Origin of the sequence: Streptococcus oralis subsp. dentisani (assembly GCF_002096335.1) — a bacterium.
GTDB lineage: Bacteria > Bacillota > Bacilli > Lactobacillales > Streptococcaceae > Streptococcus > Streptococcus oralis_Z.
The window spans coordinates 519,043-634,385 of the sequence record NZ_NCUW01000030.1 but is presented as its reverse complement, the minus strand read 5'-3'; the positions used below and the strand labels follow the sequence as shown (position 1 = coordinate 634,385).

The window sequence follows — 115,343 nt, the reverse complement described above, 5'->3', positions numbered from 1 at the left end:
AGAAACGTCAATTGAGTTGCTATACATTTAAAGGCATCACCAATACGAAAAGTCTACTGAATTCTTTGATTCGTTATGTTTCTGTTGTCATTTTCTATTTTACAAATACGAATAAGTATGTTGAGCAAATTGATGAGCTTGCTAAATCTAGAGCAGTTGCTGACTACGAGCAAGTTGATTATTTGATTTATAAGGATATGAATAAACCAGTTTGGAAACGAGAGTGGTTGGAACAAGTGATTGTGGGAACGTTTGAAGGCAAGGAATTTATGATTCCAAAACATTACCATGAAATTTTGACTTCGGACTATGGAGATTACATGCAATTGCCCCCTCTTGAACAAAGAGTATCTCACCATGATTTTAAACTGTGGAAAATCACTAAAAGTTCTAAGTAAGCAAATCGCAGTTAAAAATCGTTTAAAGAATTAGTCGAAATTAGGAGAATAAAACGTATGTCTGAGAGAGTTTTAAGTCTTGAAGAAATAAAACAAGTGGAGTTGGATATTTTAAAGTATCTACATGAACTATGTGAACAGCATCAGATTAAATATTTTATTGATTTTGGAACCTTACTAGGAGCTGTCCGCCATAAAGGATTTATCCCTTGGGATGATGATACGGATATTTCCTTGGCGCGAGATGAATTTGAAAAGCTTTATAAGGTTTTAAAAAATGAGAATCATCCCTACTACAAATTGATTTCATTTAGGGAGACAAAAGGCTATCCTTACAGTTATATGCGTGTTCATGATATTAGAACACGTAGAGATGCCAATCTTCTGGACCCGACAGTCGTATTGGGAACTTGTGTTGACATTTTTCCATACGATGGTGTCGTGATGGAGGAAAGTGATTGTAAGAAAATGAAGCTCTATAAACATTTTGTCCGCCTTTCTTCTTTGAATTTCAAAGGAATTAAATCAGAAAATGGGGGGATAAAAAATCTGCCTCGCTATATTGGGTCAGCTATTTTCCGTCTTAGCTCTCCACAAACTTGGAATCAAAAATTAGAGAATCTTGCTTTAAAATATAGTGTAAATCAAGCTACAGATCTCACTTGTACGATATTTGATCCTAGCTTTCCAGAGGGAATCAAAAAAGAATGGCTCTATGATCTGATTGATATGCCATACGAAAACATCGTAGTGAAAGCTCCGAGAAAATACCATGAAATTCTTGCCTACGAATTTGGAGCAGATTATATGACTCCACCACCTGTTGAACAACAGGTTCCAGGAACTGATAAGAATTATTGGATTGATTAGTAAGAGATTGTTTTCATCGAGAAAGGAGTGTTCAAGATGAAGAATAAAGGATTAGTTAAATCAGTCAGTTATAGTTTACTTGCTTTTCTTTTTGTGTTGATTGGTTTATCACAACAAGTTGATGCAGACACCATTACTGCTGGTTCGGGTAATCGTATCCATTTCATTAATACTAAGGCCAAGTCAGGAAGTGATGCCATTCTGCTAGAGAGTAATGGCCATTATGCCTTGATTGATATGGGGGAAGACTATGACTTCCCTGATGGGAGTGACCCAAGGTACCCAAGCCGCTGGGGAATTTCTATGAGAAATTATCAAGTATTGGAGGATCGATTGATTCGCCATCTAGATCAAATAGGTGTTAAAAAATTAGATTTTATCATAGGAACTCATGTCCATAGTGACCATATTGGTGGAGCGGATGAAATACTCAATCGTTATCAGGTTAGTAAGTTTTATTTGAAAAAATATTCAGATGATCGGATTACCTCACACTGGGGACTATGGGATAACCTTTTCAATTATGATAATGCTTTGAGAGCAGCTCAAAAACGAGGAGTTACTCTGATTCAGAATATTACAGATGAGGATAGTCACTTTAAATTAGGTGATATGGATATCCAACTCTATAATTATAAAAATGAATATGATGCTGATGGCAGCCTGAAAAAAGTTCTAGATGATAACTCAAACTCAATCGTTTCAGTAGTGACTGTGGCAGGAAAGAGAATCTATCTTGGCGGAGATTTGGATAATGCCGAAGGGGCAGAAGATAAGTTAGGTCCAGTTATCGGCAAGGTTGATATGATGAAATGGAACCATCATTATGATGCAACAATTTCAAATACGATTAATTTTCTTGAAAACCTATCTCCAAAGATGATCATTCAAACAACTGGTGGTGATATTAATGTCGCTTCAACCAGAGAATATCTCCAAAAGAAAAATATTCAAGTTCTCAGAGCTTCTAGTCAAACTCAGGATGCAACTGTTTTTGATATTAGCGATAAAGGATTTGCTAATGTTTCTAATCTCTTCCCAGACATCCCCGTAGTTGACGAAAAATGGTATCAAGAAGGTGGTTACTGGAAATATCGTTTACGTGATGGGGAAATGGCTATCGGTTGGAGAGAGATTGACGGAGCCACTTACTTCTTTAATGGAAAAGGGCAAATGCAGGCAGGCCGCTGGCTTCACCTTAATGATGATTGGGGAGAGAATGCTAAGGGAAATGATTACTATCTCAACTCAAATGGTAAAATGCAAACAGGTGGTTGGTTCAAGCTGGAGGGCTCTTGGTATTATATCCAATCAAATGGTGCTAGACGATTTAGTGAGCTTTCTGAAATTGGAGGGAAAAAGTATCTCTTTGCAGCAGATGGTAAGATGCTAACAGGACATCAAGTCTTTAATGGAAAGAAGATGTTCTTTGCAGACAGTGGAGCACTACAAACAGAAGGTAAGCCTTCAACTTGGCAAAAGATTTCCTCAGATTGGTATTTCTATGACGAAGATGGTCTTCGGACTGTCGGGAAAAAGAATATCAACGGAACCACTTACTACTTTAATCAAGAAGGTGTCATGCAAACGGGTTGGGCCTTTATTGATGGTCACTGGAACTATTTTGCGAACTCAGGCGCCATGCAAACAGGCTGGATCAAGGATCAAGATACTTGGTATTATCTGGACAAAGATGGTATCATGCTCACTGGAAAACAAGAAATCAATGGTGTTCGTTACTATTTGAATGCTAGTGGTGCCATGCAAACAGGCTGGAAATGGCTAGAGAACAATTGGTATTACTATGCGAACTCAGGCGCTATGAAAACAGGCTGGATTAAGGATAATGAGAAATGGTATTACCTAAGTCAAGATGGTATTATGCAAACCGGAAAACAAGAAATCAATGGTTCTCGTTACTATTTGAATACCAGCGGTGCCATGCAAACAGGCTGGCAGTGGCTTGATAAACACTGGCATTACTACGCTGACTCAGGAGCTATGAAAACTGGTTGGTTGAAGGATCAAGGAACATGGTATTATCTTGAAGATCAGGAAGGTATCATGTTGGTCGGCTTCCAACAAGTAGATGGTAAGCAGTATTACTTTAGTGCATCAGGAGCTATGCAAACAGGCTGGAAATGGTTTGATAATCATTATCGTTACTTTGAAGCAAGTGGAGCTATGAAGACAGGTTGGATAAAGGATCAAGGAATCTGGTATTATCTCAATCCTGAAGATGGCATCATGCTAGTCGGTCTCCACAAAATCAATGGTGACCATTATTATCTTGATTCAACTGGAGCTATGCAGACTGGTTGGAAACGAATTGACGGCAATTGGTACTATTTCCAAACAGATGGTTCCTTGTTGAAAAATGCCACCACACCGGATGGTTATAAGGTAAACGAGGAAGGCATTTGGAGACAGGCTGTTGCTGCTGTCAATGGCGAAGCAGATCAGTCAGAAAAGAAACAAGAAGCTAATTCCTCTATTGCTGAACAACCTAAACAAGATTCAAATCTAGAAGCCAATACTTCTGACAAGAAAGAAAAAGAATAAAAGAAACACCCTACTAGTAAACGCTCGTTTATCAGTAGGGTGTTCTTTTAGTTTCTTTTGATCTTAGCTAGTACTAGGTTCAGTGCATAGTGAAGTGTTTTATCCTTAGTGAGAAAGAGTGTTAAGAGATAGTAGATTCCACAAGTAGCTACGGTAGAGAGAACCATGAGAATCATATTGAGGTTCACCGTATAGGAACTGATTTGGAAAATCATCTTGAAAATATAGAAGATCGGGATAAATCCGAGGGATATGAGACCATAACGTGTTAAGGTCACAAAGATTTCTTTTAAACTAATTAGTTGGTGTTTCCTAATAAAATGAATTTCTAAGAGAACAACGATGGCTTCTGCAATAATGGTAGTAGCAATATAATACTCAGGGGCAAAAATATTATTGAAATACAAGATGCTATTTAATAGGAGATTTGCTCCACCACCAGCAAAGTAGAAAGCGGTCAAGCGGTTCTCGTGATCATTGATAAAGATAATTTGCTTACCAAGAATCAATTCAATAGCCCAGATAATGGTTCGAAAGGCGAAGACACTGGTCACGATACCTGCCTCAAGATACTTTTCAGAAGAATAGATAACCGTTGCGTACTTTCCCAAAATCATAATCCCAAAACTAGTTGGAACCATGAGAAAATAGAATAATGATGCCGCTTGATTTACAAGATAATTATAAGAATTATAATCCTTTTTCCCGAGGTAGTAGCCGAGACGTGGAATGCTGACACTGATAGCTCCACTTAAGACACCAGCAATTAGCATGACGATGCTATAGGCAATTGTATAATAAGAAATATAGTTTTCATCAGGTCCCTTGGTGATAAACATTCTATCAAGCAAGGTATAGAGCATATTGGCATTTGCCAAGAGAAGCATAGTAAAGAGTGGTTTAGAAGCCTTAGCTAACTCGATGAAACCAATTTTAACAAAAGAAACTTCTCTCTTAATCCAAAGAAAACTAAGGAGGTAGTTGAGGATAGTTGTCGCAGTCATGACGATAGCGTAGGGAACAATATCATCAGCAGTTTTGACAAAGGCAAAGATGGCGACCAGCATGGTAATCCGAATAATCAATGTCTTGTAAAGGATGAAGGCATAGTTTTCATAAGCCTCATTCATCCATTCGATATTGAGGAATTGGAAGAGTGCCTGAGCTCCCAGGATGTAGTAAAGGACTTTCAGGTTCTCAATGCTGGTGTCAAAGAAGATAAAGAGGAAGTAGATACCGGTCGTCAGGAGAGAGGTGAAAACCGAGATATAAAACAACTTAGAAAAGACGTAGTTGATTTTATTCTTGTCGTCCTTAACCTTACTGATAGCACGAATCCCGTAGTTGTATATTCCAAAGGCTGCTAGTGGAACGACAAAGCTAGCCCAGGTATTGGCGGTATTGAAATAACCGTAGTTGGATTTGCTGAGAATTCTAGTCAGATAAGGGTTGGTTATCAGGGGAAAAACGATATTGAGAATATTGACCAGCAAGCTGGCCAATGCATTAACTTTTATATTTTTCATTGAACTTTCTTTCTTAAATCTAAAATCATCTCTAGTATTATATCACATTCCAGCTTTATTCTTTTGATAAAATCGTAAAAATCTAGTATAATAGATAGACTGAAAGTATGAGGTTACTAGATATGAAGATGAAACAAATTAGTGATACGACACTGAAAATCACGATGACTTTAGATGATTTGATGGATCGGGGAATGGAGATTGCAGATTTTCTCGTTCCTCAGGAAAAAACCGAAGAATTTTTCTATGCTATTTTAGATGAATTAGAGATGCCAGACAATTTCTTGGATAGTGGCATGCTGAGTTTCCGTGTGACGCCAAAACCAGATAAGGTGGACGTCTTTGTAACCAAGTCCAAGATTGACCAAAACCTAGATTTTGAAGATTTGGCGGATCTACCTGACATGGAAGAATTAGCCCAAATGTCACCAGATGAATTTCTCAAAACCTTGGAAAAGAGTATCGCAGAAAAGACCAAGGATGATATTGAGGCTATTCAATCCCTAGAGCAAGTCGAGGCTAAGGAAGAGGAACTGGAGCAAGCGAACAAGGAGACTGAGAGCAAGAAGGAACCTTATATCTACTATATCTTGCGTTTTGCAAGCCTTTCTGACCTAGTTGCTTTTGCAAAGACGGTTAACTACCAGATGGAAACATCTGAACTCTACAAGATGAACGGACACTATTATTTGACAATTTTAGTCGATATTGAAAATCATCCTAGTCCATACCCAGCCTGGCTCTTGGCTCGTATGCGTGAATTTGCAGATGATAGTGACATCAGTCGCTCAGTCTTGCAAGAGTATGGGCAAATCTTGATCAACCACGATGCAGTTATCGGTCTGCAAAAAATTCATTCATAGTTTTTAGAAATCAATTTTCATTTATCAGGAAAGACGAATCATGGGATTCGTCTTTTCTTTACCAGACTGAAATAGTGATTTACTATATTAGGAATTTTCGCAAAATTCTGTTATAATGGCTATATCAGAAAATTTCTAGGAGACAAACATGACAGTTAAAATTGCTTTACTTGGATTTGGTACCGTTGCAAGTGGCGTGCCATTCCTCCTAAAGGAAAATGGAGAAAAAATCTTCCAATCAGCTCATTCAGAGATTGAAGTAGCCAAGGTATTGATCAAGGATGAAGATGAAAAGAATCGCTTGCTTGCTGCAGGGAATGACTTTAACTTTGTAACCAATGTAGATGATATTTTATCAGATCAGGACATTACGATTGTAGTGGAATTGATGGGGCGTATCGAACCTGCTAAGACCTTTATCACTCGTGCCCTGAAAGCTGGAAAACACGTTGTTACTGCTAACAAGGACCTTTTGGCTGTCCATGGTGCAGAATTGTTAGAAATCGCTAAAGCTAACAAGGTAGCACTCTACTACGAAGCAGCAGTAGCTGGTGGAATTCCAATTCTTCGTACGTTGGCAAATTCGCTGGCTTCTGACAAAATCACTCGTGTCCTTGGTGTGGTTAACGGAACTTCTAACTTTATGATGACCAAGATGGTCGAAGAAGGCTGGTCCTACGATGATGCTCTGGCTGAAGCGCAACGCCTAGGATTTGCAGAAAGCGACCCGACAAATGACGTAGACGGGATTGATGCAGCCTACAAGATGGTCATTTTGAGCCAATTTGCCTTTGGGATGAAGGTTGCTTTTGACGATGTAGCCCACAAGGGGATCCGCAATATCACACCAGAAGATGTGGCTGTAGCCCAAGACCTTGGTTATGTTGTGAAATTGGTTGGTTCTATTGAAGAAACTCCTTCAGGTATTGCCGCAGAAGTGACTCCAACCTTCCTGCCTAAAGCACACCCACTTGCCAGCGTGAATGGCGTGATGAACGCCGTCTTTGTAGAATCTATCGGTATTGGCGAGTCTATGTACTACGGACCAGGTGCTGGTCAAAAACCAACTGCAACAAGTGTTGTAGCGGATATTGTCCGTATCGTTCGTCGCTTGAATGATGGTACCATCGGTAAAGACTTCAACGAATATAGCCGTGACTTGGTCTTGGCCAAGCCTGAGGATGTCAAAGCAAATTACTACTTCTCAATCTTGGCTCCTGACTCAAAAGGTCAGGTCTTGAAACTTGCTGAAATCTTCAATGCTCAAGATATTTCCTTCAAGCAAATCCTTCAAGACGGAAAAGAGGGGGACAAGGCGCGTGTGGTCATCATTACACATAAGATCAATAAAGCGCAACTTGAGAAGGTTTCAGCTGAGTTGACCAAGGTATCAGAATTTGACCTCTTGAATAGCTTCAAGGTGCTAGGAGAATAAGATGAAGATTATTGTACCTGCAACCAGCGCCAATATCGGGCCAGGTTTTGACTCGGTTGGTGTAGCTGTTACCAAGTATCTTCAAATTGAAGTCTGTGAAGAACGAGATGAGTGGTTGATTGAACATCAGATTGGCAAATGGATTCCCCACGATGAGCGCAACCTTTTACTCAAGATTGCTTTACAAATTGCGCCTGACTTGCAACCAAGACGTTTGAAAATGACCAGTGATGTTCCCTTGGCGCGTGGCTTGGGTTCTTCTAGCTCGGTTATCGTTGCTGGGATTGAACTAGCTAATCAACTGGGCAAGCTCAACTTATCTGACCATGAAAAATTGCAGCTGGCGACCAAGATTGAAGGGCATCCTGACAATGTGGCACCAGCTATCTATGGAAATCTCGTTGTTGCGAGTTCTGTTGAAGGGCAAGTTTCAGCAATTGTAGCAGACTTCCCAGAGTGTGATTTCCTAGCCTACATTCCAAACTATGAATTGCGTACCCGAGACAGCCGCGGTGTCTTGCCTAAAAAGTTATCCTACAAGGAAGCTGTTGCGGCAAGTTCGATTGCCAACGTTGCTGTTGCAGCTTTGTTGGCAGGAGACATGGTGACTGCTGGCCAAGCGATTGAGGGAGACCTCTTCCACGAACGCTATCGTCAGGATTTGGTGAGAGAATTTGCGACGATTAAGCAAGTAGCCAAAGAAAATGGTGCCTATGCAACCTATCTCTCTGGAGCTGGACCGACAGTTATGGTCTTGGCTTCTCATGACAAGATGCCCACGATTAAAGCTGAATTGGAAAAGCAACCCTTCAAAGGAAAACTTCATGACTTGAAAGTTGATACCCAAGGTGTCCGTGTCGAAGAAAAATAAAGAATAGAAGATAGGATGGGGAAATTCTCGACCAGAGGACTTCCTATCCTTTTTTTGAAAAGAAGTTTATACTAAATGAAAATCAAAGAGCAAACTAGGAGGCTAGCCGCAGGCTGTACTTGAGTACGGTAAGGCGACGCTGACGTGGTTTGAAGAGATTTTCGAAGAGTATTAGTTAAAAACTTGATAAAGGAGAAAGAAGATGGCAGAAATTTATCTAGCAGGTGGTTGTTTTTGGGGCTTAGAGGAGTATTTTTCCCGAATTTCTGGAGTGCTGGCAACCAGTGTCGGCTACGCTAATGGGCAGGTCGAAACGACTAATTACCAGCTGCTCAAGGAAACAGATCATGCAGAAACGGTTCAAGTGATTTACGATGAGAAGGCAGTGTCACTCAGAGAGATTTTGCTCTATTATTTCCGAGTCATCGATCCTTTGTCTATCAACCAGCAAGGGAATGACCGCGGTCGCCAATATCGAACTGGGATATATTACCAAGATGAAACAGACTTGCCTGCTATCTACACTGTGGTGCAGAAGCAGGAGCGCATGCTTGGTCGAAAGATTGCAGTAGAAGTGGAGAAACTACGCCACTACATTCTGGCTGAAGATTACCACCAAGACTATCTTAAGAAGAATCCTTCTGGTTACTGTCATATCGATGTGACTGATGCTGAGAAGCCATTGATTGATGCCTCTAACTATGAAAAACCTAGTCAAGAAGTATTAAGGCAAAGTTTGTCAGAAGAGTCCTATCGTGTTACCCAAGAAGCTGCTACAGAGGCTCCATTTACCAACGCCTATGACCAAACCTTTGAAGAAGGAATTTATGTAGACATTACAACTGGTGAGCCACTCTTTTTTGCCAAGGATAAGTTTGCCTCAGGATGTGGTTGGCCAAGTTTTAGCCGTCCGATTTCTAAGGAATTGATTCATTATTACAAGGATATGAGCCATGGTATGGAGCGAATCGAGGTTCGTTCTCGGTCAGGCAATGCTCACTTGGGTCATGTTTTTACAGATGGGCCGCAGGAGTTAGGTGGTCTCCGTTACTGTATCAATTCTGCATCCTTGCGTTTTGTAGCCAAGGATGATATAGAAGAAGCAGGATATGGCTATTTATTGCCTTACTTAAACAAATAAAACAGAGAGGGTGGGCATTTCCACTTTCTTCATTTCCAGAATAAGAATAGAAGGGATTTATGAAACACTTATTATCTTACTTCAGACCCTATATCAAAGAATCCATTTTAGCCCCCTTATTCAAGTTACTCGAAGCTGTGTTTGAGCTTTTGGTTCCCATGGTGATTGCTGGAATTGTTGACCACTCCTTGCCTCAGAGAGATCAAGGGCACCTCTGGATGCAGATTGGCCTGCTCCTTATCTTTGCAGTGATTGGTGTTTTCGTAGCCTTGATAGCTCAATTTTATTCAGCCAAGGCAGCGGTAGGTTTTGCCAAAGAACTGACAGACGACCTCTATCGTCATATTCTTTCTTTACCAAAGGAAAGCAGAGACCGTTTGACAACTTCTAGCTTGGTGACCCGCTTGACCTCGGACACCTACCAGATTCAGACTGGTATCAATCAATTCCTGCGTCTCTTTTTGCGAGCGCCTATTATCGTTTTTGGTGCCATTTTTATGGCCTATCGCATCTCAGCTGAGCTGACTTTCTGGTTTTTGGTCATGGTTGTCATTTTGACCATTGTCATTGTAGGGCTCTCTCGACTGGTCAATCCTCTCTACAGCAGTCTCATAAAGAAAACGGACCAACTGGTTCAGGAAACGCGCCAGCAATTACAAGGGATGCGGGTCATTCGTGCATTTGGGCAAGAAAAACGAGAGTTACGGATTTTTCAAACCCTTAACCAAGTCTATGCCAGTTTACAAGAAAAGACGGGTTTCTGGTCTAGTTTGTTAACCCCTCTGACTTATCTGATTGTTAATGGAACTCTTCTCGTCATCATCTGGCAGGGATATATTTCAATTCAAGGAGGTTTATTCAGTCAAGGTGCCCTGATTGCCCTCATCAACTATCTCTTGCAGATCTTGGTGGAATTGGTTAAGCTCGCCATGCTGATAAATTCCCTCAACCAGTCCTATATCTCAGCTAAGCGAATCGAGGAAGTCTTTGCCGAAAATCCAGAAGACATCCATTCAGAGTTGGAACAAAAGCGGGTTGCCAGTAATCAGGTTTTACAAGTCCAAGAATTAACCTTTACCTATCCTGATGCGGCTCAGCCTTCTCTAAGAGACATTTCCTTTGATATGAAGCAAGGGCAAATCCTTGGAATCATTGGGGGAACAGGTTCTGGTAAATCAAGCTTAGTGCAAGTCTTACTTGGTCTTTATCCAGCAGATAAGGGAAGCATTGACCTTTATCGAGATGGACGTAGTCCTCTTAGTTTAGAGGAGTGGAGATCTTGGATTGCTTATGTGCCCCAAAAAGTCGAACTCTTTAAGGGAAACGTTCGTTCCAACTTGACTCTAGGTTTAGATCAAGAAGTAACTGATCAAGAACTCTGGCAGGCCTTGGAAATTGCGCAAGCAAAGGATTTTGTCAGTGAAAAGGAAGGACTCTTGGATGCCCTAGTTGAGGCAGGAGGGCGAAATTTCTCAGGTGGACAAAAACAAAGGCTGTCTATCGCCCGAGCAGTCTTGCGTCAAGCTCCATTTCTCATCCTAGATGATGCGACCTCGGCCCTCGACACCATTACCGAGTCCAAGCTCTTGAAAGCTATCCGAGAGAACTTACCAAACACGAGCTTGATCTTGATTTCTCAACGAACCTCGACTTTACAGGTGGCTGACCAGATTCTCCTTTTGGAAAAAGGAGAGCTTCTAGCTGTCGGCAAGCATGAGGACTTGATGAAGACTAGTCAAGTATATCGTGAAATCAATGTATCCCAACATGGAAAGGAGGACTAGTATGAGACGACAAACTGCTAACCAGACGCTCAAACGTTTGGCTAAAGACCTTGCAAGCCATCCTTTCCTTCTTTTCCTAGCCTTTCTAGGAACTATTGCTCAGGTTGGTTTATCTATTTACCTACCTATCTTGATTGGGCAGGTTATTGACCAAGTCCTAGTGGCTGGTTCTTCACCAGTTTTTTGGCAGATCTTTATTCAGATGGTATTGGTGGTCATAGGAAATACCCTAGTTCAATGGGCCAATCCTCTCCTCTATAATCGTCTAATCTTCTCTTACACCAAAGACTTGCGAGAGCGGATCATCCATAAGCTCCATCATTTACCGATTGCTTTTGTGGACCGGCAAGGCAGTGGGGAGATGGTTAGTCGTGTAACCACGGACATAGAACAGTTGGCAGCTGGCTTGACCATGATTTTTAACCAATTTTTCATTGGTGTCTTGATGATTTTGGTTAGTATTCTAGCTATGCTCCAAATTCACCTCCTCATGACCTTCTTGGTCTTGCTGTTGACGCCCCTGTCTATGGTAATTTCACGCTTTATCGCCAAAAGATCCTACTATCTCTTCCAAAAGCAAACCGAGACAAGGGGAATTCAGACCCAGTTGATTGAAGAATCACTTAGCCAGCAGACCATTATCCAGTCTTTTAATGCTCAAGGAGAGTTTATCCAAAGGCTGCGTAAGGCTAATGACAATTATTCAGGCTATTCTCAGTCAGCCATCTTTTATTCTTCAACTGTCAATCCTTCGACTCGCTTTGTAAATGCGCTCATTTATGCCCTTCTAGCTGGGGTAGGAGCTTATCGTATCATGATGGGTTCCACCTTGACCATCGGGCGTTTAGTGACTTTTTTGAACTATGTCCAGCAGTACACCAAGCCCTTTAACGATATTTCTTCTGTTTTAGCCGAATTGCAAAGTGCTCTTGCTTGCGCAGAGCGTGTCTATGCTGTCTTAGAAAGTCCTGAGGTGGCTGAAACAGGTAAGGAAGTCTTGACCAGTGACCAAGTGAAGGGGGCTATTTCCTTTAAACATGTCTCTTTTGGATACAATCCTGAAAGGATCTTGATTAAGGACTTGTCTATTGAAATTCCAGCTGGTAGCAAGGTGGCTATTGTTGGTCCGACAGGTGCTGGAAAATCAACCCTCATCAATCTCCTCATGCGTTTTTATCCCATTAACTCGGGAGATATCTTGCTAGATGGAAGATCCATTTATGATTATACTCGTGCGTCTCTGCGACAGCAGTTTGGCATGGTGCTACAGGAAACCTGGCTCAAACAAGGGACCATTCATGATAATATTGCCTTTGGCAATCCTGAAGCCAGTCGAGAGCAAGTGATTACTGCTGCAAAAGTAGCCAATGCAGACTTTTTCATCCAACAGTTACCCCAAGGCTATGATACCAAACTGGAAAATGCAGGTGAATCTCTCTCTGTCGGTCAGGCTCAGCTCTTAACCATTGCCCGAGTCTTTCTGTCTATTCCCAAGATTCTCATCCTAGACGAGGCGACTTCTTCCATCGATACGAGAACAGAAGTGCTGGTCCAGGACGCCTTTGCCAAACTCATGAAGGGGCGAACAAGCTTTATCATTGCCCACCGCTTGTCTACCATTCAGGATGCGGATCTGATTCTAGTCTTGGTGGATGGTGACATCGTGGAGTATGGCAATCATCAGGATCTCATGGCCAGAAAGGGCAAGTATTACCAAATGCAAAAAGCTGCGGCTTTTAGCTCTGAATAAGCCATTCCTATCCATCTTAAAGTCTTAATGACACTAAAAGTTGCCTTCGGGTGACTTTTTTGTTACAATAGCTAGAAAAATTATTCACTGTAATACTCAATGAAAATCAAAGAGCAAACTAGGAAGCTAACTACAGGCTGTACTTGAGTACGGCAAGGAGAAGCTGACGTGGTTTGAATTTAGTATAAATTGTCTTTTAGAAAAGGAGCCTAGTATGAAAGTCTATCAGTATGTAAATATCGTGACCTGTGACCAAGATTTCCATGTTTATTTGGATGGCCTTTTGGCTGTTAAGGATTCTCAAATCGTCTATGTCGGTCAAGAGAAGCCAGAGATTTTAGATCAAGCTGAGCAGATTATAGACTATCAAGGAGCTTGGATCATGCCTGGTTTGGTCAATTGCCATACCCATTCTGCTATGACAGGATTGAGAGGGATCCAAGATGATAGCAATCTCCATGAATGGCTTAATGACTATATCTGGCCAGCAGAAGCAGGTTTTACGCCGGACATGACTACAAAAGCGGTCAAGCAGGCTCTGACAGAGATGCTCCAGTCAGGAACAACAAGCTTCAACGATATGTATAATCCCAATGGTGTGGATATGGAGCGAATTTATCAGGCAGTGAAAGCTTCCAAGATGCGTTGTTATTTCTCACCGACCCTCTTTTCCTCAGAGGCAGAAACGACTTCTGAGACTATGAGTAAAACACGTGCCATTATCGAGGAAATCTTAGAATATGAAAATCCAAATTTCAAGGTTATGGTAGCTCCTCACTCTCCATACAGTTGTAATCAAGACTTGCTGGAAGCGAGCTTAGAAATGGCAAAAGAGCTAAATATTCCTCTCCATATCCATGTGGCGGAGACCAAGGAGGAGTCAGGCATTATCCTGAAACGATACGGCAAACGCCCTCTCGCCTTTCTAGAAGAACTGGGTTACTTAGAGCATCCGTCTGTCTTTGCTCACGGGGTCGAATTAAACGAGCGAGAAATTGAACGTTTATCAACCTCTCAAGTGGCTATCGCCCACAATCCTATCAGTAATCTCAAACTAGCTTCAGGGATTGCTCCAATCATCCAACTCCAAAAAGCAGGAGTAGCAGTCGGAATTGCGACTGACTCGGTCGCTTCCAATAACAATCTTGATATGTTTGAGGAAGGACGGACCGCCGCTCTTCTACAGAAAATGAAGAGTGGAGATGCCAGTCAGTTTCCAATCGAAACAGCCCTCAAAGCTCTGACGATAGAAGGCGCCAAGGTTCTTGGAATGGAAGAACAGATAGGAAGTCTGGAAGTTGGCAAGCAAGCAGATTTTCTGGTCATCCAACCACAAGGGAAAATCCATCTCCAACCTCAGGAAAATATGCTCTCGCATCTAGTCTATGCAGTCAAATCCAGTGATGTTGACGATGTCTACATTGCAGGAGAGCAGGTTGTCAAGCAAGGGCAAGTTTTGACAGTAGAGATTTAAAAAAATTTCAAAAAAGTTTGCAAAAATCTTGCATTCTCTTTTTGTCTATGCTATACTTATATACGGTTTGAAAAAACTGCCTAAGACAGTAGGGGAGCTCGACTCATAAGTATCCTACCGAGGACAAAACGTATCATGTAAAAAGAAGCGTATTGTACTTTCGTGTCTAGGTTTGGGCGCGTTTTTCTTTTGGAAAAATTCCCCAAGCAAAATAATTACGGAGGTGAACACACTAATGAGTGAAGCAATTATTGCTAAAAAAGCGGAACTAGTTGACGTAGTAGCTGAAAAAATGAAAGCTGCTGCATCTATCGTCGTGGTAGACGCTCGTGGTTTGACAGTTGAGCAAGATACAGTTCTTCGTCGTGAGCTTCGTGGAAGCGAAGTTGAGTATAAAGTCATTAAAAACTCAATCTTGCGTCGTGCAGCTGAAAAAGCTGGTCTTGAAGATCTTGCATCAGTATTTGTTGGACCATCTGCAGTAGCATTTTCTAACGAAGATGTTATCGCACCAGCGAAAATCTTGAACGATTTTGCTAAGAACGCTGAAGCACTTGAAATCAAAGGTGGCGCAATCGAAGGCGCTGTCGCATCTAAAGAAGAAATCGTTGCTCTTGCAACTCTTCCAAACCGCGAAGGACTTCTTTCTATGCTCCTTTCTGTACTTCAAGCGCCAGTGCGCAACGTTGCTCTTGCAGTCAAAGCGGTTGCAGACAACAAAGAAGACGCAGCTTAATCTTAAGCTACGCAGCGTAGCCTAGCTACGAAAAAAACTATTATAAAATTTAAAACTTATTTGGAGGAAATAACAATGGCATTGAACATTGAAAACATTATTGCTGAAATTAAAGAAGCTTCAATCCTTGAATTGAACGACCTTGTAAAAGCTATCGAAGAAGAATTTGGTGTAACTGCGGCTGCTCCTGTAGCTGTAGCTGCTGCTGGTGGCGCTGAAGAAGCTGCTAAAGATTCATTCGACGTTGAATTGACAGCTGCAGGCGACAAGAAAGTCGGCGTTATCAAAGTTGTACGTGAAATCACAGGTCTTGGTCTTAAAGAAGCTAAAGAACTTGTTGATGGTGCACCAGCTCTTGTTAAAGAAGGCGTTGCAGCAGCAGAAGCTGAAGAAATCAAAGCTAAATTGGAAGAAGCTGGAGCTTCAGTTACTCTTAAATAAGAGGCATATACCAATTAGAATTCGGAATACTATAGTATCAGCCTTTTAGAATCGTGAACACATTTTAGAAACTGATAAATTAATTTAGTTTCCTACCAAAAACCCTACCAAAAATTAATTTGGCAGGGTTTTTCTTTTTAATAAAATTATTTTGGAGAACAGTTGAATATTGTTCTCCTTTTTTATTTTCAGGAGGAAAAATGACAAAAGAATTACAATCATCACGCTATATTGTCATTTCATTTTTAGTACGTGAAATGGGAATTGACATTGTTGAAGCCATCTCTCTTATGGCTGAATTAGAAAAAAGTGGCTTGGTTCGATTGGAATCAAGTGGAGATTTAATACTCAAAGAACTTGGAGGAGCGCTATGAAACGAATTACCGCAAATCAATACCAAACTTCAGAACGGTATTATAAATTACCTAAAATTCTTTTTGAGGATGAGAAATATATGGATATGAAACTAGAGGTAAAGGTGGCTTATTCTATTTTAAAAGATCGTTTAGAATTATCTCTTAGTCGTGGTTGGATAGATGAAGAAGGAGCGGTTTATTTAGTATTTTCTAATTCTAAACTGATGAAGCTATTAGGTTGTTCGAAGTCAAAATTACTGTCCATCAAAAGAACTCTTAAAGAATATGATTTAATTGATGAAGTTCAACAATCTTCAAGTGAGAAAGGAAGACTAGCTAATAAGATTTATTTAGGGGAATTATCTTCTACCCCAGTAGGTAATTCAAACAGGCCTAGTGTTAAAAAAAGACTAGGGCAGGTTGAAAATGAAACGACCCCCGTCTCATATTCAGCCCCTAGTGAGACTGAAGTTAGTGAGACTAAATATAGTGAGACTGATTTTTTATTTATTGAGGATGAGGAGGATAGGAATACTCAACCTATCTTGAAAAGAAAAGTAGAAAAGGTCACAAAATATGATCGAGATTATATTTGGGGATTGGTACAAGATCAATTTAGACGAGAAGGTTTTTCTGAAACAGCCAGTGAAATTGCTATGACTGATTTTGAGAGAATCTATCAGTATGCTCTAGATAATGTTCGCTTTGTTAGACGTGCGGAAGTGCTTGCTGAATTTGTGTTTAACGGTTTGTATTCTGTTTGGAATAACCGTGTTAGAAAAGGAGGTAGTTAAATGTCGCCAATCGAGTGGATATTAGTTATGTTCATTTTAATTTCAAGTGGTGTGACTCTTTGGACATTGGTAGTCGATCAGAAAGGAGTAATCAAGAAATGAAATTTATTGATTTATTTTCTGGTATCGGTGGATTTCGACTAGGAATGGAAAGTGTCGGACACGAGTGTATTGGATTTTGTGAGATTGATAAATTTGCTAGAGAATCTTATAAGTCCATTTTTCAAACGGAAGGAGAAATCGAATTTCATGACATACGAGATGTTTCAGATGACGAATTTAAAAAACTTAGAGGGAAAGTCGATGTCATCTGTGGGGGATTCCCTTGTCAAGCATTTTCAATCGCAGGAAGACGATTGGGATTTGAAGATACTAGAGGAACTTTGTTCTTTGAAATTGCTCGGGCGACCAAACAAATCCAACCACGTTTTCTTTTTCTTGAAAATGTTAAAGGCCTACTCAATCACGATAAGGGACGGACGTTCACCACAATCCTTACCACGTTTGATGAGTTGGGGTTTGATGTTGAGTGGCAGGTGCTTAACAGTAAGGATTTTGGCGTTCCCCAAAACAGAGAAAGGGTGTTTATTATCGGACATTCTAGAAAGAGAGGTACCAGACTTTTATTTCCTTTCAGACGAGAAGGTCAAGCAACTAACTCTGAGATTTTAAAGACATTAGGGAATTTGAATCCATCAAAAAGTGGAATGAGCGGTAAAGTTTATTATACAGAAGGTCTTGCGCCAACCTTAGTTCGTGGTAAAGGAGAAGGATTTAAGATTGCGATTCCTTGTATGACACCAGATAGATTAGACAACAGACAAAATGGTAGATGCTTTAAGGGAAACCAAGAGACGATGTTTACTTTAAATACTCAGGATTGCCATGGTATTGTCGTTGTTGGAGATTTACCAACTAGCTTTAAGGAGACCGGTCGCGTCTATGGAAGTGAGGGCTTATCTCCAACACTGACTACGATGCAAGGGGGAGATAAAATTCCCAAAATACTGATTCCAGAACCAATCCAATTTTTAAAAGTCCGAGAAGCAACGAAAAAAGGATATGCTCAAGCAGAGATTGGGGATTCAATCAATTTAGAAAGACCAAGTTCTCAGTATCGTCGTGGTAGAGTTGGAAAAGGTATAGCCAATACTTTGACAACTAGTGGTCAAATGGGAGTAGTAGTGGCTAGCTATGAAGGAGAAGATAGACAAGTTTACCAAGTAGCTGGTGTATTAATAGACGGACAATTTTACCGTTTGAGAATACGACGAATCACTCCTAAAGAGTGTTTTCGATTGCAGGGCTTTCCTGATTGGGCTTTTGAAGCTGCTAGAAAAGTCTCTAGTAATAGTCAGCTCTATAAACAAGCTGGTAATAGTGTAACCGTTCCTGTGATTGCCGCAATCGCAAAGAAATTAAAAGAAATAGAGGAAAAAGATGAAAGCATTAAATAAAGAATCAATACTAGATTGTGATGAATTAGAAATAGAATTACATGATGCAGAGATCAAACAGCTGGATGAACAATTATTTTTGATGCCCAATTATCCATGTGAGTTTGAAGTGACATTTTTAGATGATTACCACAAAAAACATAATTACCCACTATTTTACGAATCCTATCTTCAAAACATTATGGACTTCCTTGAAAGTCAAGAAATAAAGAATGGAGTTGATGCCTTTGTAGATGATCATCAAAATCTTGTTTTTGTTTTATATGGACAAGGCTATCGAGCCGAGGGAAAAGAGGGAATACTTACAACCCAAGTAACTGTAAAAGCTTATGATGAAGACAAGCAACCGATTAACTTCGCAAATTTATTAGATTCCTTAATCGTATCAGAATATCAAATGGAACCGAATCTTTGGGAGGTCTCCCATGATTGATCTCTATCTAAGTAAAAATAGCCAAAGAAATCAACTTCTTTTAGACTTCTTCCAAAACTATGGCATCGAGGTATCTTGTCATTCAGTTTCTGAAATGACAAAGGATAAATTAATTGAGATGATGAGCTATTCTTCAGATTGTTTTGAATTTTTATCTCCCAATTTATTACGATTTAAGAACCGTGACAATCTAAGATTAACGGATTTCATTGAAATGATATTAAAAAATCCTGAACTAACCATCAGGCTTCCTCTTGCGGTTTCAAATAAGCGAGTTTATCCAAATCTGAATCTAGAGGAGGCTAGAGCTTTATTACCTAGAGATACGAAACAATTGATTTACATGGAACAAACACATTATTTATCAAGTTAAAGGAGAAGCAATATGGCAGAACGATTTTGGGAGAACTTGTCCATTATTTTGGCTGAAAGAAATATCAGCTGGATTGAGTTAACCAGAAAAATGTTTGCGGGAGAGTTTCACTATCCAAGTGAATTGAATCGTTTGTATCAAAAGATACGCCACTACAAGATGGAACAACGAATGCCTCAAAGTCCATGGGTAGAAAGGATTGTGCAGGTATTAGATTTAGATTATGAAGATTTATTTCGGAGGTAACTATGAAAAGAATAATTCCAGTTTATATATTCCAACAAGTTAATGTCCTATTGCTATCCCTATACTTACTTAAATTGCTTTGTATCGGTGAGTTAACTATACTACAGATTCTCTATTGTGCGTCACTCATTTCTTTTTTATGGATGTATGGTCAACGAAAACAAGTGGCCAAGGTCAATATGAAAATTAGGATAAAGTGGATTGGTATTGGATTCGTTAGCCTACTGATTACAAGCCTATGTTTTAGTCTGATTCATGCTCAAGGAAGCACGAACCAAGCAAACTTAATTGGCCTTCAACATCAAGTTCCTTGGTTTTCATTTTTATTGTTCTTAATCAATGCGAGTATGGTTGAAGAATTTCTGTATCGAGAAATTATATGGAACTTGGTCAGTAAAATAGATATTAGAGTTGCTTTGACAAGTGTTTTATTTGCCTTAGCACATCATCCAGGAACCATACTAGCTTGGTGTTTATATGTTTCACTTGGGATGTTTTTAGGGATGGTGCGCTATAAATCTGACTTATGGGGAAGTATGGGTGTACATTTGGTGTGGAACCTACTAGTTTATAGTTTGCTGCTTTTTTAGACCAAATTAGCTTGTTTTAGGGAAATGAAATGCTAACGTTATGTAACAACGTTAGTCTTTTATTTCAAAATCTTTGTTTAGTATGAATTTAGCTCTACAGAAAAATAAAAAATGTGATAAAAATTTCAACTACTCTTATCTATAATAAAGCTACCTGTTCTTTGAAAATTGAATCCACTCCGTCTTGATTAGCGTGCCTGTGTAAGTAGGGACTGAGAGTATCTCCCTGTGAAGGGCAACTGGCACAAGACGTGTGTGAGAATTTTCTAACAGACACGGAGTTTATCGTTACCAGACTTAAACGATGCGACAAACTAGATAAAGGAGTTAATCATGAAGGTAGTAAACTTGTATGATTTGAAACAAATGGGAAATAAAGGTGGTTGTACCATCCAATTGATTCATCACTTTCCTTTTGGTATGGGCTTAGGACATCTTAAAAAAGACTACATTGAATTTAAACGTGTTGGTATCGTTGATGGGAATGCAGTAGAAGTTACTCTTCGAGAACCTTATTCGAGAGATCTACTGCAGGTTGTCAAGTCGATTAAGCAACGTCAGAAATTGATAGCTTATCGTTATAAAGAAGGAAAGCTGCTATTTGTTAAGAAGGAGGTATCAGATGTCCTCTGAACAACAGGAACGAATGGCGGTTCAATATGCTGAGCGTAGTCTTTTATTTACTGTAAAAAGTCTTTTAAAGATTCTAGAATGGTCTAGACGTCAGGCTTTAGCACAGGATTCCGCCTATAAGATAGGGGTGCAGAAATTAGAAGAATTGCTACAATCTCCCTATTCGATTGATACGATTAATCTGAAAAAAGATTTTTTAGACAAACCAATTGATATAGAGAAATTTAAAGCTTTTTTAGAAAAAGAAGAGATTCCTTTAGCCATCGCTTGGCAAGGGGATTCTCTACATTTCTACACGAAAGACCGTTCGATTCTGGACAATCATTTAGACCATCTGTTAGAAAAAATGGTTAATAATCCAGAGAAATTAGCTGATTTTACCATGGATAAGTCATTAGACGATGCAATTGATGAGGCTAAATCCCAAATTACCTTTAGACAAGAAGGAGCCGTCAAACAGAAAGAGATGGTGAGATGATGTACAGTGGAAAGAAATTCCTACTATTCTCACTGTTAGGTATCTTACTAGGCTATCTTTTTCATCGTTTGACGCTTTTGTATGATTCCTATACTGGAAATACATTAGATAAATGGACTCATCTTCTGATGGAGGGTCAAGATGAAGTTCTTCAGTCGCCATGGAATATTTCTTTTACTGGAAAATCAAGTGCTTTTTTTCTACTAGGCTTTGTGATGATGTTGCTGGTTTATCTCTATTTAGAGACTTGCAAAAAACAATACCGAGAAGGAGTAGAATACGGGAGCGCCCGTTTTGGAACTCTAAAAGAAAAGAAGCTCTTTTACGGTAAAGAATTTTCTCATGATACGATCTTAGCTCAAGATGTTCGTTTGACATTATTAGATAAGAAATCACCCCAATATGATAGAAATAAGAATATTGCGGTGATCGGAGGTTCAGGAAGTGGGAAGACCTTTCGCTTTGTAAAACCCAATCTGATTCAGATGAATAGTTCAAATATTGTCGTGGATCCTAAAGATCACTTAGCTGAGAAAACAGGAAGACTCTTTTTGGAACATGGCTACCAAGTAAAGGTGCTAGATTTAGTCAATATGAAGAACTCAGATGGCTTCAATCCTTTCCGCTATATAGAGACAGAAAATGATTTGAATCGCATGCTGACGGTTTATTTCAATAACACCAAAGGCTCTGGCTCTCGTAGTGATCCATTTTGGGATGAAGCTTCTATGACTTTGGTACGAGCTTTAGCCTCCTACTTGGTCGATTTCTATAACCCACCTAAAACAAGAGAACAGCACATTGAAGAGAGTCGTTTGAGTCAAACAGAATACCAAAACTTGTTGAAACGTCAAAAAAAAGAAGTGGAAGAGCGAAAAAAAAGAGGGCGTTATCCAAGTTTTGCTGAAATCTCAAAACTCATTAAACACTTATCCAAGGGTGAAAATCAAGAAAAAAGTGTCTTAGAAATTCTATTTGAAAATTATTCTAAAAAGTATGGGACTGAAAATTTTACCATGCGAAATTGGGCAGATTTTCAAAATTATAAGGATAAGACTCTGGATTCTGTTATAGCTGTAACCACTGCTAAATTTGCCCTCTTCAATATTCAAAGTGTCATGGATTTGACCAAAAGAGATACCCTTGATATGAAGACATGGGGCCAGGAAAAATCAATGGTTTACCTAGTTATCCCAGATAACGATAGTACCTTTCGCTTTCTTTCAGCCCTCTTTTTTTCAACCGTATTTCAAACCTTAACAAGACAAGCAGATATTGATTTTAAGGGTCAATTGCCTCTTCATGTGAGAGTCTATTTAGATGAGTTCGCGAATATCGGAGAAATCCCAGATTTTGCTGAACAAACCTCAACAGTTCGTTCTCGTAATATGAGTCTCGTTCCCATTCTTCAAAATATTGCACAACTTCAAGGGCTCTATAAAGAAAAAGAAGCTTGGAAAACTATTCTTGGAAATTGTGATAGCTTAGTCTACTTAGGTGGTAATGATGAAGATACCTTTAAATTTATGAGTGGGTTACTCGGTAAACAAACCATTGATGTTCGAAATACCAGTCGTTCCTTTGGCCAGACAGGTTCAGGATCCCTTTCTCATCAAAAGATTGCTCGTGATTTAATGACACCTGATGAAGTCGGAAATATGAAACGGCATGAATGCTTGGTTCGAATTGCCAATATGCCTGTCTTTAAAAGCAAAAAATACAATTCCACTAAGCATCCAAACTGGAAATACCTAGCCAATCAAGAAACCGATGAACGGTGGTGGAACTATCAAATCAATCCTTTGAATCAAAGACAAGAAAATCATCTTGAAGGCCTTAGAATTCGTGATTTAACTTTTGAATCTAGTTTAAAATAAAAATAGAAAAGAGGAAATAGATGATTACGCATTTTAAAGGTTTTGTTTATGGAGTAGACGCAAGTGCCATGTTTGCACAAGCTATGTCTTTGTTGCAGAAGGGATTGATTGCGGTTGGTGCCTTTCTCGTTGTTGTGGGGATTGTCAACCTTGCAACCAACATTAAAGATGGTGGACCAGGTGTTCGGAATGCCATTCTTGAAATTGTCGGTGGAGTTATGGTAGGGGCTGCTGGAGCCTTTGTAACCCAGATTTCTATTTAGGAGGATCAACAATGACATGAATCTTAGTTTAGTCTCACCCTTTGTTTACCTTGCATCTGAAAAAATATCAGCTGAAAATTTATTTGAAGGATTTAATGTAGATTTACAATCTACGGTAGATTTGATTAAATCTCTATCTAGCTACAATCCAACTGTTTGGACTTATATGTCTAGTATTACTAAAAGTGTCATGCAGCCTCTTGGAGTTGCGATTTTATCAGTTGTTCTCATCTTAGAATTTTCGAAGATGGCAAAGAAAATTGCTAACTCAGGAGGAGCGATGACCTTTGAAGCATTAGCGCCGATGTTGATTAGTTACATTATGGTCGCAGTTGTAATTACCAATACTACCGTTATCGTAGAAGCTATCATCGGGATTGCGAGTCACGCCATTGAACAAGTGGCCTCGATTGTGGCTCACGGTGGGGCAAAGTATGATACCATCTCTGGATTAAAAGGTTCAGGATTTATTGGCCGGATGATTGTGGGCTTTTTCGCCCTCCTAATTTGGCTAGTTCGGATAGTAAGTGCAGCCATGGTCAATCTTTTGGTATCCATTCGATTTATTCAACTCTACCTTATGATTCCATTTGCCCCTCTTACGATTCCAACATTTTTAAGTGATGAGTGGAAGTCTATTGGTATTGGCTATTTAAAAAATATTATGGTCTATGCGGTACAAGGGGTTCTCATTTTTCTGATTGTTTCTCTTGTTCCTTTATTTGAATCTGCTGGGAAAATAGCTGTTTCAAATGGTGCAGGAGTCCTGCAATCACTTGCGATTATGTTTGGTAGTTTGGTACAAGCTATCTTACTGATTATTGCCCTCGTTGGTTCTCAACGTACGGCTCGCTCAATCTTAGGTATGTAATTAGATAAAGGCTAGGAAGTGGATGCTTCTTAGCCTTTTTAGAAAGGAAAGTCATGAATACACGTGTCTTTAAAGACATCTCAAAATACCAACACAGGGCTTGGTTAGGCTTCACCACAAGACAAATCATCTTTGTTTTACCAGCCTTTATTGTCACAATTATTGTTTTGGGCTTGAATCTCTTTTTCTGGCAATTTGGAGATTGGTTTGTTTACGGTTTTGTGTTTGCCTTTACCATCCCCCTCATGCTTTTTGGAGTCTATAAACCCAATGATTTATATTTTGAACATTATTTGAAATACCGTCTTCATTTTGAACTAACGGTTCCCCTACGCACAATTACAGGAAAGAAAGGACCTGAACATGAAAAGAAAATCAAATACATTAAAGAAACAAAAAACTTCAATGACTAATAAAAAGGAAGAAGTTAAAGGGAAAAAAGAGGAAGTGTTACCCTCTACGGCTAATACTCTTTCCTATCAAGCCCTGTATCAAAATGGTCTGATGCAGGTAAAAGAAGATTATTTTTCACAAAGCTATTTACTTGGTGATGTCAATTACCAGACCGTTGGTTTAGAAGATAAGGGGGCAATCATTGAGAAGTATTCTGATTTGATTAACTCCCTAGATGACCAAACCAACTTCCAATTAACTATCTTTAATAAAAGATTGAATTTAGAAAAATTCAGACAAAGTGTTTTGTATGAGGAAAAAGAAGATGGGTACGATAGCTATCGTAAAGAATTGAATCGGATGATGAATCAGAATTTAGACAGTGGCGAAAATAATTTTTCAGCTGTGAAGTTGATTAGCTTTGGTAGAAAGGATACTAATCCCAAACAAGCCTATCGTTCCTTGTTCCAAATTGGAGAATATTTCAAGAGTGGTTTCTCAGAAATTGAAGCTCGATTTGAATCCTTGGCTGGAGAAGAACGGGTGAACTTGTTGGCAGATATGCTTAGAGGAGAACACCATCTTCCTTTTTCTTACCGTGATTTAACGAGATCTGGTCAGACAACTCGTCACTTCATAGCACCTAATCTCTTAGATTTTAAAAACAAGAATTACCTACAAATTAATGACCGCTTATTGCAGATTGTCTATGTGAGAGACTACGGCATGGAATTAGGGGATCAGTTTATTCGAGACCTCATGCAAGGAGATTTGGAATTGATTGTGAGCCTCCATGCTCAAAGTTCGACCAAGGCAGATGCTATGAAGAAACTACGAACAAAGAAGACCTTGATGGAATCCCAAAAGATTGGGGAACAACAAAAACTAGCTCGTACAGGTATCTATTTGGAAAAAGTAGGTCATGTATTAGAAAGCAATATCGATGAAGCTGAGGAACTCTTAAAAACCATGACCGAGACAGGAGATAAACTATTTCAAACGGTCTTCTTGATTGGTGTTTTTGGTCAGGATGAAGAAGAACTCAAACAAGCCCTAGACACTATCCAACAAGTGGCCGGCTCAAATGACCTAATGATTGATAAACTTCCATATATGCAAGAAGCAGCTTTTAATAGTTTGCTGCCATTTGGTTGTGATTTTTTAGAAGGAGTATCACGGAGTTTATTAACGTCCAATATAGCAGTGAACTCACCTTGGACTTCAGTAGATTTACAAGACCGTAGTGGGAAATATTACGGTATCAATCAAATCTCAAGCAATATTATTACCATTGATCGCAGTCTATTAAATACACCGTCTGGTCTGATTTTAGGAACATCTGGAGCTGGGAAAGGGATGGCAACCAAACATGAAATTATCACGACCAAAATCAAGGAATCTGGTGAAAATACTGAAATTATCATCGTGGATCCAGAAGCAGAGTACAGTGTTATTGGACGGGCTTTTGGGGGAGAAATGATTGATATTGCGCCCGATTCCCAAACTTATCTCAATGTCCTTGACTTGTCTGAGGAAAATATGGATGAGGATCCTGTAAAGGTAAAATCAGAATTTCTTTTATCCTTTATCGGCAAGTTATTGGATAGGAAAATGGATGGAAGAGAAAAATCGATTATCGACAGAGTTACCAGACTCACCTATCAGTCATTTAAAGAGCCTTCTTTGGAAGAATGGGTCTTTGTCTTGAGCCAACAACCAGAAGAAGAAGCGCAGAACTTGGCACTTGATATGGAACTGTATGTCGAAGGTTCTCTTGATATTTTTTCTCATAAGACCAATATTCAGACAGGATCTAACTTCTTAATCTATAACGTTAAAAAGTTAGGAGATGAGCTGAAACAAATCGCCCTTATGGTAGTGTTTGATCAGATATGGAATCGTGTTGTTCGGAACCAAAAATTAGGGAAGAAGACCTGGATTTATTTTGATGAAATGCAGCTTCTCTTATTAGATAAATATGCTAGTGATTTCTTCTTTAAATTGTGGAGTCGTGTCAGAAAATATGGAGCTAGTCCGACTGGGATAACCCAAAATGTCGAAACCTTATTGTTAGATCCAAATGGTAGACGGATTATTGCAAATAGTGAATTTATGATTCTCCTCAAGCAAGCAAAAAATGACCGAGAAGAACTGGTTCAACTCTTAGGCTTGTCAAAAGAACTTGAAAAATACCTAGTCAATCCAGAAAAAGGGGCTGGACTAATAAAAGCTGGTTCAGTTGTCGTACCCTTTAAAAATAAGATTCCTCAAGGTACACAATTGTTTGATATCATGAGTACAGATCCTGATAAAATGGCTTCTAATTAAGGGGAAGTAAAATGAAGGATAAAAGAGAAATCATACGTGCACGAAAGGCATTTAGAAGAAGTCTAAAAGATGAGAAGAAATTCTTGAAACAAGGAAAGAAGGAGGTGAAGAAACAGAAAAAAGATTCCGCTGTACTGGATGAAAAAGCATGGAAAAAAGAGATGAAGCAGAAGCTAGAGGAGATGAGAGAAGCTTCAAAGGAGAGAGTAAAACAAGCAAATGAAGACTACAACCATATTCTTCAAAATAGTCCTCCATCTCTTTTGAATCGCAAAGAATTAAGAGACAGACGGTTGCCTCATGCTAGGAAACGATTGAAAATAGCCAAGGAGCAATTTAGAGAAGCCAAGGTACAAGCAAAAGAAGAAAGAAAAGAGAGTCGTAAAGAAAGAAAAACCAATCAAAAATTTCTCTACGGTCAGGAATTGAAACATAAATCTAATTTTTTCTTTCAAGGGAAGAGTTTAGAAGAATTAAAATCTAAGAAAGAAGTAAAGGCCGCAAAAGAGAATCTAAAATCTACTAAACAAGCCTATAAGTCCAAAAAAGTCAGTAGGAAAGCCAAAACTTTTCTTTATGTCCTTGGCCGTGAAGGTGGAGAGTTAGCTTCAGAAAATGAAGATTTAGAAGGTTATCGCACGCTACAAGAGACCATTAGAAAAGGAAAACGCTACAGTCGGCTTTCTTATAACCTTGGAAAAGCTAGTGTCAAAACAGGACAAGAAACAGGTCGTTTTACCAAGAAAAGACTTACCAACACAAAAGAGCGATACCATCATTTTAAGGATGGAAAAGGATGGAAACTAGCGAAAGATAACCCAAGTTCCTTTAAAAATCGGTTTCGAAAATTAAAGAAACAAGGTCTTACAAGTGTCCGAAATATCTATCAAAAACTAAAAGCAGCCTTTTCCTTCTTTACATTTGCGGCTGGAAATCCTGTAACCTGGATAGTTGGAGGAATAGTCTTTCTTCTTTTACTTATAATGAGCTTCTTTTTAGGATTTTCATCTGCTAGTTTGATTCAACAAGATGAATTTGAATTAACAAAAGCTTATACCCACCTAACTTGGGAAGATGCAGAACATACTCGCACAAATGACAAAGGAATTACCTATTACACAAAAATTGATGATGTGATGGGGTATATGAACTTTAAATTCCATGACTATGAGTTACACAAACCAGTTCATTTGTTTAGTTCAGAAACTTACAAGGATTATCTATCTACTTTGTGGCATGATTTAAACGATGGAGAAGATTTGAAATCCATGCAAGACCTCTATGAAACTCCTAAGTATAAACTCTCGAAAGACGATCAAGAGGAAATAAAGGAACTAAAAGAAGAGGGTATGTATGCTTCCATGCAGGAATTGGACAATCCATTTGAGGGGAAAAGCAACGAAGATAGTCTAACCATGACTTATCGTTATGGATACTATGATTTAGACGGAAAACCTACCCTTCAGGAGTACATTCTACTAGAAGCGAAGGCTCACCAAACGATTGTCGCACCAATGGATGGAGTTGTATCTCTAGATGGCGACAATGTTATTCTCACTAACGGAAAAGGAGAGAATGAGAGTCGATTGACCTTGTATTCTATTCATAATGGCCGTGCGATTGAGGGGAGAAGAGTCCTAACGGGTGATATTATTGGTGAAACACCAGACGATACAGGTTTGAAAGTTTCTTATCAAAAGTATAAAAACAAGAAAGAAAAATTGGTGTATGTCAATCCGCAATTTTATTTTCCAAAAGTCATTCAACTTCAGACAACTATCTTACCTGCCATTGGTCAGTTTGGTGGGGATGAGTTTGAACGAGCAAAACATATTTATGAGTTTTTAAAATCTCAAGGGGCAAGTCCCCAAGCCATTGCGGCAATTTTAGGAAATTGGTCTGTAGAGTCTTCTATTAATCCAAAACGAGCTGAAGGAGATTATTTATCTCCTCCTGTTGGCGCTACCGATTCCTCATGGGATGATGAAACCTGGTTAGCAATTGGAGGTCCAGCCATTTATAGTGGTGCTTATCCTAATATCCTTCATAGAGGTTTGGGTTTAGGGCAATGGACGGATACTGCAGATGGTTCAACACGTCATACAGCTTTATTGAATTATGCACGCACCCAAAATAAGAAGTGGTATGATTTAGACCTCCAACTTGATTTTATGCTTCACGGGGATAGTCCTTACTATCAAAGTTGGTTAAAGGATTTCTTTGGAAATACGGGCAGTGCAGCCAATCTGGCCCAACTCTTCCTTACCTATTGGGAGGGAAATTCTGGTGACAAACTACTGGAAAGACAAACCAGAGCAACGGAATGGTATTACCAAATTGAAAAAGGCTTTAGCCAAACAAATGGAGGACAGGCAAAAAGTGACCCGCAATCCCTTGAAGGGGTTCGTGGGGACTTGTATGAGCATTCTGTTCCTGGTGGTGGAGATGGTATGGCCTATGCCTATGGACAATGTACATGGGGTGTTGCGGCTCGTATGAATCAATTAGGCTTAAAATTAAAAGGAAGTAATGGAGAGAAGATTTCAATCATTAATACCATGGGAAATGGTCAGGACTGGGTTGCGACAGCTTCAAGTCTTGGTGGGGAAACTGGCTCTACACCAAGAGCAGGTGCCATTGTTTCTTTTGTGGGAGGTACACATGGCACACCAGCCATCTACGGTCATGTGGCTTTTGTCGAGAAAGTATATGATGATGGTTCTTTCCTTGTGTCTGAGACAAACTATGGTGGCAATCCTAACTATACCTTTAGAAAAATCTCGCAAGCAGATAGCGCCATTAGTTTTGCCTATACTACGAAATAGAAGAGTTTACACTTGAAATTTTAGCCATTTTCAGGTAAAATAAATAGTGTAGATGAGTGGTCGGCTCATGGTCAATCTGATAGTAATCTTGGACATAAGGGCCAAGCGGTGGCGGACACCAGAACGAAATCCGATAGCAATCTTGGACGTAAGGGCCAAGCGGTGGCAGACACCAGAATAAACCGACTGACTAGGTGGCTTACAGACTCTGTAAACCACCTTTTTTGTGAGGAAAATATGGCAAATTCTAGAGATTATCGTAATCCAAATTACACCGAAAAAATAAAACTTCAGCGTTTTTTTACTCAGTTACAAATTGCGGCTTCTTTTTTTAAAGAGCACTTCGTTGGCAAAATCATGTATTATGAAACTGAAATAGAAAGTGTTGAACTTCATTTTTCACCTACTAATTTCATGCACCTATGTGGTGTTGATTACAGAAAAGGTGCAGGCAGTTTCTTTGACGATTGTTTAAAAAGACATGTCATAATTGATGAGTTGAAAATAAAAAAAGATGGAACCACGATGCAAAAGTTACAAGTTTTAGGATCCATTGAGGAGTTATTGGGAAAGCATGTTCATCTAACTGGTTCAGGACGTTATTTGTATTTGGAGTTTGATTATGCTCTACGTACAAGAAAACAGATATTAGCATTAACATTGAAAGAGACATCTAGGAAAATTGTTCCTCAGTCTTTATTAGATTTGAAGAGAAAGACAGTATTTCCAAAAGGTCAAAAAGTAATTTCCATTTACTCAAAACATTTACAAACGTCGGAACTTTTTTATTATTTAAAAGATTAGTTTACATATCTTTTGTGGCATAAAATATATTTTTATCATTTTAAGGAGAACGCAGTTTTGGCTCGTTCTCTTTTTTTGTTGTGATACTTCTTTCAAGGATTATTTGGTAGGATTGGAGTGAAAAAAGATTAACTAGGAAAGAAGGAAGTATATGGAAGCCATTTATCAACGTGATTCGGATCAAGATGGATTAACTGATGCTCAAGAATTGGCGCTAGGAACCAATCCTCTTAGCGCAGATTCTGATGGTGATGGATGTTCAGATTTAGTGGAAATAGAAGAAGGAACCAATCCCTTAAAAAAGGATTTACAAGACATAGGCCAAACAAGTATCACTGAACCGTCCTCAGTATTTATGGAAATGAAACAAAAGATTTCAGATATGATGGAGAGTCACTACAAGGAATTTATACAGGCTCTGATTAGTATTGAAACAGGGATTGAAAACCAACAAGACCTAGAAGACTTATATACTTACTACATGAGAACGGATGCCGTTTCTCTTTTATCTAGTGATTTAGAAACCAGTCCTCAAGAGGTTGAAATGGAGATAGAGTTGTAGGGGAATCATGTGATTCTCCTATTTTCGTATAGATGAAAGGAGCGAGTATGGAAGTAATACAATTATTGGCTATGTTTCGTGGAACAATTCCAAAAGATAGAGAGAAAATGGACTTATTTCTTCGTTATCAAGCGCAACATTTTGATAAGAAATGGCAGGATTTGGTAGAGAGTTTTTTGACTGAAGAGGGCAAGATAGAAGAGATAGCTCATGTCTATTCGTTTCATCAAGATATTATTTCTTTCCTAGAGGCCAGTTCTGAAAATAATGACCAAGATTTAGAAAGTTACACAAGAAATTTTGGACAAGCAGGTCTAAGTAGATTATCTCAATTAAGTAATTTTGAGAAAAACTTGGTGCTAGAAGTCGCAACCTATAATCTTTTCACTCGATTTTACATCCAATCTGAAAAAGAGAAGCTAACACCATTGAGTGAGCTTGTATTTCATCAGAATCAGGATGTCAATTTAGTCAATGTCTATCGGGTTGCGAATAATCTATCTGACCGCATTAGTAGAGATATAGAGGAGTTTCTTCTAATTGTTGATTCCAAAGAACTAAAAAAGGAGGTTCTTGAGATTCATTTTGAAGAAAAAGAGGGAGATGTTCTAGCCTATTTAGGTTCAGAATTGATGGCTACTTTAGATACCGTTACGGATCTTGTCCATCATGAAGAAAACTACACACAACTCCCACTGACACAAAAGCTGAAGATAATTACTCATTTTGATGAAGTAAAAGCTAAAAGCGAAAAGTCTAATCAAGTAGAGGAAGTTTTATCTCCTTCAAGTGATATTGAGCAGGAAACGGAAGAAACTAACTCCTTTTCTAATGTCGATAAAATTGTAGAAGAAGCTTTGAGGGAATATCCAATCGGTTCACAAGTAAGTTATAAAGGACAAGTATTTCAGTTGGTTTCGATTGAAAATGCACACTTAAATGACTTAGTTCGATTAGAGTTATTCAATGATTCCAACCAGTTATTTGAAGAGAATCCTATCTTATACTTGAACAGTTTGGAAGAGATTGAACAAGTATTGTCTTTCGTAGAACTTGAAAAAGAAGATTCAGAGATTGAGATTGATTCATCAAGTGAAAGTCAGGAAATAGATTTGTTTTCCTATCTGGAAGAAGAAAATGAAAATGAAAATGAAAAGGAAAAGGAAAAAGATAAGGATAAGGAAACAGAAACGCTTATTTCAGATATGGAAGAGACGGATGTCCCCGTTCAAGATTTTGTTTTTCCAGATGATTTAGAGGACTTTTACCCTAAGACAAATCGAGAAAAAATTGAAACGAATATCGCCGCAATTGATCTTGTTAAAAGATTAGAAAAAGAGGGACGACAAGCAAGTCCAGAAGAACAAGAACTACTAGCCAAGTATGTTGGATGGGGTGGTCTTGCCAATGAATTTTTTGATGAACTCAATCCAAAGTATGAATCAGAGCGTTTAACTCTCAAGAGTTTAGTAAGTAAGTCAGAATACTCCACCATGAAACAAAGTTCCCTCACAGCCTATTATACAGACCCAATGATTATTCGCCAGATTTGGCAAAAATTACTGGATGATGGTTTTGAAGGAGGAAGGATACTAGATCCTTCTATGGGGACTGGAAATTTTTTTGCAGCTATGCCTAGAAGTATACGAGAGAAATCAGAACTCTATGGGGTTGAATTAGACAGTGTGACAGGCGCAATCGCAAAACAACTCCACCCCAATACCCATATTGAAGTGCGAGGATTTGAGGAAGTTCCCTATCAAAATAATAGTTTTGATTTAGTCTTAACGAATGTTCCCTTTGGAAATTTTCGCATTGCCGATAAAAACTATGATAAACCTTATATGATTCATGATTACTTTGTCAAACACTCACTTGATTTAGTAAGAGACGGAGGACAAGTGTCGATCATCTCATCTATCGGGACAATGGATAAGCGGACAGATAATGTCTTACAAGAGATTAAAACCAACACTCATTTTTTAGGGGGAGTACGTTTGCCGGATACGGCTTTTAAAAAGATTGCGGGTACTCGAGTAACCACAGACCTCCTCTTCTTTCAAAAGGATCAAGCAAAGAATCTTAATGAGGAGGCACTTGTTTTTAGTGGCTCTATTCCATTTGAGGAGGATAAGCGTGTCTGGATCAATCCTTATTTTGATGGGAAATACAATACACAAGTTTTGGGTGAATATGAGGTACGTAATTTTAATGGAGGAACCCTCAATGTTAAGGGGGTATCAGAAACATTATCTACTGATATAATGAAAGCATTAGAGAATGTGGAAGCACATAAACAAATTGACAATTCTTTGAAAGCACCTGTATTTATCCAAGAAGAAGTGGATAATTCTATCCCAAGTCGTATACGTGAGGACTTAGCGCTCTATTCTTTTGGATATGAGGGAAATCAAATTTATTATCGAGATACGCATGGCATTCGGAAAAGTTCAAAAGTAGACGAAATTAGTTATTATGTAGACGAGAAGGGAGAATTTAAAGCCTGGGACAGTTCTTTGTCTGAACATAAAATAGATCGATTCGTGCAACTTCATTTGACAGATGAGGAAGCACTAGATGTATACAAGTCAGAAGAAGCGAGCAAAAGAGGGAAATATAAGGGACTGTTCAAAAAAACTGTCTTTTATGAAAGTCCCTTATCGGATAAGGACATTAGTCGCATTAGGGGAATGGTTGATCTAAGAGAGACCTATCAGGCCTTAATTGAAATTCAACGCCATCCAGATTATAGTCGGTCTGATTTTCAGGTATTACTTAGTAAACTCAATCGTGACTATGACCATTTTGTAAGTCAATTTGGATACTTGAATGCCTCCGTTAATCGGAACTTATTTGATAGTGACGATAAGTATTCCTTACTAGCTAGTTTAGAAGATGAATACATTGATTCTAAAAGTCAGAAAGTAAAATATAAAAAATCTTTAGCCTTTGAGAAAGCATTGGTTAGGCCCGAGAGAGTGATTACAAGAGTATCAACGGCTTTAGATGCCTTAAACTCCAGTTTATCGGATGGTAGAGGGGTTGATTTAGACTATATGGTATCAATTTACCCTGAACATAGCCAAGCAGCTATTTTAGATGAGTTAGGGGATCAGGTTTTAATGGATCCAGAAAGCTATTTAAGAGGAGAAAGAAAATATCTTTCTAAGAACCAGTTTTTATCAGGAGACATTCTCAATAAGATAGAAGTAGTTCAACTGTTAGTAGAGGAAAACAATCAAGAATGTGATTGGAGCCATGCTTTAGATTTGTTAGAATCTGTCCGTCCTCCACGGATTCATCTGGCAGATATTGAGTTTAATATAGGCTCACGTTGGATTCCTCAATCCGTTTATGGTAAATTTGCCTTTGAATGTTTTACCAATCATGAATTTGAATTGTCTTCGCCAGATGTTGAACAAGTCATTGAAGTGAATCCTGTCGATGGCCAGGTTCACTTAAGGACATCATTTGCTTATCAATATCCAAGTGCCAAAGATAGTAGTCTTGGAGTTAGTGGGTCACGTTATGATACAGGAAGAAAGATCTTTGAGAATTTACTTAATTCGAACCAACCGACGATTACTATGACTGTTACGGAAGGGGAAAAGAAAAAGACTATCACAGATTTGGAAAAAACCTCTGTTCTAAGAGCAAAAGAGCAGCATTTACAAGAGCTCTTTCAAGAATTTGTCTCACGGTATCCAGAAGTCCAACAAATCATTGAGGAAAGCTACAATCGTCTTTATAATCGAACGGTTAGTCGAGAGTATGACGGTAGCCATTTAGTTATTGATGGCTTGGCTCAAAACATTAGTCTTCGTCCTCACCAAGAGAATGCCATTCAAAGAATCGTAGAAGAAAAAAGAGCCTTATTAGCTCACGAGGTAGGTTCAGGAAAGACCTTGACCATGCTTGGTGCTGGGTTTAAATTAAGGGAGTTGGGGATGGTTCATAAGCCCTTGTATGTAGTGCCCTCTAGTTTGTCTGCTCAATTTGGTCAAGAAATCATGAAATTTTTCCCTACTAAAAAGGTCTTTGTGACCACTAAGAAAGATTTTGTGAAGGCGAGAAGAAAACAATTTGTGTCACGTATTATTACAGGAGATTACGATGCCATTGTCATTGGGGATTCTCAATTTGAAAAAATCCCTGTCAGTAAGGAAAGACAGATGAACTATATTGAGGATAAACTCAATGAACTACGAGAGATTAAAACACATTCTGAAAATAAGTATACCGTTAAAGAAGCGGAACAATCAATTAGTGGTTTAGAGAGACAATTGGAAGAACTCCAACGCTTCAATCGTGATAGCTTTATTGATTTTGAAAACTTAGGAATTGATTTTCTTTTTGTGGATGAAGCACATCACTTTAAAAATATACGTCCGATTACTGGACTTGGAAATGTAGCAGGGATTACCAATACAACGTCTAAGAAGAATGTGGATATGGAAATGAAGGTTCGACAGATTCAGGAAGAACATGATTTTAAAAACATTGTCTTTGCGACAGGAACACCAGTTTCCAATTCTATTAGTGAGCTCTACACTATGATGAACTACATTCAACCAGATATCTTAAAACGCTATCAAGTTGATTATTTTGACTCTTGGGTAGGTGCTTTTGGAGAAATTCAAAACTCTATGGAATTAGCTCCTACAGGGGATAAGTACCAACCTAAGAAGCGATTTAAAAAATTTGTCAATCTTCCTGAGTTGATGAAAATCTATAAAGAAACAGCCGACATTCAAACACAAGATATGTTGGATTTACCTGTCCCAGAAGCCCATATTATTCCTATTGAGAGTGAGTTAACTGAAAATCAGAAACTCTATTTAGAAGAATTGGTTATGAGGTCAGATGCGGTCAAATGTGGAACAGTTGATCCGAGCCAGGATAACATGTTAAAAATTACGGGTGAGGCACGAAAACTAGCAATTGATATGCGTTTATTGGACTCTAGTTATAGTCTAGCAGACAATCATAAACTGCTTCAGGTAGTGGATAATGTTGAGAGAATTTATCGTGAAGGAATGGAAAATAAGGCTACTCAGATGATTTTTTCAGATATTGGCACACCTAAGAAAAAAGATAATGGCTTTGATGTTTATTCTGAAATGAAGGCTTTATTAGTTGATAGAGGAATCCCTAGTAAAGAAATTGCCTTTGTACATGATGCCAATAGTGATGAAAAGAAGAATAGTTTATCTCGAAAGGTTAATGCAGGAGAGGTGCGGATTCTCCTTGCCTCAACTGAAAAAGGAGGAACAGGTTTAAATGTTCAGAGCAAGATGAAAGCAGTTCATCACCTGGATGTACCGTGGAGACCAAGTGACATTCAGCAACGCAATGGACGTATTATCCGACAGGGAAATGAAAACAAGGAAGTGGATATTTACCACTACATTACAAAAGGTTCATTTGATAATTATCTATGGGCAACTCAGGAGAACAAACTCCGTTATATTAAGCAGATTATGACTTCTAAGGAGCCGATTCGTGCTGCAGAAGACATTGATGAGCAGACCATGACAGCTTCTGATTTTAAGGCACTAGCAACAGGTAATCCTTATCTCAAATATAAGATGGAACTAGAGAATGATCTAACCCTATTAGAAAATCAAAGACGCGCCTTTCAACGCAGCAAAGATCACTATCGTCATACAATCTCCTACTGTGAAGAAAATATGCCCATTCTTGAGAAACGATTAAGCAAGTATGAAGGCGACATTCAACAGTCTGAAATGTCGAAAGACCAAGCATTTTCTATGGCAGTAGGCAAGCAATTTTTTGATCAACGAGCTGAAGCAGGGGAATCCCTACACCGTCTTATCCGTCATAATCAATCAGACAGCAAAGAATTTCGTACCCTAGCCAGTTATCGAGGATTTGACATTAAAATGCTTAGTCTTCCAACAAATCAACCTCTTCCTGAAACTTTCTCTGTTAAGATTGTAGGAGAAAATCTGTATTCTGTCAGTTTAGATTTGTATTCTCCTTTGGGGACAATTCAAAGGCTCCAACATACGATTGATCACATTAAAGAGGACCAAGTGAAAACTCAGAACTTATTGGATGAATTAAAGGATAAATGGACTACTGCTAAAGTTGAAATTGAGAAAAATTTTCCAAAGGAAGAGGATTATCAAACTAAAAAGGCCGAATACAATGTACTCGCGCCATTGATTGAAACAGAAACGGATTTAGATATTATTGATCAGGCCTTAAGACAATTCCACGAAAAAGAAAAGCAAGAACAACTTTCTTTTGAATTGGATTAAAAAATATATATAAATAGCGGACAATAAAAGAAAAGCGCGGTAAAATAAAGATAGAAAGAAACGAGGTGACGATTATGATGGAAGATACCTATTATCAATTGGAAGAGGCCTTGGTACAGGGATTTCAAACACCTGAAGAATACCAAGCCTACAAGGAGCTAAAGGAACATTATGAGGAAGTGACAGGGGATTACAGTTTTTCTAAACAAGAACTCACTAGTCAATTGGAAATCGCTCTTCAGAATCATCGAGGCGAGGACTTTGAAGATTATGAGAAAGAGGAGTATTTGGCCTTAGTTCAAAAATTAGAAGAGTTTGATTATTCTCTTGCCACCCATTATCGTCAGTTGATTGACTAGAAAGGAGAAAGTCATGAAAGATTTACTCCTTATCCCAGTAATTTTTTTAGCAGTAGGAGGAATTCTCATTCTTTTATGGAGACTCTTTCTTATTGCAAGTGGACTTTTCCTTATTGGTTTTGTCAGTTTTCTTATTTTCATAGAGGTCTATGGAATTTATCTGTTCTTTACTGAACCGACCCTTTATATGGAAGATTTATCCCAGAATGGTCTGATCAGTTTTACAGGATTTTATGTGGTATTTAATCTAGCCTTGCTTGTATGTGGTGTTTTGAAAATCATTAGTTGGACAAGAAGATTAAAAAGTAGCTGAGCAAGAGATTGTTCAGCTACTTTTTAATTGGGCACTATAAAAATTTTTCTCGAAAATAAGAAACTTGCACGATTTACTCATTACTTAGCCAATACTAGAGTTTATACTAGTTACTGTAAAGATGATCATCTAAAAGAAGGAAGGAGGTAACCTTATGCCTAAAAATACAAGTCGTCCAGAGATTGATTCACTAAGTTTCGAGGTTGAAAACCAAGAACTTTCCGGTAAATCAGGTTCTGGTTGGTTTACAGCTGTTCAACTTACATTGGCGGGACGTTGTGGACGCTGGTTCACAGGCTCTTTCGAATGCACAACGAACAATGTGAAATGCGGATAGCCTAGATTTCGATACTCATCAATTTGAAAATGAAATTTTAAGTTAATATAACTTTGTAGAAATTAAACTGTTTTTAATGATTCTTTTACTTAAATTTTCATTTTCTTTGGAGAGTATAGAACTAGGTTTAAACCATAGTGAGTAGGAGTAGAAGAAAATGAGAAAAAATAACAATCATAAAGAAATTGATACACTTGATTTTGAAGTAAAAAACCAAGAGCTTTCTGGTAAATCAGGTTCTGGTTGGTTTACAGCTGTTCAACTTACATTAGCAGGACGTTGTGGACGTTGGTTTACAGGATCTTATGAATGTACATCAAATAATGTGAAGTGTGGCTAGTTTTTCTCACTACTAAAAAGTTTGATGTAGATTTGTTTCTATAGGATTCATTTTTCAATTTGAAACTTGTTATAGTCCTTTGGTTTGAGAGTAGACTGAAGGACTATATACAAGGTTTATGGAAAATATAAACGGAACGAAAGAAATTTACGGAGTAAAATTATGAAAAGTAAAAAAGTAAATACTGAGATTGATACGCTTGAATTTGAAATTGACAATCAGGAACTCAATGGTACCTCAGGATCTGGCTGGTGGTACACAGCTTTTAAAATGACACTAGCAGGTCGCTGTGGATTGTGTTTCACCTGTTCCTATGAGTGTACGACAAATAATGTTCGTTGTTAGATAAAACAAAAGGTAAATTCTAGTATTTTATTACAAAACATTGACAACACTTTGATTTAGTGTTATATTTACAAGGAGAAATACAAATGAAACAAGACAACTTTGAGATTGATTCTTTGGATTATGAAATTAATAGCCAAGAGTTGAATGGTAAATCTGCTGCAGGGTGGCGTACGGCTGTTAGATTAACAGTACAGGGTCGCTGTGGTTGGTGGTTTACATATTCTTATGAATGTACTTCGCCAAACGTGCGCTGTGGATAAAACTACCTCCATTCTTTGAGAGGAGGATAAAATGGAAGGAATTATTGGAACACTAGACTTCTATGCACCTGTAGTGGTCTTAGGAGTTATTGTCATAGGGATTGTTTACTTTATGAAAAAAAGAAACAATCGAAAATAATCAATATCGACCGATACCTAAAAAGTATCGGCTTTTTTTATAGCGTAAATATATTGCACAAAATACTCATGGCAAACCTTGAAAGAAACCGTATAATGAGAGTGTAAAAAAGAAACGGAGGAATGAAATGATGAAACAGCTTATCGTGACAGCATTAACGAAAACATTTGGTCAAGGGGATAATATCGTTCATGCTTTATCAGATGTGAACTTGTCCGTTGAAAAAGGTGAATTTCTGGCAATTATGGGGGCCAGTGGTAGTGGAAAAACGACACTCCTCAACTGTATTTCAACGATTGATAAACCAACATCAGGTGAGATTCGATTTGAAGATTTTGACATCATCCATGCCAAGGAAAATGAACTAGCTGACTATCGTGCTAAAAACATTTCCTATATTTTCCAAGCTTACAACTTGGTGGAAAACTTGACGGTCTATGAAAATATCGTTCTACCTCTTCAAATTCAGGGGAAAAATATCAAAAAACATCAGGATAAGATTGAGGAAATTTTGGATAAGTTGGCCATCCAAAACTTAAAAGATAAGTTTCCTAATCAGTTATCAGGTGGTCAACGACAACGTGTGGCAACTGCTAGAGCCTTGATTGATGATTCTAAACTGATCATCGCAGATGAGCCGACAGGAGCCTTGGACTCTGCCAATTCTGAAAAACTGATGGCACTTTTGCAGGAAATCAATAAAAGTTTTGGTATTACCATTTTACTGGTTACGCATGACCCTGCCGCAGCCAAGTACTCTTCACGGATGGTGCTACTTAGCGATGGAAAGATTATGGATGATTTGGAACGTAACAGCTTATCTAATGAACAGTATTTGCAAGAGATTTACAGCCGTACCAGATAGGAGGAGGAGAGTATGTATCCAAAATTGATTTTACGAAATGTATTTCGAAATTTACAGACCTATACCATCTATTTTTTCAGTCTGACCTTGATTTATAGCTTGCTCTACGCTTTTAATGCTTTACCAAGCCATCCAGTGATGCAAAGTTTATCAGGAGCAAAGGAAATGTTAACGACGGTGATGAGCCAGTACATGGGCTTGCTTTCCTATCTGATTCTATCGGCGATTGCCTTTCTCGTCGTTTATTCTACAAACTTTGTCCTGGGACGGCGCAAGAAAGAGCTGGGACTTTATGCAACGCTGGGAATGAAGAAGAAGCAGATTATCCGTACCCTGTTCTTTGAAACCATGCTGGTCAATATCTTTTCCTTGATTCTAGGTTTCTTGCTTGGGCTGGTCTTGTTGGTTGTTCTAGCTAAGGTGGCTTCTGAGTTTTTCATGGCGAATTACTTTGGTAATTTGGTTTTCTTTGATATAAAGTCTATCATCTTACTAGTTTATTCCTATTTGGTAACTAGTTTTATTGTTGGTGTCATGGACATTCTTACCTTTAGAAAGCAAAATATCATTGCACTCATTCAAGAAAATGGGGTCAAGAAATCTGTCTTGGCAAAAGGCAAGCCAGTTCTTCAAGCACTTCTCTTTATTCTTTCGACAGCTGTTATCGGTTTTGGTGCTCTCTATTTTTCAGACTATCACCATCTATCACTCTTGAAAAGCTGGGGTATCTTACTTGTATCTGTCTTCGTGATTTTTGTGATTTTATTTTACAATACCTTGAGCCATTTTATCTTGTTTTCCCTTAGAAAACTGCCTCAAACCTACTATAACAGACTAAACAGTTTTAAAATTCGTCAATTTTCAAAACAAGCTGACAGTAATTCGGTCACGTTGGCTGTCTTATCCTTGACCTGGACACTGGCTCTCAGCTTACTAGTTTTTAGTGGTAGTGCCTATACGACTATGAACCGAGAGCTGAACAAATACTCACCTTATGACGTATCTGTCAATCTTTATCGTGGTCAAGAGTTCCAGTTTTCTCAGGAATCTGTAAAAGACAGATTGAAAGCAGATGGATTTGACTTTAACCTCATCAAAGAGGAGTACAGCTATCCTATCTATTCTAGTGATTTAACCTATAAAGATTTGATTGATACTAGCAATCTTTGGGCGCATGATAAGGAACTTCCTGAATCAAAAGTACCGATTTTAGGAATTTCTGCCTACAATCATCTCCGCAAACTGCAAGGGAAAAAAGCGGTTGACTTGGCAGATAACCAATTTCTGGTCAATGCCAACTATAAAGGAACTGCCAAGCAGATTCAGGACTTTCTATCAACGACCAAAAACCTCACGATTAATGGTCATTCTCTCAATCTTGCATCTTCCAAGCCACTTGAAACAGTTTACTTTTTATCTTCAGTAGGTACAAATGACACAGGAACCTTGATTGTACCCGATAAGGTAGTAATTGGACTGACGGAAGACCACATGACCTATGTTGCCAATTTCAAAGAAAATATTGACAAGCGGAAAGTAGAAACATTCTTGAGTCAGTGGATTGAAAAATACTACTTCACTCGTGATGGTACAGAGTTGAATCCGTTCACCTATCAAACGAAAGGAAGAATTTTTGAGATTTATCTTGGATTTATGGGCGTCATCGTCTTTGTCATGATTTTTGTCAGTGTTATTTTTATCATTATTTCCCTCAGTATCTTGTCACTTCAAACTTCTACAAGTTCTTTGGATAGTGTCAATGATTATCAAATCTTATACCTTCTTGGGAATAAGAGAAAGCAAAATCGCTCTATTCTTTTGCAACAGATTCTAAGTTATTTCTTGGTTCCGCTGGTTATCGCAGGTCCGCTAGCACTTGCCTTGAGTACAGCTCTTTTGGGCTATTTTGAGAATTTCGCTAATACCAGCATTTCTATTGATATCACCTATCTGGGAGTAGCGGTTTTACTCTTTGTCCTTTACCTGCTAGTGACTTACAGAGTAAGTTGGCAAATTATTGAAAATTAAGTCAAATACCAGAGTTGCCTATCCGACAATTCTGGTATTGTGTTATAATGATATTAAAGTAGTTCAGGAAGTGGATACATATGAAACAGTTTGTCAAATTGATCTCGAAAAACTCACTTTTATTGTGGTGGTTGACGATTTTTAATCATCTAACTTTGATGATTTATATTTATTATAGGGTTCCTCTGGACTTTTCGACAGATTTTTCCTTACAGATGGTTTTATTGCTGATTATTGCTTTAATTGCATTTAGTTATATTTGTAATATTGTGACCTTTCGTTATAGTGAGTTGAAACTCTGGTTGCTCCTGATGATGTTTCTCATTAGCTGGCAATCCATATTTAATCAAGGAGTTACGAGCACCCTGTTGCACTTTTTTGATATCCTTCATCCGCTCAACTCTTTTTTATTGGTGTATAGTTCTCTGTCTATTCTCTTTCTGGGAGAGAAAATAGGAGAAGAACTGATGAGTGTGTCCTTTGTGTTGACACTAATCACCGTTAGTTCGTATCTGTTAAGTCCTTCAATTTTTCTCTTTCTGTCCTTGTTTGCGTCTTTCTTTTTAAACCTTGTTCCCTTGATTTTATTTATTTTATATCATGAAGAGTTGAAAAGTAAACTCAAGTATCAGAGACGAAATTTGTGGATATTAGCTTTAATATTGCCTCTTTCTTATTTCTTTTTGTATATCAATACGACGGGCTCAGGAGTGATGAACCTAGCCTGGTATCTGGAAATTGTTGGCATCTTAGTTTTTTTACACTTCAAAACTATTATCAGCTCTCTTCAAAAAAAGGTATCAGAGTTAAAATTGTCCTATATAAAAGCTTTTTCACACTTATTTTTACTAGTTATGTTTTTGTTAGTAGGTATTTTCATCATCTTTCGTCTAGATTTAAACACGAGCTTTTTGGTCTTGAATATCATGTTACTATTGTTCGGGATTTGTTCGGAAGAATTGATTCGCCTCTTTCGTTCTGCTGAAATGCTAGATGCTAGGGATTATGTAAAAGTTCTCTTTTTAAAGCGTAACCGTATGGTGAAAAATCTGCTGGCAAATGAAGACACAGAACAACAGTTCTCCGAATTTCTTCACAATGAAATCCTGCAAAATGTGATTGCAATAAAAAATTTCAATAAATATAGTAGCAATCAAGTTTTTGGTGAACAGATCAATCTGGTGACAGAGGAGTTGGTTCAGCGGATTCGTGAGCGGATGGATTATTATCAGCCAATGGTAGAAACAGACGAGCAGTTAGACATCCAGTATCAAGGGCTGATTAATCGAATTGTCAAGCGCTATCACGCAGAAAATGAAGTCGTCACACAGTTTCCTGTCCACTTTAGGCTTTTATCTCCTTACGATAAAATTGTCTATCGTCTGGTTGAGGAATTGGCGACCAATGCCGTTAAGTACGCTAGTGGTGGAACGATTTCTTTGAAGATTGATGTGCATGATGACGCTATTTTTATAATTTCTGAAAATGACTGCCTTCAAACAGAAAAATCCTTAGGTTATGGCTTGAAAAATATGTTTAATAAAATTAGTGTTTTAGGTGGTCAGATGCAGATTTTTGAAAATAATAAGAGATTTCGTGTAGAAATTACTCTCCCGATTGATAAGGAGTTGTGTTATGAGAATTTTGTTAATTGATGATCATAAATTATTTAGTCAAAGTATCAAGATGATTTTAGAGTTATCGGAAAACATTAAAAAGGTCCAGTTAGTGGATAATTTTTCGACTATTTCGGAGATTGCTTTTAATGACTACGACATTATTTTGATTGACATCAACCTGACGAGTCTGTATCAAGATGATGGGCTGACCTTGGCACAAGAGATTATCGACAATAGTTGTTCTAGTAAGGTTGTGATTTTGACAGGTTACAGTAAAAAAATGTATGAACACCGAGCTAAAGCTATGGGAGCTTATGGATTTCTGGACAAAAGTATGAACCCAGATGAGTTGGTTAAAAAATTGGAAAAGATTTATCTAGGTGGTAAGGTCTTTTCAGATGAAGTGATGGTAGAGGTGCTAACACCACGAGAAATCGAGATACTAGAACTGGTTAGAAATGGCTTGACCATTGATGATGTCTGTGACAAGGTCTATGTGAGTAAACGTACAGTTTCCAATCACTTGGCCAATATCTTTTCAAAATTGGGAGTGACTAACAGGCAGGAGGCGATTCACATAGCTGAGCAGTTGGGCTATTTTCCACCAGATTAAAAAGTTGCAGAAGATGCAGCTTTTTTAATTTATTTACAAAAATTGCACATATTACTCATTCTAATAAACGGTAAATTTGATAATCTATTAGTAATTAAGGAGGAGATCATTATGTCTATTGTATCTGAAAAATGGTTAAGTTTATTTAATAATATCGAAGATGATGAGCAGTTAGATGAATTTTTAAAGACTACCTCTGGAGATAGTCTACAAGATTGGGAAGAAAAATTTCTTCAGTACGAGCAGTGTGGAAAAGATTATATTGAGCGAGAGTTAGGAACAATCTTATATGATGAATATAACCCTCAGGAAAAGCTCAGAGTAAGTATTCATTGGCTAGATTTATTTAAACCAATTTGTTTTAAATACTTAGAGCGATTATCTAGCTTTTTAAATAAAACGCAATGTATAACCAATACAAATGAATTTATTCTAGATATTGAATCAGTATTTTTTGAAATTTGTATGAATATGAGCTATAGAACGGTTGTCTTAGAGATTAATGATTTAAGGAGAGCGTCTCGTTTAGAAGGTGAAGATAGTAAAAATAGATACAATTATTTTATCAATACTTTATTAAAGGACAGAGATTATATATTGGAGTTTTATAAAAAGTATCCCGTCTTGTTTGAGTTATTAGATAAGAAGATTTCTAACGTCTTAGACTATATTGAACAAATTATTCTCCATTTTGAAGAAAACCTAATTGACCTAGAAAGTTATTTTAATTATAAGAATTTAAAATTATCGAGTATTGATTTTAATGCTGGCGATACTCACTCTAATGGTAAGAGTGTTTGTATTCTTAAATTAAATACTAAGAAAAAGCTAGTTTACAAACCAAGAAATATGTTTATCGATGTTAATTTAAACTTATTCTCTAAAGAATTTGCTCATCGTTTTGGACTTTCAGAATTATTATTCGTCCCTAAAACACTGAGTAAAGATTCTTATAGCTTTGTAGAGTTTATAGAAGAGAAAGAATGCAATTCACTTCAGGAGGTAGAAGCTTATTATACAAATATGGGAAAACTTTTAGCATTTTTACATATTTTTGGTGCTAAAGATTATCATGGTGAAAACATTTTAGCTTGTCAAGAACATCCTTATCTTATTGATAATGAGACGATATTGCATTTCAGTGAGCCTGTAAATATCACTTCAAATGCACAAAATATTTATAATTTTGTAACTAACTCAGTTTATAGTGTGGGAATATTACCAATGAACCTTTATTCAGTAAATAATGACAAAGGAATGGAAATTGGAGCATTAAATTCAGGTGAAAGGCGAGAATCACCTTATTTATCCCATCAACTGGCTAATGTTGGGACTGATGAAATTAGAATTGAAAAAGTATTTAAAATAGTCGGGGATTTCCCTAGCACAGTAAGATATAAAGGAAAAAACGTATCGTGTTCTAGTTACCTCAACGAAGTTCAAAGAGGATTTGAAACTATTTACAAAATTGTTTTACAAAATAGAAATATAGTTTCTAGGATGATCGTTAAATATTTTGAAAATTGTGAGACGAGATATATTTATCGAAATACCAATATTTATGTACAATTTCTTGAAACAAGCCATCACCCAGAATTGTTAAAAAATAAATATGATTTTGAAATGTATTTGCTTCGTTTATTTGAATATGGTGATGTTGCTAATCTTTTTGATAATGTTATGATGAAAGATGAGGTTTGCCAGCTTAGAAAAGGTGATGTTCCAATATTTTATGCGAATACAAGTAGCAATGAAATTCATAATGGACTAGGTCGATATATTTGTGCTTTAGACGGACATAGTATCGTTAATAAGGTTTTAAATAGAATAACTAGTTTATCAGATGATAATTTACTCAGACAAAAACGAATTATAAATATGGCTTTTATGGGGAGCGAGTTATTTCCAAAGAAATCTAGAGTATCTGAAGAACACATGAATACTGAAACTATTACTTCAAAAATAATCAATCGGATTTCATCAGCTAAATTTAAATTTAATAATGAGACTAGTTGGTTAGCGATGGTGGCTATGAATAAAAGCTATGAGATATATCCAATGGATTGTAGTCTATACAGTGGAACTTCTGGTATGATTTTGGGGATAACAAGCATAGATGATACTAGATTACGGACGCTTTTACCTGGGGTTATCAATTATACCAATAACTATATAAAAGAATTACAAGGGAATTTCCCTGTACACCAGTTAGGTGCTTTTACTGGTGTATATGGATACTTATATACATTGTGTGTGTTGAGAGAAGAAGGTACTCTATTTGATGAAGATATCGAAGAGATTATATATGAAACATTGTCGTCAACATTTAGACATCTACGAAATATTGATAATTTAGATATAATAGGTGGTTTAGCAGGAATTTTAGGAGTACTGATAAAAATCCAGAAAACAATGCTCGATAGTTCTCGGGTAACTGAGTTGACTCAGAATTTGTCTGAAGGTATAGTTCAAAAAATACTAGAAAAATATAAAAAAGATGGCTTTTGGATTGAAAATGATCCTGGATATGCTCATGGTAATTATGGCATTATTACGCAACTTTATAGATATTCTTTATCTAACACATGCAAATCTGATGTAAAAACTTCCATTATTTCTTGTATAAAAGAATATCTTGACAAAGAGCGTTCGTTACTATGTGGAAAAAAAGGTTTTCCTTTAAGAAAAAATGCCAAGTATTATTCATGGTGTAATGGTATTGTGGGAATCGTTAATGCTAAGAACTATTTAGAAACTAATGAATTTCCTGACAAATTTTTAAAGACCGAAGTTCAAGATTATTCCAATAAAATTTTAAATCAAGATCCTACTTTAGATAATTCAATCTGTCATGGAAGTATCGGGAACCTAGTCATTTTAGATTCTATTTTAGGCTATTCTGTTGATATAGAAAATAGAATAGCTACTGAAAGTATCTCATATCTTTGGGATAAAGAAACTTATGAATGTGATGATTGGGGGATTTTGACAGGAGAAATGGGAATATTGATGGCTAATGATAGAAAAAGTAGGACTAGATTAAATGATATACTACTTTTAAATTAATGGGGGTTAGATATGAAAAGAAACATCCCGTTTATCGAACAACACCAAAAAACAGAGTGTGGATTATGCTGTGTTGCGATGGTGTCAAGTTATTATAATCACGAAATTTCCGTTAAAGATCTGAGAAATCTAAAAGAAACAGGGAGGGATGGAACTAGTTTTCAAAATTTAATTGAACTGTTAGAAAATATGGGATTTAAAGTGAAATCATTCCGTTTTCCAAAAGATAGACCAGATGTATATAAACAGATAAAAGTTCCAGCCATTGCATTGTGGGAGAGTAAGCATTTTGTTGTTGTAGAAAAAGTAACTTCTAAATTTGTTTGGGTAATTGATCCTGAACTCGGAAAACTAAGATATGATTTAAATGAGTTCTCAGCCGGTTTCTCAGAATTTTTAATTAGTATTTCTAGTAGTGATAGAGTAATAAAACAAAAATCAAAAGAGAATTACGGAGAGATTTATGCGCAACTTTGGCAATCTTGGCATTATTTTGTACCTCTGTTATTTCTAACTTTTGTAAGTTATGCGGTTAGCTTTATTCTGCCTATATGGACGCAACAGCTATTAAATCAAGCCACAGGTGGCAATCAGTTTAATCCAGCAATTTTAGCGCTCAATTTTATTATTTTTACATTACTATACTTTATTATAATGCTCGGTCAGAGATATCTTTCTATTAATCTGACAAACGATATAGATAAAAGACTGAATAATAGTGTAATTGGTCGTTTGTTTCAATTACCATATAAATTTTTCTCTACTAGAAGTAGTGGTGATTTAATTTATTCTATAAATGGTTTGGGTAGAATTCGGCAATTATTTACAAATCAGGTTGTACTAGGAATATTAGATATTGGTTTTGTAATTTGTATTTTGTTTTACTTTCTATATATTGATTTTTTCGTGGCGATTATCGCTCTTATGTTAGTGGTAGTAAATTTGTTGTTGCTTCTATTGACTAGAAAAAATTTGGAACAAAAAAGTAAATCTTTTGTGATAGCTCAGAATGATCTCCAAAATAAACAAATCGAAATGATTTATTCTATGATGGGAATAAAAATGGAAGGATTTGAAGTTCGAACGTTTAAACAATGGAAAGGTTATTTAGATAAGTATCTTTATAGATATAGAGCCAGTGAATTGTTTTCAAGTGTTGTTAATTCGTTATTTTCAATTATCACTTTTATATCTCCATTTATCCTATTATTTATTATGTTGTTGCCAGATAATCATTTAGGTAATAAGTTAGGTGGGATTTTTGCAGTATATTCTTTGTCATCTCTATTATTTGGTAAGATTAATAGTATTTTTGATACAATTGTAGCATTCTACAATAGCAAAACATTTTTATCTCGGATTTTAGAGATTTTAGGTGAAGAAACTGAGATAAATGGTGTAGTGAAACACGACTTAAATGGGGAAATCACACTTAAAAATGTTTCATTTTCATATACTAGAGATAGTAAAAAAGTACTTTCTAATGTGTCTATTGAAATAAAGAAGGGTGAGAAGGTAGCAATTGTTGGCTCTTCTGGATCAGGTAAAAGTACACTTTCCAAATTATTAATAGGTTTATTTCCAGCCTCCTCAGGTAGTATTTTATTTGATGACTTAGATTATAATTTGTTGGATAAACAGTATCTTCGTCAACAAATTGGCATTGTCCCACAAGACATGACTTTATTTAATAAAACCATATATGAGAATATTGCTGGAGATATCTCAGTCTCAGAGGAAGAAATGACAAAAATTTGTAAGTTAGTTAATATCCATGATGAAATTATGGAAATGCCCATGGGGTATAATACTTTAGTTTCAGAAATGGGAATGAATCTGTCAGGAGGGCAACGTCAGAGAATTATTTTAGCAAGAGCGCTAGTTAAGAAACCCAAAATAATACTTTTAGATGAAGCCACAAGTTATCTAGATAATGTTAATGAAAAAGAGATTATGCAGAAATTTAAAGAACAAAATATTACAATTATTGTTATTGCACATCGACTTTCTACCATTATCGATTCTAACCAGATTTTTGTAATGGATAAAGGAGAAATTGTAGAACAAGGAAGTCATACAGAACTATTGAATATGAAAAATGGTTTGTATAAAAAACTTTATCAGACGGATTATTAAATTTGTAATATATATTGGCCACCTTCGGGTGGCATTTTTACTTCTGTGATACTTTTTTCAAGATTTATCTGCTATTCTTGACCTAGTTTTTATAGAAAGAAGGTCTAAGATGTTAAATAAAGTCAAAACTAAAGCCTTAATTAGTGTTGGAGCAGTGGCTGCAACTAGCTTTATTCTCATGATGGGATATACTGTTGGTCAACACTCGACTGCTAAACAAAGTCGTAAAGAGATTGAATTGGCTGCAGCTAAACTTGTAGAGGATAAACAAGCAGAAGATAAAGCCAGCATTTTGTCATCGGATACTGTAAAAGAATTTTTGACTCAGTACTATACGAAAGAAAAGCTCGGAGAAAATAATACACGTATTCAACCTTATATGACTGAATCGGCTTATTCTCAAGAATTAACAAGTCAAAACGATGCCATGAACCAAGTGTATAAGGACTATATTTTGGATTATCATTTTGAAAAAGCTGATATCTTTGTCAATCAGACTACGAATCAAGCCATTGCCATGGTCTCTTATAATGTAACCTATGTATCTGATTTAAAGAATGCCAACCAATCAAAGACCAATCAGACAGAAACCAGAACGGTTAAGTTGTCTTATTCGAAACTACCAGGTAAGTTATTGGTCAATCAAGTACAGGTTTGGAAATCTGGATTGGATGATTTGGATAAGGCCACTCCCAAAACTTTGGAAGAATCCTCATCTGTTCCATCACTGCCAAATACTACGACAAAATGATGATGTTTTATGAATATAGAGGAATGTAAGCAAATCTCAATTCTTGATGTAGCAAGTCGTTTAGGTATCTCCTTTAAACAAGTTTCGAACAGTGTTTATGAGCATCCTGAACACGATTCATTTCGGATTTTTTCAACTACCAATACTTTTAAATGGTTTTCAAGAGATATTCAAGGTGATGTCATTGATTTTGTTCGACTTGTTAAGGGAATTTCCTTTAAAGAAGCTCTAGCTTTTTTTTCTGAAGAACCTTTTCAAAAAGAAGCTGTTCAAGAAAATAGGGAGAGACCATTTTATTATCCTTTAAAGAGAATAGAAGATTCTAACTGTAGTCTGGCCAGATATTATTTAACAGAATGTAGAGGAATCTCAGACGAAATCATAGAAAAGATGATTCAACAAGGTTTGATAGCACAAGCTAGTTGGAAAACAAATGAAACTGTTGAACCTGTTATTGTTTTTAAAAGCTTTGATCATCGTCACAAGCTGCAGGCAGCAAGCTTACAAGGTATTTATAAGAATCACTCTCTTCCTAGAGAGAGGCTGAAAACGATTCTAAAAGGAAGCCATGGACATATTGGAATATCCTTTGATATTGGTAAACCAAATAGACTGGTCTTTTGTGAATCGTTCATTGACTTAATGAGCTATTACGAACTGCATCAACAAAGTCTATCTGATGTTCGTTTGGTATCTATGGAAGGATTAAAAAGGTCTGTTATCGCTTATCAAACTTTACGACTGATAGCTGAAGAAAATCAGAAGTTGGAATTTTTAGATACAGTAACACCTTCAAAGTTATTGCCTTTGATCAATACAATTCGTGATACCACTACCTATTTTGATAATCATCCTGATTTATTGACACTGGCGGTAGATTGTGATGATGCAGGAAAAGATTTTTCTGATAAGTTATCTCAAGCAGGATTGCCTGTTTTACTGGATTTACCTAATAATGAATTTGGGAAAGAAAAAATAGACTGGAACGATATTCTTAGAGAAAAGAAATCAGATTTACAATTTATGCTTGAGACTGTAAAAGAGACATTTGGAAATCCACCAGTAAGACAATCATCTCAATGTTTAGAATTGTGATAACAAAATCAAGATGTTTTAGCTAATATTAGAATGAAGGAGGATCGTATATGACCATTATTGAACGCTTAGAAGAAAAAGTCACTAGGCAAGAAAGCAAGGTAGCAAGAGAGAAAGAAAAACTCGCTGCTTACAAAGAACAACTGGAGACAGCGATGTTTGCGACGTTCAAAAGGCGTCAAAGCATCAGTCACATGAGTTTTGAAGAAGCTCTTGACCATGCCTTTGGTAAAGAAAGACAATTCGATGATTCTGAATTTAGAAAGGATGAAATGAGTGAATGACAAAAAATTGGGATTTTAATCAACCATTAGAAAGTAAATCAGAAAATCAAGAAGATCCAGATAAAATTGCGGCCTTATTTGGAAATCATAAAGGAGGTAATGATGTAAATTATGAAGCAGCTTTTCAAAAGCGAAAACAAGCACCTGTGACGGAATCAAATCCTAGTTCTAAACCTAAAGTTACAGAGGTTAGAACAGGAAAAGAGACAGATATTACTACAAGTTATCAGCAACATCTAAAAAGACTGATTGCGGATAACAATAGCGATATTGAAAGTAGTCAAAAGAAAATTGAAGAGCTATATACGTTGATTGATACAAAGAATAAAGACAATAAGAAATTGCAGTCAATTTATGATGCGATTTCCGAATTACACTAAGCAGTCTTAAGAGGCTGCTTTTTTTGAGAGGCTATAGATGTTTACAACTTTTTTTAAGAAAAATCAAGACAATAGTGATGTATTTAAAAAGCTAATTCATAGACTATCTGATATGTCTGTCCAAGATCTTGAAAAAATAGATCGACTGTTAGATATCATTTTCACTCTAGATCAAGAATCAGAACAGCTAAAAACAGAAGCAATTTATAGAGAAGAAACTTTGGATGACACATTAAAGGAAGCTAAGAATCAACTTCATAAGGAACAATTGGAGAAGAATTTAGAGAGATTTAGGAAAGACGGAAGGAAGTGAATAGTTTTATAAAATTTTCTTTTATTTGAATAAAGTCTTAACTAAAGTAGAACTACAAAAATTAATTTAAGATGAAGTGAACTGAACTGTAGACTTTGGAAATGTCTCTTACTCGATTTCAGAATGAATTACTGATATGGGATTAAAAGAACTAAGTATTTCTTTTTGTTTTGAATGAGATACGTGAGTATAGATTTGTGTGATTGATATAGAACTGTGTCCAAGAATTTGTTGAATATATCGAATATCTACATCACTATCTAGAAGCATTGTCGCAAAGCTATGTCTAAACATATGCGGTGTAATAGTTCTAGAAAAGTTATTTTGTTCAACGATTCTCTTTATAACTAAACGTACACTTTGCTCTGACAATGGTTTAAGTGAATGTTTCCCTGGAAACAAGAAATCATTTGATTCATTTTTTGTTTTATTTATATATGTTTCTAATAAATTTAATGTTTTTTGATCTCCTAAAAATAAGATACGTTCTTTATTACCCTTTCCTATAATATGGAGTGTCTTATTGGAAAGATTAATGTCTTTGAGATGAATGTGGCAAAGTTCAGAAATTCTGATGCCTGTTGAAAGTAAAAGTGAAATAATCAGTAGATTTCTTTCAGCGTGTTGTTTTTGATAATCAGTTTTAGATAGAATTACTTTCTGTTCTAAATATATGAAAATGCTTTTCAGAATGCCATACGGAATCGTTTTAGGCAATACTTTTTCAGTTCTAAATTGAAAGCGCAATTGATTGAAGGGATTCTCTTCAATTATGTTCTGGTATTTTAGATAGTTATAAAACACCTTCATACAAGCAATTTTTCTTCTTAATGTATTCGTTTTTATGTTAGATTGTGTCAACTGTTCTATATAGGATTCGACATTATCATAGTCTGAGTTATAAAATTGCATAAGATCATTCTTATAAGCGCGAATCGTGTGTGAACTCAAACGCTTATGAGTTTTGCAATAATCTAAGTAAGTAGAAATAAGTTTATAATCCATAAAAATCTCCTTTATCAATAATCATGCTATTATAAACCTATTTGAGTGCTTTGTATAGTGATAATAAATTGTTATCGGTAGGAGAAGTCAGTGTATAAAATTAATAAATTTGAAGGTGAAATCTATCAGAAGTTAAATAAAATTCTTGATTCATATAACCAAGAACAGAATAGCCTAATAAATCTTGCTGCATGTATTAGCTATCCATTCACCGAAGTATTAGAAATTCAAAGTTTCCCTCTCGCTACTCTGCCCACAGAGGGAGCTGTTGAAAAACGCTTTTTTCCTCATTGTACTTCATTGGATAATATTGAAATATATTCAGAGGAATTGTGTCTTCAACTTTTTGATTTAAATCCTGGTGATTATAGAGTTAATATGCAACCACATTCAGGAACTCAGGCTAACCAAATAGTCTATAATTGTGTTTTAGAAAGTGACGATTATATTTTATCGTTATCTCCAAAAGACGGAGGACATATTTCACACACTTATACAGGCAAAGGTACTGTAAAATATTATCACTTAGATCATAACTTAAATATTGATTATATCGAATTAAAGGAATTATTAGATAAATATAAACCTAAATTGATTATTATTGGTGCTTCATCGTATGGAAATGAATTTAATTATCAACAAATTTATGAAATTATAAAAGAGGTTAGCCCCAATACCCTCATTTTAGCGGATATTTGCCATAGTGTTTTATATATTATGGCAAAGCTACATAAGTCGATTTTTCCATATGTAGATTTCGTTACTTTTACAATGGATAAATGTTTACGTGGGCCTCAAGGAGGGGTACTACTGTATCGTTCTATATTTGAAGAAAAAATAACTAATTCAATTTTTCCTAGAACACAGGGAGGTCCTACACAAAATGCATTATTTGCGAAATGTATCTGTTTAATCAAATTATTATCAATAGATATTCAAGATTATGCACAACAGGTTATAAAAAATACTTTATTGTTTATAAAACAATTAAGTAAAGAGGGGGTTGATGTTGTTTATAAAAACTCAAAGACTCATATAATTTTAGTTAATCTACTGAATCTAAACTTGAGTGGTAAGGATGCAGAGAATCTACTTTTTCAACATAAAATATTAGTTAACCGAAATCAAATTCCAAATGATACACACGGACCAATGACGACTTCAGGAATAAGATTAGGAACAATCGGAATTACAAATTTATCCTATACTGATGATGATATTAAAAAATTAGCTAAACTAGTAGCTAATTTATTAAAATATAAACAATATGATTATTCCATATATTTAGATCTCATTCGTAAGTACCATGAACAAATTAATATCTCCAATTAGGAGAAAGACCTATACAGAAATTATATTTTTTGTAAGGAATCAACAGATAGTATTTAGTGAGTCCGTCTTGATAATCATCAATATAAGTTTTTTCACAAACAAAAGGAATATCATCAAACTGTTGTAAATTGTATACTATTTGAAATTTATACCAAGGATCGTCAATGAGTGGAATTTCTTCCTCAAAGTTTCTTAGTGAATTTTGAAATTCTGTAAAAGAGATTCTTTCAGAAATCAATTCAATAATTAATTTGTTTAACTTGAGCATCCTAATATCTAAGGTCAAAGCTTTAGGACATTCTTGAAGTGATTTATTTATAAATTTCAGAGATTGTTGATAATTTTTATTCATCAAAAAAATAATTGATTTATTACAATATGGTTCAAAAATTTCATTTGAATCATATTTTTTTAGTATTTTTGTGGCCTTATTTAGATTCTCTAAAGCTACATCATATTCTCCGTCCCATATATTAACAACACCTAAATTATTATATACTGTTGCAACAGGTATTTGATATTCATTACGTTGAAAATAGTCCAATGCTAGTTTGAGATTTTCGGTAGCTTCTTTAGTTGGGAAATAATGAGCAGAATTTCGTAAAATAATATAATAGAAGTCGTCTTTTTCTACAGAATTCATGCTTTCATTAAGGAGTTTAATTGCCTCTCGATCTTTACCTAAATGACCATAAGCATTTAGCTTGTAGAGTAATGTTCCAGAGCAATTTTCTAACTTTTCCAGTGATTTTAGCGCCTCCTCAAATTCATATTTTTGAATTTGAAATCTAGGATAGTATAGCTGTAAATCTTTTGAATAATTATCTTTTTGAAGACTGTTTAAAATAGCTAAACCTCCATTAAAATCAGAAATCCACTGGTACGAGTTCAATATATAATGTAAGTATTTTTCGGGTAACAATTCTATTAAATGAAGTATCTTCTTACTCAAAGATACAATGTAAAAATATGAATTTTTCCTGTATTCGATTTCAAGTAACTGTTTGATATATTCTACATTTTGCCGCAACTCTTCAATATTACATATATTTATTAAGCAGTGAATTAAATAGGCTAACTCTCCACCAACTCCTATAGATAGGATAGTTTGCTCTAAATATATTTTTAGATTGTTGGTTACTAATTGAAGATCAGAAGCATTTGTGTGATTTAAAATACCATTTACAATTGATTCGTGTGAAATTTTGATTTTATCATTTGTATCTCCATTAATATATACAAAACCTGCATCAATAAGGGATTTTAGAGAATCAGCTACTTCAGTATTTTCGTCTAATATAGATTTAATGTAGTTAAAAACTATATCTTTTCTCATACCAGCAGGAAAAATCGATGATATGATAAGTATATTTTTTTGAATATCTGGAAGTTTGTCATATATATCAGAAATATTAAATAATTCTGAATTTGGATTATCAATAAGTCTGTTAATAATTAATTCAATATCTTTATAATTACCTTGTGTTATCTGCCAGATTTGATTCAATTTGATATTATCAAGTAAAGCAATTTTATTTCTTATTAGTAATTTACACTCATCCTCAGTAAGATACGATAAATTTAATACAGTAGGAGTATAATTGTCCAATGTATCTAGTTTATCAATCGATTTTAACTTATCATTTGTTCGGTTTATAATAGTTAAAGAGATTCCGCTTTGAAGTGTATTAAAGTCATCTTCAAATTTTATTTTTATATCTTCAGATAAAAATTGATAATTATCAATAATAATATTAAGACGGATTTTTTTTGAAGTATGACTGAAATATCTTAAATATAAATCATTTTCAAATATTCCCTCCTTTATTTCAGCAATAACTTCTTCCCAAGGATAATCAATTACTTTTTTGTAAGTTGTATCGAACGCAATAAACGATCTGATTAACCTAAAACTATGTTTCAGAGTTAGATTTGTTAGTTTTTGTTTTCTTAAATAATTTGAAAACGAATATTTTTGAGGTATTGATAAGCATAGATTTCTTCTGAATTGTGTTGGGACATAGGCTCCTTTTAGTAGATTTTCAAAAAATTTATTACTTTCAAACCCATCATTTATAACATCAATGTAGAGAATAAAGACTTCTTTATCATGACTGTAAACTTGTTGACAAACCTCTTTGATTAACTCGGTTTTACCACTACCACTTAAACCATTAATAATATATAAACTATTTTTATCATTACTGGAAAATTTAAAATGCTGTTTTAATTCTTCTATTTCAGTATCGCGACCGTAATACATAAAACATCTCCTACCGATAACAATTTATTATCACTAGTATACCATAAAGTCCTCTTTAGTAGCTTGATTTGTATAATGATTCTTTTAGTTAGAATTAAATGTTATTGGTCAACTATAAAGTAAAATACTGTTTTGAAATTATATCGAATACTTTTGAGTCAATTACAAACTTACAACAACTAGAGAGTTGTGTAGTTTGAAGGAAATAAGTACAGGTTTATTAGAAAAGTAACATTTCATAGGATTATCACGAAAATTCTAATTTTAGAATTATACTTTCTATTAATTTAGAACCTATTTTTTTATTTTTAAATGTTATAATGGTGTTATCAAGTAAAAGGAGCATACTATAATTGATAACAATATAAAATTCTACGAAAGACACATGGCCTGATAAAAACAGATTTGCTCGAATTGTATAAATTTTACGCAATAGCCCTTAGCTGTTATAAAAACGGAACAAGTACCATTTCAACAGAATTTATAGACACTATTTGCCAAGGATTCATAGAAGATGAGTCTATGCTTCAAAAATAGATCAAGGTTAAGCTTCTGTCACTCTTCAATGATGCCTTTTGGGGTAATAGAGTAAGGTCGAGGAAGAGATGTTGAAGGTGGGACAGGAACGGTTGTGTGAATTAGTTTCAGGTAATGGAGATAAGAAATGAAGTTAACAAAAGTAATTATTAATAATTTTAGATCATTCGGTGAAAGTCAAATTATTGAATTAAACAATCAAACGGTACTGATTGGGAATAATAGTTCGGGAAAAACAACTGTATTACAAGCATTGAGTAAGCTGTTTTCGGACAAACAAAATGATAGAATAATTAGAAAAAGTGATTTTCACCTTCCAAAAGGTTCAAGGCCCGGAGAAAATATTAGAAACCTCTTTATAGAAACTATTTTTGAGTTTGATGAACTTTATAGAACTCTCTATAGTCCATCAATTCCATCGTTTTTCGAACACTTTACAGTTTCTCAAGATGGTGCCAAACCATTTCTACGAATCAGGTTAGAATCTTCTTGGGAAGATGATGGAACAATTGAAGGAAGTATTGATACTCAAATCTATTATATTTCATCTGGTGAAGAGGAGTTTAAAGAAGAAGATAAGCATCGTGCACCAAGAAAAGATTTAGATAAAATCAGAGTTCTGTATGTGCCAGCTTCAAGGACACCTGAGAAGGAGCTGGGGAATGCTTCTGGTAGTATGTTAAGTAGACTTGTAAATAGTATAAATTGGACCGAGGATGAGACAAATGAAATTACAGATAAAATTGATGAGTTGAATAATACTTTTTTATCTGAAAATGGAGCATTAACTCAAATCAACCAAGAGATTCAGAAATCATGGGAACTATATCATGAAGATAACCGTTTTTCTCAGGCAGAGTTAACTATTAATTCTTCTGAGATGGCGGCAGCCCTCAGACAGATTGCCTTAAAATTTTCACCAACGACTACTGAAGAAGCATTTACAGTTTCAGATTTAGGAGATGGACTGAGATCTATTTTTTATTTTTCACTTGTTGATTCAATACTTGATATTGAGTTAGAGATTACAAAAGATCGTGAAGAAAATCCTGATAATCCAAGATTTAAGCTGATACCTCCAATACTAACTATCTTAGCAATAGAGGAGCCAGAAAATCATATTGCTCCACATCACATTGGTAAACTGGTGAAAAGGTTTAAACAGTTGAGTAATAATGACAACTCTCAAGTAATTTTAACGTCACATTCCCCAGCTATTGTAAAAAGAATTGAACCAGAAGAATTGAGGTATTTAAGAATTGAAAGTAATGACAGAGTTCTTCAAACCATTGTTTCTGATATAAAACTACCTCAAGATACTGATGAATCTTATAAATATATTAAAGGAGCAATTCAAGCATATCCTGAACTATATTTTGCCAAGTTAGTAGTTCTAGGTGAAGGTGATAGTGAGGAACTGCTATTACCAAAGTTTTTTGATTTACTTGGGAATGAGATAGATAGCTCTCAGATTTCAATTGTGCCTTTAGGAGGAAGACATGTTAACTATTTTTGGAAATTATTAAATTCTCTAAAAATACCTCATATTACTTTACTAGACTTTGATAATGAAAGATACGGAGGTGGTTGGGGAAGAGTAAAATATGTTATCCAACAGTTACTAGAAATAGGTATTGAGCGTAGTGATTTAGTGAAATTGAAAGATGGTAGAATATTGAAAGATGAAGACATTGCTAGAATTAGTTCTTGGCAGATATGTGATATCTTCTCACAACCATTGTTATCTTGGATAAATCATTTAGAAAAATTCAATATATTCTTTTCTGCACCTCTTGATATTGATTTCTTGATGTTACAACATTATAAGGAACATTATCTGGGTACATTATCTTTGAAAGAAGGACCAGTCGTTTCATATGCTGATTCAGATGGAAATAGTAAAAAAGTAAAATTAACTGATTTGGATTGTATTGATAAATTGCAGTTAGAAGGTCTCGAAAAACGTATAGAAGAAGCAAAGATAGCTACTTTAAAGGATAAGAGTGGACCAGGGGATAGTTTTACTAGAGAAGAGAAAGAATTAATGATTTGGTATCAATATTTCTTTTTAGGTAGAGGAAAGCCAACAACTCATATGCAATTTTTATCATCTATTAGTGATGATGAATTAACAAGAAATCTACCCTCTGTATTTGAAAAAATGGTTAAACGTGCTGAAGAATTACTTGGAGATATTGAACATGGTAAAGAGTGAGGAGTGGTTTCCTAAAGGAGATATCATTTTAGAAGAGGCTGCATTAGGAGCCGTCAAAGATGTGACTAACTGTTTAGTCATTGCTGGACCAGGCGCGGGGAAAACTGAATTACTAGCTCAAAAGTTAGACTATCTATTCTCTACAAATAAATGCGTTTCTCCGAAAAAAATTCTAGCATTAAGTTTCAAAACGGATGCTGCATCAAATTTGAAAGAAAGAGTTAAGAAACATTATGGTGATGAATATGCTTCTCGTTTTACCTCTTTAACCTATTCGGCTTTTGAAAAGAGAATTTTAGACCAATTTAGAGATGTTCTACCTGAGGCTATACGACCATCAAAAGATTATTTGATTGAAGATTGGGATACTATAAAAGAAATACTCTCTATAAATGGAATTAATGGATGGAGAATGTCGGATATAAGAAATTTTGTCGAAAATATTATACTTAATGACGGGAATACTCACAAATTAAAAAAGGATTTACTAAAAGGAACACAAGATAATAAGCCGGTACTCTTGTATAGGCAAATAACAAAGTTGAGTACTCAAATAATAGCTAATAACGAATACATCCGTAAAGCACTTCAAATGACATACGATTTTGTATTTCTAGATGAATTTCAGGATACTACACATGCCCAGTATAATTTATTAAAAACTTGTTTTTTAGGTTCGTCTTGTAAATTAACAGCAGTTGGAGATAATAAGCAAGCCATTATGAGATGGGCAGGTGCAAAGCCTGATATTTTTCCAGACTATATTCGAGACTTTAAGTCAAATGAATATCAATTGTTGATGAATCACCGCTCTGTACCTAAACTTGTAGAATTTCAAAAAGAGGTTCATCAGATATTAAATAGTAATCACAGTTCTATTCAGACAAATAATTATCCAGAATTTCAAGAGGGTGAAATAACATTATTTGAATTTGAAAATGAAAGTTTAGAAGCTGAGTTAATTGCAAATGATATAGAATCAAAAATTCAAGGAGGTATACGACCATCAAAAATTTGTATTCTAGCAAAACAGAAGGTTGATGATTATAGTTCAAAATTGATAACTACATTAAACAGTAAAGGGATTAAAGCAAGAATTGAAAATGAATATCAAGAGCTTTTAAAAGACCCTACTTGTAACCTATTATTAGATTTAATATCATGCAGTCAAGGAAAACGAGATCCTTTAATTTGGGAAAATATTAGTAATTTTTATGGAAATATCAATGGAATAGATGAATTTACTGGTGAATTAATTTTGGCAAAATCCTACAAGGAGATTGATAATATAATTAGTGATATTACTTCCCTAATTTCAAATTTTATTCCTAATGAAGATAGCATGCTAAATTTAATTGAGTGTATTATTGAAAAAATAGGTGATATAAGAATTATTTCCACTTTTTCAATATACAATGGAAAAAGTGATCTAGATATTATTGTCAAGAAATTTTCAAAGTTATTATACAAAGAATATTCTCAAACACAAGATGACTGGATAAATATAGTATCTAACTTCAAGGGTGAAAACTCAATTTCAATTATGACTATCCATAAAAGTAAAGGGTTAGAATACGAGGCAGTCTATTTTCTAGGGTTAGAGGACTCTGCATTCTGGAATTTTAATAATCAACCAGAAGAAGATAAAAGTACATTCTTCGTCGCACTTTCAAGAGCAAAAAGTTACCTAATATTCACATACTGTAAATTGAGAAATAATTGGCCACAAAATACTAGAAATATTAATGAGATATATTCATTACTAACTCAATCTAGTTTAGTCGATGTTATTAATAATGATTAAGGTATAGCAATTAGCTTTTTAGATAAACTAATTGCTATACCTTGTTTTGTCTTTTTAAGTAGTTAAAACTGTTACAGTAGGTTATCAAGATATATTTTTTTGAAAACTTTTCAATAACTTAACTAAGTTCAATTCAGTTAAATTTATCTTATTTTCTTGGATATTATAATCAGGATTTTTTTGTCTCGCTTTTTTATAGTAATAATCGAAATCTTTTTCTGAGACTTCAAGTTGTTCTATTATCTTTTCTGGTGTGAATTTACTTTTTATTAAGCTGTGAGTCTTTTTCAGTTCTATTTTTGTATCATAAATTACGATACTGTCTTTAAATCTAGTTAAAGGATATTTTTCGAGACCAGGTATTGAAGAAAATACTTTCAGCAATTGGTACTTTAAAGTATTTTTGTATAGACAATGATAATAAATATTCTCGTGAGAATCTATTTTAAAACTTTCTAAATCAGGAGAGGGGACTAGACAATTACCTTGATCCAAATATATAGCCATACATTCGTCAATTGTAAGATGACGATATCGAAGTTGTACTAATTGCCAATCAATATTAGTCTGGTATTGATTTAAACTATAAGACATAGTTTTGAAACGATTTGCATCATCGTCGGTAAGTTTAATATAAAAATCGGGATTAGGATTATAAATAAAAAATCTTCCGTCTTCATTTTCAATGAAGAACCAATTTTTATAGTCTTTTAAAACATGAAAATACTGCTCTTTGATATTTAAGTCGGTATGATTAAACTTTTGAAACAACTTATTTATTAACTCAAAAGGAGCAGAGGAGTCTTTAGGAGTATTTATAGAGCCATTTCTAGCATATATTAATCCTTTTGGTAATGCAGTATCTTTCTTAGGCTTATAATCTTTTGTTAAAAATACAGGAACCTTATCTGTATCATGAATAATTAAGATGTCAATTTCTTTGTTGTCTATAGTTTCAGTTTGTATGCTAATTTTAATTTGATTATTTGTTGATATAAAGAGTTTATGTAGTAAATCTGTTAGATCTTCTTCATTTCTTCTATTATCATCATCATTGTGTACACCGATTATATCTAAAGTGATATTATCAATTCCAAAGATGATATAACAATCTTCGTGATGTGATGTATTGACAAAATTTAAGATATCACGCACCAATTCAGTTTTTGAATGATGCCATTTTTGTTTAAAATCATGAAACTCATCTTCGGGAGTATTCAATAGTAAATGTATTTGATCTAGACTCAGCATTTTTATTTCTCCAAATATTAGTTTACAGAAATTTTATCATAGAATCAGAGAAAGTCAATCATAACTATATTAGCTGTGATACCTTTTTCAAATCTTCCCTGTTATCCTAATATCATTCATAGAAAATCAATTTTTGATTCTCTATGGGGGTTTGGGGGCGAAGTCACCAAGCTATTTTATCGTTGGCTGTCAAAACTAGAAGGTTTTGATAGGCTGACGATATGATTTTTGGGATATTGTGGACACAATATCTGAGCTCGCAAAGACCGAACAAGAAGCGAGTGAGGACTTTAGGAAGCGTACTGACAATGTGAGGTAGACTTACACTGTCAGACAAGTAGAATGTTGAAGGGATATCAGAATGGGACAAGAAATTAAGTCAATCCGAAAGCAATTTAGAATCACGAGACAAGAAGAAAAACAGATAAAAGAAATGATGAGGGAACAAAAAATGGATAGTTTCTCAGAATTTCTTCGTCAGAATTTATTGAAAAAGAATTATCAGGATAGAATTTTTGAAAGTTGGTTATCTCTTTGGAACTCTCAGAAGTTAGAACAGATTAGTCGAGATGTACATGAGGTTTTGATTATTGCAAGAGAGAATCATCAAGTGACTCAAGAACACGTCTCAATCTTATTGACTTGTGTTCAAGAATTAATTGTAGAAGTCAATCAAGCTCAGCCACTCAGTCGTGAATTCTGTGAAAAGTATACGGGCTAGGAGACTGCTATGGTTTATCGCTATCGTACCAATCTCAAAAAAGTTTTTCTAACTGATTCTGAATTACATCAATTGAATGAGCGAATTGCGAAGAGCAATTGTCAAAATTTTTCAGTCTATGCTAGAAGAGTGTTATTGAATCCGAACATGTCCTTTGTCATAATTAACACCGACACATATGATCGGTTGGTTTTTGAATTGAGAAGGATTGGAAATAATATCAATCAAATTGCGCGTGCTGTTAATCAAAGCCATCTGATTTCCCAGGAACAATTACAAGACTTGAGTAAAGGAGTTGGAGAGTTAATTAAGGAAGTGGACAAAGAATTTCAAGTGGAAGTGAAAAGACTGAAGGAGTTTCATGGTAGTCACTAAGCATTTTGCGACTCACGGTAAAAAATATCGCAGACGTTTGATTAAGTATATCCTCGATCCAGATAAAACAGATAATCTAAAATTAGTATCTGATTTTGGCATGAGTAATTACTTAGACTTTCCTAGCCATGCAGAAATGGTAGAAATGTACAATGTTAACTTTACTAATAACGACAAGTTGTACGAATCCAGAAATGATCGACAAGAAAAACACCAGCAAACTATTCATGCTCATCACCTCATTCAATCATTTTCTCCTGAGGATAATTTAACACCGAAAGAAATCAATCGAATTGGTTACGAGACTATGATGGAATTGACAGGAGGTCGCTTTAAGTTTATCGTAGCAACTCATACAGACAAAGATCATATCCACAACCATATCCTAATCAATGCCATAGACAGTAATTCAGATAAAAAGTTAATATGGAATTATGCCTTGGAACGAAATCTCCGTATGATTTCAGACCGTATTTCTAAAATGGCAGGAGCGAAAATTATTGAGAAACGTTACTCGTACTGTGATTACCAAAAATATAGGCAGTCTAGTCATAAATTTGAATTGAAGCAACGCCTTTATTTTTTGATGCAGCAGTCGAAGTCCTTTAACGATTTTTTAGGAAAAGCAGAGCAATTACATGTTCAAATTGATCTTAGTCAGAAGCATAGTCGCTTCATAATAATGGATAGAGCAATGACAAAACCAATTCGAGGCCGTCAACTCAGCAAACGAGATTTATATGATGAAGACTTTTTTCGTACACATTTTGCCAAGCAAGAGATTGAAAGTCGATTAGAATTTCTGTTGCCCCTCGTTAATTCTTTAGAAGAGTTACTGACAAAAGCAAAAGAATTAAATCTAACCATTTATTTAAAACAAAAAAATGTAACCTTTATCTTGGAAGAAGATAGTCAAAAGATAAGTTTAGGTCATAAAAAAATAAGTGATAAGAAATTATATGATGTCAATTTTTTTCAAGATTATTTTAAAAATAAAGAAGTCAGCATTTCAGAAGGATTAGAGAATCTACCGGAACAATACCATGCTTTTCAAGAAGAACGAGATAAGGATAAGGTATCCACTGAAGAGATTGAAGAAGCCTTTGAGACATTTAAGGAAAAACGAGATGCCGTTCATGAATTTGAAGTGGAACTTGCAGAGCACCAAATAGAGAAGCTAGTTGATAAGGGCGTCTATATCAAGGTGTCTTTCGGTGTCAAACAGAGCGGTCTTATTTTCATTCCCAACTATCAATTAGATATTCTTGAAGAAGAGAATCAGACAAAATATAAAGTCTATATCCGTGAGACAACCTCATACTTTGTCTATAACAAAGAGCATTCGGATAAGAATCAGTATATAAAAGGACGAACCTTGATTAGACAGCTAACCAACGATAGTCGAGTAATACCATATAGAAGACCTACAGTTAAGAGTCTACAGGAAAAGATAACTGAGATTAACCTCTTCATTGAATTAACTGAAGCAGATAAGAAATACCAAGACATTAAAGACGAGTTAGTCAAAGAAATAGCAGAGATTGATATAAAACTAAATCAAATCAATGAAAAAATTGCCACCTTAAACAAGATGGCGGAAGTGCTTATCAATTTGAAGAGTGAAGAACTTAGTGGTCGAAAATTAGCGAGATATGAATTTTCAAAATTGAACTTAACAGAATCAGCATCATTAGAAAAAGTAAATCACGAAATACTCATATCGCAAGAGGAGCTAGAGCATTATCTTTATGAGTACGAGGGACTTGCTAGAAGATTGGAAGAATTTGTAAAAATGTTAAATATTACTACTAATAAGGCTAATCCAAAATTTCAAGAGAATATTTTGATTGACTAATCTCTATAATTAACATATTGGCATAAAAATATTTGAAAACTAAAGGCTAGACTGGCATACAAATAGTGACAAGAGCACCGTTCTCAAAATTACTCAAATTTACCTGTCCTCCATGAATTTTCACTATCCGCTTAACAAATGCTAAACCAATTCCGAAATGACTTCCTTGCTCTGAATTTGTTGCCTGTTTGTCTTGATAGAATAGTGACCCGTATTTCTCGAGTAAATTCTCCGAAAATGAAGAATCACTATTCCATATGGAAATGTAAAATTTATTATCTATTAATTTGTAGTCTACTCTTATTACTGGATAATTGCTTTTTGAATGGTCCATCGCATTATTGATAATATTTAGGATAGCTCGTAGGAATAAATTTAGATTAAGTGTTAAATAGATAGGGGTTGGTAGGTTGTTTGAAAATTGAGTATTAGTCTTTTTATCAGTAATTAGCTTAATCTCTTGTTCAAATAATTCAAGTAAGTAATCCGAAGATAAACTCTCCCAATAAGAGTTCGATGACAGCGTTAGCTACTTTACTGCTATTTCCGATATTAGTTATACCCTATATTGAACGTGTACTTCCTGGGGCTTTACCATACATTTATTATGAAACTATTTCTGAAAGTTTTAAAATATCAGCAATATCTGCTAGTCATATCATATTATTATTGTGGAATTTGATTTTACTACTATTAATATATTTGAAAGTCAAAAAGAGGTTGAAAAATGAATAGTCAAAAACATTCAGAAGTCACGTTCGGGGAATTTTTAAAATTATTAAAACCGTATAAAATAGCTATTGTTCCTATGATGACTTATCTATTTTTCTTTATTCTACTAATGTTAAAGAAATTCTAAAGTCTATTTGTAGAATCAAGTGTAACATAGTATTTAATCCTTTCAAGCTGTTTGAGTCAACTCAAGCAGCTTTTTCGAGTACTTATACCCATGAATTCTTCTAGGCTTTCATTAAATATTTTTGTATGCTTATGAGAAGTGCTTAATAAATTAATTTTAGTTCAAAATGTCCAATTTGGACACTTTGAATGATTTCTTAGTTTTATATATTATACTTTTCTCAGGAGAAAGCTAGATGTACAGACGTTTGAGAGATTTGAGGGAAGATCACGATTTGACCCAAAAACAAGTAGCTAAAACACTTTCGTTTACAGACTCAGCTTATGCTAAAATTGAACGAGGTGAGCATACGTTAACAGCAGATGTATTAGTAACTCTCTCAAACTTTTACGATGTCAGTACAGACTACCTATTGGGATTGACAGATTTTCCTGATAAAATTCGCTTTAGAAAATAATCTCCTCAATTTCATAGAGTGTGAAAATGAGGAGATTTTTTATTTGTTCTTTGACAATTGAATAGTCCAAAATGGTACTTTCCTCATTTGTGGAGCAGATTTGCATGGCTCGCCATGATAAGAGCGATTTTAAAACCATCAATAAAATAGAGCGATACTTTATATGCCATGATACAAATGATATACAATGATACTTCTGACCGTTCAGGCTGCCACCGTAAAAGAGCAGTAAGTGAAATTCTTATGATGACTTCATCAGTCATGCCATGGAGGTAAAATATCTAAGAAAGGAAGTAATAAAATCATGGAAACAGTAAACTATAAAGATTTAGTAGCGATTGGTTTTCCAGAGCACACATCGAGGAATATTATTAGACAAGCAAAAAAGATTGCTGTAAAAAAGTTTGAAGAAGCTAGAAAAAATGATAAGAATGCGGTACAATTAGGATGTTCACCTTTCGATAATAAAAGGTTAGGCATTGCTCCTAAAAATATTGTAGAAAATTTAATTGGTATTTCTTTTTCAGATATAGAAGGTGAGAAAAATGGTTATATCAAAGACAAAGAAATATAAAGGTGTATACAAAGATTCAAAAGGAAAAATTTATTTTCAAGTTGAATTAGGAGTTGATCCAATAACTGGGAAAAGAATTCAGAGGAAAGGAAGGAAAAATCAGCAGGGCTTACCGTTTAGTTCTTTTAAAGAAGCATACGATGAAATAGTTCGTTTAAAACATGAATTTGCGAACTCTACTATTAATAATAGTTTTCTAACTTTTAGAGAGTTTATGGAAGAGATTTATTTAAAATATTATCAACAAAAAGTTCAATTTGTAACTTATCAGACTGCTTTACCACATCATCAGTTATTTATTAAACAATTTGGTAGTAAAAAATTATCAGATATTAGTACTATTGACTGTGAAAGATTTCGCTTAGCTATTATAGACAAGTATTCTAGTAACTATGCTAAAAATATGTGGTCTAGATTTAAAGCATGTCTGGGTTATGCAGAAAGATTGGGTTATATTGATAGAGTTCCTTTTAAAGGATTAGATAATCCTAGAGGAATGCACCCTGATACAAAATTTTGGACATTTGATGAATTTAAGAAGGTAATAAACTCTTTTGATATTAGTGAGTATGAGGGACTTCATAATTACATGACGATCTGGTTATATTTTATGACTGGTTTAAGAGTAAGTGAGGGTATTGCTCTTAAATGGGAAGATATTGATTTTGAACGTAAATGGATTCATGTTCATTCGACAATTGAGAAAGATAAAAACGGTGTATGGTATGCTAAACAACAAACAAAGACAGTAGCAGGGAATCGTAAAATTGATTTAGATGATTTTACGATTATAATACTTAAAAAATGGCGAGAAGTTCAAATCAAGAATGATGATAAAGATTATGTAATATCACGTTTTGGTGAGCCCTTGTGTAAGTCTACAATCTCTAGAATAATAAAAAGGCATGCTAGGGTTACTGGTGTACCAGAAATTACGGGGAAGGGGTTAAGACATAGTCACGCATCCTACCTTATAAATGTATTGCATAAGGATACCTTATATGTTTCATATCGATTAGGACATGTTGATAAGTCAACCACGTTGAATACATATAGTCACTGGTATTATTCAGGTGATTCAACAATTTCAGAAGAGATCACAAACAGTTTAGATAATCTTGGATTATCAATTTACCTACCAAATTCCTGCCAAAGTTGAAACTTGAGGAATTAACCCACTAATACTGGGAGAAAATAGGATTTGCAAATTGTTACTCTTAAATAATAAGAGTAGGCAATTTGATTGCGGAAGCCTAGTAAATTAAGGTTTTAGAATTGCTTAGAGCGATTAATAATCGGAGGAATGATTTCATTCCCCACCAAAACCCCACCAAGATTAAATCTTGGTGGGGTTTTATTTTTTGTAAAAAATCATGGTATAATAAAGAAAAAAAGAATATTTGGGTAAGGGTACCCTTAGTGTATTACATAGTAATACACTAACACCATCAGTCATCCCTTACCTTTGAGGAGAAAGGTAACTAAGATGACTTTTGATAACCTAGTACATCGGATTAATGAGCTTGCTGAAACGCAACGTGATAGAGGAACATACTTTGAGTATTTAGCACGTGCCTATTTTCAAAATGAACCAACATACCAAAATGAGTTTAAGAATGTATGGATGCTAGCAGATGTTCCAGAGGAATTTGGAGTACCTAAAGTTGATCTTGGAGTAGATTTAGTTGCTGAAAAATTTACTGGTGAATTAGTAGCGATTCAGGCAAAATTCTATAAACATACTATCCAAAAATCTAATATTGATTCTTTTTTAGGGGAGCTTGGAAAAGACTATTACGAATCAGGTATTATCGTTGCTTCTACTGATAGATGGGGCAAAAATGCTGAGAAAGCTCTGGCAGACCGAAGCGATGTTATTCGTATTGGGCTTTCAGATCTTAGAAATTCTCAAATTGATTGGACAAAATTCTCTTTTGAATCACCAGAAGTAGTAACTGTAAAAGCTAAAAAGGGATTAAGATACTATCAAAAGAATGCTATTGACTCTGCATTGAATCATTTTAGAAAAAATGATCGTGGACAGCTAATCATGGCTCCAGGAACAGGCAAGACTTTTACAAGTTTAAAAATTGCTGAAGCAATGGCGAGAGAAGCTTCTAAGGAACAATACACTATTCTTTATCTGGTACCTAGTATTCAACTACTTACGCAAACCTTGAGAGGGTGGAATAATGATACGGAAATGACAATGTCTTCTATGGCAGTTACTAGTGATAGAAATGCTAGTCGTGGCAGTGTCAAGCAAGACGAGTCCAATATAACAATTAAAGCTAGTGATATTGGTTATCCGGCTACAACTTCATCAAAAAAAGTTGTTGAAAATTATTTAGAATTAATGGATAGACCTAAAAAAGAGCTGTTAGTTGTATTCGGAACATATCAGTCAATTGATGTTCTTGGTGAAGCACAAAAGGATGGTTTCCCAGAGTTTGATTTAATTATCGCTGATGAAGCTCACCGTACTACAGGTGCAAAAGCTCTTGGTGATGAAGCATCAGCGTTTACAAAAGTACATAGTGATCTAAATGTAAAGGGGACAAAACGCCTTTACCAAACAGCAACACCGAAATTATATGGTACTGATGCTAAGAAAAAAGCAGAAGAAAATTCAATCATTATTTCTAGTATGGATGATGAAAGCCTATATGGTAGTGTGTTCTATCGTTTAGGTTTTGGAGATGCTATTAGTCATGACATTCTTACTGATTATAAACTGATGGTTTTGGCAGTTGATGAAACAGTTGTTCAGAAAGACATGCAAAAATCTCTTGCTGATTCAGAGAATGGGCTGAATATTGATGATGTGGGGCGTATCATTGGTGTTTGGAATGGAATGATTAAGCGAGAAAGTTTTTCGGACAAAGTTTCTGGAGAACCAATGAAAAGAGCTATAGCCTTCTCACGAACCATTGAAGATAGCAAGCGCCTATCACAACAGTTTGAGAATGTTGTTAATGACTATCTAAATAGTGATGAAGGTTATTCTGTAAATGTTCGTCACGTAGATGGTAGTATGAATGCTCTTGAAAAAAATGAAGCATTAGATTGGTTAGCAAGTGATGATATACCAGAAGATTCCGCACGTATTTTATCAAATGTTCGCTTCCTGACAGAAGGAATTGATGTTCCTAACCTAGATGCTATTATTTTCCTGTCTCCTCGAAAATCCCAAGTGGATATTGTTCAGGCTGTCGGTCGAATCATTCGTAAATTTGAAGGTAAAGATTATGGCTACATTATTTTACCTATTGTAGTTCCTGAGGGGGCAACGCCAGAATCAATTTTAGACAATAATAAAACATACGATGTTATCTGGCAGGTGTTAAACGCACTACGTTCAGTAGATGAACGTTTTGAAGCTACAGTTAATAAATTGGAATTAAATAAACAAAAACCCAAAAATATCCAAGTTATTGGGGTTGGTGGTGCACCAGACGATCCTAATTTCAATGATAGTTATGTGAAAGAGCCAATAGTTGCTTACCAAACAGAACTTGAACTTGAATGGGAAGCTGTCGAAGGGGCAATCTATGGTAAAATTGTCCAAAAGGTCGGTGATAGACGTTATCTAGAGGATTGGTCTAAAGATGTAGCTGATATTGCGAGACGTCACATTCAAGGAATTGAGTTCATCTTAGAACAAAATTCTGATAGTAAATCTGCTTTTGAAAAATTTCTTCAAAGCCTTCAACACAATATCAATGAATCAATTGACCAAAGTCAAGCGATTGAGATGTTAGCGCAACACTTAATCACTTTACCAATTTTTGATGCACTTTTTGGAGAATACAGTTTTGTTAAGAACAATCCAGTAAGTTCTGCGATGGAACAAATTGTAGAAGAATTATCACAATTTGGTTTTGAAAAAGAGCAGAAAGAGTTACAACCATTTTATGATTCAGTTCGTTTACGTGCAGAGGGGATTGATAACGCCCAAGCTAAGCAGAAAATCATTATTACTCTATATGATAAATTCTTTTCTACAGGATTCAAATCAACCACAGAAAGATTAGGTATCGTCTTTACTCCTGTAGAAGTTGTAGATTTTATTGTCAAATCAGTCGATGTAGTCTTGAGAAAGCACTTTAGTAAGACTTTAGCGAGTGAAAATGTTCATATTTTGGATCCATTTACTGGAACTGGAACATTTATCACTAGAACATTGCATTACTTGAAATCACTGATGGATAGTGGTGAAATCACCTTTGATGACATTCTAAGAAAATATACACAAGAATTGCATGCTAATGAAATTGTTCTTCTAAGTTATTACATTGCTGCCATTAATATTGAAGCTGTATTTGATGAAATTAATGGTGATGAACCGTATGCACCATTCGAAGGAATTGTCTTAACGGATACTTTTGAATCAACAGAAACAGAAGATACGCTTGATGACTCCTTCTTTGGTACTAATGACAAACGTTTAAAACGCCAGCAGGAAAAACCAATTACTGCTATCATTGGTAATCCACCTTATTCTATTGGACAAAACAGTCAAAATGACAATAACCAAAATATCTCGTATCCAAAATTAGATAAACGCTTAGCAGAGACCTATGTAGCTAAATCTAATGCAGGTCTCACAAAAGGATTATATGATTCTTATATCAAGGCTTTTCGTTGGGCATCAGATCGCCTTAAAAATCAAGGAGTGATTGGATTTGTAACGAATGGAAACTATCTCAATACGAATTCTGCTGATGGTTTACGTGCTGGACTTTACGAAGAATTTAATCATCTTTATATTTTTAATCTCCGTGGTGACCAGAGAACACTAGGAGAACAATCCCGAAAAGAAGGCGGGAAAATCTTTGGTTCGGGTAGTCGTACTCCTGTAGCAATTTCAATTCTAGTAAAAGATGGCTCAGATAGTCATGAACTTCACTATCATGACATTGGTGATTACCTGTCACAAAAGGATAAGTTGAAAATTATCGAAGACTTCACTGATATATCATCCATTGATTGGTCAACTATTCTACCAGACGAAAATAATGATTGGCTCAATCAGAGAGATCCGAATTATCAGAAATATGATAATCTAGCTGGAGAGATTAATTCTGTCTTTAACAGCAATGCAGTTGGTATTAGTACAGCGAGAGATTTGTGGGTATACAATTTTTCAAAACAGAAAACAAAAGAAAATGCTGAAAGATTAATTAATAACTATAATTTAGAAGTAGATAGAACAGAAATCATAGCTCCTGAAAACCGGAAGTCGATACTGAATAGAAATGATAACTTTATTAAGTGGTCAGTTAAATTAGAAGATTCAATCTTAAAGTCAAAAAGAATACAATTCTCGAAGGATAATATAATCGAATCAATGTACCGACCTTTCACAAAAAAATACTTGTATTATAGTAGCGATGTTATTGAAAGGCCTGGACAGTGGCATAGAAAATTCGGGAAAAATAATCTAGTTATTATGACAACTGGAAAGGGTATATCTCGTCCCTTTTCTACTTTAATAACTAATTTAATGCCTAATCTACATACAATGGATACAGGACAACATTTTATGCGTTTTGACAACGAAGTTGATGAAACGTCATTGTTCCAAAACAATGATAATATGAATCAAGCGTTTTCTGATAAGCTGGGATTGAATTTGGATGACACTTTTGCCTATGTTTATGGGTTGCTCAACTCTAAAGAATATCAAGAGAAGTATGCTAATGATTTGAAGAAAGACTTAGCTCGAATTCCCATTGTTAAGAATAAAGAAAAGTATGTTGAAGTTGGTCAGAAATTGATTAACTTGCATCTTAACTATGAAGAAGTTCCTGTCTATGATGGAGTTGAAATTACGACAGCAGGGAATCCAAGTTACAAAGTAACCAAGATGAGATTCGCTAAAAAGCGTGATGAAAAAGGAAAATCTGTAAATGATCTATCTACAATCATATTTAACAGCGACATCACCGTCAGTAATATTCCTGAAAAAGCGTATGAATATGTTGTAAATGGGCGCTCTGCTATTGAATGGATTATAGATCAGTATCAAGTCAAAATTGATAAAAAATCTGGAATTACTGATGATCCAAATGAGTATAGTGATGATGAAAAGTACATCTTCAATTTACTTTTGAGAATCATCAATGTATCTATCCAAACTGTTGATTTAATCAATAGTTTGCCTAAATTTGAGGTGGAGGAGTAAAATGATACAGGATATTTTTGTTAATCTGATTGTTGCATTTATTACTTTTCTTGCCTCAACTATTTTTCATAATAGATTAAGATTAAAAATATACTATCAATCACTTATTCGATGGAATAAAAATATAAGATTGAGCTGTGCTTATCTTTTTCGAATAAGATATAATAACAAATACCTGTTAATAAGGGGAAATCGAATAGACCAATATCAGCCAATTGGAGGTGTTTATAAATACTACGATTCATTTAATGGACTGAAGGAAAATCTAGAATTAAAAGATGAATCTGAAAGTCATTTTTATGAAAATGGTGATTTAAGACTAGTAACAACAGGCAAACATCTTGTAAAATTTCTTGACTGGTTTGATACGAAAAAGAATAGAGAAATCACGGTCATTAGGGAACTTATTGAAGAATTGGAACCATCAGGTATATCTATTGAAAATCTGATAAAACAATCACAGGTTGAATATCTAAAGACTGTTAAAGAACCTATCACGTTCTCAACTCACTTTCAAATGGACGAACTAAAAATCTTTGAAATTTTTGAAGTGAAAATACCAAAGGAAATACTGGATGATGTGTTAAAAAGTGAACATTATCTCCCTGTTAAAGCTGAATATATATAGAAGTTTTGCTTTACTAAAGATGGACTTTCTAAAAAAATTTCTGCCACTGCTAGGTATATAGTTTAGGAGGAATGTAATTTGGTAGATATTGTTATCCCAAAAGAGATAAAAAGCCTCATTGAGGAGTTAGATGTTTCAGATTCTAAATATGAAAAAGCTACTCAGAGATATAATTCAATCGCCGACTATATCAAAAATTCAGAACTTAGTTCTTATAGACCTGATATATATTTACAGGGTTCATTTAAATTGGGGACGGCAATCAAACCTCTAACAGAAGATGGAGTTTACGATATAGATATAGTTTGTAACTTTACAGGTTTGAGAAGAGAAGGACAGTCTCAATTTTCTTTAAAATATAACTTAGGAAAAATTGTAAAAAGCTATGCTAAATCACAATCGATGTCTAACGACCCAGAGGAAAGTAAGCGATGTTGGACATTAAAATATGTTGATGAGAACAATTTTCATATAGATATTTTACCGTCAGTACCCTTAAATGAAAAGGATGACGGGTATATAGCTATCACAGATAAAAGTAATAATAACTATTATGAAGTATCTACTGATTGGGAAACAAGTAATCCTAAAGGATATGCTAAGTGGTTTAGAGATGTCTCAAAATTTTCTATATATCAAGAAGAAGTTGCTAAGAGATTTTATGCTTCCATTGAAAAAATTCCCGAATATAAGGTTAAAACACCATTGCAAAGGATTGTACAGATTCTGAAAAGACACGCTGAGGTTTGTTTTGCAGATGATATTGAGCATAAGCCAAGCTCTATCATCATTACTACTTTAGCAGCAAAACAGTACCAGTCAGCGAGTTCGTATAACAGTGACTTTTTGGATATTATGAACTATGTTATAGAACATTTGAAAGATGGAATAGAAATAAGAAATGGAAAGCCTTGTGTTCATAATCCTGTAAATGAGGAAGAAGTTCTTTCAAGCAAGTGGGATAAAGATAGCAGTTATTTTGAATTCTTTAAAATTTGGTTACAACAATTAGAATCAGATTTTAATGTCAGAAATCATAATTTATCTTATTCTGATAAAATTCAATATCTCAGGAGAAGTTTATTTAGAGATTGTGAAAATCAACTACCAATCACCAGTGTAAGTTTAATACCACACCACCAGAAGTCAAAATGGCTAAATCTTTCAAAAGAAGAAGTCTCAATTAAGGCAAAGTATTTGCATTCTGGATTTAGGTGGAAGGAAATTAAAAGCGGTACGATATTAAATAAACATGGAGAGTTGAGATTTGAAGTACAAGCTAAAAGATTAAAAGATTACGAAATATGGTGGCAAGTTACTAACACAGGTAAAGAAGCTGAAAATGCGAATTGTTTAAGAGGTGATTTTTATAGTTCAGAATTAATTGAGGGGAAGAAAGTTAGAAAAGAGAGTACTCGTTATGCAGGACGTCATTATGTTGAAGCATATCTAGTAAAAAATGGCATATGTTATGGGAAAAGCTCACCGTTTGAGGTTAATATCGCTGATGATTTTTCACTTGATTTTCTAAGATAGAGGAGGATTTTCGAATGATGATTTATTTTTATATTGTCCTTATTTTACAGGGTTCACCTTCTAATTTCTCTATATTTTAATTAACTAGTCTAGGAAAATACTCGATTCAATCAAGAATAAATTGTTACATCTTGATAGTGATAACTTGGTTATGGAGTTGTTTGGCCTGACTGAGGCAGAAAACTAAGGTATAAGAGGGAGGTAATAGTGTTTAATTTTGAGACTGAGTTAGTTGAGTCTATTTCTAAGCGTTGTACGGATTTAAGAAGTAATAGTAGCTTTAGGTAAGACGATATTGCAGATAAATCAGCAATCAGCAAAATTGAAAATATGAAATATAATGAGGGAGATAATTTCATAACTCATACAGTTCTAGAGGCTTACGAAATAACTTTTAATATAAGTAAGGAGGAGATTATTTTCGGGTCAGAATCAGAGTTTGAGGAATTGTTACTAGGGTTCTTTAGTAACATGTTTAGGCTTGTATCTAGAAGAAATTTAGATGTTGACATGCACAGATATAAAAATGTACTGCTCCCAAAAAGTTAGACACATCATTTAAGTAAAGGATTTAGTTCTGTATTTCATGGGGCTAAGTTCTTTTATATTGATCTCAATTTGCATATTTGAATTTATCTATAAAGGAGTAATAGATTTTTAGTGCATATCCTTTTATAAATTTTCGTTTATTTAGTTGATATTATTCATCGATAAAGAAGCGATTATGGAGTATCAAATTTTGTAATGTTATTTAGCGTCGGAGAGTTAGAAAATAATGGTAATACGTGCTATTTTATGCTACAATGGGTATCGTGGTATATATTAGATAAATAAGGAATAGAGGGAGCAAAATGAGACTTAGAAAAACATTGTTCGGTCGTTATCGTGCAAAGGAAGTCGACGATTGTATCGAATCCTTGGAAGAGGGATTTTATAGTGAAATTCAGAAAAAAAATGAAAAGATCGAATCTTTGCGTAAAAAAATTGACTCCATGAGGGATAAGGAAAAAGAGATAGGTGAAGCCATTGTTTATGCAAAATCACTTGTCATTTCAGCTCATAAAAGTGCGGAGCAAGAAGCCAAGGAAGTTTTAGAAAAAGCACAAAAGGATTATCTGGACATACGCGAATCTATTCTGGAAGAGATTGATATCTTGACAAAAAAACGTCTAGAGGCTGAAAGACTCTATCATTTACAAAAGGAAAAGATAAAGGAACTTCTAAATCAGGTTGATGACTTTTTAGAAGACGAAAATCTAGATAAAGAAATCGATGCTACAACTCTGTTTGAAGCTCCTTTGGATGACGAAGAGCAACAAGAAGAGCAGGAAGAATTAGACTTGTTTGCGGGTGAGGAAGAGAAGGTAAAGGATTCCCTACCTCAAATAGAAGTTGTAAAGATTGAAAACATTGTTGCAAAGACTGGTTCAGAAAGTCCAGTCCCTGTTAATTACTTTATTTCTTCTGAGAAGGAACTAACTAGAGAAGAGAACAACAAAGAAGAGCAACAAGAGGAAAATACTAAGCATCTTTCAAGAGTCGAAGACGATATCTTTTTGTAAGAGGAATATGATTTATGACAATTTATAACATCAATTTGGGAATTGGCTGGGCGAGCAGTGGAGTGGAGTATGCGCAAATCTATCGAGCAAAATTATTCCGCAGTGTGGGCTTAGATGCAAAATTTATCTTTATGGATTTTATTTCAGCTGATAATATTGAGCATCTGACTAAAAATATCGGATTTAAAGATTCTGAAGTCATCTGGCTTTATCAGTATTTCACTGATGTTGAAATTGCTCCTACGACCTACACTCTAGCTCATGTTTTAGCTGGTTTTGATAGAGAGCCACTAGAGATTATCCGTAACCCTGAAAATAAAACTTTCCGAGTTATGTTTGGAGACAATGATTTTGTGACTTGTTATGCTAGCGATATGGATAATGAGCTAATTGAGCGAGCAGAAATTGTTTCACGGGGTTGTCTAATTCAAAAGGAATATTATACTTACGTCAAGAACTTTGTTGAGTATTATAGTCCTGTAGATGGTCGTGCTCGACTTTACCAACGAACCTGGCTTAATGAAGACGGTAGTGTAGCTTATGAAGAGATTATAGATGAGGTGAACGGCAAGCAGGAGACGCAAATCTATCGTTTTCCAAATCATGTTTTCTACTCCAAGCAGGAATTTGTTGCCCATTTCATGAGAAGTTTAGAGTTGACTGACAAAGACTTATTGATTTTGGATAGGGAGACAGATATTGGGCAGCCAATTTTTGCTAATAAAGGGAAGGCTAAATTAGCTGTTATCGTTCATGCTGACCACTTCAGTGAAAATCCTGCAGAAAAAGACTATATCTTGTGGAATAACTATTACGAGTATCAGTTTGAACATGCTGACGAGGTAGATTACATTATCAATTCGACGGATGCTCAGACAAGACTTCTCACAGAGCAGTTTGCACAGTATACCAATATTAAACCAAAGGAAATATGGACTATTCCTGTGGGGAGTTTGGATAAGCTACGTCTACCAGAGGGGGAGAGGAAGCCTTTTGGTTTGATAACAGCTTCTCGATTAGCAAGTGAAAAACACATTGATTGGCTGATTCGCTCTGTGGTGAAGGCGCATGAACATTTGCCAGAGCTCACTTTTGACATCTATGGTACTGGCGGTGAGGAGGCTATGCTTCGGGATTTGATTGAAGAATTGGAGGCAGGAGATTACATCCGTCTGATGGGCCATCATCATCTAACAGATGTTTATAAGAACTATTCAGCTTATTTGACTGCATCCACGAGTGAAGGATTTGGCCTGACCTTGCTAGAAGCAGTAGGGTCTGGTCTGCCTATTATTGGATTTGATGTACGTTATGGCAATCCAACATTTATCCGTGATGGTGAAAATGGTTATCTAATTCCTGAGGCTCGTCCAGATGACTTGGAGGCTATGACGACAGAGTATGCAGAGAAGATTATTCAGCTATTTATTCAGCACTCTCAAGAAGATTTGTCTCGAGTATCTTATGAGGTAGCTAAACCTTATCTTGATGAGCATATCGCTCAACGTTGGTCTGATCTTGTCCAATCTGCTCAGACAAACTAAGTAGGGTTCAGAAAGAAAGGTATAAAAACTATGATTTGTTTGTTTGAACGCTATGATCAGGCAAGTTTTGATTTGTTACGTTCACTAAAAACAGCAGGGCTAGATTGTCCCGTTGTTGTTGTCCAAGACGATGGTTATCTTGCTCCAGATGTTGAGTCTCCTTATAGTTATTTCACAGGAGATTTAGAGACACCAGAAAGTCGACCTCTTTATTTTAATCTAGTTCCAAAACCTCACTTGTGGGAAATTCGCTCTAGTAATGTGAATGGTGAAATTCTAGACATGGGTAAGAAACGTGCTAATATTTTTTATCGTCAACCAACTCATGAAAGACGCGTTCGGGCTGTCGAATGGTTGGATTCAGAGGGGCAAGTTCGAGTAGCAGATATTTACAATCGTAAAGGACGACTTTTTGCGCAGATAACTTATGATAAGACACAACGTCCGACCCATACTCGCTATTTTGACCAAAGCAATATCGTTGTGATTATGGAAAATCATTTGACGGGAGATATCATCCTTACATGGGAAGGAAAACGGCATATTTTTAAATCCAAACAAGAATTTATTATCTTTTACCTCCAATACCGTGGGTACGATACAGATCGAATTATTTATAATTCGCTATCGACTCCTTTCTTGGTGGCCTATTCGCTTCCGCCTAAAAATGGTCGTGCAGAAGATGTTCTTTTCTGGCAAGAGCCTATTGGAGAAGAGTTACCAGGTAATATGGTAGCGGCTATGAAGCTAACGAATCGAAACGTTCGTATTGCTGTTCAAGATAAGCAGGCTTATGAGAAAATTCAAAACTTGGTGGCTCCTGAAGAAAAAAACTATTTCCACAATCTTGGATATATCTATGCTTATCAACGCCTTAATAACATGAATCCGGAAGCCTTGATTTTGACTAATAGTGATCAGCTTGAGCAGATTGAAGAACTTGTGACTAAGCTACCAAATGTTCATTTTCATATTGGAGCGATTACAGAAATGTCCAGTCATTTAATGGGACTAAATCGTTTTGCAAATGTTTCGCTTTATCCAAATATCCGCCCAGCTAGAGTTGCTGAGCTTTTTGAGAAATGTGATTTGTATTTAGATATCAATATCAGCGATGAAATCCTTAATGCTTGTCGCACAGCCTTTGAGAACAATATGTTGATTCTCAGCTTCACAAACACTTGTCATAGCCATCGATTTATTGCAGATAGTCACATTTATTCGCCAGAAAATGTTTCAGGCATGGTGGATAAGATTCAAAGTGTCCTTGCCCACTCATCAGAGATGGAAGCAGCACTTGCTAGACAGAAACAGGCTGCTAATCAGGCTAGTTTGGAGCAATATAGAGCTATCTTTTAATTGTAAGATACCTTATATTGGCTGAAAAATGGATTTTAGAGAGGATGATGGTCCTCTCTTTTTTGTTCGAAGAAACGGGAAGGGTTTAGGATTATTTTATTTGAAAGACTTTATAAATGGATGAGAAAGCAGGTACTATTGTTTTGGGACATACGAAAATTCCTCGCATAACTACTAGGGAAATGATTTTCTAGTAGCTATACGAGGAGTAGGATGATGAGATTTGAGGATTATGTCAGCAAGATTAACTCTACAATCATAGCGATATAGAGGACTAAGGTTAGGAGAAAACCTGCTCTCCAGAAGAATTTGATAAATCTAGGGTAGTAAAAACTTCTTTTTTTGAGGAGGAAAAAGAGAACTAGGAGGATTGCTAGGAGAGAAAGTGCGACACCAAGTCGCGGTAGAAAGTTGTGGGTAAAGGCTTTAGCAGTGATAAGGTAGTACTCGAATACTAAAAGTGGAAAAGCTAAATCCGCGAAATTAAATCCTAATTTCCTAAGTCCGAACAGTTTGGTGACAATAAAACAAACCACTAAGGTTAATATCAATAATAAAATAGATGCTATTTTCATTAAAATCATACCCATATTGTATCATAAAAAATCACTAAAGGAAATGAGAAACAGAGGATTTTATGGCAAAGGCAGGCTTTTGAGATTGTTAGTGTTTTTTGTTATAATGAAAGTTATGAAATCTTATAATACCTTGAATGATTATTATCGAAAACTCTTTGGAGAAAAGACTTTTAAAGTTCCTATTGATGCGGGGTTTGACTGTCCTAATCGCGATGGAACTGTGGCGCATGGAGGCTGTACCTTTTGTACGGTTTCGGGTTCTGGAGATGCCATTGTAGCACCAGATGCCCCGATCCGTGAGCAATTTTATAAGGAAATTGACTTTATGCACCGCAAGTGGCCAGATGTGCAGAAGTATCTGGTTTATTTTCAAAACTTTACCAATACTCATGAAAAAGTGGAAGTGATTCGGGAGCGTTATGAACAAGCTATCAACGAGCCAGGTGTAGTAGGAATCAATATCGGAACGCGCCCAGACTGCTTGCCTGATGAAACCATTGAATATTTGGCTGAGTTATCGGATCGCATGCATGTGACGGTAGAATTAGGCTTACAGACTACTTTTGAAGCAACCTCTGACCTGATTAACCGTGCTCATTCCTACGAATTATATGTGGAAACGGTCAAACGTTTGAGAAAGTATCCCAAGATTGAGATTGTTTCCCATCTAATCAACGGACTACCTGGGGAAACCCATGAGATGATGGTCGAAAATGTCCGCCGCTGTGTCACGGATAATGATATTCAAGGAATTAAACTGCACTTGCTCCACCTTATGACTAATACACGTATGCAACGAGATTATCACGAAGGACGCTTGCAACTGATGAGTCAAGACGAATATGTCAAGGTCATTTGTGACCAATTGGAAATCATTCCCAAGCACATCGTCATCCATCGAATCACAGGAGATGCGCCTAGAGATATGTTGATTGGTCCCATGTGGAGCCTCAATAAATGGGAAGTGCTAAATGCTATTGAAACTGAAATGAGACGCCGCGGTAGTGTTCAAGGATGCAAGGCTGTAAAACAGGAGTTTGAAAATGAAAAGACCACTTGAGATGGCACATGATTTTTTGGCTGAAGTCGTGACAAAAGAGGATATCGTAGTGGATGCGACCATGGGTAATGGACACGATACGCTTTTTTTAGCCAAGCTAGCTAAGCAAGTCTATGCCTTTGATATACAGGAGCAGGCTTTTGAGAAAACCCAAGAGCGTTTAAATGATGCGGGTTTAGAGAATGTCCAGTTGATTTTGCAAGGACATGAGACACTTGATCAGTTTGTGACAGAAGCCAAGGCAGGGATTTTTAATCTGGGTTATTTGCCTTCTGCTGACAAATCCGTCATCACCCAACCTCAGACTACTATCGAAGCCTTAGAAAAGCTGTGTCATTTGCTTGCCAAGGGGGGACGGATTGCTATCATGATCTACTATGGTCATGAAGGAGGAGACACCGAGAGGGATGCTGTATTGGATTTTGTTAGCCTGTTGAACCAACAAGAGTATACAGCTGCCATTTATCGGACTCTCAACCAAGTTAATAATCCACCGTTTTTAGTTATGATTGAGAAATTAGAAAGATATAGACATGGATAAACAATACCTTCGTGAGAAGCTTGAGGCTATGCGCCAAAATTTTGTCGAGTCAACGCAGCATGAGCGAGCGGTTGGAGTACTTGACGAAGCACATATGAGCAAGAAAATGCTTAAAATCAAGAAAAAATTAGTGGCTCTTGAAATGGAACGGTGCCAGAAAAAAATTGAGCATAAAGACTGCTCAAAGATTGATCAAAAAATTCAAGAGCAAAAGGAGATTTTTGATTCTTGTTGTAAAAAAGATTAAGGAGGAATGGTGTGGAATTACTCATATACTTGATTCTATTTTTATTTGTCTTAATCATTTCAACCACGACCAATAAACTTCTACCTTTTTTGCCCCTTCCTCTTGTGCAAATCCTTTTGGGGATTGGAATTGGCTTATTTGTCCCCAATACGGACTTTCATCTCAATACAGAGCTGTTTCTGGCCATGGTTATTGGTCCCTTACTTTTTCGGGAGGCAGAAGAAGCGGACATTACATCCATTTTGAAGCACTGGCGGATTGTCGTCTTCCTGATTTTTCCTGTGATTTTTATCTCGACCTTAAGCTTAGGGGGCATAGCTCATTTCCTTTGGCTTACTCTTCCTTTGGCGGCCTGTTTAGCAGTTGGAGCGGCACTTGGACCGACGGATTTGGTAGCCTTTGCTTCTCTGTCTGAGCGTTTTAGCTTCCCAAAACGGGTATCCAATATCCTAAAAGGGGAAGGACTCTTAAATGACGCTTCTGGCCTGGTTGCCTTTCAGATGGCTCTTGCTGCTTGGACAACAGGAACTTTTTCTCTCAGCCAAGCAGGAACTTCCCTAGCAATTTCTATCCTTGGTGGTTTTGTAGTCGGTTTTGTGACAGCTATGGTCAATCGTTTCTTGCATACATTTTTACTGAGTGTGCGAGCGATAGATATAGCCAGTGAACTCTTGCTAGAGTTAAGTTTGCCTCTTATGACCTTCTTTATTGCCGAAGAAATCCATGTTTCAGGGATTATCGCAGTTGTAGTTGCAGGGATTTTGAAGGCTAGTCGTTTCAAAAAAATTACGCTTCTAGAGGCCCAGGTGGACACCGTGACAGAGACTGTCTGGCACACCATGACCTTTATGCTAAACGGATCTGTCTTTGTTATCTTGGGAATGGAATTAGAGTTGATTGCGGAGCCGATTCTGTCTAATTCTCTCTACAATCCCTTTCTTTTACTGCTTTCAGTTGTGGTACTGACCTTCATGCTCTTTGCGATCCGCTTTGTCATGATTGCTGGTTTTTACTTTGTGAGAACACATCGACTCAAGAAAAAAATCCATAAGTACATGAAAGATATGCTTCTTTTGACCTTCTCTGGTGTCAAAGGGACAGTATCTATCGCGACGATTCTCCTCATACCAAGTCATTTGGAGCAGGAATATCCTCTGTTGCTCTTCCTAGTAGCAGGCGTTACACTATTGAGCTTTTTAACAGGTTTACTGGTTCTCCCCTACTTATCTGAGGAACAAGAGGAAAGTAAGGATCATTTGATGCATATTGCGATTTTGAATGATGTAGCTGCAGAATTAGAAAAAGAACTAGACCATCACAAGAACAAACTCCCTCTTTATGCAGCTATTGATAACTATCATGGTCGGATTGAAAACCTCATCCTTAGTATGGAAAATAAGGGAGTCCAAGAGGACTGGGAGTCCCTCAAACTTCTTATCTTGAGCATTGAGAGTGATGGCTTGGAGCAAGCCTACGAGGAAAATAGAATCAGTGAGCGTGGCTATCGAGTTTACCAACGTTACCTAAAAAACATGGAGCAGAGTATCAATCGTAATTTCGCTTCTAGAGTTACGTATTACTTCTTAGTTTCTTTACGGATACTGCGCTTTCTACTCCATGAAATGTTTACATTTGGTAAGACTTTTCGTAGTTGGATGAATGAAGAATCTCGAAAACTGTTAGCAGTTGACTATGATCAGATTTCAGAGTTGTATTTGGAAAATACAGAGCTGATTATCGAGAGTTTGGAAAACCTCAAAGGGGTTTACAAGAGTTCTCTGATTAGCTTTATGCAAGAGTCTCGTCTACGCGAGACGGCCATTATCGGAAGTGGTGCTTTTGTTGAGCGGGTTATCAATCGCATCAAGCCAAACAATATCGATGAAATGCTACGAGGCTACTATCTCGAACGTAAGGCAATCTTTGAATACGAAGAAGCTAAACTGATAACAGCCAAGTATGCCAAAAAATTACGCCAAAATGTTAATAATTTAGAGAATTATTCTCTGAAAGAGACCGCAAATACCTTGCCTTATGATATGGTAGATTTAATCAGAAGAACTTAGACGATGAAGAAAATGACGGAGGATGGAACATGAAAAAGTGGTGGAAAGAGCTGATGGAACGGCCCATATTGAAAGCTTTTTTGTATTATTATCAAGCATCTGATAGTGAGTTAACCAGTGTTGCGGTTGCTTACTATTGGTTGATTTCAATCTTTCCTTTGATAATGATAATGGTCAATATCTTGCCTTATTTTCAGATTCCGGTCTCAAATTTCTTACTAACGATTAAAGAATTTCTACCTGATACAGTGTATGATGTGGTCGCCAAGATTGTCCGAGAAGTTCTGACTCAACCCTCAACAGGCTTATTGAGCTTTGCAGTTTTGTCAGCTCTATGGACCTTCTCAAAATCAATGGATTTCCTCCAAAAGGCCTTTAACAAAGCTTATGGAGTGACCAAGAGTCGAGGAATTATCTCCCATCAGTTGATGAGTTTACTTGTTAGTTTCGGCCTGCAGATTCTTTTTGCCCTAGCCTTGTTTTTGAGTATGTTTGGTCGTATGTTGCTTAACCTTTTCAAAACTTACTGGCAATCAGATAGTCCGCTACTCTCCTACCTGCAAGATTTTACAGGCCCTCTGGTCTATGCCTTGATCTTTGCCATTCTAGTCATGATTTACTATTTTCTTCCCAAAGTAAAAGCACCACGAATCCGCTATGTTTTACCAGGAAGTGTCTTTGTCTTGCTAACTCTTATCTTTTTATTGAATATCTTTTCTGTTTATGTCAATAGTTATGTCAATCATCTAGTTGACGTCCGATTTTTCAGTTCCATTATCGTGGTAGTCATGATGTTCTGGTTTATTCTCATTGCTAAAATTTTGATTATCGGGGCAGTTATCAATGCCAGTGTGCAGAGCTTAAAAGATCCAACCTTTAAAAAAGACTAATTCTTTATCCATTACAAAACGCATACTATCAAACTTGATAATATGCGCTTTTTTTGATTGTGAAAATTAACAGATAAACATGGCATCTCCAAAACTGAAGAAGCGGTAGTGTTCTTGGATGGCATGGTGATAGGCATCTAGGACTAAGTCACGACCGGCAAAGGCAGAAACTAGCATAACAAGAGTTGACTTGGGTAGGTGGAAGTTGGTTGAAAAAGCATCCACAACCTTCCAGTCGTAGCCTGGCTTGATAAAGATATTGGTCCAGCCAGAATCTGCTTGGATTTGCCCATCAAACTTGGAACCGATGGTTTCCAGTGTGCGGATAGAAGTGGTTCCAACAGCGATGACACGACCACCATTTTCCTTAACAGAGCGAAGGGTGGTAGCTGCTTCCTCAGAAAGCTGGTAGAACTCTGAGTGCATTTCGTGTTCGTCCAGATTGTCAACAGAAACGGGTCTAAAGGTTCCTAAGCCAACGTGGAGGGTCAAATAAACTAAATGGACACCCTTGGCTTGAATTTCTGCTAGCAGTTCTTTGGTAAAGTGAAGGCCAGCAGTGGGTGCAGCAGCAGAGCCACTTTCTTTAGCGTAGACCGTTTGATAGCGCTCGCGATCATCTAGTTTTTCATGGATATAAGGCGGTAATGGCATTTCACCTAGACTTTCCAAAACTTCTAGGAAAATTCCTTGGTATTCAAAGCGGACAATGCGGCCCCCGTGGGTCAATTCTTCCGTAACGACAGCGCTGAGACGACCATCTCCAAAACTGACGCGAGTACCGACCTTGAGGCGTTTGGCAGGTTTCGCTAGAACTTCCCACTCATCACCAGCAGTGTTTTTTAGAAGGAGAAGTTCCACATGACCTCCCGTTTCTTCCTTTTGACCATAGAGGCGGGCTGGGAGAACACGGGTGTCGTTCATGACAAGGGCATCACCTGGTTCCAACATATCAATAATAGAGTGGAAGTGTTTATCCTGAAATTCTCCCGTCTCACGGTTGACGATGAGGAGTTTAGAAGCATCTCGTTTTTCAAGCGGAGTTTGGGCAATCAACTCCTCAGGCAAATGGAAATCAAAATCAGCTGTATTCATTTTTTCATCAGTCTTTCTAAGTTCTAATCTTATCCATTATAACACGTTTCAAGTTAGGACGCTCTTTTTTTAGAAATTAAATCGTTTTCACTTGACAAAAATTGGTCTATACCATATAATGAATATAGAAATATGGAGGATATAAAATGAAAGTTATTAAAGTTGAAAATCAAGTCGAAGGTGGAAAAGTAGCTTTTGAGATTTTGAAGGAAAAATTGGCCAATGGCGCTCAAACATTAGGACTTGCGACAGGAAGCAGCCCGCTTGAATTTTACAAGGAAATCGTTAAGAGCGACCTTGATTTTTCAAATCTAACCAGTGTCAACCTTGATGAGTATGTAGGACTTGATGGAGACAGCCCACAATCTTACCGTTACTTCATGCAGGAAAACTTGTTCAACCAAAAACCATTTAAGGAAAGCTTCTTGCCACGTGGTGTTAAGGATAATGCTGAAGCTGAGGTAGAACGTTACAACCAAATTTTGGCTGACCATCCAGTTGATCTGCAAATCTTGGGAATCGGTCGCAATGGACATATTGGATTTAATGAGCCTGGTACTCCATTTGACAGTCAAACGCATCTAGTAGAGCTTGACCAGTCTACAATCGAAGCCAATGCTCGCTTCTTTGACAAGATTGAAGATGTTCCAACTCAAGCCATTTCAATGGGAATTAAAAATATCTTGGATGCTAAGTCAATTATTCTCTTTGCTTACGGTGAGTCTAAAGCAGAGGCCATTGCTGGCACAGTATCAGGCCCAGTGACTGAGAATCTCCCAGCAAGCAGTCTACAAAACCACCCTGATGTGACCATTATCGCTGATGCAGAAGCGCTCAGTCTGCTTGAAAAATAAAAATTACACGAACCACTTGCTCTTTGGAGTGAGTGGCTTTTTACTTCAAATATTCACTATCCTGCTAAAGTGGTATAATATAGCTATACGGGGAGGCCCAAACTTTGATTTATATAATCGGTTTTATTTGTTTTTTACTTTTAATGTTTCTGTTTAGTCGCTTAATTCAGCAATCAAAGAATCCTTCAGGCTTTCTAGGAAAACGAATGATGAAATTGTGGAATCGAGCCTATCTCCCCATGTTTGTATGGGCAATTCGTCATCTGGATAGAACATTTTACCCTGTAATCTTAGATGTAGGAGTTGGGAATGGTCGTTCAACCATCTTGCTGAAAGAAACTTTTCCGCAAAGTACCATAACTGGAATCGATATTTCAGATACTGCAATAGCTCAAGCCAAACAGGTAGAGATAACTAATCTAAATTTTGAACGAAGAGACGTTAGGGAGACAGGCTTTTCTGATGAAAGTTTTGATTTGATTACAGCTTTTCAAACACATTTTCATTGGCAGGATCTAGAGGCTTCTTTTATGGAACTTCGAAGAATACTCAAATCAGACGGGATGCTCTTACTGGCTTGTGAATATAACAAGTTGTCTTACTTTTTACCAAAGGTTCAAAGCGAAGAAGCATTTAGACGATTCTTGTTATCAGTAGGGTTTGAGCTCGTAACTAGTCAAAGAAAGGGATCATGGATCCTTTATAAAATTGTTAAAAATTAATGGAGGTACAATCATGAAACAGTTATTTTTATGTTCATACTTTGCTGGAGTTAAAAATCTTTTTAGCGATTATGGAAAGGAAAAGAATCTAGAAAACAAGGTTTTATTTATTCCTACCGCTGGGAACAAAGAGGATTATACTGCCTATATCGATGAGGCTCAGCAAACATTCAAAGATTTAGGATTTGAGATAGAGGTTTTAGATATCGCTTCTTGTGATCGAGAAACTGCACAGGCAAAGATTTTCCAAAGCAAAATTCTTTATATCTCTGGCGGGAATACATTTTATTTATTACAAGAATTAAAGAAAAAACAACTCCTATCTCTTATCAAAGAACAAATAAGAGATGGGCTGATCTATGTGGGAGAATCAGCAGGGGCTATCATTACCGCCAAGGATATTGACTACAATAAGCTCATGGACGACAAGACGGTAGCGAAAGAGTTATCGGATACAACGGGATTGGATGAAGTGGAGTTTTACATCCTTCCACATTATGGTGAGGAGCCTTTTACTGATAGTAGCAAGAAGACCTTTGAAACCTATAAAAATCAGCTCGACTTAATGCGAATGAACAATTCACAAGCTGTTATTGTAAATGATAAAGAAATAAAAGTTGTTTCTGAACAGGATTAAAATAATTTTTTTCGCTATTATGACATCTATTCTAATACGTTGTCCCTTTTAAAAAGAAAAGGGAAGATAATATAAGTTTATGGCAGTTTTCCCTTGACAAATATTCATTTTGCGTGTAAAATGGAATAAATCTTGAACTTGAAGGGAGTGAAAAAAATGTCTAAAACAGTAGTACGTAAGAATGAATCTCTTGACGATGCACTTCGTCGTTTCAAACGTGCGGTTACTAAAGCTGGTACTCTTCAAGAAACACGCAAACGTGAATTCTATGAAAAACCTTCTGTAAAACGTAAACGTAAATCAGAAGCAGCTCGTAAACGTAAAAAATTCTAATTAGAAATGAAAGGCTAGACTTGTCTAGTCTTTTTCTTTTAAATAAATACTGTAAATCTTGCAAAAAAAGGAAACTTCCAACTACAATTTGATATAATAGTAGGGAGAACTCGATTGAAGGAGGAAATTATGTCAGTTTTAGTAAGAGAAGTCATTGAAAAACTCAGACTAGACATTGTATACGGCGAGGGCGAATTGCTTGAAAAAGAAATCAACACAGCGGACATTTCTCGACCAGGTCTTGAAATGACAGGCTATTTTGATTACTATACTCCAGAGCGACTTCAACTGTTGGGGATGAAGGAGTGGTCTTATCTGGTCGCTATGTCTTCTCACAACCGTTATAAAGTCTTGACCAAGATGTTTCAACCGAAAACGCCAGCGGTCATTGTTGCGCGTGGTTTGGTGATTCCAGAGGAGATGTTGAGAGCTGCTAGGGAATGTAAGATTGCCATTTTAACCAGTCGTACAGCCACTAGTCGCTTGTCGGGAGAGTTATCTAGCTACCTTGATTCCCGTTTAGCTGAACGGACTAGTGTACATGGTGTCTTGATGGACATTTATGGCATGGGTGTCTTGATCCAAGGGGATAGTGGTATCGGTAAGAGTGAGACGGGTCTCGAGCTTGTGAAACGCGGACACCGTTTGGTAGCAGATGACCGTGTGGATATCTTTGCTAAGGATGAAATGACCCTTTGGGGAGAGCCCGCTGAAATTTTGAAGCATTTGCTTGAGATTCGTGGAGTGGGGATTATCGATGTGATGAGTCTCTACGGAGCAAGCGCTGTAAAAGATTCTTCACAAGTTCAGCTGGCAGTCTATTTGGAAAATTACGATACCCAAAAGACTTTTGATCGTCTAGGAAACAATGCCGAAGAATTAGAAGTTTCTGGTGTGACTATTCCACGTATTCGTATCCCAGTAAAAACAGGACGCAATATCTCAGTTGTTATTGAGGCAGCAGCTATGAACTATCGCGCTAAGGAAATGGGCTTTGATGCGACGCGTTTATTTGAAGAACGCTTGACAAATCTAATCGCTCAAAATGAGGTGAAAGATGATTAATCCAGTCGCATTTGAAATTGGTCCCTTTGCTATTCGTTGGTATGCTTTGTGTATTGTGGCAGGCTTGGTCTTGGCAGTTTATCTTGCCATGAAAGAAGCTCCTAAAAAGAAAATCCTGTCAGATGATATTTTGGATTTTATCCTGATTGCTTTTCCGGTAGCTATTTTAGGTGCTAGATTATACTATGTACTCTTTCGCTTAGATTACTATCTGCAAAATCCAGGTGAAATCATCGCCATCTGGAATGGTGGTTTGGCCATTTATGGAGGTTTGATAGCAGGAGCTATTGTCCTTTATATCTTTGCAGATAGAAAGCTGATCAATACTTGGGATTTCTTAGACATAGCAGCACCGAGTGTCATGATTGCCCAAAGTTTGGGTCGCTGGGGGAACTTTTTTAACCAAGAAGCCTACGGTGCAGCAGTAGATAGTCTGGATTATTTGCCAGGCTTCATTCGTGATCAGATGTACATTGACGGTAGCTACCGTCAGCCGACCTTCCTTTACGAGTCGGTTTGGAATCTGGTTGGATTTGCTTTGATTCTGATTTTTAGAAGAAAATTGAAGGGAATCAGACGTGGTCATATCACTGCTTTCTACTTGATTTGGTATGGTTTTGGTCGTATGATCATCGAAGGAATGCGAACAGATAGCCTTATGTTCTTTGGACTGCGGGTATCCCAATGGTTATCAGTTGTCCTCATTGGACTAGGTGTTTACATCATACTTTATCAAAATCGAAAGAAAGCCCCTTTCTATCAAACTGAGGAGGAAAACTAAATGTTAGAAGTTGCTTATATTCTTGTTGCGATTGCTTTGATCGTTTGTTTAGTCTATCTGACGATTACCATTCAAAAAGCAGGTCGAATGATTGATGAGACGGAGAAAACCATCAAAACCTTGTCTTCAGATGTAGATGTTACCTTACATCATACCAATGAATTGTTGGTAAAAGTTAATGTCTTAGTAGATGATATCAATGTTAAGGTTGCGACGATCGACCCACTCTTTACAGCTGTGGCGGACTTGTCTGAGTCAGTATCTGACCTCAATAGCCAAGCGCGTGTCTTGAGCAAGAAAGCTTCATCTGCTGGTTCAAAGACCATTAAAACAGGTGCAGGCTTGTCAGCTCTTCGTTTCGCAAGTAAAATTTTCAAAAAATAAAAAAGGAGAAATCTTATGGGAAAACTATCCTCTATCCTTTTAGGAACGGTTTCAGGTGCAGCTCTTGCCTTGTTCTTAACCAGTGACAAGGGCAAGCAAGTTTGTAGTCAAGCTCAGGATTTTCTAGATGATTTGAGAGAAGATCCAGAATATGCTAGAGAGCAGGTTTGTGAGAAACTAACTGAAGTGAAGGAACAGGCAACTGACTTTGTATTGAAAACAAAGGAGCAAGTAGAATCTGGTGAAATCACTTTTGATAGTGTCCTTGACCAAGCTAAAAACTGTGCTCGACAAGCGACGGAAGCATCGAAGGAAACCTTTAACAATCTCAAGGAGCAATGGCAAGAACAGTCAGCAACTCCAGACGTTGCTGAAGGCCAAGAAGAAATCATCATCGATATTACTGAAGTATAAGGTATCACCATCTCTGGTTTTTGGAGATGGTGATTTTTATCTGGAAATCAGTCTTTGTGGTATAATAAATACTATGCAGAAAAAACCAACGTCAGCCTATGTGCATATTCCCTTTTGCACACAGATTTGTTATTATTGTGACTTTTCAAAGGTGTTTATTAAGAATCAACCAGTAGATAGTTATTTGGAGCATCTGCTAGAAGAGTTTCGTTCTTATGATATCCAAAAGTTGCGAACCCTCTACATTGGAGGTGGGACGCCAACGGCTTTGTCCGCTTCGCAATTAGAAGTGCTCATGGATGGCTTGACTAAAAATCTAGACTTGTCTGTCTTGGAAGAGTTGACGATTGAAGCCAATCCAGGAGACTTAGACGCGGATAAAATTGCGGTTTTGAAACAGTCGCCAGTCAATCGTGTTTCCTTAGGAGTGCAGACTTTTGATGATAAAATGCTGAAAAAGATTGGGCGTAGTCACTTGGAGAAGGATATTTATGAGAATATCGACCGCCTGAAACTGGCTGGTTTTGACAATATCTCCATCGATCTAATCTATGCTCTTCCAGGTCAAACCATGGTTCAGGTCAAGGACAATGTGGCTAAGGCCATTTCGCTTGATATTCCTCATATGAGTCTTTATAGCTTGATTTTGGAAAACCATACGGTCTTTATGAACCGCATGAGACGAGGGAAATTGCCCCTGCCCAAGGAGGAACTAGAAGCGGAGATGTTTGAGTACATCATCGCAGAACTGGAGCGAGCTGGTTTTGAGCATTATGAGATTTCCAATTTCTCTAAGCCTGGCTTTGAAAGTCGCCACAATCTCATGTACTGGGACAATGCTGAGTATTATGGTATCGGTGCGGGTGCTTCAGGTTATGTGAACGGGGTGCGCTATAAAAACCACGGTCCAATCCGCCACTATCTCAACGCGGTAGAGGCAGGAAATGCTCGGATAACAGAAGAACACCTGAGTCAAAGGGAACAGATGGAAGAAGAAATGTTCCTAGGTCTTCGCAAGAAATCTGGGGTTTCTATGGCGCGATTTGAGGAAAAATTCGGACGTTCCTTTGAAGGAATTTATGGAGAAATCGTCAAAGACTTAACCCAACAGGGTCTTATGCAGATCGATGGTGATCGTGTCCGAATGACAAAGAGAGGTCTCTTTTTAGGAGACACTGTAGCAGAACGATTTATTTTGGAGTAGAACGATGGGCTTAACTTATCAAATGAAAATGAAAATTCCTTTTGATATGGCGGACATGAATGGCCATATCAAACTTCCAGATGTGATTTTGCTGTCCTTGCAAGTATCAGGTATGCAGTCGATTGAACTGGGAGTTAGCGACAAGGATATGCTAGAACAATATAATCTGGTCTGGATTATCACGGATTATGAGATTGACGTGGTTCGATTGCCTCGCTTTGCTGAGGAGATTACGATTGAAACAGAAGCATTGACTTACAATCGTCTTTTTTGCTATCGCCGTTTCACTATCTATGATGAAGCAGGTCAAGAAATCATTCGCATGATGGCAACCTTTGTTCTCATGGACCGAGATAGTCGGAAAGTACATGGAGTCGAGCCTGAGATTGTTGCGCCTTACCAGTCTGAGTTTGATAAAAAACTCATCCGTGGGCCAAAGTATGCAAATCTAGAAGATCCAATCAGTAAAGACTACCATGTTCGTTTTTACGACTTGGATATGAATGGTCATGTCAATAATAGCAAATATCTGGATTGGATTTTTGAGGTCATGGGAGCAGACTTTTTGACCAAGTATATTCCAAAGAAAATCAATCTCAAATATGTCAAAGAAGTGCGACCGGGTGGCATGATTGCTTCAGCTTATGAACTCAAGGGATTAGAAAGCAAGCATGAGATTATCAGTGATGGCGAGATCAATGCCCAAGCTATGATTACTTGGCAAGAAATTGAAGGCAATTAGAAAGGGCGATATGGCTTATAAAGGTTATTTAATTGATTTAGACGGAACCATTTACAAGGGGAAAGACCGAATTCCGGCAGGAGAGGCTTTTGTCCATGAGTTGCAAAAGCGAGAAATTCCTTATCTCTTTGTAACCAACAATACAACTCGTACTCCTGAGAGCGTTCAAGAGATGTTGGCTCAGAATTTTAATATCAACACACCTCTATCAACGGTTTACACAGCGACTTTGGCAACCATCGACTATATGAATGACTTGGGACTGGAAAAGACAGTCTATGTCATCGGAGAAGCAGGACTCAAGGACGCCATTCAGGCGGCTGGTTATGTCGAAGACAAGGAAAATCCTGCCTATGTGGTAGTTGGACTGGACTGGCAAGTCGACTATGAAAAATTTGCGACAGCAACTCTAGCCATTCAAAAGGGGGCTCACTTTATCGGAACCAACCCTGACCTCAATATCCCGACGGAACGTGGTCTTTTGCCTGGTGCTGGTTCACTAATTACACTTCTTGAAGTAGCAACACGAGTGAAACCAGTTTATATCGGGAAACCAAATGCTATCATTATGGACAAGGCAGTTGAGCACTTGGGCTTGAAAAGAGAAGAGTTGCTCATGGTTGGGGACAACTACCTGACAGATATTCGAGCAGGGATTGACAATGGCATTCCAACGCTCTTGGTGACGACAGGTTTTACCAAGGCAGAAGAAGTAGCAGACCTACCAATCGCACCAACTCATGTGGTGTCTAGCCTTGCGGAGTGGGATTTTGATGAAAACTAAACTAACCTTTTGGGGAAGTATGCTCTTTCTCCTCTCCCTTTCTATTCTCTTAACTATTTATCTGGCATGGATTTTCTATCCTTTGGAGATTGAGTGGCTGAATTTAACGGATCGTGTCTTTCTAAAGTCAGAAACCATTCAGTACAACTTTCATATCTTGATGAATTACCTGACCAATCCCTTTAGTCAGGTCTTAGAGATGCCAGATTTTCGTTCGTCAGCGGCAGGCCTGCACCACTTTGCGGTGGTGAAGAATCTCTTTCATTTGGTTCAGCTAGTGGCTGTGGCAACACTGCCATGTTTCTATTTCTTTGTTAAAAAGATTGTAAAAAAGGGTTTTCTACCCCTATATCGTAAAAGTATTCTGACTCTAGTACTATTGCCTCTGATCATTGGGCTTGTAGGAGTGTTGATTGGTTTTGAGCAATTTTTTACTCTTTTTCATCAGATTCTCTTTGTGGGAGATGATACTTGGCTCTTTGATCCCGCAAAGGACCCAGTGATTCTGATTTTACCAGAGACCTTCTTCCTCCATGCTTTCCTTCTCTTCTTTGGACTCTATGAAAGTTTCTTTGGTTTTCTTTATTTGAAAAGTCGTAGAATACTTTAATGTATTGCATTGATAAAACAGAGATGAAGTTAAAAATTCTTACGAGGAGTGAATTAACTTCATTGGAATTGAGTAATTCGTTCGCATACAGTCTATTTTTCTAGAAAAAAATAGGCTTTTTTCTAGAAATTGCTAGTCAAGCGCTTTATTTTTTTGTATAATAAGAATAGCAAAGTATAGATAAAGAAGAGAAAAGCATGATTACACTATTTTTATCACCGAGCTGTACATCATGTCGTAAGGCAAAGGCCTGGTTAGAGACGCATAAGGTGCCCTTTCAAGAGCATAATATTATGACCAGTCCTTTAACAAGAAAAGAATTGCAACACATTCTTTCCTTGACCGAAAATGGTACTGATGACATCATTTCAACTCGCTCAAAAATTTTTCAAAAATTGGATATTGATGTAGAGAGTATTTCGGTATCGGAGTTGCTTCAGTTGATTGAGCAATATCCTAGTCTTTTGCGTCGCCCAATTATTATAGATACTAAACGCATGCAAATCGGTTTTAATGAAGATGAGATTCGTGCTTTTCTCCCTCGTAGTTACCGTAAACAAGAATTGAAAGAAGCAACATTGAGAGCTGGTATTGGATAGATGAACAAACAGTATAGTTACCCACTAGATTTGTCGTGGAGCACTGAAGAACTTGCTTCAGTGCTTTCTTTTTTTAATGATGTTGAAGCTGCCTATGAAGATAAGGTAGAAGCAAAAAAACTGCTAGATTCCTACAAGAAATTTAAGTCTGTGGTTCCAAGCAAAAGCGAAGAAAAGCGGCTAGGTCGCGAATTTGAGACGGCTAGCGGTTATTCCTTCTATCATGCAGTTCAATTAGCAAAAGAAAAAAGAGAAGGGAAGATTTCTCTTGGAAACTAAATTTGAATTTGCCAAACAGATTGTACAGGAAGCTGCAGATTACATTTTGGCCCACATGCAAGAAGATTTGCAGGTCGAGCGTAAGTCTTCACCTACCGACTTGGTGACGCGTTTGGATAAGGAAGTTCAGGAACTCCTTGTTGAGCGGATCAAGTCCTCCTATCCTGAGGACTTGATTTGTGCAGAAGAAGGCTGTTTGCGTGCGGCAGTTGGACAAGGTTTCGTTTGGGTAATTGATCCCATTGACGGTACCAATAACTTTGTCGCTCAGCAGGAAGATTTTGCTGTTATGTTGGCCTACTTTGAGAATGGTGTGGGCAAATTTGGTATCATCTATGATGTCATGAAAGGTGATTGTTACCATGGTGGTGGTGTCTTTCCTCCTTGTCGTAATAATGAGCCCTTACCGACTTTTAAAAAGAAATCTCTTCAAGAATTTTTAGTTGCCGGTAACTCAGGTATGTTTGAAAGCAATGAGTGGGGCTTGGCGGATTTGGGCCGAGCAGCATTGGGAGTCCGTGTCTATGGCAGTGCGGCCATCAGTTTTGCCAAGGTTTTATCAGGACGTCTTCTGACTTATATCACCTACTTGCAACCATGGGATTACGCTGCAGCCAGCATCCTAGGGGAAAGTCTGGGCTATTGTCTTCTTACAGTTTCTGGTGAGCCTGTTGATTTTCAAACACGCCAGCCGGTCATGTTGGTGCCAAGCGAGATGCAAGAAGAGATTCAGTCCTATATTTATGAAAGGAAAGACAATTAAATGCAATTTCCAGAAGGATTTGTTGAAAAATATGAAGCGATACTAGAAGATGAGGCAAGAGATTTTCTTGCCTCTTTTAAACAAGAAGCAGTTTCGGCTTTTCGGGTTAATCCCTTAAAAGAACGTCAGCTATCGTTTGCGGATGCCATTCCCCATACACCTTGGGGGCATTATGGAAAGGTTTCAGGGAAGTCACCAGAGCACGTGACAGGCCTCGTTTATTCGCAAGAGCCTGCTGCCCAAATGGTAGCCCAGGTAGCTCAGCCCCTTCCTGGTATGAAGGTCTTGGACTTGGCGGCAGCGCCAGGTGGGAAATCCACTCAATTGGCAGCTTATCTGGCTAATCAGGGAGTCCTTGTTTCCAACGAAATTTCAAGCAAACGAGCTAAAATTTTGGTGGAAAATATGGAGCGGTTTGGAGCGACAAACGTAGTCGTGACCAATGAGTCTGCGGACCGCCTAGCCAAGGTTTTTAAAGGCTATTTTGATGTGATTGTCCTTGATGCCCCTTGCTCAGGTGAAGGGATGTTCCGTAAACAACCAGATGCCATGGACTATTGGAACATCGACTATCCGAGCCAATGTGCCAGCCTCCAAAGAGAGATTTTAGAAGATGCAGTCACCATGCTTGCTGAAGGTGGTCGTCTGGTTTATTCGACCTGTACCTGGGCGCCAGAGGAAAACGAAGAGATCGTTCGCTGGTTACTAGATGCTTATGATTTTGAACTGCTTCCGGTCGAGCATGTGAATGGCATGGTAGCAGGGATTGATCTCCCTGAAACGGCTCGGATGTACCCTCACCATTTTAAGGGAGAAGGTCAGTTTGTTGCCCATTTGCAGTTCAAGGGAGAAAATCCAACACCCAAATTCAAAGTCAGTAAGAGCAATCTCAGTCGCGAACAACTAGCTTTATGGCAGGAATTTGTCCAAAAACATCTCAAAATATCACTAACTGGCCTTCTACAAACTTTTGGCGACCAACTCTATCTCTTACCAGAGATGCTACCTGATCTAGGGAAACTTAAAATTGCTAGAAATGGACTTCATTTGGGTACTTTTAAGAAGAAACGCTTCGAACCAAGCTTTGCTCTGGGATTGGCCTTAAAATCAAGTCAGGTGAAACAAAGGGTAGAAATCAAGGATGAGGACTTTGTAAAATATGTGGCTGGGGAGACAGTTCCGTTAGCAGAAAGTCTACCAAATGGCTGGTATCAAGTTCTTGTTCAAGGAAACGGACTGGGCTTTGCAAAAGTTACTGGAAATGTTTTAAAAAATTATTATCCAAAAGGCCTCAGATTCAAGTGAAAAAGCTAGTCAAAGAGCCTATTCTATGTTATAGTGGAAGTATGGTTTTTTCTGAGAGTCTTTCATTTTTACTTATATTATGTGATGAACTTGCTGGTCCTCAAGGGACCTGCAGTCTATAAATCGTAAGCCAAATCTTATCATCGCTGATTGGCATGATAGGAACTGAAAGAAATCAGAGCATTCATCATTATGTTCAAGGAGAAAAACAGTGAAAAAAAGAAAGAAGCTTGTCCTATCTCTTGCGACACTTTTGCTTGTAGGTTCTCTAGCAGGATGTGCAAGCTGGATTGATCGTGGAGAAACCATGACAGCCGTCGGTTCAACTGCCCTTCAGCCTCTGGTCGAAGCCGCAGCTGACGAATTTGGTTCAAAAAATATCGGAAAAACAGTCAACGTTCAAGGTGGAGGTTCTGGAACAGGACTCTCACAAGTGCAGTCTGGAGCGGTTGATATTGGCAACTCTGACGTTTTTGCTGAGGAAAAAGATGGTATTGATGCTTCAGCGCTTGTGGACCATAAGGTTGCAGTAGCTGGTCTGGCAGTGATTGTAAACAAGGAGGTAGATGTTGAAAATCTCACAACTGAGCAACTTCGTAAAATATTTACCGGTGAAGTGACCAACTGGAAAGAGGTTGGTGGCAAAGACCTGGCGATTTCGATTATCAACCGAGCAGCAAGTTCTGGTTCGCGAGCAACCTTTGACAATGTCGTAATGAATGGTCAAGCAGCTATGCAGAGCCAAGAACAGGATTCTAATGGGATGGTTAAGTCAATTGTCTCCCAAACTCCAGGAGCCATTTCTTATCTTGCTTTTGCCTATGTAGATGACTCAGTGAAAAGTATGAAACTGAATGGGTACGAGCCTACGTCTGAAAATGTAACGACCAACAACTGGCCTTTGTGGTCTTATGAACATATGTACACACTTGGTCAGCCAAATGAGTTAGCTGCTGAATTTCTGAATTTCGTCCTTTCAGATGAAGCCCAAAATGGAATTGTTAAGGGTATGGGCTATATCTCTATCAATGAAATGAAAGTCCAAAAGGATGCTTCAGGTACCGTTACAGCAGTAGAAGGAGGTCAATAATGAATCAAGAAGAATTATCTAAAAAATTACTCTCTCCTTCAAAGAACTCTCGTCTTGAGAAGTTTGGTAAAGGATTGACCTTCGCTTGTCTTTCTTTGATTGTCATCATTGTGGCGATGATTTTGATTTTTGTAGCGCAGAAAGGCTTGTCGACCTTCTTTGTCAATGGGATCAACATCTTTGATTTCCTCTTTGGACAAACTTGGAATCCTTCTGGGAAACAATTCGGTGCCCTTCCGATGATTTTGGGTTCCTTTATTGTGACGATTTTATCAGCCCTCATCGCAACTCCCTTTGCCATTGGAGCTGCAGTCTTTATGACAGAAGTATCACCAAAGGGTGCAAAAGTGTTGCAACCGGCCATTGAACTCCTCGTCGGGATTCCTTCAGTTGTCTATGGATTTATCGGTTTGCAGGTTGTGGTTCCATTTGTTCGTAGTATCTTTGGTGGAACTGGTTTTGGAATCTTGTCAGGGATTTTTGTTCTCTTTGTCATGATCCTACCTACTGTAACCTTTATGACAACAGACAGTTTGCGTGCTGTGCCTCGTCACTACCGTGAAGCCAGTTTGGCTATGGGAGCGACTCGTTGGCAAACCATCTGGCGTGTGACCTTGAAAGCAGCGCGTTCAGGTATTTTTACAGCAGTAGTCTTTGGGATGGCACGTGCCTTTGGTGAAGCTCTTGCTATTCAGATGGTTGTCGGAAACTCAGCAGTTATCCCAACTTCGCTAACAACACCAGCTGCGACTTTGACTTCTGTTTTGACTATGGGTATCGGAAATACCGTCATGGGTACAGTTGATAATAACGTACTCTGGTCACTGGCCTTGGTATTGCTCTTGATGAGTTTGGCCTTTAACAGTGTGATTAAATTGATTACGAAAGAAAGAGGAAAGAAAAACTATGCACGCTAAGAAATTAGATAAACTTGCAACAGCTGTCCTCTATAGCATCTCGGGTATCATCGTGACCATCTTGGCGTCCTTGATTCTCTATATCCTGGTTCGAGGGTTACCACACATCTCTTGGTCCTTCTTGACTGGGAAATCTTCCTCCTATCAAGCAGGCGGAGGTATCGGGATTCAGCTTTATAATTCCTTCTTCCTTTTAGTCATTACTTTGATTATCTCTGTACCATTATCTATGGGGGCTGGGATTTTCCTAGCTGAATATGCAAAAAAAGGGCCTGTGACCAATTTTATTCGTACCTGTATTGAGATTTTGTCTTCTCTACCGTCAGTCGTTGTAGGTCTCTTTGGTTACTTGATTTTTGTAGTCCAGTTTGAGTATGGATTTTCCATCATTTCAGGTGCCTTGGCCTTAACGGTCTTTAACCTGCCTCAGATGACTCGGAATGTCGAAGATAGTTTGAGACACGTTCACCATACGCAACGTGAGGCTGGCTTGGCTCTTGGAATTTCTCGTTGGGAGACAGTTGTTCATGTTGTTATTCCGGAAGCCCTACCAGGTATCGTAACGGGTGTTGTCTTGGCATCTGGCCGTATCTTTGGTGAGGCCGCCGCTCTTATCTATACGGCAGGACAATCTGCTCCAGCCCTTGACTGGTCTAACTGGAATATCCTCAGTGTTACTAGCCCTATCTCGATCTTCCGTCAAGCAGAAACCTTGGCGGTCCACATCTGGAAGGTCAACAGTGAAGGAACCATTCCTGATGCTACTATCGTATCAGCAGGTTCTGCCGCTGTGCTCCTCATCTTTATCTTGATCTTTAACTTTGGAGCTCGCAAACTCGGAAGCTATTTACACAAGAAATTAACTGCTGCCTAAAGGAGAAGCCATGTCAAAATATAACTGGGATGAAAAGCATATCATCACCTTCCCTGAAGAAAAAGTGGCCCTCTCAACCAAGGATTTACATGTTTACTATGGTAAAAATGAATCCATCAAGGGCATCGATATGCAATTTGAAAAAAATAAAATTACAGCCTTAATTGGTCCATCTGGATCTGGGAAATCAACCTACCTTCGCAGTCTCAATCGGATGAATGATACCATTGACATCGCTAAGGTAACTGGTCAAATCCTCTATCAAGGGATTGATGTCAACCGTCCAGAAATCAATGTATATGAGATGCGCAAGCACATCGGAATGGTCTTCCAACGGCCAAATCCATTTGCCAAGTCTATCTACCGTAACATCACTTTTGCCCATGAACGTGCAGGAGTTAAGGACAAGAAAGTCCTTGATGAAATTGTCGAAACCTCTCTACGTCAAGCTGCCCTTTGGGACCAGGTCAAAGATGATTTGCACAAGTCAGCCTTGACCCTGTCTGGAGGCCAACAGCAACGGCTTTGTATCGCGCGAGCTATCTCTGTTAAACCAGATATCCTCTTGATGGATGAGCCAGCGTCAGCCTTGGATCCAATTGCGACAGCCCAGCTGGAAGAAACCATGTTGGAATTGAAGAAGGATTTTACCATCATTATCGTTACCCACAGTATGCAGCAGGCTGCCCGTGCAAGTGACTACACTGGATTTTTCTACTTGGGCGATTTGATTGAGTATGATAAGACATCCAATATTTTCCAAAATGCTAAGTTACAGTCAACCAATGACTATGTAACAGGACACTTTGGTTAGAAAGGAAACAGTATGACAGAACCGATTTTGCAGGTTAAAGACCTATCCGTTTATTACAACAAAAAGAAGGCCTTGAATAGTGTTTCCCTTTCTTTTCAACCTAAGGAAATTACAGCCCTGATTGGTCCATCTGGATCAGGAAAGTCCACCCTGCTCAAAGCCATCAACCGCATGGGTGATTTAAATCCTGAGGTGACAACAACTGGAACAGTGATTTATAATGGTCACAATATCTACAGTCCGCGTACTGATACGGTTGAATTACGTAAGGAAATCGGCATGGTTTTCCAACAGCCCAATCCATTCCCTATGTCTATCTACGAAAATGTTGTTTACGGACTACGTATCAATGGAGTCAAGGATAAACAAGTCCTTGATGAAGCAGTAGAAAAGGCCTTGCAACGTGCTTCCATCTGGGATGAAGTTAAGGATCGTTTGCATGATTCAGCCATTGGTCTTTCAGGAGGTCAACAGCAACGTGTCTGTGTTGCCCGTGTTTTGGCAACTAGCCCGAAAATCATCCTATTAGATGAACCAACTTCAGCTTTGGATCCTATATCGGCTGGTAAGATTGAGGAAACCTTGTATGGTCTGAAAGATAAATACACCATGCTCTTGGTAACGCGTTCGATGCAACAGGCCTCACGTATCTCTGATAAAACAGGATTTTTCCTCGATGGGGATTTGATTGAGTTTAACGATACTAAGAAGATGTTCCTAGACCCACAAAACAAGGAAACAGAAGATTATATTACAGGAAAATTTGGATAAGGAGTTGAATGATGTTACGATCTCAATTTGAAGAAGATTTGGAGAAATTGCACAACCAGTTCTACGCCATGGGACAAGAAGTGCTCTCACAAATCAATCGTACAGTGCGTGCCTTTGTCACGCATGACCGTGATTTGGCAAAAGAAGTTATCGAGGAAGATGCAGAGATAAATGAATATGAAGTGAAACTAGAAAAGAAATCATTTGAAATGATTGCTCTTCAACAACCTGTTTCGCAAGACCTTCGTACTGTCTTGACAGTTCTCAAGGCCGTATCCGATTTGGAACGCATGGGAGACCATGCAGTGTCTATCGCTGAAGCAACTATTCGCATGAAGGGAGAGCAACGCATCCCCGCCGTTGAAGAAGAAATCAAAAAGATGGGACGCGACGTGAAAGACTTTGTCGAAGCAGCTCTAGATCTTTATCTGAACGGTTCTGTGGATCAAGCATATGAAGTAGCGGCTATGGACGAAAAAATCAACCATTACTTTGATAGCATCCGTGATTTAGCTACAGAGGAAATCAAGAAAAATCCTGAAGCTATCGTTACAGGCCGTGATTACTTCCAGGTCATTTCCTTCTTGGAACGTATCGGGGACTACGCAAAAAATATCTGTGAATGGGTTGTTTACTTTGAAACAGGTAAGATTGTCGAACTCTAAGAAATGGTTTAAATATGCAATAAAAAAGGCTAATTAACTCGGATTAGTCTTTATTTTTGAATAAAAAGGAATTTTTTGAAATGAAAATTCTAGAAAGTGTTGACAACTATTTTTAAAAGAGTTATAATTATTCAGAAATAACAGAAAGGTCGTTTATTTATGAAGTTGAAGAAATGGATGTTAGTAGTGTGTAGCGTGCTAGCCAGCATGATTTTAGTAGCTTGTCAATCAAGTACGGATAGTTCCCAGTCTGCTGTGGATGCTATCAAACAAAAAGGGAAGCTAGTTGTGGCGACTAGTCCAGACTATGCACCATTTGAATTCCAATCCTTGGTAGATGGTAAAAACCAAGTGGTTGGTGCAGATATTGATATGGCCCAAGCGATTGCGGATGAACTTGGAGTTAAGCTTGAAATCTCTAGTATGAGTTTTGACAATGTCTTGACTAGTCTTCAAACTGGAAAGGCTGACTTGGCTATTGCAGGAATTAGTGCCACCGATGAGAGAAAGGAAGTCTTTGACTTTTCAATTCCTTACTATGAAAACAAGATGAGTTTCTTGGTTAGAAAAGCCGATTTAGACAAATACAAGGATCTTTCAAACCTAGCAAGTGCAAATATCGCAGCTCAAAAGGGAACCGTTCCAGAAACTATGGTGAAGGAACAATTGCCAAATGCCCAATTGACATCCTTGACCAATATGGGTGAAGCAGTCAATGAATTACAGGCTGGAAAAGTAGATGCTGTTCATATGGATGAACCAGTGGCTCTTAGTTACGCAGGTAAAAACTCAGACCTTGTCGTTGCGACAGCTACTTTGACGATGAAAGATGGCGAAGCCAATGCCGTTGCCATCAAGAAGAATCAATCAGACTTGAAAGCAGTAGTAGATAAGGTTATCCAAAAACTAAAAGATGATGGAACGTATCAAACCTATCTAGAAAAAGCAGCGAAACTAACAGAAGTTGAACAATAAAAAAGAAAGCAGAGTTGGACTTTAATCCAATTCTGCTTTTATGTATTGTAATAGTGCTTCTAGATTTTCGAGAGAGACTTTGGCAAACTGATAAGGACAGGCTTCCAAATAAGCCTCTTCAAAGAAGTCTAGTTTGAGTGAGCTATGCTTTAAACTGGCAATTTTAGGATAATTTCTCAAATCAAGGAGAAGGCCATCGTGTAGAGGATAGTAGGGCAAGGGACAGGTGTTTTTTTTAAGTACTTCCTTTATCCGAGTCTGATAGTTCTCTTGAAGGGTCAGTCGAGCCAGTCGATTTTTTTCAAATAACTGACTATCGATGTACAGAGAGAGAGCCTTTTGCATGATGAGATTACTATCATAGTCCAAGATATTTTTGTAGGAAACAAAGGTCTCTTTTAGGGCATTTGGGAGAATGAGAGCGGTGATACGAAGGGCTGGAAAGAGGCTGGTTGAGAAGGACTTAATATAAATGACCCGATCCTCAGTATCCAAATAGTGGAAGGTCTGACCTTTTTTAGGGTCTAAGTCTCCTAAATAGTCATCCTCGACAATGTATACTCCATACTGGTTTGCTAGATCTAGAATGGCCCTTTTTTCCTGATCAGAATAGGAATGTCCAAGAGGATAGTGGTAGCGAGGAATGGTATAGAAGAACTTGATTTTTCCAGATTTGAACTGTTCTTCTAGTTCGTCAAGGTCAATCCCATCTATTCGACGTTCAATGGTCTGGTAGGCCAATCCCTGAGCGACCAAGAGGCGGTTCATTCGGTGGTAAGTCGGCTGTTCAACTAAAATCTCCTCTCCCTTGCTAGGAAAATCAATCTGAGAAAGGATAAAGAGAGCTTGCTGAGTGCCCGAAGTCAGAACCAGTTGGTCGGGTTTGCAGTAGAGGGCTTGGTTGAAAAGAAGTTGATGGACAGACTGTCTAAGTTCCTCTAGGCCTTCTTGGTTGTCATAGTAGTTGAAGAGGTAGTTTTCTCTTCCAATCAGTGTTTCATTGACACAGAGTCTGAAATCGTCATAAGCACTGGCATGTTCGTCAGTGACTTCTATTTCCAGGTCTTGATGCTGACCTTGTTCTAGAACATAGTAGCCACTTTGGGGCTTGGCATAGAGGTATTGTTCATGGCGCAATTCTAGCAGGGCTCGTTGGACAGTGTCCTTGCTACAATGGAAGTCCAGACTCAGTTGACGGATGGAGGGAAGTCTGCTACCAGTTGGAAATTTTCCTGATTCAATACCTTTTTTTAGAAAGGAAACAACTGCTTGGTACTTGCTTTGCTTCGTCATTCCAGACCTCCTTTGATTTTGTTACATTGTACCTTTTTTTTGCCTACTTGGCAATAGGAAAAGCATTTCTCCCTTTCACAACTAGGAACAAATATGGTATACTTAGAAAGTATGATGATTTATTGAAAAGAAGATAAGAAAGAGAATGGATAGAAAAGTGCAGGAACCGGTAAAATTATTTCAATACAATACTCTAGGTGCTCTAATGGCTGGTCTCTATGGCGGAACCATGACAGTGGGAGAATTGTTGGAGCATGGTGACCTTGGTTTGGGAACCCTTGATTCGATTGATGGGGAGTTGATTGTTCTTGATGGCAAGGCTTATCAAGCCAAAGGTTCAGGGGAGCAACCTGAAATTGTAGAAGTTGCTTCTGATGCCCTTATCCCTTATGCGGCAGTGGTCCCCCATCAGGCAGAAGTGATTTTCCGCCAGCGCTTTGAGATGACGGACAAGGAATTAGAAAAGCGGATTGAGTCCTACTATGATGGGGAAAATCTCTTTCGTTCCATCAAGATTCATGGTGAATTCGCCCACATGCATGTACGGATGATTCCTAAATCCACACCTGACACCAAGTTTGCTGAGGTTGCTACCCATCAGCCTGAATATAGTCGTGAAAATGTATCGGGAACCATCGTTGGATTTTGGACACCGGAGATTTTCCATGGGGTGAGTGTGGCAGGCTACCATTTGCATTTTATCTCAGATGATTTGACCTTTGGTGGGCATGTGATGGACTTTGTTATCAAAGAAGGAATGATCGAGGTTGGAGCAGTCGATCAGTTGGACCAACGTTTTCCAGTCCAAGATCGCCAGTATTTATTTGCGAAATTTAACGTTGATGAGATGAAGAAAGACATTGACAAGTCAGAATAGGAGAAAAAGATGACACTACATATTATTCTTACTATGATCGCTTTGGTTTTAGTCCTAGTAGGTGGGACTTGGTACGCCAAAAAACGCTTTAAGATTTCTCTTGCAGTCATGGGTTTGGGGGCAATCGCATTTTTCGTTTCGTCTCAAGTGTTAGAGAAGCTGGTTCACGTTCTAGTTCTTCAACCACAAAAAGATGGAACGATTTCGCTCATGCAGGAGCAACCCTTCCTATATGTTTTTTACGCGATTGCCATGGCTGCCCTTTTTGAGGAAACTGCCCGCCTTGTCTTTTTTAAATGGTTGGAGAAAAAGAGAAGTCTAGAAGAGAAAGACGCTTTGGCTTACGGCTTGGGACATGGAGGTTTGGAGTTGCTCTATCTTGGGATGGGAAGTCTGATCAGTTTGTTGATCCTCTTTTCAGTCATCCAGTCTTCAAATACTGATGTGGCCAATCTTCTTCCAAAGACTACACTCGAAACGGTTCAGTCTCTTTCTGTGTGGCAGGTTTATTTACTAGGAGTTGAGCGTGTGCTGGCTCTGGTTCTGCAAATTGGTCTCTCTATTTGGGTCTATCAAAGTGTCCGCCAGAAGAAATGGATCTATCTCGTTGCAGCCTATGGTTTCCATGCCTTGTTTGACTTGGCTCCAGCCTTATCTCAAGTGGGATGGATTTCAAATCCACTTGTAGTGGAGGGCATTCTCCTTGTAGAAGTACTGGCCTTTGTTTGGCTAACAAAATCTACATTTTGGAAAAAATCATCATAAAAAGAGGTTTACCTCTTTTTTTATGCGATGCTTTGACACTTCCATTTTTCGGTTCGTCAAAAGCTTTTAAAAATGGTATAATGAAATGACTTTACAAAAGGATGAGAGATATGACATTAGTAACTAAAATACAAGAACAATTAGAAGGAATTGATATTCGTTTCAAGGAACCCTTGAAGACCTATACCTATACCAAGGTTGGAGGTCGAGCGGATTACCTAGTTTTGCCACGTAATCGCTATGAGATGGCGCGTGTCGTCCAATTTGCCAATCAAGAGAATATTCCTTGGATGGTGCTAGGAAATGCCAGCAATATCATCGTTCGTGAAGGTGGAATCCGTGGTTTTGTCATCTTGTGTGACAAGCTCAACAACGTTTCAGTTGATGGTTACACTATTGAGGCAGAAGCTGGTGCTAATTTGATTGAGACAACACGTATTGCCCTTCGTCATAGTTTGACTGGTTTTGAATTTGCTTGCGGGATTCCGGGAAGCATCGGAGGCGCTGTCTTTATGAATGCGGGTGCCTACGGAGGAGAGATTGCTCATATCTTGCAGTCTTGTCAAATTTTGACCAAGGAAGGGGAAATCGAGACCTTGTCTGCCAAGGATTTAGCTTTTGGTTACCGCCATTCAGCTATTCAGGATTCTGGGGCCATTGTCTTGTCAGCTAAATTTGCTCTAGCTCCAGGAACCCATCAGGTTATCAAACAAGAGATGGATCGCTTGACGCACCTTCGCGAACTCAAACAACCTCTAGAGTACCCATCTTGTGGCTCAGTATTTAAGCGTCCAGTGGGGCATTTTGCAGGTCAGTTGATTTCAGAGGCTGGTTTGAAAGGCTATCGTATCGGTGGTGTTGAAGTATCTGAAAAGCATGCTGGTTTCATGATCAATATTGCTGACGGAACGGCCAAAGACTACGAGGACTTGATTGAGTCTGTGATTGAAAAAGTTAAGGAACACTCAGGTGTTACCCTTGAGAGGGAAGTCCGTATTTTGGGTGAGAAGGAATAAGGTTTGGATAGAAAAATTGCTGCTATAACCATTGTAAAGGGGGTGAAAGCCTATCGTTAGTGCAGAAGTATGTAGGCAGTTTAATCTCCTACACGAGGTAGTAGCGGCCTGACAGAGCCCGGATCTGTTAATTTATGAAAAAGAAGGAATTTATGACAATTGAAAAAACCAATTATTGAATTCAAAAACGTCTCTAAAGTTTTTGAAGACAGCAACACCAAGGTTCTCAAAGATATCAACTTTGAGTTGGAAGAAGGAAAGTTCTATACTCTACTAGGCGCATCTGGTTCAGGAAAATCAACCATTCTGAATATCATTGCAGGTTTACTGGATGCGACGACAGGGGATATTTTACTGGATGGGGTACGGATCAACGACATCCCAACCAACAAGCGAGACGTCCATACGGTTTTCCAATCCTATGCCTTGTTTCCACATATGAATGTGTTTGAAAATGTTGCCTTTCCGCTCCGCTTGCGTAAGATTGACAAGAAAGAAATTGAGCAGCGTGTAGCGGAAGTTCTCAAGATGGTTCAGTTGGAAGGTTATGAAAAACGTTCCATTCGTAAACTCTCTGGAGGACAACGTCAGCGTGTGGCCATTGCCCGTGCCATCATTAACCAACCCCGTGTGGTCTTGCTGGATGAGCCCTTGTCAGCGCTGGATTTGAAGTTGCGAACAGACATGCAGTACGAACTGCGTGAACTGCAACAACGATTGGGGATTACCTTTGTCTTTGTCACTCACGATCAGGAAGAAGCCCTGGCTATGAGTGACTGGATTTTCGTTATGAATGATGGCGAGATTGTTCAGTCTGGAACGCCTGTGGACATCTACGATGAGCCGATCAACCACTTTGTTGCCACATTTATCGGTGAGTCCAACATCTTGCCAGGAACCATGATTGAGGACTACTTGGTTGAGTTTAATGGCAAACGCTTTGAAGCGGTCGATGGGGGGATGAAGCCAAATGAGCCAGTTGAGGTTGTCATTCGTCCAGAGGACTTGCGCATTACCCTTCCTGAAGAAGGCAAGCTCCAAGTCAAGGTTGATACCCAGCTCTTCCGTGGGGTTCACTATGAGATCATCGCCTATGACGAACTCGGAAATGAATGGATGATCCACTCGACTCGTAAGGCCATTGTGGGTGAGGAAATCGGTCTGGACTTTGAACCAGAAGATATCCACATCATGCGTCTCAACGAAACCGAAGAAGAGTTCGATGCTCGTATCGAGGAGTATGTAGAAATCGAAGAGCAAGAAGCAGGTCTGATTAATGCGATCGAGGAGGAAAGAGATGAAGAAAACAACCTCTAAACTCTTTGTAGTGCCCTACATGCTTTGGATTGCCCTCTTTGTTCTCGCACCCTTGGTCTTGATTTTCGGTCAATCCTTTTTCAACATTGAAGGGCAGTTTAGTTTAGAAAACTATAAATCTTACTTTGCGTCACAAAACTTGACCTACCTTAAAATGAGCTTCAACTCTGTGCTTTATGCAGGGATTGTGACTCTGGTGACGCTTTTAATCAGTTACCCTACAGCCCTCTTTTTGACTCGTCTCAAGCATCGTCAACTCTGGCTCATGCTGATTATCCTGCCTACTTGGATCAACCTACTCCTTAAGACCTATGCCTTTATCGGAATTTTTGGGCAGAATGGCTCTATTAACCAATTCTTGGAATTTATCGGAATCGGTGCTCAGCAGTTGCTCTTTACGGATTTCTCCTTTATCTTTGTCGCAAGCTATATCGAGCTTCCCTTTATGATTTTACCGATCTTCAATGTTTTGGATGATATGGACAACAACCTCATCAATGCCAGCTATGACCTCGGTGCGACCAAGTGGGAAACCTTCCGCCATGTCATCTTCCCTCTATCGATGAATGGAGTGAGAAGTGGGGTTCAGTCTGTCTTTATCCCCAGCTTGAGCCTCTTCATGCTGACACGTTTGATTGGGGGTAACCGAGTGATTACTTTGGGGACGGCCATTGAGCAGAATTTTCTAACCAATGACAACTATGGTATGGGTTCAACCATCGGTGTGATTCTCATCCTGACCATGTTTATCACTATGTGGGTGACCAAGGAAAGGAGAGAACGATGAAAAAATTTGCCAATCTCTACCTAGCCTTTGTCTTTATCATCCTTTATTTGCCAATTTTTTACTTGATTGGCTATGCCTTTAATGCTGGCGATGATATGAACAGCTTTACAGGCTTTAGCCTGAACCATTTTAAAACCATGTTTGGTGACGGTCGTCTCATGTTGATCCTCACCCAAACCTTCTTCTTGGCCTTTCTATCGGCCTTGATTGCGACCATTATCGGGACTTTCGGAGCCATCTATATCTATCAGTCTCGTAAGAAATACCAAGAAGCCTTTCTATCGCTTAATAATATCCTCATGGTTGCGCCTGACGTTATGATTGGTGCTAGCTTCTTGATTCTCTTTACCCAGCTTAAGTTTTCTCTTGGTTTTTTGACGGTTCTATCTAGTCACGTGGCCTTTTCCATCCCTATCGTGGTCTTGATGGTCTTGCCTCGTCTCAAGGAGATGAATGATGACATGATTCATGCGGCTTATGACCTTGGTGCCAGCCAGTTTCAGATGTTCAAGGAAATCATGCTTCCTTACCTGACTCCGTCTATTATTGCAGGTTATTTCATGGCCTTTACTTATTCGCTGGATGACTTTGCTGTGACCTTCTTTGTGACGGGAAATGGCTTTTCAACCCTGTCAGTCGAGATATACTCTCGTGCTCGTAAGGGAATTTCGCTAGAAATCAATGCCCTCTCTGCCCTTGTCTTTCTTTTTAGTATTATCCTGGTTGTTGGCTATTACTTTATCTCTCGTGAGAAGGAGGAGCAAGCATGAAAAAACTCTATTCATTTTTAGCAGGAATTGCAGCAATTATCCTTGTCTTGTGGGGAATTGCTCATCATCTAGATAGTAAAATAAACAGTCGAGATAGTCAAAAATTGGTTATCTACAACTGGGGGGACTATATTGATCCAGAACTCTTGGAGAAATTTACAGAAGAAACAGGAATCCAAGTCCAGTATGAGACCTTTGATTCCAACGAAGCCATGTATACCAAGATTAAGCAAGGGGGAACAACCTACGATATTGCCATCCCGAGTGAATACATGATTAACAAGATGAAGGACGAAGACCTCTTGGTTCCTCTTGATTATTCAAAAATTGAAGGAATCGAAAATATCGGACCTGAGTTCCTCAACCAGTCTTTTGACCCGGGTAATAAATTCTCCATTCCTTATTTCTGGGGTACTTTGGGAATTGTCTACAACGAAACCATGGTAGATGAGGCGCCTGAGCATTGGGATGACCTCTGGAGGCCAGAATATAAGGATTCTATCATGCTCTTTGATGGGGCACGTGAGGTGCTGGGGCTCGGGCTTAACTCGCTCGGTTACAGCCTCAACTCAAAGGATCCTCAGCAGTTGGAGGAAACGGTAAACAAACTCTACAAACTGACTCCAAATATCAAGGCCATTGTGGCGGACGAGATGAAAGGTTACATGATTCAGAACAATGCTGCTATCGGGGTGACCTTCTCAGGGGAAGCCAGCCAGATGTTGGAGAAAAATCCTAACCTCAAGTATGTCGTCCCGACTGAGGCCAGCAACCTCTGGTTTGATAACATAGTCATCCCAAAAACCGTGAAAAACCAAGATGCAGCTTATGCCTTTATCAACTTTATGTTGAAACCTGAAAATGCTCTGAAAAATGCGGAGTATGTGGGCTACTCAACACCAAACCTACCAGCCAAGGAAATGCTCCCAGAGGAGACCCAGGAAGATAAGGCCTTCTATCCAGACGCTGATACCATGAAACACCTAGAAGTTTATGAGAAGTTTGACCATAAATGGACAGGCAAATATAGCGATTTCTTCCTACAGTTTAAAATGTATCGGAAGTAGAAAGATAGAATAAAGAAAAAACAGTAGAATGAGTTAAAATCCGATTCTATTGTTTTTTACTTTTCTAGTCAGCTTCAGCTAACAGGTATGGCGGAAATGGCTCCTTATCTTTACGGTGATGAAATTGCTGAGATTCAAGGTCAAATACCGGTTGGAATGCCCTATGCTGCAGGCTATGCTTATGGCTATCATCTGATACAAGCCTATCTGAAAAAGACTGGCAAGAACATTATTGAGGCTACAGTGACGCCTACAGAAGAGATTTTAGAGGCGACGAAAGACTTTTGGAAATGACACTTTTGCTTGCAAATCTGCCAGAGTTTGATATAATGTAGGTAATTTCTGGAGGTAACTATATGCACTATAAAAGAGTTGAATTAAAAGTCACAAATCAAGGTATTCATGAGCACAAGATTTTTCAAGGTGTTAAGATTTTCAGTCGTAGCAAGCTGTCCAAAGATCAGAAAAGCATTCTGACGCAGAAGCTTTACCTGACTCCGAAGCAAAACATTGTTTACTATCAACGTACAGACGTCAACTATGACCAGAACTGGCATCATAATAAGGACTATTACGAACTAGCTTATGGCCAGTTGGACGGAGAAACTGTCTTTAAGGTTTGCCAAGATTTTGACGAACTAAGTCCTTTTCTGGAAAATGAGCTGCTGGAGAAGCTAAAAGAAAAGCAGTCTGCAGGCAAATTTTTTGAAAAATTAGATATATAAAAATCCGACTGCTTTCATAAGCAGTCGGATTTCTCTAATTTATAGTTTGATAATCTTTCATAAGAGAAAATAGATCTATTTTTATCATGAACAGCTAACTTAGTTAGAAGTTTTGGAAACAGTATAGTTGAAATCTATGAAGAATAAGTGTATAATCAAGGAAAAATGATTGAGTGCTCACTCAATTTTGTAGATGTGTAAAGGAGTTCATACAATGGTTGTTCAAGCAATACAATATAGTCGTTTCGGTGATGAAGAAGTGTTAGATTTAGTGAACATTAAATCTGATTCTTTGAAAGTGAATCAAGTTAGGGTAGAAGTTCATGCAGTTGGTTTAAATCCTATTGATTATAAGACTTTTGAAGGTGCAAAGCCACTCCGATTTCTATCTTTTATGACAAAACTCAGGAAGCCAAGTCGTTGGTTTGAGTCAAAATCATCTCTTTTTCCAAGAGGTGTTGGTCGGGATTTTGCTGGAGTTATCACAGAAGTTGGTGAAGGAGTAAGTCGGTTTGCAGTAGGGGATAAGGTTTTTGGAACAATGATCAGTGACCCTGGATTGGGGACCAAGAGGGGAGCTTTGGCAACAGAAGTTTGTGTCAATGAATCAGAAATTGTGTTGAAACCAGAGATGATTGATATGAACCATGCAGCTACTATGGGTGTAGCCTCTCTAACAGTGGGAGGTGCTTTTAGAAAGATTGAGCTAAACTCTAAAGATGTTGTAGTTATTTCAGCAGCAGCAGGTGGTATTGGAAGTATCGCAGTACAGTATGCAGTTGCTAAGGGTGCTACAGTTATTGGAATTGCAAGTAGGAAAAATTCAGAATATCTGAAGTCCTTAGGTGCCATACCAGTAGCTTACGAAGAGAACATCCAGAATGCTCTTCTATCAGCAAGTACAAAGCCAATTACAAAATTCTTGGATTGCTATGGAAGTGATTATGTTAAATTGGCTTTCAGTTTAGGATTGAAGGGCACGGCTATTGGAACGCTAGTACCTTCACCATATGTTATGATAAGAGGAGCTCAGTTCACGGGTCCGAGACATTCTACATATGATGATTTTAACACTCTAGCGGAAATGGTCTCAGATGGGAAGGTTCGGCTGAATATTGACCAGGTTTATGATTTTTCTCTAAAGTCAGTTAGAGAGGCATATCGTAGCCTGAAGTCGGGACATACTCGAGGTAAGAAGGTTGTAAAAGTAAGAGAGTAGCAGAGAGGTGCCAGCAATGGAAAGTTTAGAACAAAAGTATGCTCAGACATTAGAAAATAGCAACTTGAGTTTAAAACAATGTCAAGTATTGTTATCAAGTCTAAAGCTATTTTCAGAAATTGGCTTTGAAAATACAACAGCTAGCCTTATTTCTAAGGAGGCTGGAGTTTCAGAAGGGACAGTTTTTAGTTACTTTAAAACTAAGGAAGGCATCTTAGAAGCTATTCTGTCAACTTTTCTCGAACAGGTTATTCCAGATATGATTGCTGATTTTTCTGAGAAGAAATTTACAGCAAACCAAGAGTCTTTTCCGCTATTTTTGAGAAGCATTGTTCGAGATAGACTGGTTTTCATTCAGGAGAATCAAATGCAAGTTAAAATTCTTTTGAGTCGTTCTTTTATTGATAAAGCTATTTCTGACCAGTTAGGGAATGTCATTATTCACTCTATCATTAAGCCAATTAGTCCAGTTCTGAATCAGTTTAAAGAAAATGGTGTTATCCGAGATTGGTCTAATGAAAGAATTGTTCGCTATATTTTGGTTTTGAGTCTTTCTTATGCTCTTCCAATGATGTTGAATGATAATGAGGACCTAGACATAGATGAAACAGTAAATGAAATAGTTGAATGCCTGTCTTTTGCCTTAGTAGAGGTAAAATAGATCTTGATTTTAAGCTTACTATTAGAAATAGTGGGCTTTTTTAAAACTAATACAAAAAT

The 115,343-nt window shown here is 37.3% G+C and carries 109 protein-coding genes, 1 pseudogene and 1 other annotated feature (1 of these 111 running past the window's edge); of the genes and pseudogenes, 101 read left to right on the top strand and 9 right to left on the bottom strand.

Going from position 1 to position 115,343, the window contains the following annotated elements; all coding sequences use genetic code 11:
- The 3 genes in view from B7709_RS09605 to B7709_RS09595 are tightly spaced (at most 57 nt apart) and all read left to right on the top strand, a layout consistent with a single transcriptional unit that may run on beyond the window.
- Positions 1–398 carry the end of a LicD family protein gene (locus B7709_RS09605; protein WP_084972576.1) on the top strand. 1,762 nt of this gene lie to the left of the window's left edge, so only the last 398 of its 2,160 coding nucleotides appear in the window; its start codon lies off the left edge, out of view; its stop codon occupies positions 396–398.
- Positions 399–455: 57 nt separating this feature from the next.
- Complete coding sequence (locus tag B7709_RS09600; RefSeq protein ID WP_084972575.1) at positions 456–1,268, top strand: LicD family protein; 813 nt, start codon at positions 456–458, stop codon at positions 1,266–1,268.
- 36 nt (positions 1,269–1,304) lie between these two features.
- Positions 1,305–3,830, top strand: coding sequence for an MBL fold metallo-hydrolase (locus B7709_RS09595; protein WP_084972574.1), 2,526 nt, complete (start codon positions 1,305–1,307; stop codon positions 3,828–3,830).
- Positions 3,831–3,877: 47 nt separating this feature from the next.
- Here the strand turns inward: B7709_RS09595 and B7709_RS09590 are convergent, their stop codons facing one another.
- Positions 3,878–5,356 carry an oligosaccharide flippase family protein gene (locus tag B7709_RS09590; RefSeq protein WP_084972573.1) on the bottom strand — a complete coding sequence of 493 codons (1,479 nt, stop codon included), beginning with the start codon at positions 5,354–5,356 and terminating at the stop codon, positions 3,878–3,880.
- Positions 5,357–5,478: 122 nt separating this feature from the next.
- Between B7709_RS09590 and mecA the strand changes: the two genes are divergently transcribed.
- From mecA to B7709_RS09460, 24 genes are all read left to right on the top strand, one after another.
- Positions 5,479–6,219 (top strand): adaptor protein MecA, encoded by a 741-nt coding sequence (gene mecA, locus B7709_RS09585; protein WP_084972572.1) that lies wholly within the window; start codon positions 5,479–5,481, stop codon positions 6,217–6,219.
- A 148-nt stretch (positions 6,220–6,367) separates the two neighbouring features.
- On the top strand, positions 6,368–7,654 hold the full coding sequence (locus tag B7709_RS09580; RefSeq protein ID WP_084972571.1) for a homoserine dehydrogenase: 1,287 nt from the start codon (positions 6,368–6,370) through the stop codon (positions 7,652–7,654).
- Between the two features lies 1 nt (position 7,655).
- Positions 7,656–8,525 carry a homoserine kinase gene (thrB, locus tag B7709_RS09575; protein WP_084972570.1) on the top strand — a complete coding sequence of 290 codons (870 nt, stop codon included), beginning with the start codon at positions 7,656–7,658 and terminating at the stop codon, positions 8,523–8,525.
- 202 nt (positions 8,526–8,727) lie between these two features.
- Positions 8,728–9,666: a peptide-methionine (R)-S-oxide reductase MsrB gene (gene msrB / locus B7709_RS09565; RefSeq protein WP_084972569.1), complete on the top strand. Its 939-nt coding sequence runs from the start codon at positions 8,728–8,730 to the stop codon at positions 9,664–9,666.
- Between the two features lie 59 nt (positions 9,667–9,725).
- On the top strand, positions 9,726–11,450 hold the full coding sequence (locus B7709_RS09560; protein WP_084972568.1) for an ABC transporter ATP-binding protein: 1,725 nt from the start codon (positions 9,726–9,728) through the stop codon (positions 11,448–11,450).
- Between the two features lies 1 nt (position 11,451).
- Positions 11,452–13,200, top strand: coding sequence for an ABC transporter ATP-binding protein (locus B7709_RS09555; RefSeq protein ID WP_084972567.1), 1,749 nt, complete (start codon positions 11,452–11,454; stop codon positions 13,198–13,200).
- 214 nt (positions 13,201–13,414) lie between these two features.
- Positions 13,415–14,674 carry a TRZ/ATZ family protein gene (locus B7709_RS09550; RefSeq protein ID WP_084972566.1) on the top strand — a complete coding sequence of 420 codons (1,260 nt, stop codon included), beginning with the start codon at positions 13,415–13,417 and terminating at the stop codon, positions 14,672–14,674.
- A gap of 61 nt (positions 14,675–14,735) precedes the next feature.
- Positions 14,736–14,871: a sequence feature (ribosomal protein L10 leader region), on the top strand.
- A gap of 38 nt (positions 14,872–14,909) precedes the next feature.
- Complete coding sequence (gene rplJ / locus B7709_RS09540; RefSeq protein WP_001287274.1) at positions 14,910–15,410, top strand: 50S ribosomal protein L10; 501 nt, start codon at positions 14,910–14,912, stop codon at positions 15,408–15,410.
- A gap of 75 nt (positions 15,411–15,485) precedes the next feature.
- Complete coding sequence (gene rplL, locus B7709_RS09535) at positions 15,486–15,851, top strand: 50S ribosomal protein L7/L12 (protein WP_001196967.1); 366 nt, start codon at positions 15,486–15,488, stop codon at positions 15,849–15,851.
- Between the two features lie 200 nt (positions 15,852–16,051).
- Complete coding sequence (locus tag B7709_RS10145) at positions 16,052–16,225, top strand: hypothetical protein (RefSeq protein ID WP_000159607.1); 174 nt, start codon at positions 16,052–16,054, stop codon at positions 16,223–16,225.
- Complete coding sequence (locus B7709_RS09525) at positions 16,222–17,001, top strand: replication initiator protein A (RefSeq protein ID WP_048791742.1); 780 nt, start codon at positions 16,222–16,224, stop codon at positions 16,999–17,001. Before B7709_RS10145 ends, B7709_RS09525 begins: the two co-directional genes overlap by 4 nt.
- A 98-nt stretch (positions 17,002–17,099) precedes the next feature.
- Positions 17,100–18,458, top strand: coding sequence for a DNA (cytosine-5-)-methyltransferase (gene dcm / locus B7709_RS09520; protein WP_084972565.1), 1,359 nt, complete (start codon positions 17,100–17,102; stop codon positions 18,456–18,458).
- A complete protein-coding gene (locus tag B7709_RS09515; RefSeq protein WP_084972564.1) occupies positions 18,442–18,891 on the top strand; it encodes a hypothetical protein in 450 nt (149 codons plus the stop codon). Before dcm ends, B7709_RS09515 begins: the two co-directional genes overlap by 17 nt.
- Positions 18,884–19,264, top strand: coding sequence for a thioredoxin domain-containing protein (locus B7709_RS09510; RefSeq protein WP_000566547.1), 381 nt, complete (start codon positions 18,884–18,886; stop codon positions 19,262–19,264). Before B7709_RS09515 ends, B7709_RS09510 begins: the two co-directional genes overlap by 8 nt.
- 12 nt (positions 19,265–19,276) lie before the next feature.
- Positions 19,277–19,510 (top strand): hypothetical protein, encoded by a 234-nt coding sequence (locus B7709_RS09505; protein WP_000840776.1) that lies wholly within the window; start codon positions 19,277–19,279, stop codon positions 19,508–19,510.
- 2 nt (positions 19,511–19,512) lie between these two features.
- Positions 19,513–20,100, top strand: coding sequence for a CPBP family intramembrane glutamic endopeptidase (locus tag B7709_RS09500; RefSeq protein ID WP_084972563.1), 588 nt, complete (start codon positions 19,513–19,515; stop codon positions 20,098–20,100).
- 333 nt (positions 20,101–20,433) lie between these two features.
- The gene (locus tag B7709_RS09495; RefSeq protein WP_048791737.1) at positions 20,434–20,733 is read left to right on the top strand and encodes a hypothetical protein; all 300 of its coding nucleotides are present in this window, start codon (positions 20,434–20,436) and stop codon (positions 20,731–20,733) included.
- Positions 20,723–21,211: a hypothetical protein gene (locus B7709_RS09490; RefSeq protein WP_048791736.1), complete on the top strand. Its 489-nt coding sequence runs from the start codon at positions 20,723–20,725 to the stop codon at positions 21,209–21,211. Before B7709_RS09495 ends, B7709_RS09490 begins: the two co-directional genes overlap by 11 nt.
- Positions 21,211–23,088, top strand: a complete 1,878-nt coding sequence (locus B7709_RS09485; protein WP_084972631.1) for a VirD4-like conjugal transfer protein, CD1115 family — start codon at positions 21,211–21,213, stop codon at positions 23,086–23,088. The genes B7709_RS09490 and B7709_RS09485 overlap by 1 nt, the downstream gene beginning before the upstream one ends.
- A 20-nt stretch (positions 23,089–23,108) precedes the next feature.
- The gene (locus B7709_RS09480; RefSeq protein ID WP_000627865.1) at positions 23,109–23,351 is read left to right on the top strand and encodes a hypothetical protein; all 243 of its coding nucleotides are present in this window, start codon (positions 23,109–23,111) and stop codon (positions 23,349–23,351) included.
- Between the two features lie 16 nt (positions 23,352–23,367).
- Entirely contained in the window at positions 23,368–24,222 is an 855-nt protein-coding gene (locus B7709_RS09475; RefSeq protein WP_001054257.1) for a conjugal transfer protein TrbL, read from the top strand.
- 53 nt (positions 24,223–24,275) lie between these two features.
- Entirely contained in the window at positions 24,276–24,635 is a 360-nt protein-coding gene (locus B7709_RS09470) for a PrgI family protein (RefSeq protein ID WP_001097589.1), read from the top strand.
- Positions 24,586–26,943, top strand: coding sequence for a VirB4-like conjugal transfer ATPase, CD1110 family (locus B7709_RS09465; RefSeq protein ID WP_180364039.1), 2,358 nt, complete (start codon positions 24,586–24,588; stop codon positions 26,941–26,943). Before B7709_RS09470 ends, B7709_RS09465 begins: the two co-directional genes overlap by 50 nt.
- A gap of 11 nt (positions 26,944–26,954) precedes the next feature.
- The gene (locus tag B7709_RS09460) at positions 26,955–29,768 is read left to right on the top strand and encodes a phage tail tip lysozyme (protein ID WP_084972562.1); all 2,814 of its coding nucleotides are present in this window, start codon (positions 26,955–26,957) and stop codon (positions 29,766–29,768) included.
- 30 nt (positions 29,769–29,798) lie between these two features.
- Here B7709_RS09460 and B7709_RS10140 read toward each other — a convergent pair whose 3' ends face one another.
- Positions 29,799–29,987, bottom strand: coding sequence for a hypothetical protein (locus B7709_RS10140; protein WP_071788347.1), 189 nt, complete (start codon positions 29,985–29,987; stop codon positions 29,799–29,801).
- A gap of 18 nt (positions 29,988–30,005) precedes the next feature.
- Here B7709_RS10140 and B7709_RS09450 point away from each other — a divergent pair, with 18 nt between their 5' ends.
- From B7709_RS09450 to B7709_RS09355, 20 genes are all read left to right on the top strand, one after another.
- A complete protein-coding gene (locus tag B7709_RS09450) occupies positions 30,006–30,572 on the top strand; it encodes a PBECR4 domain-containing protein (RefSeq protein WP_084972630.1) in 567 nt (188 codons plus the stop codon).
- Between the two features lie 151 nt (positions 30,573–30,723).
- Entirely contained in the window at positions 30,724–31,134 is a 411-nt protein-coding gene (locus B7709_RS09445; RefSeq protein ID WP_084972561.1) for a thrombospondin type 3 repeat-containing protein, read from the top strand.
- Positions 31,135–31,181: 47 nt separating this feature from the next.
- Positions 31,182–37,418, top strand: coding sequence for a DEAD/DEAH box helicase family protein (locus B7709_RS09440; RefSeq protein ID WP_193431705.1), 6,237 nt, complete (start codon positions 31,182–31,184; stop codon positions 37,416–37,418).
- Positions 37,419–37,492: 74 nt separating this feature from the next.
- The gene (locus B7709_RS09435) at positions 37,493–37,777 is read left to right on the top strand and encodes a DUF5962 family protein (RefSeq protein WP_084972559.1); all 285 of its coding nucleotides are present in this window, start codon (positions 37,493–37,495) and stop codon (positions 37,775–37,777) included.
- A gap of 13 nt (positions 37,778–37,790) precedes the next feature.
- Complete coding sequence (locus B7709_RS09430) at positions 37,791–38,090, top strand: DUF5966 family protein (protein WP_048791728.1); 300 nt, start codon at positions 37,791–37,793, stop codon at positions 38,088–38,090.
- A 154-nt stretch (positions 38,091–38,244) separates the two neighbouring features.
- Positions 38,245–38,427 (top strand): salivaricin M family lantibiotic, encoded by a 183-nt coding sequence (gene slmA, locus B7709_RS09425; protein WP_016397469.1) that lies wholly within the window; start codon positions 38,245–38,247, stop codon positions 38,425–38,427.
- 157 nt (positions 38,428–38,584) lie between these two features.
- The gene (gene slmA, locus B7709_RS09420) at positions 38,585–38,767 is read left to right on the top strand and encodes a salivaricin M family lantibiotic (RefSeq protein WP_016397470.1); all 183 of its coding nucleotides are present in this window, start codon (positions 38,585–38,587) and stop codon (positions 38,765–38,767) included.
- 162 nt (positions 38,768–38,929) lie between these two features.
- A complete protein-coding gene (gene slmA / locus B7709_RS10285) occupies positions 38,930–39,112 on the top strand; it encodes a salivaricin M family lantibiotic (RefSeq protein WP_023396278.1) in 183 nt (60 codons plus the stop codon).
- An 86-nt stretch (positions 39,113–39,198) separates the two neighbouring features.
- Positions 39,199–39,375 (top strand): salivaricin M family lantibiotic, encoded by a 177-nt coding sequence (slmA, locus tag B7709_RS09410; protein ID WP_025172692.1) that lies wholly within the window; start codon positions 39,199–39,201, stop codon positions 39,373–39,375.
- Between the two features lie 269 nt (positions 39,376–39,644).
- On the top strand, positions 39,645–40,379 hold the full coding sequence (locus tag B7709_RS09405; protein WP_084972629.1) for an ABC transporter ATP-binding protein: 735 nt from the start codon (positions 39,645–39,647) through the stop codon (positions 40,377–40,379).
- 12 nt (positions 40,380–40,391) lie between these two features.
- Positions 40,392–42,407 (top strand): FtsX-like permease family protein, encoded by a 2,016-nt coding sequence (locus B7709_RS09400; RefSeq protein ID WP_084972558.1) that lies wholly within the window; start codon positions 40,392–40,394, stop codon positions 42,405–42,407.
- A gap of 854 nt (positions 42,408–43,261) precedes the next feature.
- Positions 43,262–44,062: a sensor histidine kinase gene (locus tag B7709_RS10280; RefSeq protein WP_239822505.1), complete on the top strand. Its 801-nt coding sequence runs from the start codon at positions 43,262–43,264 to the stop codon at positions 44,060–44,062.
- On the top strand, positions 44,043–44,639 hold the full coding sequence (locus tag B7709_RS09390) for a response regulator transcription factor (RefSeq protein ID WP_084972557.1): 597 nt from the start codon (positions 44,043–44,045) through the stop codon (positions 44,637–44,639). Before B7709_RS10280 ends, B7709_RS09390 begins: the two co-directional genes overlap by 20 nt.
- 111 nt (positions 44,640–44,750) lie before the next feature.
- Complete coding sequence (gene lanM / locus B7709_RS09385) at positions 44,751–47,705, top strand: type 2 lanthipeptide synthetase LanM (protein WP_048791723.1); 2,955 nt, start codon at positions 44,751–44,753, stop codon at positions 47,703–47,705.
- A gap of 12 nt (positions 47,706–47,717) precedes the next feature.
- The gene (locus tag B7709_RS09380; RefSeq protein ID WP_048791722.1) at positions 47,718–49,841 is read left to right on the top strand and encodes a peptidase domain-containing ABC transporter; all 2,124 of its coding nucleotides are present in this window, start codon (positions 47,718–47,720) and stop codon (positions 49,839–49,841) included.
- A 109-nt stretch (positions 49,842–49,950) separates the two neighbouring features.
- Positions 49,951–50,592, top strand: a complete 642-nt coding sequence (locus tag B7709_RS09375) for a hypothetical protein (RefSeq protein WP_048791721.1) — start codon at positions 49,951–49,953, stop codon at positions 50,590–50,592.
- 9 nt (positions 50,593–50,601) lie between these two features.
- Positions 50,602–51,687 carry a toprim domain-containing protein gene (locus B7709_RS09370; RefSeq protein ID WP_048791720.1) on the top strand — a complete coding sequence of 362 codons (1,086 nt, stop codon included), beginning with the start codon at positions 50,602–50,604 and terminating at the stop codon, positions 51,685–51,687.
- A gap of 50 nt (positions 51,688–51,737) precedes the next feature.
- Positions 51,738–51,971 carry a DUF5965 family protein gene (locus B7709_RS09365; RefSeq protein ID WP_084972556.1) on the top strand — a complete coding sequence of 78 codons (234 nt, stop codon included), beginning with the start codon at positions 51,738–51,740 and terminating at the stop codon, positions 51,969–51,971.
- Complete coding sequence (locus tag B7709_RS09360) at positions 51,968–52,351, top strand: DUF5945 family protein (RefSeq protein WP_048791718.1); 384 nt, start codon at positions 51,968–51,970, stop codon at positions 52,349–52,351. Before B7709_RS09365 ends, B7709_RS09360 begins: the two co-directional genes overlap by 4 nt.
- A gap of 37 nt (positions 52,352–52,388) precedes the next feature.
- Positions 52,389–52,664, top strand: coding sequence for a hypothetical protein (locus B7709_RS09355; protein ID WP_048791717.1), 276 nt, complete (start codon positions 52,389–52,391; stop codon positions 52,662–52,664).
- Positions 52,665–52,772: 108 nt separating this feature from the next.
- Here B7709_RS09355 and B7709_RS09350 read toward each other — a convergent pair whose 3' ends face one another.
- On the bottom strand, positions 52,773–53,669 hold the full coding sequence (locus B7709_RS09350; RefSeq protein WP_084972555.1) for a tyrosine-type recombinase/integrase: 897 nt from the start codon (positions 53,667–53,669) through the stop codon (positions 52,773–52,775).
- A 90-nt stretch (positions 53,670–53,759) separates the two neighbouring features.
- Here B7709_RS09350 and B7709_RS09345 point away from each other — a divergent pair, with 90 nt between their 5' ends.
- Complete coding sequence (locus B7709_RS09345; protein ID WP_084972554.1) at positions 53,760–55,001, top strand: aminotransferase class I/II-fold pyridoxal phosphate-dependent enzyme; 1,242 nt, start codon at positions 53,760–53,762, stop codon at positions 54,999–55,001.
- On the opposite strand, the gene B7709_RS09340 is transcribed toward B7709_RS09345, so the two are convergent.
- A complete protein-coding gene (locus B7709_RS09340) occupies positions 54,985–57,264 on the bottom strand; it encodes a tetratricopeptide repeat protein (RefSeq protein WP_084972553.1) in 2,280 nt (759 codons plus the stop codon). The genes B7709_RS09345 and B7709_RS09340 overlap by 17 nt on opposite strands.
- Positions 57,265–57,928: 664 nt before the next feature.
- On the opposite strand from B7709_RS09340, the gene B7709_RS09335 reads away from it, so the two are divergent.
- Positions 57,929–60,016, top strand: coding sequence for an ATP-dependent nuclease (locus B7709_RS09335; RefSeq protein WP_084972552.1), 2,088 nt, complete (start codon positions 57,929–57,931; stop codon positions 60,014–60,016).
- Positions 60,003–61,820 (top strand): UvrD-helicase domain-containing protein, encoded by a 1,818-nt coding sequence (locus tag B7709_RS09330; RefSeq protein ID WP_084972551.1) that lies wholly within the window; start codon positions 60,003–60,005, stop codon positions 61,818–61,820. Before B7709_RS09335 ends, B7709_RS09330 begins: the two co-directional genes overlap by 14 nt.
- Positions 61,821–61,904: 84 nt before the next feature.
- Here B7709_RS09330 and B7709_RS09325 read toward each other — a convergent pair whose 3' ends face one another.
- A complete protein-coding gene (locus B7709_RS09325) occupies positions 61,905–63,071 on the bottom strand; it encodes an ATP-binding protein (RefSeq protein ID WP_084972550.1) in 1,167 nt (388 codons plus the stop codon).
- A gap of 361 nt (positions 63,072–63,432) precedes the next feature.
- On the opposite strand from B7709_RS09325, the gene B7709_RS09315 reads away from it, so the two are divergent.
- Genes B7709_RS09315 through B7709_RS09305 form a run of 3 tightly spaced genes read left to right on the top strand, consistent with a single transcriptional unit; the run spans position 63,433 to position 66,022 of the window.
- Positions 63,433–63,792: an SAG1252 family conjugative relaxosome accessory protein gene (locus B7709_RS09315; protein ID WP_084972549.1), complete on the top strand. Its 360-nt coding sequence runs from the start codon at positions 63,433–63,435 to the stop codon at positions 63,790–63,792.
- Between the two features lie 9 nt (positions 63,793–63,801).
- Positions 63,802–64,167 (top strand): MobC family plasmid mobilization relaxosome protein, encoded by a 366-nt coding sequence (locus B7709_RS09310; RefSeq protein ID WP_084972548.1) that lies wholly within the window; start codon positions 63,802–63,804, stop codon positions 64,165–64,167.
- Positions 64,154–66,022 (top strand): SAG1250 family conjugative relaxase, encoded by a 1,869-nt coding sequence (locus tag B7709_RS09305; protein WP_084972547.1) that lies wholly within the window; start codon positions 64,154–64,156, stop codon positions 66,020–66,022. Before B7709_RS09310 ends, B7709_RS09305 begins: the two co-directional genes overlap by 14 nt.
- A 46-nt stretch (positions 66,023–66,068) precedes the next feature.
- Here the strand turns inward: B7709_RS09305 and B7709_RS10275 are convergent, their stop codons facing one another.
- A complete protein-coding gene (locus B7709_RS10275; protein WP_257367071.1) occupies positions 66,069–66,380 on the bottom strand; it encodes an ATP-binding protein in 312 nt (103 codons plus the stop codon).
- 736 nt (positions 66,381–67,116) lie between these two features.
- On the opposite strand from B7709_RS10275, the gene B7709_RS09290 reads away from it, so the two are divergent.
- The 9 genes from B7709_RS09290 to gtfB all read left to right on the top strand — a co-directional run bounded on the left by B7709_RS09290 (position 67,117) and on the right by gtfB (position 80,728).
- Positions 67,117–67,338, top strand: coding sequence for a helix-turn-helix domain-containing protein (locus B7709_RS09290; protein ID WP_084972546.1), 222 nt, complete (start codon positions 67,117–67,119; stop codon positions 67,336–67,338).
- Between the two features lie 304 nt (positions 67,339–67,642).
- A complete protein-coding gene (locus tag B7709_RS09280) occupies positions 67,643–67,912 on the top strand; it encodes a DUF3173 family protein (protein ID WP_000450956.1) in 270 nt (89 codons plus the stop codon).
- Complete coding sequence (locus B7709_RS09275) at positions 67,884–69,071, top strand: tyrosine-type recombinase/integrase (protein ID WP_084972545.1); 1,188 nt, start codon at positions 67,884–67,886, stop codon at positions 69,069–69,071. Before B7709_RS09280 ends, B7709_RS09275 begins: the two co-directional genes overlap by 29 nt.
- A 327-nt stretch (positions 69,072–69,398) precedes the next feature.
- Positions 69,399–74,099 carry a DEAD/DEAH box helicase gene (locus tag B7709_RS09270; protein WP_084972544.1) on the top strand — a complete coding sequence of 1,567 codons (4,701 nt, stop codon included), beginning with the start codon at positions 69,399–69,401 and terminating at the stop codon, positions 74,097–74,099.
- 1 nt (position 74,100) lies between these two features.
- Positions 74,101–74,727, top strand: a complete 627-nt coding sequence (locus B7709_RS09265) for an SMODS-associated NUDIX domain-containing protein (RefSeq protein WP_239822503.1) — start codon at positions 74,101–74,103, stop codon at positions 74,725–74,727.
- Between the two features lie 78 nt (positions 74,728–74,805).
- Positions 74,806–76,263: a nucleotidyltransferase gene (locus B7709_RS09260; protein ID WP_084972543.1), complete on the top strand. Its 1,458-nt coding sequence runs from the start codon at positions 74,806–74,808 to the stop codon at positions 76,261–76,263.
- An 851-nt stretch (positions 76,264–77,114) separates the two neighbouring features.
- Positions 77,115–77,825 (top strand): hypothetical protein, encoded by a 711-nt coding sequence (locus tag B7709_RS09250; RefSeq protein WP_084972541.1) that lies wholly within the window; start codon positions 77,115–77,117, stop codon positions 77,823–77,825.
- 14 nt (positions 77,826–77,839) lie between these two features.
- Positions 77,840–79,369 (top strand): accessory Sec system glycosyltransferase GtfA, encoded by a 1,530-nt coding sequence (gene gtfA / locus B7709_RS09245; RefSeq protein ID WP_084972540.1) that lies wholly within the window; start codon positions 77,840–77,842, stop codon positions 79,367–79,369.
- Between the two features lie 30 nt (positions 79,370–79,399).
- Complete coding sequence (gene gtfB / locus B7709_RS09240; protein WP_084972539.1) at positions 79,400–80,728, top strand: accessory Sec system glycosylation chaperone GtfB; 1,329 nt, start codon at positions 79,400–79,402, stop codon at positions 80,726–80,728.
- A 230-nt stretch (positions 80,729–80,958) separates the two neighbouring features.
- Here the strand turns inward: gtfB and B7709_RS09235 are convergent, their stop codons facing one another.
- Positions 80,959–81,318, bottom strand: coding sequence for a DUF3397 family protein (locus tag B7709_RS09235; protein WP_084972538.1), 360 nt, complete (start codon positions 81,316–81,318; stop codon positions 80,959–80,961).
- Between the two features lie 91 nt (positions 81,319–81,409).
- Between B7709_RS09235 and mnmL the strand changes: the two genes are divergently transcribed.
- From mnmL to B7709_RS09210, 5 genes are read left to right on the top strand one after another with little or no spacing between them, the layout of a single operon-like run.
- Positions 81,410–82,366, top strand: a complete 957-nt coding sequence (gene mnmL, locus B7709_RS09230) for a tRNA modification radical SAM protein MnmL/YtqA (RefSeq protein ID WP_084972537.1) — start codon at positions 81,410–81,412, stop codon at positions 82,364–82,366.
- Positions 82,350–82,907, top strand: coding sequence for a tRNA 5-(aminomethyl)-2-thiouridylate-methyltransferase MnmM (mnmM, locus tag B7709_RS09225; RefSeq protein WP_084972536.1), 558 nt, complete (start codon positions 82,350–82,352; stop codon positions 82,905–82,907). Before mnmL ends, mnmM begins: the two co-directional genes overlap by 17 nt.
- Complete coding sequence (locus B7709_RS09220) at positions 82,900–83,154, top strand: hypothetical protein (RefSeq protein ID WP_084972535.1); 255 nt, start codon at positions 82,900–82,902, stop codon at positions 83,152–83,154. Before mnmM ends, B7709_RS09220 begins: the two co-directional genes overlap by 8 nt.
- A gap of 11 nt (positions 83,155–83,165) precedes the next feature.
- On the top strand, positions 83,166–85,220 hold the full coding sequence (locus tag B7709_RS09215) for a cation:proton antiporter (protein ID WP_084972534.1): 2,055 nt from the start codon (positions 83,166–83,168) through the stop codon (positions 85,218–85,220).
- 29 nt (positions 85,221–85,249) lie between these two features.
- A complete protein-coding gene (locus B7709_RS09210) occupies positions 85,250–86,110 on the top strand; it encodes a YihY/virulence factor BrkB family protein (protein WP_084972533.1) in 861 nt (286 codons plus the stop codon).
- Positions 86,111–86,176: 66 nt separating this feature from the next.
- Here B7709_RS09210 and queA read toward each other — a convergent pair whose 3' ends face one another.
- Positions 86,177–87,205 (bottom strand): tRNA preQ1(34) S-adenosylmethionine ribosyltransferase-isomerase QueA, encoded by a 1,029-nt coding sequence (gene queA, locus B7709_RS09205; RefSeq protein WP_084972532.1) that lies wholly within the window; start codon positions 87,203–87,205, stop codon positions 86,177–86,179.
- A 146-nt stretch (positions 87,206–87,351) separates the two neighbouring features.
- Here queA and B7709_RS09200 point away from each other — a divergent pair, with 146 nt between their 5' ends.
- The 23 genes from B7709_RS09200 to B7709_RS09090 all read left to right on the top strand — a co-directional run bounded on the left by B7709_RS09200 (position 87,352) and on the right by B7709_RS09090 (position 104,787).
- Positions 87,352–88,059 (top strand): glucosamine-6-phosphate deaminase, encoded by a 708-nt coding sequence (locus B7709_RS09200; RefSeq protein ID WP_084972531.1) that lies wholly within the window; start codon positions 87,352–87,354, stop codon positions 88,057–88,059.
- 104 nt (positions 88,060–88,163) lie between these two features.
- Positions 88,164–88,781 carry a class I SAM-dependent methyltransferase gene (locus B7709_RS09195; RefSeq protein WP_084972530.1) on the top strand — a complete coding sequence of 206 codons (618 nt, stop codon included), beginning with the start codon at positions 88,164–88,166 and terminating at the stop codon, positions 88,779–88,781.
- A gap of 13 nt (positions 88,782–88,794) precedes the next feature.
- Complete coding sequence (locus B7709_RS09190) at positions 88,795–89,418, top strand: Type 1 glutamine amidotransferase-like domain-containing protein (protein ID WP_084972529.1); 624 nt, start codon at positions 88,795–88,797, stop codon at positions 89,416–89,418.
- A gap of 156 nt (positions 89,419–89,574) precedes the next feature.
- Entirely contained in the window at positions 89,575–89,751 is a 177-nt protein-coding gene (gene rpsU, locus B7709_RS09185; RefSeq protein ID WP_000048054.1) for a 30S ribosomal protein S21, read from the top strand.
- A gap of 129 nt (positions 89,752–89,880) precedes the next feature.
- Positions 89,881–90,816: an HPr(Ser) kinase/phosphatase gene (gene hprK / locus B7709_RS09180; protein WP_162279178.1), complete on the top strand. Its 936-nt coding sequence runs from the start codon at positions 89,881–89,883 to the stop codon at positions 90,814–90,816.
- Positions 90,809–91,597 carry a prolipoprotein diacylglyceryl transferase gene (lgt, locus tag B7709_RS09175; RefSeq protein WP_084972528.1) on the top strand — a complete coding sequence of 263 codons (789 nt, stop codon included), beginning with the start codon at positions 90,809–90,811 and terminating at the stop codon, positions 91,595–91,597. The genes hprK and lgt overlap by 8 nt, the downstream gene beginning before the upstream one ends.
- Positions 91,598–91,981, top strand: a complete 384-nt coding sequence (locus B7709_RS09170) for a DUF948 domain-containing protein (RefSeq protein ID WP_084972527.1) — start codon at positions 91,598–91,600, stop codon at positions 91,979–91,981. It begins immediately after the preceding gene.
- Between the two features lie 15 nt (positions 91,982–91,996).
- Positions 91,997–92,395, top strand: a complete 399-nt coding sequence (locus tag B7709_RS09165) for a YtxH domain-containing protein (RefSeq protein ID WP_061420694.1) — start codon at positions 91,997–91,999, stop codon at positions 92,393–92,395.
- 73 nt (positions 92,396–92,468) lie between these two features.
- Positions 92,469–93,599, top strand: a complete 1,131-nt coding sequence (gene hemW, locus B7709_RS09160; RefSeq protein WP_084972526.1) for a radical SAM family heme chaperone HemW — start codon at positions 92,469–92,471, stop codon at positions 93,597–93,599.
- Between the two features lie 4 nt (positions 93,600–93,603).
- Complete coding sequence (locus B7709_RS09155) at positions 93,604–94,341, top strand: acyl-[acyl-carrier-protein] thioesterase (protein ID WP_084972525.1); 738 nt, start codon at positions 93,604–93,606, stop codon at positions 94,339–94,341.
- Between the two features lie 10 nt (positions 94,342–94,351).
- Positions 94,352–95,125: a TIGR01457 family HAD-type hydrolase gene (locus B7709_RS09150; RefSeq protein WP_084972524.1), complete on the top strand. Its 774-nt coding sequence runs from the start codon at positions 94,352–94,354 to the stop codon at positions 95,123–95,125.
- Positions 95,115–95,735 (top strand): TIGR01906 family membrane protein, encoded by a 621-nt coding sequence (locus B7709_RS09145; protein WP_084972523.1) that lies wholly within the window; start codon positions 95,115–95,117, stop codon positions 95,733–95,735. Before B7709_RS09150 ends, B7709_RS09145 begins: the two co-directional genes overlap by 11 nt.
- Before the next feature lie 197 nt (positions 95,736–95,932).
- Positions 95,933–96,334 (top strand): Spx/MgsR family RNA polymerase-binding regulatory protein, encoded by a 402-nt coding sequence (locus tag B7709_RS09140; RefSeq protein WP_000631261.1) that lies wholly within the window; start codon positions 95,933–95,935, stop codon positions 96,332–96,334.
- Positions 96,335–96,613 carry a UPF0223 family protein gene (locus tag B7709_RS09135; protein ID WP_001041963.1) on the top strand — a complete coding sequence of 93 codons (279 nt, stop codon included), beginning with the start codon at positions 96,335–96,337 and terminating at the stop codon, positions 96,611–96,613.
- Complete coding sequence (locus B7709_RS09130) at positions 96,603–97,376, top strand: inositol monophosphatase family protein (RefSeq protein WP_084972522.1); 774 nt, start codon at positions 96,603–96,605, stop codon at positions 97,374–97,376. Before B7709_RS09135 ends, B7709_RS09130 begins: the two co-directional genes overlap by 11 nt.
- Entirely contained in the window at positions 97,377–98,681 is a 1,305-nt protein-coding gene (locus B7709_RS09125; protein ID WP_084972521.1) for an RsmF rRNA methyltransferase first C-terminal domain-containing protein, read from the top strand.
- A 211-nt stretch (positions 98,682–98,892) separates the two neighbouring features.
- On the top strand, positions 98,893–99,771 hold the full coding sequence (locus B7709_RS09120; protein WP_084972520.1) for a phosphate ABC transporter substrate-binding protein PstS: 879 nt from the start codon (positions 98,893–98,895) through the stop codon (positions 99,769–99,771).
- Positions 99,771–100,688, top strand: a complete 918-nt coding sequence (gene pstC / locus B7709_RS09115; RefSeq protein WP_084972519.1) for a phosphate ABC transporter permease subunit PstC — start codon at positions 99,771–99,773, stop codon at positions 100,686–100,688. Before B7709_RS09120 ends, pstC begins: the two co-directional genes overlap by 1 nt.
- Positions 100,678–101,562, top strand: a complete 885-nt coding sequence (pstA, locus tag B7709_RS09110) for a phosphate ABC transporter permease PstA (protein WP_084972518.1) — start codon at positions 100,678–100,680, stop codon at positions 101,560–101,562. Before pstC ends, pstA begins: the two co-directional genes overlap by 11 nt.
- 10 nt (positions 101,563–101,572) lie before the next feature.
- Positions 101,573–102,376 carry a phosphate ABC transporter ATP-binding protein PstB gene (gene pstB, locus B7709_RS09105; protein WP_049495126.1) on the top strand — a complete coding sequence of 268 codons (804 nt, stop codon included), beginning with the start codon at positions 101,573–101,575 and terminating at the stop codon, positions 102,374–102,376.
- A gap of 12 nt (positions 102,377–102,388) precedes the next feature.
- Positions 102,389–103,147 carry a phosphate ABC transporter ATP-binding protein PstB gene (gene pstB / locus B7709_RS09100; RefSeq protein WP_049538316.1) on the top strand — a complete coding sequence of 253 codons (759 nt, stop codon included), beginning with the start codon at positions 102,389–102,391 and terminating at the stop codon, positions 103,145–103,147.
- A gap of 11 nt (positions 103,148–103,158) precedes the next feature.
- On the top strand, positions 103,159–103,812 hold the full coding sequence (phoU, locus tag B7709_RS09095; protein WP_084972517.1) for a phosphate signaling complex protein PhoU: 654 nt from the start codon (positions 103,159–103,161) through the stop codon (positions 103,810–103,812).
- Positions 103,813–103,971: 159 nt separating this feature from the next.
- Positions 103,972–104,787, top strand: a complete 816-nt coding sequence (locus B7709_RS09090) for an ABC transporter substrate-binding protein (protein WP_084972516.1) — start codon at positions 103,972–103,974, stop codon at positions 104,785–104,787.
- Positions 104,788–104,808: 21 nt separating this feature from the next.
- Here the strand turns inward: B7709_RS09090 and B7709_RS09085 are convergent, their stop codons facing one another.
- Complete coding sequence (locus B7709_RS09085; protein ID WP_084972515.1) at positions 104,809–106,080, bottom strand: aminotransferase-like domain-containing protein; 1,272 nt, start codon at positions 106,078–106,080, stop codon at positions 104,809–104,811.
- 145 nt (positions 106,081–106,225) lie between these two features.
- Here B7709_RS09085 and budA point away from each other — a divergent pair, with 145 nt between their 5' ends.
- From budA to B7709_RS09030, 11 genes and pseudogenes are all read left to right on the top strand, one after another.
- On the top strand, positions 106,226–106,957 hold the full coding sequence (gene budA / locus B7709_RS09080) for an acetolactate decarboxylase (protein ID WP_084972514.1): 732 nt from the start codon (positions 106,226–106,228) through the stop codon (positions 106,955–106,957).
- Between the two features lie 9 nt (positions 106,958–106,966).
- On the top strand, positions 106,967–107,722 hold the full coding sequence (locus B7709_RS09075; RefSeq protein WP_084972513.1) for a YhfC family intramembrane metalloprotease: 756 nt from the start codon (positions 106,967–106,969) through the stop codon (positions 107,720–107,722).
- Positions 107,723–107,832: 110 nt separating this feature from the next.
- Entirely contained in the window at positions 107,833–108,738 is a 906-nt protein-coding gene (gene murB / locus B7709_RS09070; protein WP_084972512.1) for a UDP-N-acetylmuramate dehydrogenase, read from the top strand.
- Between the two features lie 159 nt (positions 108,739–108,897).
- Entirely contained in the window at positions 108,898–110,055 is a 1,158-nt protein-coding gene (locus B7709_RS09065; protein ID WP_000742901.1) for an ABC transporter ATP-binding protein, read from the top strand.
- On the top strand, positions 110,036–110,842 hold the full coding sequence (locus B7709_RS09060) for an ABC transporter permease (RefSeq protein WP_084972511.1): 807 nt from the start codon (positions 110,036–110,038) through the stop codon (positions 110,840–110,842). The genes B7709_RS09065 and B7709_RS09060 overlap by 20 nt, the downstream gene beginning before the upstream one ends.
- Entirely contained in the window at positions 110,839–111,612 is a 774-nt protein-coding gene (locus B7709_RS09055; RefSeq protein ID WP_084972510.1) for an ABC transporter permease, read from the top strand. Before B7709_RS09060 ends, B7709_RS09055 begins: the two co-directional genes overlap by 4 nt.
- A complete protein-coding gene (locus tag B7709_RS09050) occupies positions 111,609–112,679 on the top strand; it encodes an ABC transporter substrate-binding protein (RefSeq protein ID WP_084972509.1) in 1,071 nt (356 codons plus the stop codon). Before B7709_RS09055 ends, B7709_RS09050 begins: the two co-directional genes overlap by 4 nt.
- A 63-nt stretch (positions 112,680–112,742) precedes the next feature.
- Positions 112,743–112,973: pseudogene (locus tag B7709_RS09045) on the top strand (DUF2268 domain-containing putative Zn-dependent protease); the annotation flags it as partial.
- Between the two features lie 62 nt (positions 112,974–113,035).
- Positions 113,036–113,404 carry an EXLDI protein gene (locus tag B7709_RS09040; RefSeq protein WP_084972508.1) on the top strand — a complete coding sequence of 123 codons (369 nt, stop codon included), beginning with the start codon at positions 113,036–113,038 and terminating at the stop codon, positions 113,402–113,404.
- Positions 113,405–113,618: 214 nt separating this feature from the next.
- Positions 113,619–114,623 carry an NADP-dependent oxidoreductase gene (locus B7709_RS09035; RefSeq protein ID WP_084972507.1) on the top strand — a complete coding sequence of 335 codons (1,005 nt, stop codon included), beginning with the start codon at positions 113,619–113,621 and terminating at the stop codon, positions 114,621–114,623.
- A 16-nt stretch (positions 114,624–114,639) separates the two neighbouring features.
- Positions 114,640–115,284: a TetR/AcrR family transcriptional regulator gene (locus B7709_RS09030; protein ID WP_084972506.1), complete on the top strand. Its 645-nt coding sequence runs from the start codon at positions 114,640–114,642 to the stop codon at positions 115,282–115,284.
- Positions 115,285–115,343 lie beyond the last annotated feature (59 nt).

Coding starts and splice junctions, on each gene's coding strand:
- B7709_RS09600 (WP_084972575.1), top strand. CDS start 456: ATGTCTGAGAGAGTTTTAAGTCTTGAAGAAATAAAACAAGTGGAGTTG.
- B7709_RS09595 (WP_084972574.1), top strand. CDS start 1,305: ATGAAGAATAAAGGATTAGTTAAATCAGTCAGTTATAGTTTACTTGCT.
- B7709_RS09590 (WP_084972573.1), bottom strand. CDS start 5,356: ATGAAAAATATAAAAGTTAATGCATTGGCCAGCTTGCTGGTCAATATT.
- mecA (WP_084972572.1), top strand. CDS start 5,479: ATGAAGATGAAACAAATTAGTGATACGACACTGAAAATCACGATGACT.
- B7709_RS09580 (WP_084972571.1), top strand. CDS start 6,368: ATGACAGTTAAAATTGCTTTACTTGGATTTGGTACCGTTGCAAGTGGC.
- thrB (WP_084972570.1), top strand. CDS start 7,656: ATGAAGATTATTGTACCTGCAACCAGCGCCAATATCGGGCCAGGTTTT.
- msrB (WP_084972569.1), top strand. CDS start 8,728: ATGGCAGAAATTTATCTAGCAGGTGGTTGTTTTTGGGGCTTAGAGGAG.
- B7709_RS09560 (WP_084972568.1), top strand. CDS start 9,726: ATGAAACACTTATTATCTTACTTCAGACCCTATATCAAAGAATCCATT.
- B7709_RS09555 (WP_084972567.1), top strand. CDS start 11,452: ATGAGACGACAAACTGCTAACCAGACGCTCAAACGTTTGGCTAAAGAC.
- B7709_RS09550 (WP_084972566.1), top strand. CDS start 13,415: ATGAAAGTCTATCAGTATGTAAATATCGTGACCTGTGACCAAGATTTC.
- rplJ (WP_001287274.1), top strand. CDS start 14,910: ATGAGTGAAGCAATTATTGCTAAAAAAGCGGAACTAGTTGACGTAGTA.
- rplL (WP_001196967.1), top strand. CDS start 15,486: ATGGCATTGAACATTGAAAACATTATTGCTGAAATTAAAGAAGCTTCA.
- B7709_RS10145 (WP_000159607.1), top strand. CDS start 16,052: ATGACAAAAGAATTACAATCATCACGCTATATTGTCATTTCATTTTTA.
- B7709_RS09525 (WP_048791742.1), top strand. CDS start 16,222: ATGAAACGAATTACCGCAAATCAATACCAAACTTCAGAACGGTATTAT.
- dcm (WP_084972565.1), top strand. CDS start 17,100: ATGAAATTTATTGATTTATTTTCTGGTATCGGTGGATTTCGACTAGGA.
- B7709_RS09515 (WP_084972564.1), top strand. CDS start 18,442: ATGAAAGCATTAAATAAAGAATCAATACTAGATTGTGATGAATTAGAA.
- B7709_RS09510 (WP_000566547.1), top strand. CDS start 18,884: ATGATTGATCTCTATCTAAGTAAAAATAGCCAAAGAAATCAACTTCTT.
- B7709_RS09505 (WP_000840776.1), top strand. CDS start 19,277: ATGGCAGAACGATTTTGGGAGAACTTGTCCATTATTTTGGCTGAAAGA.
- B7709_RS09500 (WP_084972563.1), top strand. CDS start 19,513: ATGAAAAGAATAATTCCAGTTTATATATTCCAACAAGTTAATGTCCTA.
- B7709_RS09495 (WP_048791737.1), top strand. CDS start 20,434: ATGAAGGTAGTAAACTTGTATGATTTGAAACAAATGGGAAATAAAGGT.
- B7709_RS09490 (WP_048791736.1), top strand. CDS start 20,723: ATGTCCTCTGAACAACAGGAACGAATGGCGGTTCAATATGCTGAGCGT.
- B7709_RS09485 (WP_084972631.1), top strand. CDS start 21,211: ATGTACAGTGGAAAGAAATTCCTACTATTCTCACTGTTAGGTATCTTA.
- B7709_RS09480 (WP_000627865.1), top strand. CDS start 23,109: ATGATTACGCATTTTAAAGGTTTTGTTTATGGAGTAGACGCAAGTGCC.
- B7709_RS09475 (WP_001054257.1), top strand. CDS start 23,368: ATGAATCTTAGTTTAGTCTCACCCTTTGTTTACCTTGCATCTGAAAAA.
- B7709_RS09470 (WP_001097589.1), top strand. CDS start 24,276: ATGAATACACGTGTCTTTAAAGACATCTCAAAATACCAACACAGGGCT.
- B7709_RS09465 (WP_180364039.1), top strand. CDS start 24,586: ATGAAAAGAAAATCAAATACATTAAAGAAACAAAAAACTTCAATGACT.
- B7709_RS09460 (WP_084972562.1), top strand. CDS start 26,955: ATGAAGGATAAAAGAGAAATCATACGTGCACGAAAGGCATTTAGAAGA.
- B7709_RS09450 (WP_084972630.1), top strand. CDS start 30,006: ATGGCAAATTCTAGAGATTATCGTAATCCAAATTACACCGAAAAAATA.
- B7709_RS09445 (WP_084972561.1), top strand. CDS start 30,724: ATGGAAGCCATTTATCAACGTGATTCGGATCAAGATGGATTAACTGAT.
- B7709_RS09440 (WP_193431705.1), top strand. CDS start 31,182: ATGGAAGTAATACAATTATTGGCTATGTTTCGTGGAACAATTCCAAAA.
- B7709_RS09435 (WP_084972559.1), top strand. CDS start 37,493: ATGATGGAAGATACCTATTATCAATTGGAAGAGGCCTTGGTACAGGGA.
- B7709_RS09430 (WP_048791728.1), top strand. CDS start 37,791: ATGAAAGATTTACTCCTTATCCCAGTAATTTTTTTAGCAGTAGGAGGA.
- slmA (WP_016397469.1), top strand. CDS start 38,245: ATGCCTAAAAATACAAGTCGTCCAGAGATTGATTCACTAAGTTTCGAG.
- slmA (WP_016397470.1), top strand. CDS start 38,585: ATGAGAAAAAATAACAATCATAAAGAAATTGATACACTTGATTTTGAA.
- slmA (WP_023396278.1), top strand. CDS start 38,930: ATGAAAAGTAAAAAAGTAAATACTGAGATTGATACGCTTGAATTTGAA.
- slmA (WP_025172692.1), top strand. CDS start 39,199: ATGAAACAAGACAACTTTGAGATTGATTCTTTGGATTATGAAATTAAT.
- B7709_RS09405 (WP_084972629.1), top strand. CDS start 39,645: ATGAAACAGCTTATCGTGACAGCATTAACGAAAACATTTGGTCAAGGG.
- B7709_RS09400 (WP_084972558.1), top strand. CDS start 40,392: ATGTATCCAAAATTGATTTTACGAAATGTATTTCGAAATTTACAGACC.
- B7709_RS10280 (WP_239822505.1), top strand. CDS start 43,262: ATGTTTTTGTTAGTAGGTATTTTCATCATCTTTCGTCTAGATTTAAAC.
- B7709_RS09390 (WP_084972557.1), top strand. CDS start 44,043: ATGAGAATTTTGTTAATTGATGATCATAAATTATTTAGTCAAAGTATC.
- lanM (WP_048791723.1), top strand. CDS start 44,751: ATGTCTATTGTATCTGAAAAATGGTTAAGTTTATTTAATAATATCGAA.
- B7709_RS09380 (WP_048791722.1), top strand. CDS start 47,718: ATGAAAAGAAACATCCCGTTTATCGAACAACACCAAAAAACAGAGTGT.
- B7709_RS09375 (WP_048791721.1), top strand. CDS start 49,951: ATGTTAAATAAAGTCAAAACTAAAGCCTTAATTAGTGTTGGAGCAGTG.
- B7709_RS09370 (WP_048791720.1), top strand. CDS start 50,602: ATGAATATAGAGGAATGTAAGCAAATCTCAATTCTTGATGTAGCAAGT.
- B7709_RS09365 (WP_084972556.1), top strand. CDS start 51,738: ATGACCATTATTGAACGCTTAGAAGAAAAAGTCACTAGGCAAGAAAGC.
- B7709_RS09360 (WP_048791718.1), top strand. CDS start 51,968: ATGACAAAAAATTGGGATTTTAATCAACCATTAGAAAGTAAATCAGAA.
- B7709_RS09355 (WP_048791717.1), top strand. CDS start 52,389: ATGTTTACAACTTTTTTTAAGAAAAATCAAGACAATAGTGATGTATTT.
- B7709_RS09350 (WP_084972555.1), bottom strand. CDS start 53,669: ATGGATTATAAACTTATTTCTACTTACTTAGATTATTGCAAAACTCAT.
- B7709_RS09340 (WP_084972553.1), bottom strand. CDS start 57,264: ATGTATTACGGTCGCGATACTGAAATAGAAGAATTAAAACAGCATTTT.
- B7709_RS09335 (WP_084972552.1), top strand. CDS start 57,929: ATGAAGTTAACAAAAGTAATTATTAATAATTTTAGATCATTCGGTGAA.
- B7709_RS09330 (WP_084972551.1), top strand. CDS start 60,003: ATGGTAAAGAGTGAGGAGTGGTTTCCTAAAGGAGATATCATTTTAGAA.
- B7709_RS09325 (WP_084972550.1), bottom strand. CDS start 63,071: ATGCTGAGTCTAGATCAAATACATTTACTATTGAATACTCCCGAAGAT.
- B7709_RS09315 (WP_084972549.1), top strand. CDS start 63,433: ATGGGACAAGAAATTAAGTCAATCCGAAAGCAATTTAGAATCACGAGA.
- B7709_RS09310 (WP_084972548.1), top strand. CDS start 63,802: ATGGTTTATCGCTATCGTACCAATCTCAAAAAAGTTTTTCTAACTGAT.
- B7709_RS09305 (WP_084972547.1), top strand. CDS start 64,154: ATGGTAGTCACTAAGCATTTTGCGACTCACGGTAAAAAATATCGCAGA.
- B7709_RS09290 (WP_084972546.1), top strand. CDS start 67,117: ATGTACAGACGTTTGAGAGATTTGAGGGAAGATCACGATTTGACCCAA.
- B7709_RS09280 (WP_000450956.1), top strand. CDS start 67,643: ATGGAAACAGTAAACTATAAAGATTTAGTAGCGATTGGTTTTCCAGAG.
- B7709_RS09275 (WP_084972545.1), top strand. CDS start 67,884: ATGGTTATATCAAAGACAAAGAAATATAAAGGTGTATACAAAGATTCA.
- B7709_RS09270 (WP_084972544.1), top strand. CDS start 69,399: ATGACTTTTGATAACCTAGTACATCGGATTAATGAGCTTGCTGAAACG.
- B7709_RS09265 (WP_239822503.1), top strand. CDS start 74,101: ATGATACAGGATATTTTTGTTAATCTGATTGTTGCATTTATTACTTTT.
- B7709_RS09250 (WP_084972541.1), top strand. CDS start 77,115: ATGAGACTTAGAAAAACATTGTTCGGTCGTTATCGTGCAAAGGAAGTC.
- gtfA (WP_084972540.1), top strand. CDS start 77,840: ATGACAATTTATAACATCAATTTGGGAATTGGCTGGGCGAGCAGTGGA.
- gtfB (WP_084972539.1), top strand. CDS start 79,400: ATGATTTGTTTGTTTGAACGCTATGATCAGGCAAGTTTTGATTTGTTA.
- B7709_RS09235 (WP_084972538.1), bottom strand. CDS start 81,318: ATGGGTATGATTTTAATGAAAATAGCATCTATTTTATTATTGATATTA.
- mnmL (WP_084972537.1), top strand. CDS start 81,410: ATGAAAGTTATGAAATCTTATAATACCTTGAATGATTATTATCGAAAA.
- mnmM (WP_084972536.1), top strand. CDS start 82,350: ATGAAAAGACCACTTGAGATGGCACATGATTTTTTGGCTGAAGTCGTG.
- B7709_RS09220 (WP_084972535.1), top strand. CDS start 82,900: ATGGATAAACAATACCTTCGTGAGAAGCTTGAGGCTATGCGCCAAAAT.
- B7709_RS09210 (WP_084972533.1), top strand. CDS start 85,250: ATGAAAAAGTGGTGGAAAGAGCTGATGGAACGGCCCATATTGAAAGCT.
- queA (WP_084972532.1), bottom strand. CDS start 87,205: ATGAATACAGCTGATTTTGATTTCCATTTGCCTGAGGAGTTGATTGCC.
- B7709_RS09200 (WP_084972531.1), top strand. CDS start 87,352: ATGAAAGTTATTAAAGTTGAAAATCAAGTCGAAGGTGGAAAAGTAGCT.
- B7709_RS09190 (WP_084972529.1), top strand. CDS start 88,795: ATGAAACAGTTATTTTTATGTTCATACTTTGCTGGAGTTAAAAATCTT.
- rpsU (WP_000048054.1), top strand. CDS start 89,575: ATGTCTAAAACAGTAGTACGTAAGAATGAATCTCTTGACGATGCACTT.
- hprK (WP_162279178.1), top strand. CDS start 89,881: ATGTCAGTTTTAGTAAGAGAAGTCATTGAAAAACTCAGACTAGACATT.
- lgt (WP_084972528.1), top strand. CDS start 90,809: ATGATTAATCCAGTCGCATTTGAAATTGGTCCCTTTGCTATTCGTTGG.
- B7709_RS09170 (WP_084972527.1), top strand. CDS start 91,598: ATGTTAGAAGTTGCTTATATTCTTGTTGCGATTGCTTTGATCGTTTGT.
- B7709_RS09165 (WP_061420694.1), top strand. CDS start 91,997: ATGGGAAAACTATCCTCTATCCTTTTAGGAACGGTTTCAGGTGCAGCT.
- hemW (WP_084972526.1), top strand. CDS start 92,469: ATGCAGAAAAAACCAACGTCAGCCTATGTGCATATTCCCTTTTGCACA.
- B7709_RS09155 (WP_084972525.1), top strand. CDS start 93,604: ATGGGCTTAACTTATCAAATGAAAATGAAAATTCCTTTTGATATGGCG.
- B7709_RS09150 (WP_084972524.1), top strand. CDS start 94,352: ATGGCTTATAAAGGTTATTTAATTGATTTAGACGGAACCATTTACAAG.
- B7709_RS09145 (WP_084972523.1), top strand. CDS start 95,115: ATGAAAACTAAACTAACCTTTTGGGGAAGTATGCTCTTTCTCCTCTCC.
- B7709_RS09140 (WP_000631261.1), top strand. CDS start 95,933: ATGATTACACTATTTTTATCACCGAGCTGTACATCATGTCGTAAGGCA.
- B7709_RS09135 (WP_001041963.1), top strand. CDS start 96,335: ATGAACAAACAGTATAGTTACCCACTAGATTTGTCGTGGAGCACTGAA.
- B7709_RS09125 (WP_084972521.1), top strand. CDS start 97,377: ATGCAATTTCCAGAAGGATTTGTTGAAAAATATGAAGCGATACTAGAA.
- pstC (WP_084972519.1), top strand. CDS start 99,771: ATGAATCAAGAAGAATTATCTAAAAAATTACTCTCTCCTTCAAAGAAC.
- pstA (WP_084972518.1), top strand. CDS start 100,678: ATGCACGCTAAGAAATTAGATAAACTTGCAACAGCTGTCCTCTATAGC.
- pstB (WP_049495126.1), top strand. CDS start 101,573: ATGTCAAAATATAACTGGGATGAAAAGCATATCATCACCTTCCCTGAA.
- pstB (WP_049538316.1), top strand. CDS start 102,389: ATGACAGAACCGATTTTGCAGGTTAAAGACCTATCCGTTTATTACAAC.
- phoU (WP_084972517.1), top strand. CDS start 103,159: ATGTTACGATCTCAATTTGAAGAAGATTTGGAGAAATTGCACAACCAG.
- B7709_RS09090 (WP_084972516.1), top strand. CDS start 103,972: ATGAAGTTGAAGAAATGGATGTTAGTAGTGTGTAGCGTGCTAGCCAGC.
- B7709_RS09085 (WP_084972515.1), bottom strand. CDS start 106,080: ATGACGAAGCAAAGCAAGTACCAAGCAGTTGTTTCCTTTCTAAAAAAA.
- budA (WP_084972514.1), top strand. CDS start 106,226: ATGGATAGAAAAGTGCAGGAACCGGTAAAATTATTTCAATACAATACT.
- B7709_RS09075 (WP_084972513.1), top strand. CDS start 106,967: ATGACACTACATATTATTCTTACTATGATCGCTTTGGTTTTAGTCCTA.
- murB (WP_084972512.1), top strand. CDS start 107,833: ATGACATTAGTAACTAAAATACAAGAACAATTAGAAGGAATTGATATT.
- B7709_RS09060 (WP_084972511.1), top strand. CDS start 110,036: ATGAAGAAAACAACCTCTAAACTCTTTGTAGTGCCCTACATGCTTTGG.
- B7709_RS09055 (WP_084972510.1), top strand. CDS start 110,839: ATGAAAAAATTTGCCAATCTCTACCTAGCCTTTGTCTTTATCATCCTT.
- B7709_RS09050 (WP_084972509.1), top strand. CDS start 111,609: ATGAAAAAACTCTATTCATTTTTAGCAGGAATTGCAGCAATTATCCTT.
- B7709_RS09040 (WP_084972508.1), top strand. CDS start 113,036: ATGCACTATAAAAGAGTTGAATTAAAAGTCACAAATCAAGGTATTCAT.
- B7709_RS09035 (WP_084972507.1), top strand. CDS start 113,619: ATGGTTGTTCAAGCAATACAATATAGTCGTTTCGGTGATGAAGAAGTG.
- B7709_RS09030 (WP_084972506.1), top strand. CDS start 114,640: ATGGAAAGTTTAGAACAAAAGTATGCTCAGACATTAGAAAATAGCAAC.